This is a genomic window from Nostoc sphaeroides (assembly GCF_003443655.1).
Taxonomy (GTDB): Bacteria; Cyanobacteriota; Cyanobacteriia; order Cyanobacteriales; family Nostocaceae; genus Nostoc; species Nostoc sphaeroides.
Genome location: NZ_CP031941.1, coordinates 403529 through 518871, shown reverse-complemented (window position 1 = coordinate 518871; position 115343 = coordinate 403529). Strand labels below are relative to the sequence as shown.

General features: G+C 41.8%; 110 protein-coding genes, 2 tRNA genes and 2 pseudogenes (2 of these 114 running past the window's edge). 64 read left to right on the top strand and 50 right to left on the bottom strand.

Annotated features, from left to right (window positions below):
- The 6 genes and pseudogenes from D1367_RS02450 to D1367_RS02420 all read left to right on the top strand — a co-directional run.
- Nucleotides 1-450 carry the 3' portion of a M28 family peptidase gene (locus D1367_RS02450; RefSeq protein ID WP_118162441.1) on the top strand. 399 nt of this gene lie to the left of the window's left edge, so the window shows 450 of its 849 coding nt (coding positions 400-849); the start codon falls outside the window, past its left edge; it ends in the stop codon at nt 448-450.
- A gap of 252 nt (nt 451-702) precedes the next feature.
- The gene (locus D1367_RS02445) at nt 703-2235 is read left to right on the top strand and encodes a SagB/ThcOx family dehydrogenase (RefSeq protein WP_118162439.1); all 1533 of its coding nucleotides are present in this window, start codon (nt 703-705) and stop codon (nt 2233-2235) included.
- A gap of 476 nt (nt 2236-2711) precedes the next feature.
- Nucleotides 2712-3350, top strand: coding sequence for a PAS domain-containing protein (locus D1367_RS02435; protein WP_118162437.1), 639 nt, complete (start codon nt 2712-2714; stop codon nt 3348-3350).
- Nucleotides 3351-3406: 56 nt separating this feature from the next.
- Complete coding sequence (locus D1367_RS02430) at nt 3407-4198, top strand: IS5 family transposase (RefSeq protein ID WP_118162435.1); 792 nt, start codon at nt 3407-3409, stop codon at nt 4196-4198.
- Between the two features lie 37 nt (nt 4199-4235).
- Nucleotides 4236-5564 (top strand): annotated as a pseudogene (locus D1367_RS02425) (sensor histidine kinase); the annotation flags it as partial.
- A 10-nt stretch (nt 5565-5574) separates the two neighbouring features.
- Entirely contained in the window at nt 5575-7071 is a 1497-nt protein-coding gene (locus D1367_RS02420) for a hybrid sensor histidine kinase/response regulator (RefSeq protein ID WP_118162433.1), read from the top strand.
- Between the two features lie 210 nt (nt 7072-7281).
- Here the strand turns inward: D1367_RS02420 and trhO are convergent, their stop codons facing one another.
- Complete coding sequence (trhO, locus tag D1367_RS02415; protein ID WP_118162430.1) at nt 7282-8199, bottom strand: oxygen-dependent tRNA uridine(34) hydroxylase TrhO; 918 nt, start codon at nt 8197-8199, stop codon at nt 7282-7284.
- Between the two features lie 71 nt (nt 8200-8270).
- On the opposite strand from trhO, the gene D1367_RS02410 reads away from it, so the two are divergent.
- The 3 genes from D1367_RS02410 to D1367_RS02400 all read left to right on the top strand — a co-directional run bounded on the left by D1367_RS02410 (nt 8271) and on the right by D1367_RS02400 (nt 10163).
- Nucleotides 8271-8343, top strand: a tRNA-Ala gene (locus D1367_RS02410).
- A gap of 194 nt (nt 8344-8537) precedes the next feature.
- Nucleotides 8538-8735, top strand: a complete 198-nt coding sequence (locus tag D1367_RS02405) for a hypothetical protein (protein ID WP_181985042.1) — start codon at nt 8538-8540, stop codon at nt 8733-8735.
- A gap of 21 nt (nt 8736-8756) precedes the next feature.
- Nucleotides 8757-10163, top strand: coding sequence for a lysophospholipid acyltransferase family protein (locus D1367_RS02400; RefSeq protein ID WP_118162428.1), 1407 nt, complete (start codon nt 8757-8759; stop codon nt 10161-10163).
- Here D1367_RS02400 and D1367_RS30375 read toward each other — a convergent pair.
- From D1367_RS30375 to leuC, 3 genes are all read right to left on the bottom strand, one after another.
- The gene (locus tag D1367_RS30375; RefSeq protein ID WP_181985229.1) at nt 10143-10367 is read right to left on the bottom strand and encodes a hypothetical protein; all 225 of its coding nucleotides are present in this window, start codon (nt 10365-10367) and stop codon (nt 10143-10145) included. The two genes, D1367_RS02400 and D1367_RS30375, sit on opposite strands and share 21 nt — an antisense overlap.
- A 482-nt stretch (nt 10368-10849) precedes the next feature.
- On the bottom strand, nt 10850-11458 hold the full coding sequence (gene leuD, locus D1367_RS02390; RefSeq protein ID WP_118162426.1) for a 3-isopropylmalate dehydratase small subunit: 609 nt from the start codon (nt 11456-11458) through the stop codon (nt 10850-10852).
- A 268-nt stretch (nt 11459-11726) separates the two neighbouring features.
- Nucleotides 11727-13130, bottom strand: a complete 1404-nt coding sequence (gene leuC, locus D1367_RS02385) for a 3-isopropylmalate dehydratase large subunit (protein WP_118162423.1) — start codon at nt 13128-13130, stop codon at nt 11727-11729.
- Between the two features lie 500 nt (nt 13131-13630).
- Between leuC and D1367_RS32610 the strand changes: the two genes are divergently transcribed.
- The 5 genes from D1367_RS32610 (at nt 13631) to D1367_RS02365 (ending at nt 16045) form a co-directional block, all read left to right on the top strand.
- The gene (locus D1367_RS32610) at nt 13631-13762 is read left to right on the top strand and encodes a hypothetical protein (RefSeq protein ID WP_267255572.1); all 132 of its coding nucleotides are present in this window, start codon (nt 13631-13633) and stop codon (nt 13760-13762) included.
- A gap of 119 nt (nt 13763-13881) precedes the next feature.
- Nucleotides 13882-14496, top strand: coding sequence for a hypothetical protein (locus D1367_RS02380; RefSeq protein WP_118162420.1), 615 nt, complete (start codon nt 13882-13884; stop codon nt 14494-14496).
- Between the two features lie 104 nt (nt 14497-14600).
- Entirely contained in the window at nt 14601-15341 is a 741-nt protein-coding gene (locus D1367_RS02375; protein ID WP_118162417.1) for an alpha/beta hydrolase, read from the top strand.
- Between the two features lie 113 nt (nt 15342-15454).
- Nucleotides 15455-15700, top strand: a complete 246-nt coding sequence (locus tag D1367_RS02370; protein ID WP_118162414.1) for a DUF433 domain-containing protein — start codon at nt 15455-15457, stop codon at nt 15698-15700.
- Nucleotides 15701-15763: 63 nt separating this feature from the next.
- A complete protein-coding gene (locus D1367_RS02365) occupies nt 15764-16045 on the top strand; it encodes a DUF5615 family PIN-like protein (RefSeq protein ID WP_228674664.1) in 282 nt (93 codons plus the stop codon).
- A 70-nt stretch (nt 16046-16115) separates the two neighbouring features.
- On the opposite strand, the gene D1367_RS02360 is transcribed toward D1367_RS02365, so the two are convergent.
- A tRNA-Val gene (locus D1367_RS02360) sits at nt 16116-16188 on the bottom strand.
- A 110-nt stretch (nt 16189-16298) separates the two neighbouring features.
- On the opposite strand from D1367_RS02360, the gene D1367_RS02355 reads away from it, so the two are divergent.
- Together D1367_RS02355 and mazG are read left to right on the top strand one after the other, a co-directional pair.
- The gene (locus D1367_RS02355) at nt 16299-16886 is read left to right on the top strand and encodes a metal-binding protein (RefSeq protein WP_118162412.1); all 588 of its coding nucleotides are present in this window, start codon (nt 16299-16301) and stop codon (nt 16884-16886) included.
- Between the two features lie 50 nt (nt 16887-16936).
- On the top strand, nt 16937-17755 hold the full coding sequence (mazG, locus tag D1367_RS02350; protein ID WP_118162410.1) for a nucleoside triphosphate pyrophosphohydrolase: 819 nt from the start codon (nt 16937-16939) through the stop codon (nt 17753-17755).
- 177 nt (nt 17756-17932) lie between these two features.
- Here the strand turns inward: mazG and D1367_RS02345 are convergent, their stop codons facing one another.
- The 4 genes from D1367_RS02345 to D1367_RS32605 all read right to left on the bottom strand — a co-directional run bounded on the left by D1367_RS02345 (nt 17933) and on the right by D1367_RS32605 (nt 22252).
- A complete protein-coding gene (locus tag D1367_RS02345) occupies nt 17933-19123 on the bottom strand; it encodes a transporter substrate-binding domain-containing protein (protein ID WP_118162408.1) in 1191 nt (396 codons plus the stop codon).
- A 349-nt stretch (nt 19124-19472) separates the two neighbouring features.
- Nucleotides 19473-19712 (bottom strand): hypothetical protein, encoded by a 240-nt coding sequence (locus tag D1367_RS30370; RefSeq protein WP_181985041.1) that lies wholly within the window; start codon nt 19710-19712, stop codon nt 19473-19475.
- A 325-nt stretch (nt 19713-20037) separates the two neighbouring features.
- Complete coding sequence (locus D1367_RS02335) at nt 20038-22020, bottom strand: zinc metalloprotease HtpX (protein WP_118162404.1); 1983 nt, start codon at nt 22018-22020, stop codon at nt 20038-20040.
- A 106-nt stretch (nt 22021-22126) separates the two neighbouring features.
- A complete protein-coding gene (locus D1367_RS32605; RefSeq protein ID WP_267255573.1) occupies nt 22127-22252 on the bottom strand; it encodes a hypothetical protein in 126 nt (41 codons plus the stop codon).
- A 324-nt stretch (nt 22253-22576) separates the two neighbouring features.
- Between D1367_RS32605 and D1367_RS02330 the strand changes: the two genes are divergently transcribed.
- Complete coding sequence (locus D1367_RS02330) at nt 22577-23884, top strand: glutamate-5-semialdehyde dehydrogenase (RefSeq protein WP_118162402.1); 1308 nt, start codon at nt 22577-22579, stop codon at nt 23882-23884.
- Between the two features lie 880 nt (nt 23885-24764).
- Here D1367_RS02330 and D1367_RS02325 read toward each other — a convergent pair.
- On the bottom strand, nt 24765-26177 hold the full coding sequence (locus D1367_RS02325; protein ID WP_118162399.1) for an isochorismate synthase: 1413 nt from the start codon (nt 26175-26177) through the stop codon (nt 24765-24767).
- 431 nt (nt 26178-26608) lie between these two features.
- Between D1367_RS02325 and menA the strand changes: the two genes are divergently transcribed.
- From menA to D1367_RS02310, 3 genes are all read left to right on the top strand, one after another.
- Nucleotides 26609-27505 (top strand): 2-carboxy-1,4-naphthoquinone phytyltransferase, encoded by an 897-nt coding sequence (menA, locus tag D1367_RS02320; protein WP_118162397.1) that lies wholly within the window; start codon nt 26609-26611, stop codon nt 27503-27505.
- A gap of 139 nt (nt 27506-27644) precedes the next feature.
- A complete protein-coding gene (locus D1367_RS02315; RefSeq protein WP_118162394.1) occupies nt 27645-28712 on the top strand; it encodes an o-succinylbenzoate synthase in 1068 nt (355 codons plus the stop codon).
- Nucleotides 28697-30205, top strand: a complete 1509-nt coding sequence (locus D1367_RS02310; RefSeq protein WP_118162391.1) for a 2-succinylbenzoate--CoA ligase — start codon at nt 28697-28699, stop codon at nt 30203-30205. Before D1367_RS02315 ends, D1367_RS02310 begins: the two co-directional genes overlap by 16 nt.
- Here D1367_RS02310 and D1367_RS02305 read toward each other — a convergent pair.
- The gene (locus tag D1367_RS02305) at nt 30198-30644 is read right to left on the bottom strand and encodes an acyl-CoA thioesterase (protein ID WP_118162389.1); all 447 of its coding nucleotides are present in this window, start codon (nt 30642-30644) and stop codon (nt 30198-30200) included. The genes D1367_RS02310 and D1367_RS02305 overlap by 8 nt on opposite strands.
- A gap of 293 nt (nt 30645-30937) precedes the next feature.
- Between D1367_RS02305 and D1367_RS02300 the strand changes: the two genes are divergently transcribed.
- The 4 genes from D1367_RS02300 (at nt 30938) to D1367_RS02285 (ending at nt 33915) form a co-directional block, all read left to right on the top strand.
- Nucleotides 30938-31828 carry an EndoU domain-containing protein gene (locus tag D1367_RS02300; protein ID WP_181985040.1) on the top strand — a complete coding sequence of 297 codons (891 nt, stop codon included), beginning with the start codon at nt 30938-30940 and terminating at the stop codon, nt 31826-31828.
- A gap of 125 nt (nt 31829-31953) precedes the next feature.
- Nucleotides 31954-32493 carry a GNAT family N-acetyltransferase gene (locus D1367_RS02295; RefSeq protein ID WP_118162383.1) on the top strand — a complete coding sequence of 180 codons (540 nt, stop codon included), beginning with the start codon at nt 31954-31956 and terminating at the stop codon, nt 32491-32493.
- Between the two features lie 83 nt (nt 32494-32576).
- Nucleotides 32577-33350: an SAM-dependent methyltransferase gene (locus D1367_RS02290; protein ID WP_118162381.1), complete on the top strand. Its 774-nt coding sequence runs from the start codon at nt 32577-32579 to the stop codon at nt 33348-33350.
- 220 nt (nt 33351-33570) lie between these two features.
- Nucleotides 33571-33915 carry a cupin domain-containing protein gene (locus tag D1367_RS02285; protein ID WP_118162378.1) on the top strand — a complete coding sequence of 115 codons (345 nt, stop codon included), beginning with the start codon at nt 33571-33573 and terminating at the stop codon, nt 33913-33915.
- A gap of 102 nt (nt 33916-34017) precedes the next feature.
- On the opposite strand, the gene D1367_RS02280 is transcribed toward D1367_RS02285, so the two are convergent.
- Complete coding sequence (locus D1367_RS02280; RefSeq protein ID WP_118162376.1) at nt 34018-34725, bottom strand: Crp/Fnr family transcriptional regulator; 708 nt, start codon at nt 34723-34725, stop codon at nt 34018-34020.
- Nucleotides 34726-34727: 2 nt separating this feature from the next.
- On the bottom strand, nt 34728-36131 hold the full coding sequence (locus D1367_RS02275) for an amidase (RefSeq protein WP_118162373.1): 1404 nt from the start codon (nt 36129-36131) through the stop codon (nt 34728-34730).
- A 143-nt stretch (nt 36132-36274) separates the two neighbouring features.
- Between D1367_RS02275 and D1367_RS02270 the strand changes: the two genes are divergently transcribed.
- Nucleotides 36275-37735: a hypothetical protein gene (locus tag D1367_RS02270; RefSeq protein WP_118162370.1), complete on the top strand. Its 1461-nt coding sequence runs from the start codon at nt 36275-36277 to the stop codon at nt 37733-37735.
- A 245-nt stretch (nt 37736-37980) separates the two neighbouring features.
- Here the strand turns inward: D1367_RS02270 and map are convergent, their stop codons facing one another.
- The 5 genes from map to D1367_RS02245 all read right to left on the bottom strand — a co-directional run bounded on the left by map (nt 37981) and on the right by D1367_RS02245 (nt 44267).
- The gene (gene map / locus D1367_RS02265) at nt 37981-38808 is read right to left on the bottom strand and encodes a type I methionyl aminopeptidase (protein ID WP_118162366.1); all 828 of its coding nucleotides are present in this window, start codon (nt 38806-38808) and stop codon (nt 37981-37983) included.
- 278 nt (nt 38809-39086) lie between these two features.
- Nucleotides 39087-39611 carry a plastocyanin/azurin family copper-binding protein gene (locus tag D1367_RS02260; RefSeq protein WP_118162364.1) on the bottom strand — a complete coding sequence of 175 codons (525 nt, stop codon included), beginning with the start codon at nt 39609-39611 and terminating at the stop codon, nt 39087-39089.
- Nucleotides 39612-39928: 317 nt separating this feature from the next.
- Nucleotides 39929-42772, bottom strand: a complete 2844-nt coding sequence (locus D1367_RS02255; protein ID WP_118162361.1) for a M16 family metallopeptidase — start codon at nt 42770-42772, stop codon at nt 39929-39931.
- Nucleotides 42773-43038: 266 nt separating this feature from the next.
- Nucleotides 43039-43482 carry a VOC family protein gene (locus D1367_RS02250; protein WP_118162359.1) on the bottom strand — a complete coding sequence of 148 codons (444 nt, stop codon included), beginning with the start codon at nt 43480-43482 and terminating at the stop codon, nt 43039-43041.
- A 275-nt stretch (nt 43483-43757) separates the two neighbouring features.
- Nucleotides 43758-44267 (bottom strand): TIGR02652 family protein, encoded by a 510-nt coding sequence (locus tag D1367_RS02245; RefSeq protein ID WP_458646420.1) that lies wholly within the window; start codon nt 44265-44267, stop codon nt 43758-43760.
- Nucleotides 44268-44509: 242 nt separating this feature from the next.
- On the opposite strand from D1367_RS02245, the gene D1367_RS02235 reads away from it, so the two are divergent.
- From D1367_RS02235 to D1367_RS02220, 4 genes are all read left to right on the top strand, one after another.
- Nucleotides 44510-45037 (top strand): gamma carbonic anhydrase family protein, encoded by a 528-nt coding sequence (locus tag D1367_RS02235; RefSeq protein ID WP_118162355.1) that lies wholly within the window; start codon nt 44510-44512, stop codon nt 45035-45037.
- A gap of 243 nt (nt 45038-45280) precedes the next feature.
- Entirely contained in the window at nt 45281-45406 is a 126-nt protein-coding gene (locus tag D1367_RS02230; RefSeq protein WP_069072075.1) for a photosystem II protein Y, read from the top strand.
- A gap of 132 nt (nt 45407-45538) precedes the next feature.
- Nucleotides 45539-46834, top strand: a complete 1296-nt coding sequence (locus D1367_RS02225; protein WP_118162353.1) for a bifunctional folylpolyglutamate synthase/dihydrofolate synthase — start codon at nt 45539-45541, stop codon at nt 46832-46834.
- A gap of 1124 nt (nt 46835-47958) precedes the next feature.
- Entirely contained in the window at nt 47959-50427 is a 2469-nt protein-coding gene (locus tag D1367_RS02220; RefSeq protein WP_118162350.1) for a beta strand repeat-containing protein, read from the top strand.
- Between the two features lie 86 nt (nt 50428-50513).
- Here D1367_RS02220 and D1367_RS02215 read toward each other — a convergent pair whose 3' ends face one another.
- Nucleotides 50514-51818 carry an ABC transporter substrate-binding protein gene (locus D1367_RS02215; RefSeq protein WP_118162348.1) on the bottom strand — a complete coding sequence of 435 codons (1305 nt, stop codon included), beginning with the start codon at nt 51816-51818 and terminating at the stop codon, nt 50514-50516.
- A 267-nt stretch (nt 51819-52085) separates the two neighbouring features.
- Here D1367_RS02215 and pilM point away from each other — a divergent pair, with 267 nt between their 5' ends.
- The 5 genes from pilM (at nt 52086) to D1367_RS02190 (ending at nt 57892) form a co-directional block, all read left to right on the top strand.
- Nucleotides 52086-53192, top strand: a complete 1107-nt coding sequence (gene pilM / locus D1367_RS02210) for a type IV pilus assembly protein PilM (protein ID WP_118171041.1) — start codon at nt 52086-52088, stop codon at nt 53190-53192.
- A gap of 4 nt (nt 53193-53196) precedes the next feature.
- Nucleotides 53197-53973: a PilN domain-containing protein gene (locus D1367_RS02205; protein ID WP_118162345.1), complete on the top strand. Its 777-nt coding sequence runs from the start codon at nt 53197-53199 to the stop codon at nt 53971-53973.
- A complete protein-coding gene (locus D1367_RS02200) occupies nt 53970-54746 on the top strand; it encodes a pilus assembly protein PilO (protein ID WP_118162342.1) in 777 nt (258 codons plus the stop codon). The genes D1367_RS02205 and D1367_RS02200 overlap by 4 nt, the downstream gene beginning before the upstream one ends.
- A gap of 293 nt (nt 54747-55039) precedes the next feature.
- Nucleotides 55040-57487, top strand: coding sequence for a type IV pilus secretin family protein (locus D1367_RS02195; protein ID WP_118162339.1), 2448 nt, complete (start codon nt 55040-55042; stop codon nt 57485-57487).
- Between the two features lie 162 nt (nt 57488-57649).
- On the top strand, nt 57650-57892 hold the full coding sequence (locus tag D1367_RS02190) for a hypothetical protein (protein ID WP_118162337.1): 243 nt from the start codon (nt 57650-57652) through the stop codon (nt 57890-57892).
- 379 nt (nt 57893-58271) lie between these two features.
- Here D1367_RS02190 and D1367_RS02185 read toward each other — a convergent pair whose 3' ends face one another.
- Complete coding sequence (locus tag D1367_RS02185; RefSeq protein WP_118162334.1) at nt 58272-58562, bottom strand: DUF2281 domain-containing protein; 291 nt, start codon at nt 58560-58562, stop codon at nt 58272-58274.
- A gap of 58 nt (nt 58563-58620) precedes the next feature.
- Entirely contained in the window at nt 58621-59241 is a 621-nt protein-coding gene (locus D1367_RS02180) for a Uma2 family endonuclease (RefSeq protein ID WP_118162332.1), read from the bottom strand.
- Between the two features lie 109 nt (nt 59242-59350).
- Between D1367_RS02180 and D1367_RS02175 the strand changes: the two are divergent.
- The 4 genes and pseudogenes from D1367_RS02175 to D1367_RS02160 form a co-directional block, all read left to right on the top strand.
- Nucleotides 59351-59596: pseudogene (locus tag D1367_RS02175) on the top strand (hypothetical protein); the annotation flags it as partial.
- 731 nt (nt 59597-60327) lie between these two features.
- Nucleotides 60328-60612, top strand: coding sequence for an HU family DNA-binding protein (locus D1367_RS02170; protein WP_010998076.1), 285 nt, complete (start codon nt 60328-60330; stop codon nt 60610-60612).
- Between the two features lie 26 nt (nt 60613-60638).
- Nucleotides 60639-61721: a threonine-phosphate decarboxylase CobD gene (gene cobD, locus D1367_RS02165; protein WP_118162329.1), complete on the top strand. Its 1083-nt coding sequence runs from the start codon at nt 60639-60641 to the stop codon at nt 61719-61721.
- A 207-nt stretch (nt 61722-61928) separates the two neighbouring features.
- Nucleotides 61929-63383 carry a dihydrolipoyl dehydrogenase family protein gene (locus D1367_RS02160; protein WP_118162327.1) on the top strand — a complete coding sequence of 485 codons (1455 nt, stop codon included), beginning with the start codon at nt 61929-61931 and terminating at the stop codon, nt 63381-63383.
- Between the two features lie 80 nt (nt 63384-63463).
- Here D1367_RS02160 and D1367_RS30365 read toward each other — a convergent pair whose 3' ends face one another.
- Together D1367_RS30365 and D1367_RS02155 are read right to left on the bottom strand one after the other, a co-directional pair.
- On the bottom strand, nt 63464-63610 hold the full coding sequence (locus tag D1367_RS30365) for a hypothetical protein (protein ID WP_181985228.1): 147 nt from the start codon (nt 63608-63610) through the stop codon (nt 63464-63466).
- An 81-nt stretch (nt 63611-63691) separates the two neighbouring features.
- Nucleotides 63692-64579 carry a hypothetical protein gene (locus D1367_RS02155; protein WP_118162324.1) on the bottom strand — a complete coding sequence of 296 codons (888 nt, stop codon included), beginning with the start codon at nt 64577-64579 and terminating at the stop codon, nt 63692-63694.
- A 1293-nt stretch (nt 64580-65872) separates the two neighbouring features.
- Between D1367_RS02155 and D1367_RS02150 the strand changes: the two genes are divergently transcribed.
- The 3 genes from D1367_RS02150 to D1367_RS02140 all read left to right on the top strand — a co-directional run bounded on the left by D1367_RS02150 (nt 65873) and on the right by D1367_RS02140 (nt 69727).
- Nucleotides 65873-68227 (top strand): ribonuclease R family protein, encoded by a 2355-nt coding sequence (locus D1367_RS02150; RefSeq protein ID WP_118162321.1) that lies wholly within the window; start codon nt 65873-65875, stop codon nt 68225-68227.
- A 17-nt stretch (nt 68228-68244) separates the two neighbouring features.
- On the top strand, nt 68245-68865 hold the full coding sequence (locus D1367_RS02145; RefSeq protein ID WP_118162319.1) for a flavin prenyltransferase UbiX: 621 nt from the start codon (nt 68245-68247) through the stop codon (nt 68863-68865).
- A 166-nt stretch (nt 68866-69031) separates the two neighbouring features.
- Complete coding sequence (locus D1367_RS02140; RefSeq protein WP_118162316.1) at nt 69032-69727, top strand: LapA family protein; 696 nt, start codon at nt 69032-69034, stop codon at nt 69725-69727.
- A 19-nt stretch (nt 69728-69746) separates the two neighbouring features.
- Here the strand turns inward: D1367_RS02140 and D1367_RS02135 are convergent, their stop codons facing one another.
- The gene (locus tag D1367_RS02135) at nt 69747-69941 is read right to left on the bottom strand and encodes a hypothetical protein (protein ID WP_100901787.1); all 195 of its coding nucleotides are present in this window, start codon (nt 69939-69941) and stop codon (nt 69747-69749) included.
- Nucleotides 69942-71089: 1148 nt separating this feature from the next.
- Between D1367_RS02135 and D1367_RS02130 the strand changes: the two genes are divergently transcribed.
- On the top strand, nt 71090-73894 hold the full coding sequence (locus tag D1367_RS02130; protein ID WP_118162313.1) for a Calx-beta domain-containing protein: 2805 nt from the start codon (nt 71090-71092) through the stop codon (nt 73892-73894).
- Between the two features lie 14 nt (nt 73895-73908).
- Here D1367_RS02130 and D1367_RS30360 read toward each other — a convergent pair whose 3' ends face one another.
- Together D1367_RS30360 and D1367_RS30355 are read right to left on the bottom strand one after the other, a co-directional pair.
- Nucleotides 73909-74064 carry a hypothetical protein gene (locus tag D1367_RS30360; protein ID WP_181985039.1) on the bottom strand — a complete coding sequence of 52 codons (156 nt, stop codon included), beginning with the start codon at nt 74062-74064 and terminating at the stop codon, nt 73909-73911.
- A 238-nt stretch (nt 74065-74302) separates the two neighbouring features.
- A complete protein-coding gene (locus D1367_RS30355) occupies nt 74303-74449 on the bottom strand; it encodes a hypothetical protein (protein ID WP_181985038.1) in 147 nt (48 codons plus the stop codon).
- A 240-nt stretch (nt 74450-74689) separates the two neighbouring features.
- Here D1367_RS30355 and D1367_RS02120 point away from each other — a divergent pair, with 240 nt between their 5' ends.
- The 3 genes from D1367_RS02120 (at nt 74690) to argB (ending at nt 77273) form a co-directional block, all read left to right on the top strand.
- The gene (locus D1367_RS02120; protein WP_338042139.1) at nt 74690-75460 is read left to right on the top strand and encodes an RNA-guided endonuclease InsQ/TnpB family protein; all 771 of its coding nucleotides are present in this window, start codon (nt 74690-74692) and stop codon (nt 75458-75460) included.
- Nucleotides 75461-75538: 78 nt separating this feature from the next.
- Nucleotides 75539-76084 (top strand): shikimate kinase, encoded by a 546-nt coding sequence (locus D1367_RS02115; protein ID WP_118162308.1) that lies wholly within the window; start codon nt 75539-75541, stop codon nt 76082-76084.
- 295 nt (nt 76085-76379) lie between these two features.
- Entirely contained in the window at nt 76380-77273 is an 894-nt protein-coding gene (argB, locus tag D1367_RS02110; RefSeq protein ID WP_118162306.1) for an acetylglutamate kinase, read from the top strand.
- 158 nt (nt 77274-77431) lie between these two features.
- Here argB and D1367_RS02105 read toward each other — a convergent pair whose 3' ends face one another.
- Nucleotides 77432-77839 (bottom strand): hypothetical protein, encoded by a 408-nt coding sequence (locus D1367_RS02105; RefSeq protein WP_118162304.1) that lies wholly within the window; start codon nt 77837-77839, stop codon nt 77432-77434.
- 170 nt (nt 77840-78009) lie between these two features.
- On the opposite strand from D1367_RS02105, the gene D1367_RS02100 reads away from it, so the two are divergent.
- The gene (locus D1367_RS02100; protein ID WP_118162301.1) at nt 78010-78552 is read left to right on the top strand and encodes a tetratricopeptide repeat protein; all 543 of its coding nucleotides are present in this window, start codon (nt 78010-78012) and stop codon (nt 78550-78552) included.
- Nucleotides 78553-79342: 790 nt separating this feature from the next.
- Nucleotides 79343-80221, top strand: coding sequence for a DUF3153 domain-containing protein (locus tag D1367_RS02095; RefSeq protein WP_118162299.1), 879 nt, complete (start codon nt 79343-79345; stop codon nt 80219-80221).
- 173 nt (nt 80222-80394) lie between these two features.
- Here the strand turns inward: D1367_RS02095 and D1367_RS02090 are convergent, their stop codons facing one another.
- Complete coding sequence (locus tag D1367_RS02090; protein ID WP_118162297.1) at nt 80395-80721, bottom strand: winged helix-turn-helix transcriptional regulator; 327 nt, start codon at nt 80719-80721, stop codon at nt 80395-80397.
- A gap of 149 nt (nt 80722-80870) precedes the next feature.
- Here D1367_RS02090 and D1367_RS02085 point away from each other — a divergent pair, with 149 nt between their 5' ends.
- Nucleotides 80871-81488: an FMN-dependent NADH-azoreductase gene (locus D1367_RS02085; protein ID WP_118162294.1), complete on the top strand. Its 618-nt coding sequence runs from the start codon at nt 80871-80873 to the stop codon at nt 81486-81488.
- Nucleotides 81489-81595: 107 nt separating this feature from the next.
- Here D1367_RS02085 and pdxH read toward each other — a convergent pair whose 3' ends face one another.
- Complete coding sequence (gene pdxH / locus D1367_RS02080; protein WP_118162292.1) at nt 81596-82240, bottom strand: pyridoxamine 5'-phosphate oxidase; 645 nt, start codon at nt 82238-82240, stop codon at nt 81596-81598.
- Between the two features lie 127 nt (nt 82241-82367).
- On the opposite strand from pdxH, the gene D1367_RS02075 reads away from it, so the two are divergent.
- From D1367_RS02075 to D1367_RS02065, 3 genes are all read left to right on the top strand, one after another.
- A complete protein-coding gene (locus D1367_RS02075; RefSeq protein WP_118162290.1) occupies nt 82368-83453 on the top strand; it encodes an AI-2E family transporter in 1086 nt (361 codons plus the stop codon).
- Between the two features lie 193 nt (nt 83454-83646).
- On the top strand, nt 83647-84477 hold the full coding sequence (locus D1367_RS02070; RefSeq protein WP_118162287.1) for a segregation/condensation protein A: 831 nt from the start codon (nt 83647-83649) through the stop codon (nt 84475-84477).
- Nucleotides 84478-84708: 231 nt separating this feature from the next.
- A complete protein-coding gene (locus D1367_RS02065) occupies nt 84709-85878 on the top strand; it encodes a nucleotidyltransferase family protein (RefSeq protein ID WP_118162284.1) in 1170 nt (389 codons plus the stop codon).
- Between the two features lie 316 nt (nt 85879-86194).
- Here the strand turns inward: D1367_RS02065 and speA are convergent, their stop codons facing one another.
- Nucleotides 86195-88207 (bottom strand): biosynthetic arginine decarboxylase, encoded by a 2013-nt coding sequence (speA, locus tag D1367_RS02060; RefSeq protein WP_118162281.1) that lies wholly within the window; start codon nt 88205-88207, stop codon nt 86195-86197.
- 223 nt (nt 88208-88430) lie between these two features.
- On the opposite strand from speA, the gene ndk reads away from it, so the two are divergent.
- Nucleotides 88431-88880, top strand: a complete 450-nt coding sequence (ndk, locus tag D1367_RS02055; RefSeq protein ID WP_118162278.1) for a nucleoside-diphosphate kinase — start codon at nt 88431-88433, stop codon at nt 88878-88880.
- Here ndk and D1367_RS32600 read toward each other — a convergent pair.
- The gene (locus D1367_RS32600) at nt 88857-88982 is read right to left on the bottom strand and encodes a hypothetical protein (RefSeq protein WP_276469596.1); all 126 of its coding nucleotides are present in this window, start codon (nt 88980-88982) and stop codon (nt 88857-88859) included. The two genes, ndk and D1367_RS32600, sit on opposite strands and share 24 nt — an antisense overlap.
- A 14-nt stretch (nt 88983-88996) precedes the next feature.
- The gene (locus tag D1367_RS02050) at nt 88997-89719 is read right to left on the bottom strand and encodes a TerC family protein (RefSeq protein ID WP_118162275.1); all 723 of its coding nucleotides are present in this window, start codon (nt 89717-89719) and stop codon (nt 88997-88999) included.
- A 272-nt stretch (nt 89720-89991) separates the two neighbouring features.
- Between D1367_RS02050 and D1367_RS02045 the strand changes: the two genes are divergently transcribed.
- The gene (locus D1367_RS02045) at nt 89992-90228 is read left to right on the top strand and encodes a DUF433 domain-containing protein (RefSeq protein WP_118162273.1); all 237 of its coding nucleotides are present in this window, start codon (nt 89992-89994) and stop codon (nt 90226-90228) included.
- Nucleotides 90225-90578: a DUF5615 family PIN-like protein gene (locus D1367_RS02040; protein WP_118162270.1), complete on the top strand. Its 354-nt coding sequence runs from the start codon at nt 90225-90227 to the stop codon at nt 90576-90578. The genes D1367_RS02045 and D1367_RS02040 overlap by 4 nt, the downstream gene beginning before the upstream one ends.
- Nucleotides 90579-90793: 215 nt before the next feature.
- Here D1367_RS02040 and D1367_RS02035 read toward each other — a convergent pair whose 3' ends face one another.
- The 5 genes from D1367_RS02035 to D1367_RS30350 form a co-directional block, all read right to left on the bottom strand.
- Nucleotides 90794-92179 (bottom strand): EH signature domain-containing protein, encoded by a 1386-nt coding sequence (locus D1367_RS02035; protein WP_118162268.1) that lies wholly within the window; start codon nt 92177-92179, stop codon nt 90794-90796.
- Between the two features lie 13 nt (nt 92180-92192).
- Nucleotides 92193-92879, bottom strand: a complete 687-nt coding sequence (locus tag D1367_RS02030) for an OmpA family protein (RefSeq protein ID WP_228674666.1) — start codon at nt 92877-92879, stop codon at nt 92193-92195.
- Nucleotides 92836-95106, bottom strand: a complete 2271-nt coding sequence (locus tag D1367_RS02025) for a hypothetical protein (protein ID WP_118162263.1) — start codon at nt 95104-95106, stop codon at nt 92836-92838. The genes D1367_RS02030 and D1367_RS02025 overlap by 44 nt, the downstream gene beginning before the upstream one ends.
- Nucleotides 95107-95131: 25 nt before the next feature.
- Nucleotides 95132-95479, bottom strand: coding sequence for a hypothetical protein (locus D1367_RS02020; RefSeq protein ID WP_181985037.1), 348 nt, complete (start codon nt 95477-95479; stop codon nt 95132-95134).
- A gap of 692 nt (nt 95480-96171) precedes the next feature.
- Nucleotides 96172-96312 (bottom strand): hypothetical protein, encoded by a 141-nt coding sequence (locus D1367_RS30350; protein WP_181985036.1) that lies wholly within the window; start codon nt 96310-96312, stop codon nt 96172-96174.
- Between the two features lie 378 nt (nt 96313-96690).
- Between D1367_RS30350 and D1367_RS02010 the strand changes: the two genes are divergently transcribed.
- Genes D1367_RS02010 through D1367_RS30345 form a run of 3 tightly spaced genes read left to right on the top strand, consistent with a single transcriptional unit; the run spans nt 96691 to nt 98344 of the window.
- Entirely contained in the window at nt 96691-97380 is a 690-nt protein-coding gene (locus tag D1367_RS02010; protein WP_118162259.1) for an SDR family NAD(P)-dependent oxidoreductase, read from the top strand.
- A 34-nt stretch (nt 97381-97414) separates the two neighbouring features.
- Nucleotides 97415-98182, top strand: coding sequence for a class I SAM-dependent methyltransferase (locus D1367_RS02005; protein WP_118162256.1), 768 nt, complete (start codon nt 97415-97417; stop codon nt 98180-98182).
- A gap of 6 nt (nt 98183-98188) precedes the next feature.
- Nucleotides 98189-98344: a hypothetical protein gene (locus D1367_RS30345; RefSeq protein ID WP_181985035.1), complete on the top strand. Its 156-nt coding sequence runs from the start codon at nt 98189-98191 to the stop codon at nt 98342-98344.
- On the opposite strand, the gene D1367_RS02000 is transcribed toward D1367_RS30345, so the two are convergent.
- A complete protein-coding gene (locus tag D1367_RS02000) occupies nt 98300-99265 on the bottom strand; it encodes a class I SAM-dependent methyltransferase (RefSeq protein ID WP_118162254.1) in 966 nt (321 codons plus the stop codon). The two genes, D1367_RS30345 and D1367_RS02000, sit on opposite strands and share 45 nt — an antisense overlap.
- Nucleotides 99266-99639: 374 nt before the next feature.
- On the opposite strand from D1367_RS02000, the gene D1367_RS01995 reads away from it, so the two are divergent.
- Together D1367_RS01995 and D1367_RS01990 are read left to right on the top strand one after the other, a co-directional pair.
- Complete coding sequence (locus D1367_RS01995; RefSeq protein WP_118162252.1) at nt 99640-100338, top strand: glutathione binding-like protein; 699 nt, start codon at nt 99640-99642, stop codon at nt 100336-100338.
- Nucleotides 100339-100552: 214 nt separating this feature from the next.
- The gene (locus tag D1367_RS01990) at nt 100553-101428 is read left to right on the top strand and encodes a lysophospholipid acyltransferase family protein (protein ID WP_118162249.1); all 876 of its coding nucleotides are present in this window, start codon (nt 100553-100555) and stop codon (nt 101426-101428) included.
- 151 nt (nt 101429-101579) lie between these two features.
- Here the strand turns inward: D1367_RS01990 and D1367_RS01985 are convergent, their stop codons facing one another.
- Nucleotides 101580-101840, bottom strand: a complete 261-nt coding sequence (locus D1367_RS01985; protein ID WP_118162247.1) for a MoaD/ThiS family protein — start codon at nt 101838-101840, stop codon at nt 101580-101582.
- A 251-nt stretch (nt 101841-102091) separates the two neighbouring features.
- Nucleotides 102092-102850, bottom strand: coding sequence for a Uma2 family endonuclease (locus D1367_RS01980; RefSeq protein ID WP_118162245.1), 759 nt, complete (start codon nt 102848-102850; stop codon nt 102092-102094).
- A 121-nt stretch (nt 102851-102971) separates the two neighbouring features.
- Here D1367_RS01980 and D1367_RS01975 point away from each other — a divergent pair, with 121 nt between their 5' ends.
- The gene (locus tag D1367_RS01975; protein ID WP_118162242.1) at nt 102972-104396 is read left to right on the top strand and encodes a hypothetical protein; all 1425 of its coding nucleotides are present in this window, start codon (nt 102972-102974) and stop codon (nt 104394-104396) included.
- 91 nt (nt 104397-104487) lie between these two features.
- Here the strand turns inward: D1367_RS01975 and D1367_RS01970 are convergent, their stop codons facing one another.
- The 3 genes from D1367_RS01970 to acs all read right to left on the bottom strand — a co-directional run bounded on the left by D1367_RS01970 (nt 104488) and on the right by acs (nt 108105).
- Nucleotides 104488-105168 carry a tetratricopeptide repeat protein gene (locus D1367_RS01970; protein ID WP_118162240.1) on the bottom strand — a complete coding sequence of 227 codons (681 nt, stop codon included), beginning with the start codon at nt 105166-105168 and terminating at the stop codon, nt 104488-104490.
- 443 nt (nt 105169-105611) lie between these two features.
- Nucleotides 105612-105815, bottom strand: coding sequence for a DUF4365 domain-containing protein (locus D1367_RS32590; protein WP_267255574.1), 204 nt, complete (start codon nt 105813-105815; stop codon nt 105612-105614).
- A 316-nt stretch (nt 105816-106131) separates the two neighbouring features.
- Nucleotides 106132-108105 carry an acetate--CoA ligase gene (acs, locus tag D1367_RS01955; protein WP_118162238.1) on the bottom strand — a complete coding sequence of 658 codons (1974 nt, stop codon included), beginning with the start codon at nt 108103-108105 and terminating at the stop codon, nt 106132-106134.
- Nucleotides 108106-108446: 341 nt separating this feature from the next.
- On the opposite strand from acs, the gene D1367_RS01950 reads away from it, so the two are divergent.
- From D1367_RS01950 to D1367_RS01935, 4 genes are all read left to right on the top strand, one after another.
- Entirely contained in the window at nt 108447-109091 is a 645-nt protein-coding gene (locus D1367_RS01950) for a restriction endonuclease subunit R (RefSeq protein ID WP_118162236.1), read from the top strand.
- A gap of 30 nt (nt 109092-109121) precedes the next feature.
- Nucleotides 109122-109871, top strand: a complete 750-nt coding sequence (locus tag D1367_RS01945) for a Uma2 family endonuclease (protein WP_118162234.1) — start codon at nt 109122-109124, stop codon at nt 109869-109871.
- 92 nt (nt 109872-109963) lie between these two features.
- Complete coding sequence (locus D1367_RS01940; RefSeq protein WP_181985034.1) at nt 109964-110653, top strand: hypothetical protein; 690 nt, start codon at nt 109964-109966, stop codon at nt 110651-110653.
- A gap of 67 nt (nt 110654-110720) precedes the next feature.
- Nucleotides 110721-111161, top strand: coding sequence for a hypothetical protein (locus tag D1367_RS01935; protein ID WP_118162229.1), 441 nt, complete (start codon nt 110721-110723; stop codon nt 111159-111161).
- 107 nt (nt 111162-111268) lie between these two features.
- On the opposite strand, the gene D1367_RS01930 is transcribed toward D1367_RS01935, so the two are convergent.
- The 7 genes from D1367_RS01930 to trxA form a co-directional block, all read right to left on the bottom strand.
- Nucleotides 111269-111520: a type II toxin-antitoxin system RelE family toxin gene (locus D1367_RS01930; protein WP_118162227.1), complete on the bottom strand. Its 252-nt coding sequence runs from the start codon at nt 111518-111520 to the stop codon at nt 111269-111271.
- The gene (locus D1367_RS01925; RefSeq protein WP_118162224.1) at nt 111517-111786 is read right to left on the bottom strand and encodes a DUF6887 family protein; all 270 of its coding nucleotides are present in this window, start codon (nt 111784-111786) and stop codon (nt 111517-111519) included. Before D1367_RS01925 ends, D1367_RS01930 begins: the two co-directional genes overlap by 4 nt.
- On the bottom strand, nt 111783-111959 hold the full coding sequence (locus D1367_RS30340; RefSeq protein ID WP_181985033.1) for a DUF6888 family protein: 177 nt from the start codon (nt 111957-111959) through the stop codon (nt 111783-111785). The genes D1367_RS01925 and D1367_RS30340 overlap by 4 nt, the downstream gene beginning before the upstream one ends.
- A gap of 187 nt (nt 111960-112146) precedes the next feature.
- Complete coding sequence (locus tag D1367_RS01920; RefSeq protein ID WP_118162222.1) at nt 112147-112812, bottom strand: nitroreductase family protein; 666 nt, start codon at nt 112810-112812, stop codon at nt 112147-112149.
- A 205-nt stretch (nt 112813-113017) separates the two neighbouring features.
- Nucleotides 113018-114130 (bottom strand): alkene reductase, encoded by a 1113-nt coding sequence (locus D1367_RS01915; RefSeq protein ID WP_118162220.1) that lies wholly within the window; start codon nt 114128-114130, stop codon nt 113018-113020.
- A 207-nt stretch (nt 114131-114337) separates the two neighbouring features.
- Nucleotides 114338-115132, bottom strand: coding sequence for an SDR family NAD(P)-dependent oxidoreductase (locus D1367_RS01905; protein ID WP_118162215.1), 795 nt, complete (start codon nt 115130-115132; stop codon nt 114338-114340).
- Between the two features lie 170 nt (nt 115133-115302).
- Nucleotides 115303-115343, bottom strand: partial view of a thioredoxin gene (gene trxA, locus D1367_RS01900; protein WP_012412473.1) — the 3' end only. 283 nt of this gene lie beyond the right edge of the window; only the last 41 of its 324 coding nucleotides appear in the window; its start codon lies off the right edge, out of view; its stop codon occupies nt 115303-115305.

Below are 115343 nucleotides of genomic sequence, written 5' to 3'. Positions count from 1 at the left end.
GCCGATTATGCAGCCCTGTTGCACCAACAAAAGCAACAGCTACGCTTAATGATTTCCCTAGAAATGCTGGGTTATACCGATTCTGTGCCTGGTTCCCAAAGTTATCCGCCTCCTCTGGAACGCTTCTACCCAGATAGAGGCGATTTTATTGCTTTAATTGGCAATTTGCGAACATTGCCTGACTTAATTGGCATGAGCCGTAATATTCGCAAAGCTGGCGTACCTAGTCAATGGCTACCCGTGCCGAATCGGGGTTTAATAGTTCCGCAAACCAGACTTAGCGATCATGCACCTTTTTGGGATTTGGGTTATCCGGCAATGATGGTGACAGATACGGCATTCTTGCGAAATCCCCATTATCACAAACCTAGTGATGCGATCGCTACTTTAGATTTAGATTTTCTGAGCGGTGTATGTGAAGGGTTAGAAATTGCAATTCGGCGGTTGTGAAAATATTAGACATGTCCAAAAATTAAATATGCATTATCCAGAACCCCTATAGAGACGTAGCACTGCTACGTCTCTACATTCTTTTTGCCCATTCCCCACTCCCCATTCCCCACTCCCCACTCCCCACTCCCCAATGCAGTTGTTACCAATTACTACTTTGTGAGTCTGAGGATTGTACGAATTGACACGAAACAATGAGGCTAATGAATGCCAAGATCAAAAAAAGGATGCCCCAAGGATATTAAAAGTACTATGCCAGAATTACACCAATCAATTGCCCAGCATTACCACGAACGGACTAAATACAACCCTGAGACTCTGGCCTCTAAAAGTCAGCAGTTAGACTGGGCGAAACAGCCAGTACCTTTCAAAGAGTACAAAATTGGCTCTACTTTTGATCTCAAACCCTATATCCAAGAAAAACCAGAGGGATTTGCTAATAACCCAGATGCTCAATGGTGGCAAAGACTTTCACGCCTGCTGTTTCGCAGTTATGGATTGACGGCGAAAATGCCTTCTATGGGTAGTGCGGTGTATTTACGTGCTGCTCCCAGTGCAGGGGGATTATACCCGGCTGAGGTGTATGTGGTTTCCCGTGGTACGGCGTTATTGCCACCCGGTCTGTATAACTACCAGTGTCGGACTCATTCTCTCATGCATTATTGGGAAAGTGATGTTTGGCAAAATCTCCAATCGGCTTGTTTCTGGCATCCTTCTCTAGAAAACACCCAACTAGCAATTATTGTGACTGCGGTTTTCTATCGTTCTGAGTGGCGCTATGAAGATCGAGCTTATCGGCGGATTTTTCTAGATACGGGACACCTGTTGGGCAATATCGAGTTAGCTGGTGCGATAACTGACTATCGCCCCCACTTAATCGGCGGCTTTGTGGACGAATCTGTAAACGATCTGCTTTATATCGATCCGCAACAAGAAGGTGCGATCGCTGTCTTACCTCTGGCAGATTTGTTAGATGTCAATCAAAATTTACCATTGGGATGCACTGCTTTACCTTCCACCACCGAAACCAGTTATCCCGAAATTCCCGATGGTGAATTGCTGACATATTTCCATCGACACACCCAGATCCAATCCGGTGTAACTGGCAATCTCAATCTACCAACTATCAAACAAGAAAAATCTTTGGAGGATAAATATAACTTTCCTTTCTGTTTGAAAATACCCACCAACACTGCACCTATAAACTGGGGAAAAAAGCTATCAGGACTGGAAAGTACTATGTATAAGCGACGCTCTACCCGCGCTTATAATGGTGATGATTTAACTTTTGATGAATTAAAAGGTTTACTCGATTTCACTTACCAACCACAAAATTACATCGACCAAAGTTTAGATATTTCTCCAGATTACTTTGATTTGAATTTAATAGAAACATTTATTGCTGTTTGTGGAGTTAAAGGATTGGAGGCAGGTTGTTATTATTACGCACCCAAAGCGCAAGAATTACGCCAAATTCGGTTTAAAAACTTTCGCCGAGAGTTACATTTTCTCTGTTTGGGGCAAGAATTAGGGCGGGATGCAGCTGCGGTGTTGTTTCATACAGCCGATTTGAAAGCTGCGATCGCCCAATATGGCGATCGCGTTTACCGTTACTTACATCTGGATGCAGGCCATTTAGGACAACGCCTAAATTTAGCAGCAATACACCTGAATCTAGGCGTTAGTGGTATTGGTGGTTTCTTTGATGACCAAGTAAATGAAGTTTTGGGTATCCCTGCTGATGAAGCTGTTCTATATATCACTACTTTGGGACGCCCAAGATAAAAATAATCTGGAGGCGCAAAGAATGCAGAGAGTTTTTTCTGTGTTCTTTGCGTATATGTACAAGTTATCCTTGCCTAGTGTAAACTATCAAACATACTTTACAGTGCTAGATTTCTATGAAGATTGAACCAATATATACTTATGTAAAAAGTATTTTTGATTACATGCTTGTGTTTTTTTCTAAGTATCAAAGAGTATAGATGTTGCTCTTAAGGTTTTTTATCGAAAAATTATCAGCTGTTCCACATTGAAATTGCAAGCAAACGACAAATAAAGGTTTAGTTCAAGGAATCAGTCACAAAGCTTGCAAGTTAATCCACAAAAAGGATGGTTATAGTTATGCGATTTGAAACAATTGTGACGGCGATTAAAATCGCAGTTCGGCAGGCTCACTGTAACACCTGCCCCTTACCCCCATATCTGTTCGCGCAGCGTCCCGTAGGGAAGAAAGGGGTTTCCACGGGGCGAGGTGTCTGATGAAAGCCAACGGCGAGAAATTTAGAGTCATTTCGGAAGCCATTCCTATTCCCTTAATTATTTCGCGTGTGTCTGACGGGTTGATTTTATATGCTAATCCAGAGTTAATTAAAACTTTTAAATTTTCACCAAAGGATTTAATTAATCGAAAGTTTTTAGATTTATACCATAAATTAGATGATTTAGAATTCCTGTTGGAAGCTCTAAATCAACATGGCTTTATTCATAACTATGAACTTCAATTACAAAGAGGAGACGGAACTTGTTTTTGGGCGATCGCTTCACTACAATATTTAATATTTAATAATGAAGCAGCGATTTTAACGGTATTTTATGATATTACAAAACGCAAAATTTTAGAAACCAAACTTCAAGAGCAAAATGATTTTTTACAGAGAGTTTTTGAAAGTATACCGTTGATGATTGCACTTTTTGATACTAATGGTAAACTTCAATGGGTGAACCAAGAATGGGAAAGGGTTTTAGGCTGTAAATTTCAAGACTTCCAAGCTGGCGATCTCCTGGAAGCGCTATATCCTAATCCTGAATATCGACAATATGTGATTAATTTTATTCAGTCTGCACAACGCAATTGGGGTGACTTTAAGAGGATGTTTGAAAAGTTCCAAGTTGAGTAAAAAAAAGCTCTCAGGGCATAAGCTGTAAATACGTACATACAGCACCATTGAGAGCGATGACTAAAGCATACTCCAGTAACCTGACCCAAGACCAATGGGAATTGCTAGAACCGTTAATTCCAGTAGCGAAAAAAGGTGGTCGTCCAAGGGAAGTGGACGTATGTTCGGTACTCAATGCCATTTTTTATGTATTGACACAAGGGTGTACCTGGCGAAACCTACCGGGAGACTTTCCTAATTGGCAAACGGTGTATACATACTTTCGTAATTGGCGTATTGACGGAACATGGATCAGCATTCATGACCGACTTAGAGGTTGGGCGAGAGTGGAAAACGAGCGTTGTGTTAGCCCATCAGAAGCGATCATCGATAGTCAAAGTGTGAAAAGCGCAGCAATGGTCAGCCAAGATGTTGGGTACGATGCTGGAAAAAAGGTCAAAGGACGCAAGCGGTTTTTGACTGTGGATACGTTAGGTCTAGTGCTGCGAGTGCTGGTGACAGCAGCTAGTGTCGATGAACGCTCAGGAGGTAAACAAGTACTCAAAAAGGTTAAAAAGATGGGAGATACTGTTTCACGCCTTTCTACTATCTGGGTTGATGGTGGTTACGACGGTAATCCCTTTATGCAATGGGTGATGGATTTTTACCGATGGATTGTACAAGTTGTACTGCGACCCCATGAACGCAAGGGTTTTGTTTTGTTACCTAAACGTTGGGTAGTAGAAAGAACCTTGGGTTGGCTGACTGGGTGTCGGCGTTTGAACAAAGATTATGAACTATTACCCCAAACTTCTGAGACTTTTATCTATCTGGCGATGATTCGCATCATGGTAAGGCGTTTGGCATAAATTTTTACCGCTCAAAACTTTTCAAACACCCTCTAAGACTCAGATGCAGAATGGTAATTTACTCGATACATCTTGGACTAATGTTAAACTTTCAAATGGTCAAATTATCGGTATTGGGCAAGATATCACAGAACGTAAGCGAACTGAACTGGCTCTCAAAGCCCAAGCCGAGCGGGAGCAATTGATGCGAACTATTGCTCAACGGATTCGTCAATCATTGAATCTCCAAGATATTCTGAGTGCAACAGTTCAAGAAGTGCGAGATTTACTTAAGGTTGATCGAGTGGTAGTTTATCAGTTTGATCTGGAGATGATCGGCACGATTGTGGCGGAATCGGTGGAACCTGGATGGACTGTTTCTTTGGGCGTCCAGATTCGTGATACATGTTTTCAAGCAGGCGCAGGAGTAGAGTATTATCAAAGACGCAAAGGAGCGATCGCTAATATTTATGAAGCCGGATTAACTGATTGTCATATTCGCTTATTAGAACAGTTTGAAGTCAAAGCAAATTTAGTCGTGCCCATTTTACTAAAAGTAAGTTCTCAAAACCCTGGTTCTCACCTGTGGGGTTTACTGATAGCTCACAAATGTTCTGGTTTTTACGAGTGGGAAGAAAATCAAATAGATTTGTTGGAGCAACTGACAGTCCAATTAGCGATCGCAATTCAACAATCTAGCATCTTTGAGCAAGCTCAAACTGAACTTGTTCAAAGACAAAACGCTCAAGTAAAGTTAAAAAATGCTTTGGCTGAAAAAGAAGTTCTATTAAAGGAAGTTCATCATCGAGTTAAAAATAATTTGCAAATTGTCTCCAGTTTATTACAACTCCAGTCTCAAACACTTAAAGATCCAGAAGCGATCAAAGCTCTTAGAGAAAGTCAGAACCGGATTGAGTCGATATCTCTAATTCATAAAAATTTATATACTTCCGCTAACATTGGACAAATTGATGTTGCTGAATATATCGAGAATTTGGCAGCCAGCTTGCTAATTTCTTACCAAATATTGCCTGGTAAAATTGGTTTAGAAACTGATATAGATTCAGTGAATTTGAATGTTGACCAAGCTATTGCTTGTGGATTAGTTATTAACGAATTAATCTCCAATGCCTTCAAGCACGCTTTTCCCAATCAAGAAGCAGGCATAATTAGTATTGCTTTACGTAATGCTGGTAATAATATCGAGATGACTATCCGAGATAATGGAATTGGTTTACCAGATAATTTAGATTGGACAACTACTGATTCTTTGGGACTGTCGTTAGTATATGACTTGGTTACAGAACAACTTGAAGGCGACATTACTATAGAACGCAATCATGGAACAGTATTCAAAATTCAATTTACGCAGTTAACTTTGCATTAGTAAATATCAAATGCCCCAAGCTAGGATTTTAGTCGTTGAAGATGAAGTGATTGTGGCTAGAACTATTGCCAGCCAACTTAGACAACTAGGGTACATTGTTACGGGTACAGCTTCATCTGGAAAAGTTGCCATTGCCAAGGCATGGGAAACTCAACCAGAACTAGTATTAATGGATATTATTCTTAAAGGTGAGATGGACGGTATTGCTACTGCCAGTCTTATTCGTGAGCAGTTAGATGTACCTATAATTTTTTTAACCGCTTATGGTGACGATCATACTTTAGAAAGAGCCAAAATTACCCAACCTTTGGGATATATCGTTAAACCCTTTACTACAAAAGATTTAAAAATAGCGATCGAAATCGGTCTTCTAAAACACCAATTAGAGCGTGAACTGCGAGAAAATCGAGATCAGTTAGCAACCCTTTTAAACTCAATTAGTGATGCTGTAATCGCTACAAATGAGCAGGGAAATGTGACATTCATGAATCCCGCAGCTGAGGCGTTGACTGGCTGGCAGCAAAAAGATGCTTTAGGAAATGAGGCGGCGAAGATTTTTCATATTGTCGATGAAATTACAGGGACTACATTAGAAAACCCAGTGACAAAAGTACTGCGGGATCAACAAGTTGTTTATTTAGGAGAATTCACATCTCTAATTACAAGAGACGGAAAAAGAGTTCCTATTGGCGATAGTGCCTCACCATTGAGGCGACAATTTGATCAGATAAATGGTGTAGTAATTGTTTTCTGGGATCTTAGCGAACGACGCCAAACAAAATTGTTAGAGCAAGCTTTAGAGAAAGAGCAAGAACTTAATCGTCTCAAGTCCTTATTTATCTCTACCGTATCTCATGAGTTCCGTAATCCTTTGACTGTTATTCAAACATCAGTAGAACTCATAGAAATGCAAGCAGCAAAATTGACAGATGCGAAAAGAGCCATCTATTTAAAGCGAATTCAAGGTGCTGTACAATCTCTAGAAAAACTCATGGAAGAAGTGTTGTTTATGGGTCGAGCAGAAGCAGAAAAACTCGTATGCAACCCTGCTCCACTTAACTTAGAGCAATTTTGTCGAGAGTTAATCGAAGATTTTTCTATTGCTCAAAGTAGCGTGTGTGAAATTGTTTTTACTTGTTATAGCGATCGCACCGACGCTGTAATGGATGAAGGACTCTTGCATTACCTGTTTGAAAATCTTCTATCAAACGCGGTTAAATATTCTCCAGGAGGTGGGAAGATTCAGTTTGATTTAATCTGCGACCCGATTGATCAAGTAGCAATTTTTTATATTCAAGATCAAGGTATGGGGATTCCCGAACCAGACCAAGCTCGACTTTTTGAGTCATTCTACCGAGCCTCAAATGTCCAATCAATTCAGGGTACGGGATTGGGGTTAGTAATCGTTAAAAGGTGCGTTGATGCTCACAGAGGTCAAATTAGCGTCACTAGTAAAGTTGGAGTCGGTACTACATTTACAGTAATATTGCCCTTAAATAATTCGTAATACCTCGACTTCGCTCGGCACAAGTTCGTAATTCGTAAGGGACTTCCAAGTAAAAAAATATTCCATTGCTATTGTTCACTGTTGACCGTTGACGGTTCACGAGTTTTCAGTCAACAGTCAACAGTCAACAGTCAACGACTTTAATGTGGAATAATTTATTTTTTGGAGTTCCCTAATTCGTAATTCGTAAATTTTGTCTCGCTTTTGTGATTAACCCACATCCCGATTTTTGGAATTGAGAACTTGGGTTTGGTAGTGCCGCCATTTTTGCTGCTGACGCGCTCTTTTCTCCTCGGTGAGGCTATCAAAACAATAGGGACAGGAGATACCTTGTTCATACTTTGGAGATACCTTATCTGACTCAGTAATCGCATATCCACAACAGAAGCATCGCTCACAACTTCCTTCCTCCAACCCATGACTGACAGTTATGCGATCGTCAAAGACAAAACATTCTCCTTCCCATAAACTTTCTTGGGCTGCAACTTCCTCTAAATACTTGAGAATGCCGCCCTTGAGATGATAAACTTCTGCAAAGCCTTGGGCAAGCATGAAGGATGAGGCTTTTTCACAGCGAATGCCGCCTGTACAAAACAGAGCAACCTTTTTATGTTTAGTCGGGTCGAGGTGGCGTAGCACATAATCAGGGAATTCCCGAAATGAGCTAGTTTGCGGATTTTCTGCTCCTTGGAAAGTACCGATATTCACCTCATAATTATTGCGGGTGTCAATCACGGTTACTTCTGGATCGCAAATCAAATCATTCCATTCTTGGGGATTGACATAAGTGCCAACTTGTTCATTGGGGTCAATTTCAGGCAATCCCAAAGTAACAATTTCTGGCTTTAACCGCACCTTCATTCGCTCAAAAGGCGGGGTTTCGGTATAGGACTCTTTGTATTCTAGGTCTGCTAGACGAGGGTCAGTACGCACAAAGCAGAGAACAGAATCAATCGCCTGACGCGAACCTGCAATTGTACCGTTAATGCCTTCTTGTGCCAGCAAAATTGTCCCCTTCACACCTTGCGTTTGGCAGTAAGACAGCAGAGGATCTCGTTTCTCGGCAAAATCTGGCAGCTTGACAAATTTATACAGTGCTGCAACAACTTGGATATTTTCTGGCTTCATCCCTTTGATAATGGAACAATATAAGTTACAATAACTTCGACAACCAAACTTACTTACTATTTTAATTTTATGGGGGTTTAGCTCAGTTGGTAGAGCGCCTGCTTTGCAAGCAGGATGTCAGCGGTTCGAGTCCGCTAACCTCCATTGGATATAATTTATCTTAATTTGCTGACGGTGTTACGCGATCGCTGCGGTTTTTCCTAGCCTACGCACATATAGCGGTTCCCATTCAGATGCTGTACAACATTATATCGCGAGGTGTAAGGGCACGGCAGTGCCGTGCCCCTACGGGTCTACCTCACGTAAACGAGAAGCGCTATATCTACTTAGGAGGTTGTTTGAAAAAGCGTCCATTGGGTTTAGTAGCAATTGTTGTCTATAAATCATTTGCCGCATTGCTGCTTATGGTTACTGCGATCGCTTCATTATTGACATTAAAAAATTACCAAGCTTTAGAAGGTAAAACTGAGGGATGTTTAACAACAAATGGCTATGGGTTGACGCAAAACCAAGACCCCACGTTGTACAATCGCTAGAAATACAATCTGGAGAGCGACTTGCCTAGATCGATTCAGTCTACTCAACCACCACTGAAATTTATTCCCCAACGGTTGAACCCGCTGGTACTCCAGATTGTTCGGTGGTTGCTGCCGATCGCACTACGGTTTCGCACTCGCCCTTGGCTAACGGCTGGTATTGTCCGTGTTGAAGCCAAGAATGTTGAGGTATTAGCTGAACTTTATCAACAATTCCAGGCTGGAAAAATTCGCTTTTTGCTGGCATTTCGCCACCCAGAGGTGGAAGATCCCCTGTGTATGCTGTATTTGCTTTCCCGCATTGTGCCACAGGTGGCTCGTCAAAAAGGTATTACGCTGCAATCCCTTGTTCACAGCTATTTTCTGTATGATCGCGGGATGACGGTTTGGGCTGGAAAGTGGCTAGGTTGGTTGTTTTCTCGGTTGGGAGGTGTGCCGGTTCATCGCGGTAGGCGACTAGATCGCCAAGCTATTCAAACAGCACGGGATTTGTTTGCTAATGGCGAACTACCGATCGCAGTCGCACCCGAAGGGGGTACTAATGGTCATAGTGGTATTGTTAGCCCCTTAGAACCTGGTGTTGCTCAAATGGGGTTCTGGTGTGTAGAAGACTTGCAAAAAGCCAATCGGACTGAGACTGTAATAATTATACCGATCGCTATCCAATATCGTTACGTTGAGCCACCTTGGTCTAAACTCGATTGGCTGCTGAGTAAGTTGGAAGCTGATAGTGGCTTATCGCCAATGGAAATTGAGCAAGGCGAGGGCGAAGAGATTTACTATCAACGCCTCTGTAGGTTGGCTGAATATCTGATTACCGAGATGGAAGAATTTTATCGTCGCTTCTATCATCAAGATATCCCAAAAACCATCTCAACTGATGAATCTGCTACTCCGAATCAGGTATTAATTGCCCGACTTCATCGGTTACTGGATAAGGCTTTACAAGTTGCCGAGCAATATTTTGGAGTTCAAGCACGGGGAAATTCCATTGATCGCTGTCGCCGCTTAGAAGAAGCTGGCTGGAATTACATTTATCGGGAAGATTTGCCAGATATCAATGCTTTACCACCCTTTAAACGTGGCTTGGCAGACTGGATTGCCCAAGAAGCTGACTTGCGAATGCGGCACATGCGGATAGTGGAAAGTTTTGTTGCAGTCACAGCTACTTATATTCAGGAACAACCAACGGCAGAACGGTTTGCAGAAACAGCTTTGCTTGTATACGATATGCTTTCTAGAATTCAGAATACAACACTTCCAGGGCGACCTCAATTAGGTTTGCGAGAGACACAAATCACCGTAGGGGAGCCAATTTCAGTAACCGAACGCTGGAAAAATTGTCAGGGCGATCGCTTGGCGGCTAGACAAGGTGTGAGCGATTTGACAAAAGATTTGCAAATTGCTTTAGAGAAGATGATTGCCTGACGCAGAGTGGAATTTTGACCAGCGTCTCGTCGTGCATCTGCAACGCCTTGCCAACAAGCTAACCAAAATATCACTTATTAATACCCAGGATACTATCAATACGGTTCGGTTAAGCCAAAAGACGCGATTTATCGCCGTCTCTACAATAATTAATCCTTTGTCTTGACGGCGATTTATCGCGTCTTTGTGATTTAGAATTTTCATCAAAAAACCCTAACCGAACCGTATTGAGGATACTATTACTATTTCATTGACTAGCGATCGCAGAAAATCAACTGAGCGAAGTTGTCCAAAACTAAATTCAGCTAGAGATTTAAGCTGTTTAGCTGTCCATGAGCGTTTGTATTGAGTAGCAGAGATGATGCGATTTAGTAGTAATTGGTTTACAGAGACTACCGGATCACTGATGATTTTAATTAACCATAACGTTGCTTGAATTGCGATCGCTGTAGTTTCCCCAGCACAGTTGCGGGGTATTCAGTCATTGGCTAAAAATCGGCAATATGTTGTGGATAAAATCTAGTTCAATTCCAATACGGTTCGGATAAGGTTTTTTAATGACACGCCGCTAATCGCGTCTCTTGCCTTAACCGAATCGTATTGAGTTCAATTCCTAACAAAGAAAGATCGCCATTCTGGCAAAACCTTATTAATCGTGAATTATCTCAGCAACCCATAAGGAAATCCTAACTTGCGGTTAAATTGCCCCAACCCACGTAGGGTAATTTAGCTGCCGTTACCCGAACTTGGTCAGCATTAGCTACCAACTGACCGCAAGCGTCCCAAGTTCCAGAAATAAATGTGCTTCTTGTCCCTTCACCGATCGCAACTGCGGCTGTGTAATCACCAATTTGCACTTGCAAGGTTTCCAGATTCACTGTTACGGCGGCTTGAGGATTGGCAGCGACTAAATCTTGCAGCTGTTTAACAGTAACAGCATCGGCTGTCAGACAAGGTATGCCCATTGCCACACAGTTACCAAAAAAGATTTCGGCGAAGCTTTCACCGATTAAAGCTTGGATTCCCCATTTTGCGATCGCTTGGGGTGCATGTTCCCGTGATGAACCACAGCCAAAATTTCTATTGACTATTAAAATATTTGCCCCTTGGTACTGGGGTTGGTCAAAGGGATGTTCACCTTTAAGTGCTGTCCGGTCATCGATAAATGCACCTTCGCCTAAGCCATCAAAGGTAACGGCTTTCAAATATCGCGCGGGAATGATGCGATCGGTATCTATATCATTACCCACTAAGGGTATACCGCGCCCTGAAACTGTTTTAACTTCACTCACCATAAACTTTATTTACCAAATAATTATTAATTCATAATTCATAATTCATAAATTTTAAAATGGGTACAGCAACCCCCACGCTCATTTTTAAATCAGTGGTCAAAAAGACAGTGGAGCATTTCTTGCTCCCACTGATTTAAATTATGAATTATTAATTATCAATTATGAATTAGTTTGACCTATCATTTCAATGACAGCCTGTTAATTTCTACAAATGACCAATACTTCGGCAACGCTCAGTACAAGTGACCAATGACAAATGACAAAAAAATTACAGCAACTCGCGCACATCAGAGACTTCGCCTTTAATCGCAGCAGTTGCGACCATTGCCGGACTCATTAATAATGTTCGACCGGAAGAGGAACCCTGTCTTCCTTTAAAGTTGCGGTTGGAGGAGGAAGCGCTAATTTGTCTTCCTTGTAGCTTATCGGGGTTCATAGCTAGACACATAGAACATCCCGGTTCTCGCCATTCAAATCCAGCTTCCTGAAAGATTTTATCTAGTCCTTCCGCTTCCGCCTCTTCCTTTACCCTTTCAGAACCTGGGACAACAAAAGCTTTGATTCCTTCTGCAACGTGGCGACCTTTGGCGATTTTCGCCGCTTCTCGCAAATCAGTAATTCTGCCGTTGGTGCAACTACCAATAAAGCAGACATCTATTTTAGTGCCCTTGATGGGTTGACCAGGATATAAATCCATGTAGCGATAAGCTTCTTCGGCAATAAATCGGTCTTCTTCTAGTAGTTCTTCGGGTTGAGGTACTGACTGGTTGACACCGATACCTTGACCGGGAGTAATACCCCAAGTGACGGTAGGAGAAATTTCCGCAGCGTCAAATATCACCACATCATCGTACTGGGCATCAGCATCGCTCTTGATAGAATCCCACCAGCCCACTGCTTTATCCCAATCTGTATCAATGGGTGCAAAATCTCTGCCTTTGAGGTAATCGTAGGTGACTTGATCCGGATTGACATAACCGCATCTAGCACCGCCTTCGATCGCCATATTGCAGACAGTCATCCTCTCTTCCATATTCATTTGCTCAAATGTCGTACCGGCAAATTCGTAAGCATAGCCCACGCCACCTTTAACACCAAGTGAGCGGATGATATGTAAAATTACATCTTTGGCGTAAACTCCAGGGTTGAGAGTGCCGTTAACTGCGATTTTGCGGACTTTCAGTTTTGAGAGGGCGAGGGTTTGGGAAGCGAGAACATCCCGGACTTGGCTAGTACCAATACCAAATGCGATCGCACCAAATGCTCCATGACTGGAAGTGTGACTATCTCCACAAGCGATCGTCATTCCTGGTTGGGTCAGCCCAAGTTCTGGAGCGATCACATGAACTATACCCTGGCTACCAGAACCGATATTGTAAAAAGTTATGTTATTTTCTTGACAGTTCTTTTCGAGCGCCTGGATCATTTCCTCTGCCAAGTTATCAGCAAAGGGACGCGCCTGGTTTTCTGTAGGCACAATATGATCGACTGTGGCGACGGTACGCTCTGGAAACAGGACTTTTAGACCCCTCTCGCGTAACATAGCAAAGGCTTGGGGACTGGTGACTTCATGAATTAGATGAAGCCCGATAAATAGTTGCGTCAGTCCTGAGGGAAGTGTACCAACGGTGTGTAAGTCCCAAACTTTATCAAACAGGGTACCTTTGCTCATACGTCAATCAATATTTCAAGAGTCAGGCCTTAAATAGTATCAAAAAAAAGTCTCGGTTTTTGCAGATAATTTAAATATTTTTAAACGCAAAGGGGCACAGAGTTCAGAAGGCAGAAGGCAGGAGGCAGAAGGCAGAAGGGAACCCACGTTTAAAAACGTGGGATATGTTAACTCAACGTCAAAATAGATGGTAAAAATCCGCACCTGAAAAGCATATAAACGAATGATGCTTTTAAATATGAGGCGATCGCACGCCCAAAAATTCTGTTGATTAGCCCCATTTTTATCAGAACTTTAAGTACTATTGCTTATTGACAAAAGTAAAATTATCTTAACCTCTCACTGATGGGTGCGGGAAGAGTTTCGCAATAATTTTGCTTTTCCCTTAATTAAGTCGGTGAGAATAATTCCAACTATATTAACTAATGTAAAAAATTTTGGAATTAGTTTGTAGTGAGGGCTTCAGCCCTCAAAGTAGGGCTGAAGCTCTCACTACAAACATGCAAATTATTTACGCCGTTCTACTTGATGATATTAATGGCGCTGTTGAAAAGTTTGGCAAAGCGCAGCAATGGGATAATAAATTAAAGTTTGATTCACAGGCGAGAGCGAAAGAGTTGGCGGCAAGGTGAGACAGACCTAACCCCCCTTCCCTGCAAGGGAAGGGGAGTAAGAAGGTGAGTAAGATTCAAAGCCTCTCTCCTAAGAGGAGAGAGGTCAAAGGTGCTATAAATAATCACAAGGTGGAAGAATGGCATACAGCGATTTTAGTCTCGCCAAGGTGAAAAAGAGTTTTGACTTAACACTCGATGAAACTCGGAATTTATTTGCTGATACAAAACCTGTTACACCATCAGAAACTCTCAGAACGATTTTAATAGATTACATCCCTTTAGCAACTGCAATTTCAACCGAAAAAGCCAGGTCAGAGTTTTTAATTGCACCAATCCTGGCAGAGGTAAGACGATTATTAAATAATAAAATCTCGCTGTTCTCTGGAAATGAATTTAATGTTGATGCAACTCAAGGCTTACAAGGCTTTTGCGATTACATCATCAGCAATTCCCAGGAGCAATTATTTATTTCTGCTCCGGTAATGTTTATTTTTGAAGCGAAAAAAGAAGATATTATCGGCGGTCTGGGTCAATGTGTAGCAGCAATGATTGCAGCACAGTTTTTTAATCAAAATCAAGGCAATGAAGTTGGGCGGATTTATGGCTCGGTTACTAGTGGAACTAATTGGAAGTTTTTATTTTTAGAAGATACGACTGTTTATATAGATTCGACTGAATACTATATTAAAGAAGTTGATAAAATTTTAGGTATTTTATTGCAACCTTTTGAGCTTATTTTAACTGCTGTTTGAATATATAGTAGGTGCTGATGTAACTTACCCAATCGAGATTAAAAATTTGCTAAAAAATAAGAGAAATTAAACAACTCGTCTACCATTACCACTATTCAATTGATATGAGTCTATATTGTCTAGTTCACGGTGCTTTCCAAGCCACTTGGTGTTGGGATTTGCTAATTCCCTATTTAGAAGCACAGGGTCACAAAGCTGTAACAATGGATTTACCAATTGAAAATGCATCTACTACTTTGTCCCAATTTGCAGATACAGTAATTCAAGCGCTACCCAAAACTGATGATATTGTACTAGTCGGTCACTCAATGGCTGGTACTATAATTCCCCTAGTTGCAGAAGCGGTAAAAGTGCGTCAACTAGTGTTTGTGGCGGCGCTAATTCCATATCCTGGAGTCAGTACACTCGACCAATTTTCTCATCGTCTTGATTCTAATACGCTCAAATCATTCAATTACCAGCCAAAAGACCCAAGTAAACTCGAACAGTTTCACAATGAGCCTGATATGTTTGAACCAGCTTCCGTAGGCAAAGATTATTCAGACGAAGCAGTATTAAAGGAGTTTTTCTTTCATGATTGTCAACCGGATGTAGCACAGTGGGCAATCTCGAAAAGTCGTTCGCAACAATCTATGGCATATATTTTTGAAACAAATCCTCTAAAAGCTTTGCCGCATGTTGAACGTAAATATATTGTTTGTACCAATGACCGAATATTGTCTCCTACATGGTCACGCTATGCTGCACGCAAGCGCTTAGGAGTCGATGCCATTGAACTACCTGCTGGACATTGCCCACATCTGTCTCGTCCTGAACTTCTTGCCTCAGTATTAACTAGTGATTAATTGTTTGAGCAATCCAAAATCTTTTGCCCAAGCGGACTATCTAAATGGTGCGTTGGCGCAGCCCAACATAGGCATCGCTCATAATAAATGAAGCCCGATAAAGGTAAACTGGTATGGATTGGAAAACTTATATTCATTCAGACCCGAAAATCCTCCTTGGAAAGCCTGTTGTCAAAGGAACGCGGTTATCTGTGGAATTCATATTGGGGTTGTTTGCCGAAGGTTGGACAGAACAGCAAGTCACAGAAAGCTACCCAACTCTCAGCACTCCTGCAATCCAAGCTGTGTTCGCGTTTGCGGCGGAGTGTCTCAAAGAGGATGTATTCTACACATCGTTGCTGTCTACTGAGGCTAAGTAATGCGGTTTCTGGCGAATGAAAACTTCCCATTGCCCAGTGTGCAGCTGCTACGCCTTGCAGGCTATGATATCGCTTCGGTGTCCTGGCATTGAAGATACAGAGGTTTTGACTCGTGCAGCTAATGAGCAACGGGTGATTTTAACGTTTGATCGCGATTACGGTGAACTGATTTATCGCTTAAGATTACCATCACCAACGGGTGTGATTTATTTGCGGTTTCGCCCCCATACTCCTGAGGAGCCAGCCACACTGTTGTTAAATTTACTAGAGATAGAAGGATTGCAATTTGAGGAGCGCTTTACGGTAGTTGAGCGCGATCAGATTCGCCAGCGTCCTCTGCCGTAGTTAAGGAATACCACAAATTCAAAAAGGCTAGAAACTGCATCTAAGCTGTCTCTAGCCTTAATTTAATTAATGGGCAGTACCAGACTCGAACTGATGACATCCTGCTTGTAAGGCAGGCGCTCTACCAACTGAGCTAACCGCCCGTTTGACTCCTTAACTAATATAGCAAAAGATTTCGCATTGCGCTAGTAGTTTTAAGAAAATCTTTTTTTCTCTTATACTGACTCAGTATTCAGTTAACTCAGGATTTAGGATGCCCTCTGGTCGGACGCACGATCGCATTACTATGTATGCTCTGCCGTTCGTGGCGGGCTTTACTTTCTGGCAAACTCGCAGTAGCAATGCAACTTTGTTGGTTGCAGGCGGGTTTCTTTTTGGCGGGCTGATGTTTGGCCCCGATTTAGATATTTACTCTGTACAATTTCAACGTTGGGGTTTCTTGCGCTGGATTTGGCTACCTTATCAAAAAAGTCTGCGGCATCGTTCTTTTTTATCCCACGGGCCGATTATTGGCACGATTGGGCGGATACTTTATCTGGGGTGTTTGTTAGCTATTTTGGCAATTTTCATTTTGGCGATCGCCGAAAGGTTATGGAATCTGAGTTTTACTTGGCAAGATTTGGGGGGAACTGTGGGGCGATCGCTCGTGCAATACGATACTGAATATGTCGCCCTGTTTTTGGGGTTGGAATTCGGTGCAATGAGTCATTCTCTTAGCGATTGGGGGGGGTCGGCTTATAAGCGTTTTAAAAAGCAGGGGGTTCGGGGGTTGCTTCCTAGTGGCAAAATGAAGAGGCGGAAAGTGAGGGGTGGTAGTCGTCGGGCGAGGGTGAAGAAATAAGTTTTTAAACGCAAAGGGACGCTAAGGGAAGCGCAGAGGTACGCAGAGGTATGGAAAATGAGACTTTGGCGGCGTTGCAGGAGTTGATTGAGGTGGTGGCGAAGTTGCGATCGCCTGATGGTGGTTGTCCTTGGGATTTGGCTCAAACTGCCGAAACTTTGACGCCCTTTGTGATTGAGGAGGCTTATGAGGTGGTGGATGCGATTAAGAGTGGGGATAAGGGTGCGATCACAGAGGAGTTAGGCGATTTATTATTACAGGTGGTATTGCAAGCCCAAATTGCTAGCGAATCTGGGCAATTTTCTCTTAAAGAAGTAACTCAGGGGATTTCCCAAAAGTTGATTCGCCGTCATCCCCATGTGTTTGGTGACGTGTCGGTGACAAGTGTGGATGAGGTGCGGCAAAATTGGGAACAAATCAAGGCTGCTGAGAAAGGCGAAGCATCTCCAGAGGCGCAAAAACTTAGTGCTAAACTCGCTCGTTATGGGCGCACTCTTCCCCCTCTGACGGCGGCGATGAAGATTTCTCAAAAGGCTGCGGCGATCGGGTTTGAATGGGAAAATATTCAGGGCGTCTGGGATAAGTTTTATGAGGAGTTGGGGGAGTTTCAACAGGCTTTAGCTGAGGAAACTCCAGAACGGCAAGAAGCAGAATTAGGCGATTTACTGTTTGCAGTGATTCAGCTAGCCCGTTGGCATAATCTTGACCCCAGCACCGCTTTGCAAGGCACAAATCAACGCTTTGTCCAACGATTAGAAAAAATGGAGGCAGTTGTTGATCGTCCCCTTTCTGATTACAGTTTGGATGAGTTAGAAAAGTTATGGCAACAGGCAAAAGCTCAAATTGCTAAAGAGGGGAGTGGGGAGTAGGGAGTAGGGAGTAGGGAATGGAGCATGGGGCATGGGGCATGGTTATTCTCTTTGTCCCCTTATCTCCCTCAGTCTTTTTTTTCTCTACGAGACGCTACGCGTAGCAAGATCCATGTAAGGGTACAATTTTGAATTTTGAATTTTGAATTTTGAATTGATTTCTCTCCACTCCCTTCTTCAAGATTTTTCCGCACCGAACCACTTATCATATAGCGATTGATAAGTACCATTTTCTTTGAGACTCAGCAAAGCCTGATTAATTGGTTTGCGGTAGGGACTATTGTTAGGCAGAATGATGCCGTAGCTTTCTTCACGCAAGATACTGCCAACAATCTGTACTTTCCCTTTGCCTTCGTTGGCTGCATAGAACAGAAGTACAGGTGCATCAAACACCACAGCATCAGCTTTTTTGGTTTGCAAAGCATTGTAAGCTTGCTCAATTTTACTAACTTCTAAAACTGAAATCTTATGTTCTCGCAAGTATGTGGCGGCTGTACTACCGGCAGTTGTGACCACTACCTTGCCGGGTAAATCGTCTATACTCTTGATATCGCCCTGAAGCTGTTGTACTGTTAATGAGGTAGTTGCGCTGGCTGTAAAGTAGGCGGCAAAAAGTACTCCAATGAACATCCAGACAATACCTACTAAGCGTCCCAGTACTCCTTTGGGCATTTCATCCGCTTGGGTTGCTAATGTGGCAGCTGCCCACCAACAAGCTTTGAAAATGCCAGGAAAGTATGATTGGGGTATCATCCCATCTTTATGATGGCGCTCAGATAACCAAATAATGTGGGCTGCTACAACAATTAACACTAGGGCAACGCCTATTACCTGCAAGAGGCTAGTAGAAAAAAATAATTGCAAAATATTTGGGAAGGCACTGTCGTTGGTTTCTGAGTTTCGTACCATAATTTGCAGCCCCCCAGCAAAAATAGGTAATGAGAAATCAAAATTCTGCTGGCGTTCGGCTGTAATGGAGATAGCTGCAATCCCTAAATTAGCTTTGTTGTCTTTGATAGCAGAAAGGATTTCCGGCACAGAGGAATATTCAATAAATTTAGACTCTACACCTATTTGGTTGGCGATGCTACGCCAGAGGTCGATACTGAATCCCGATAATTCACCTTTGTTTGACATCACAAAGGGCGGTATAACTCGTGTAGCTACTAATAATGGTTGTTGGAGTTGTGGTTTTTGAGCCAGTCCTGGGGATGCTATTAACAATAATGCCAGAATCCCACCTATTAATCCTATGCAGGTATACAGTACTAAGGAACGCCTGGTTTTGTTTTTACGGTCATATCTGCCAATCGGGCTTTTTCTCTCAGCTATAATTTGGCGAAATCTAGTAGCGATCGCATTCATCATCAGAATTTTCTAGGGGTTGTATGCAAGTCTATTTATGATGCCCACCCCATATCAAATATCACAATTATCATCCCCCTAAAACCGAATTTTTTCAGATTTAGGGGGATGAACCCTTGTAGAGAGGGAGCATCCCAATGCAAGCCAAAAGCTACAGGACTGACACAAAAACCCTGTACAAACCTCTTTCCTTGGCGCTCTTGGCGTCCTTGGCGGTTCGTTATTTCATTATTGTTCTAAGCCAAAATCCCGTATAAAAATAAACTTGCACATTTGGGATGCTCCCTGTAGAGACGTAGCAGTGCTACGTCTCTACATTTCTACCAACCCAACCTACGAGGGAAACGAACCGCTATAGCAAATGCTGTCGCTGATCAAGCAAATGTTGTCGCTGATCAAGCAAATGCTGTCGCTGATCAAGCAAATGTTGTCGCTGATCAAGCAAATGCTGTCGCTGATATAGCAAATGCGATCGCTGATCAAGCAAATGTTGTCGCCGATATAGCAAATGCGATCGCTGATCAAGCAAATGTTGTCGCCGATATAGCAAATGCGATCGCTGATCAAGCAAATGTTGTCGCCGATATAGCAAATGCGATCGCTGAAGGCTTAACTGTGGGCTGACTCGCCCGCCCAGAAATAAATTTCAAGGCTAATAGCTAAAGTCTACTGAAGTAGACTAAAGATTTTTAGCTATATTTAGTCATCTTCAGATGACTTTCGCTATTATTCTTGGAACTTCAGTTACTTGCAAGACAATGCCATACCCCTACGGTAAATCTATATATATCAGGGTTTTCGTGAATTGGTATGATTTATAAGTCGGATAAAAAAAAGGAGGCAGTTACTAACTACCTCCTTAAAAATTAAAGCTTGGATGGACTGAGAAATGCTTTAACAGCAGGCTAGAAACTCAGCTAGCTGCTCAAGAACATAATCAAGACCATTCCCAGGATAATCGATCCACCGCCAAGGATGAATGACCAAAAGCGATGGTAACTGTTAACAATGGTGCCATTTTCACTTTGGAGTTGAATCAAATCCATCCAAGGTGCAACACCCCGACGGAACCAACCCACCGCCCCCACTTGTTCACCAATCAAGCTTTTTACTCGCTTCATCCCAAACAAAAAATTGCCGATGGGGCCAAAGCGTGAGGCGTAGTGCAGATAAAGCATTCCGCTACGATCCTGAATTTTTAAATCGGAACCAAATTTATAACCAGCGTCGCCACGACCAATTAGTTGACCTTTAAGTTTTGCAGGTTGTCCACGCAACGGACTGGCGTAAGGGTCTGACATCAGGGTGAGAATATCGGTTTCTGCTGCTTGTTTATAGTCGGGGAACATCACCAAGGCTTTAACTAAAATCCCCATCCCTAAACCAATAAATGGCGCACCAAATGCTAAACCTGTATTTGGAGAACTTGACCACAGAATTACACCCATTACTAAGCCAACGAAGAAACCTATAGTTTCAGCGCCGTACAGCACAACATCTAAAAAGAAGTTACCGTAAAGCCTACTCTTACTCAGAGTTTTGCCTTCTCCAATAACTCGCCCCATATCAAACTCAGTTGATAAACCCAATTGTTCGGCATAAGTGCTTAATGCACGAACTCGTTTACCTGTCAATGGATGAGTGGAATTTAATTCCATCCACCAGCCCCAAGGGTTAAACATATCCCACAAAAAGACGCGACCAACTTTTTGAGGATCGGATGAAATGCGGTAGGCGGTTCCTGTGGAAGCGGCGGCTTTATGGTCATAAATACCCAAGGCGCGAGTCCCTTCAATTAAACGGCTGGGTTCTTGTGTCCGTGAACCTTCTTCTAATATTCCGTAGGCAATCTTCACCAAAGCGCGGGATAATCCATTGGGATTACCTGTACTTTCGGCTGCAAAGTGGTCAGCAAAGTATTCTCGTGTGCGAGAGAGGTACAGCAGTAGATAAGTACCAATGACATAAAACACGTAGGCAACTAGACCCGCAGTTTGCATCGCATCTTTAATTTTGCTATCGCCACCACGCCCAAATCTTCTAGCTGTGCTGTAAATCAGGTAGCAAATTTGCACTAAGGTAGAAGCTACTGTCATCACTGCAAAGTCCCAGTGGACGATGTGCCCCAATTCATGGGCGTAGACGGTAGCAATTTCATCGTCATCCAGATAAGTAAAAAGTCCCTGACTGACTACTAAACGGGCGCTGTTGGGTAATGAACCATAAGTAAAAGCCGTGGGGTTTTGGTCGTTAATGATTCCCAAACGGGGCGCTTTCAGCTTTTTCTGTTCACAGACTTGGCGAATAACTTTAGCCGTCTCTGGGCTGAGGGCTTCAACTTCTGCTAACTCTACCCAGCGAGTTTGGTAAAGCCAGCTTTGGGTTAAGTCCATGAGAAATGGAGACAGAAAAAAAGCGGCGATATTAAAAACTAGGGTAATACCAATAGCGATCGCTAGTCCTTGCTGGGGATCGTTGCTACCCAAAATAAATACTAAACTCAAACCTAAAGCGAAGACCATGCCAAATAGCAAGGTCATAGTGACACCAGAAGCTAACGCCAAACTACCACCCACACCCCCCATCGTTAATTTCATCCCAGTAGCAACGGCGCGACCAGCTTTTTGGCTGGCGTTAGATGGCGTTTGGCGCAAAGATTGACTAGCTTGTTCTGCCCAACTACGAGTTTGTGGGTCTTGACTCATCATTAACTTTTGACACAGTATCTTGGCTTTTTCAATTTCGCCTGTGCCTTGATAGGCTTTCATCAGCCACATCTGTGCTGAAAGATAATCTGAGGAATCACTTTCAACGCAATCGCGGCAGAATTGTTCGAGTAATTCAATCGCTTCTTGATAACGTTTTTGTTGTAAAGCTTCTAATCCAGATTGCAATGACATAGGATCTCCTTAGCATAGGAGTGGTATTTGATCCATCAATACTCAATAGATCCAGCGATCGTCATCACAATTTCGTAAAAATTTAAATATTGGCAGTATAAATTATTTACTTAAGGAAAAGGCTAGAGAAACATACATTAGGGAACTCCAAAAAATAAATTATTCCACATTCAAGTCGTTGACTGTTGACTGTTGACTGTTGACTGAAAACTCGTGAACCGTCAACGGTCAACGGTCAACAGTCAACAATAGCAATGGAATATTTTTTTACTTGGAAGTCCCTTACGATGTCTCTCTAGTCTCCGGTACGCATAAATCATTTTTAAGACTTTCAAATAAGCTCTGTAACAATACTTATAATATTTTTACTGCTGTAAGTTTAGTAGCTTTAATTTATCTGTGTTCGATAATCACAGAATAAATGTTTTGAACCAAGTTTTGCTTCACCCGATCAGACTAATCATTGATTACCCAGATGGTTCACCCGATTGGGGGAAGACGATAAGCAATGATGAACTCACATTGATAAGATGAGGAAAAGGTAAAGATTTGTACTATGACTATTTTTAACATTGCTTCTCCCCTAATTGCGATCGCAGGGCAAACCCGCCAAGCTGCAAGTAAACTAGCGATTCTCTCCACTGAGGCAAAAAATCAGGCTCTTGTTGCGATCGCTCAAGCTTTAGAATCAGCTAGAGATGAAATTTTACAAGCAAATGTTGCTGATTGTAAAGCTGCTGATGCTGAAGGAATACCCAAACCGCTTTATAAACGCTTGCAGTTGGATGAACATAAATTAAGAGATGCGATCGCAGGGGTACGAGATGTTGGTAAGCTAGATGATCCTATCGGTAAAGTACAGATTCACCGCGAACTTGACACTGGTTTAATTCTCAAGCGAATTACTTGTCCTTTAGGTGTTTTAGGAATTATTTTTGAAGCCCGTCCAGAGGCGGCGATTCAAATTGTTTCCTTGGCGATTAAATCGGGTAATGGTGTGATTCTTAAATGTGGAAAGGAAGCGGTGCGTTCTTGTGAAGCGATAGTTAAGGCAATTAAAGAAGGATTATCTGAAACTGCTGTTAACCCTGATGCGGTACACTTACTCACAACTAGAGAAGAAACTTTAGAACTTTTGAAGTTAGATAAATATGTAGATTTAATTATTCCTAGAGGTTCTAATTCCTTTGTGCGCTTTGTGCAAGAAAATACGCGAATTCCGGTATTAGGCCACGCCGATGGTATTTGTCATCTTTATATAGATAAAGCGGCAGATATTTCTAAAGCAGTTCCGATTACAGTAGATGCAAAAGCGCAATATCCTGCTGTTTGTAATGCAATTGAAACTTTGCTAGTTCACCAGTCAATTGCTAAAGAATTTTTACCCAAAGTTGCTGAGGCTTTGCAAGAACGTCATGTAGAATTAAGAGGCGATAAACGCACCTTGGAACTTTTGCCTAATATCGTAGCTGCAACAGAAATAGATTGGGAAACAGAATACAGCGATTTTATTTTGTCTATTAAAATTGTAGACTCTATAGAAGGTGCGATCGCGCATATTAACGAATATGGTTCTCGTCATACTGACGCGATTATCACTGAAGATTCAGCATCTGTGGAAACTTTCTTTGGCTTGGTAAATTCAGCTAATATATTCCATAATTGTTCTACCAGATTTGCTGATGGTTTCCGCTATGGTTTTGGTGCAGAAGTAGGAATTAGTACACAACAAATGCCTCCTCGCGGCCCCGTTGGTTTAGAAGGATTAGTTACATACAAATATCAAATGACTGGCGATGGTCATATTGTAGCTACTTACACTGGGGCGAATGCTAAGGCTTTTACTCATCAGGATTTAGTGTAAAACATCGTCAAAATTATATGCTCTAGTAACGCTATAAATACACCAATTTTCTCTGGATTTATCTTTAAAGATCCAAAATCTTACAAAGGCAAAACCTAAGTTATGATCTAAACCAGTAAACCAGGAATTTTCCCCCTAACCTCCCAAAAGGCTAGAGGGATCAGCCTGGTTTGAGTTGTTGATCAGGCTGCTAACAAATTAACCTTGCGGGCTAACTTGTTGTGCATTTTTCTGCAAAATCTCGGGCAAGAGAAATACAAAATTTAGCTGTTACACTTCGTGCAACGGCTTTTTACCATGAACTACAACTATTTAAAGTATGACACATAAAGCCCTCAAAGATCAAGCAGTAATCAAGCAATCATTTGTATGTCGGCGTTGTTGCTATTCCTGTTTATCCACCTAGACGAAACAAATAACGGGAAATTGCGAAAATTTACTGGTACCTCAAACGATGTCACCAGCATTGCTGATCCTGTCCGAATCCCATTCGTGAGAGGTTAAGACAAAATCATTTTTGTCAATTAGGAACTTTGCTGAAAATTCGCTAAAAGACCGAGTATTCAATAAAGCTTTAGAGGTTGTTTGAAAAGTTATAAAGTATACTCAAAATCCCGCTTCCATTTTTCTCTCTGAAAGGTCGAGAGGGTTTGAAACCCCCATTACCTTGTAGGGAAGGGGGACTAGGGGGTTAGATTTGGGAGGGTTAGATGTGTTATCAAAAATACTTTTCAAACATCCTCTTATACTGAATTTTAATGCAAGAACGAATGATGCTTTTAAATATCACGCGTAGGCGTAGCCCGCCTTCTCTACAAGACGCGGTATCGCTAGCCCAAAAACTCTGTTGATTAGCCCCATTTTCAGCATAACTGCAACATTAAACTAATGCTTTGAGTAACGCCTGAAGTTTAAGCTGCACCTCTGCAAATTCTTTGTCAGGATCAGAACCAGCGACGATACCAGCACCAGCATACAATCTCGCGCGATCGCCATCAATTAATGCTGAACGAATTCCCACAATAAACTCGCAGTTCCCTTGAGAATCTATCCAACCTAGAGGCGCAGCATACAAACCTCTTTCAAAGTTTTCATAACGCCGAATTTCCGCACAGGCTACATCTCGTGCTGCACCAGCAACGGCTGGTGTCGGATGCAATTGGGCGACAATCTTTAATGGGTGTATGTTAGCTGGAACTGTAGCACTTATTGGTGTCCATAAATGCTGAATATTCGATAATTGTCGCAGCCGTGGTGCTAATATTTGGGGTAATAAACCTAGCTGGGATAGGCGTTGTGTAATGAAATCAAGCACCAGTGAATGTTCGTGTTTTTCTTTTGCACTATTAAGCAAGCGATTGGCATTAGCTGCATCTTCAGCAGGGGTTTTACCTCGTGGTGCAGAACCAGCTAAAGCATCAGTGATTAACTGTTGATTATTAATACTAATTAATCTTTCTGGACTTGCACCAATAAAGTTTTGTCCTTTGCCATTACTTGTAGAAAAAATATAACAATTAGGATGTATCTGCCTAAGATTATTTAAGGATTGAACTAAGTTAAAATGGTTGCTTGATTTTACATCCAATATATCTGCTAAGACAATCTTGCTTAAATGACTAGACCTAATTTTTTCCAAAACAGATACTACTGAACGTTTAAACCCAGTAGCATTTGTGACAGATTTTTTGTAGAAGTTTGCTGGAAAACAATCAATATTAGTAGAGTAATATTCTAAAGATTGGATAAATTCAATTTTATTTTGCAGATTATCCAATAACCTTTGAATATTTGCACTTTCATTGATAATTATATTTGTTACTAATATGCAACGCTGATTTTTAACAGCTACTTGCCAACGGGGAAGAAAGATGGTAGCAGAGGGAAACGGATAATCTACTTGGGCATTTTTATCAAAGAAGCTGAAATAACAAAAAAAGTGAGGCCCAGAAAAAGGTTGATTAGCGTTACCAAAATTAATTATATTTTTTAGACGAGATTTGATAAAATATTCAGCTTGAGTAAAACGATCTGCACCATCAATCTGTAATTTTGCTACAGAATCAATTGCCGCGATCGCTTCTCCTTTCCCTTTATCCTCAAAGTAAAAATTTATTTCATTTGCTTGTGTAAGTTTATCTAATACAAGTAAAGGGTCAACTAAATCGATCTCCTGAGAGATACTGACAATTTGCCTGCAATTACTTTTGACGCACTTTTCTTGCACTGCTACCAAAAATTGATATAAATCTTTGTGTACAAAGAGGTTGTTACGACATGGTGAAACTGTCATGGATCTATAGTAAATTTTTTTTAAGTTAACTTCCTAAAGTGTAATTAATCGTGGTCGTATTTCTACAGGTAGCATATTAAGTTATCATTTCACCAGCGTAGGATTTGCGTTGTTTATGGTGTTCCCAGACCCTGACAAGCCAGTTCCAGCCCAAGCTGGAACATGAGAGTAGAGTGTTAACAACACAAGCTTAACGAGCCACAGTCAAAGTAGCAGTTGTTTTTAGCCCATAAATATCTAGTACAGCACGACCTAAAAAAGCTAGCATCCCAACAGTTCAAAAACCCAAATCATAAGTTTTTTGACTTTTGAAACTTCGACTCCGCTCAGTTTTAACTTTTAACTTTTGACTTCCGCGTAGCGGTGCGTCTCTTTAAATTATAAAATCTCAAGTGTGAGTAATATTCCGGTAATTTAATTAATCACGACTGATGACAACTAAGCAGATTTTATATCCCAACACTAAGTTATGGATGGCAGCGATTAAACCGCCAATGTACAGTGTTGCCATTATGCCCATTTGGGTAGGAACAGCAGTAGCATTCGCCGAAACTAAAATTTTTAATGGTGCAGTATTTTCTACTTTTATAGCTGCGGCAATCTTAATTCTTGCCTGGGAAAATATCAGTAATGATGTCTTTGATTCCGAAACAGGTATTGATCAAAACAAGCACCATTCTCTGGTTAACTTAACAGACAATAAGCCATTAATATTTTGGATAGGAAATTTGTGTTTAGGTTTGGGGTTGCTGGGCATATTAGCGATCGCCTTTTGGCAACAAGACCTAACTGTTATCGGCATAATTTTACTATGCTGTGCTTTAGGCTATATGTACCAAGGGCCTCCCTTTCGCTTAGGATATCAGGGTTTAGGCGAGATTCTTTGCTTTTTTGCCTTTGGCCCCTTAGCAGTGGAGGCAGCATACTACAGCCAAACCCAAACTTGGTCAATGACAAGTTTAGCAGTCTCAGTCATCGTCGGGATTGCTACAACCTTAATTTTATTTTGCTCACACTTTCACCAAGTTAAGGATGACATAGCCGCAGGCAAGCGATCGCCTATCGTCCGTCTAGGAACAGCGAAAGGGGCCCAACTCCTAGTTTGGTTTACTGCTAGCATTTATCCCCTCACCTTGCTGTTTGTGCTATTGGGAATTTCCCCAGCTTGGACGTTATTGAGTTGGGTAAGTTTACCGTTTGCTGTGAAATTATGCCGCCACGTCCAAGAAAATCACAACCAGCCAGACAAAGTTAGTAACTGTAAATTCATCGCCGTAGCCGTGCATTTCTGGGCTTGCTTGCTGTTTGGACTAGGATTTATGATTTAATTGCATTGGGCACTTGTACTGAGCGTAGTCGTTGGCGCAGCCTCTCGTAGAGAAGTATTGGGCACTTGTACTGAGCGTAGTCGTTGGCGCAGCCTCTCGTAGAGAAGTATTGGGCATTGGGGCAGAGGGAGAATGACTAATGACTAATGGCTACAAATTTGAATTTCGTGCTTATCAGCGAAGATTTGTGCGATCGGTTACCACCAATCATGGTAATTGGGATATTCGTGAGGGGATTATCCTCCGGCTTACCGATGAATCAGGCAAAATCGGTTGGGGAGAAATTGCCCCCATTAGCTGGTTCGGTTCCGAAACTATAGAACAAGCCTTAGATTTTTGTCGCCAACTCCCAGGAGAAATCACAAAGGAGATAATTTTCTCCATCCCAGATGAGTTACCTGCTTGTCAATTTGGCTTTGAGTCAGGGTGGGAGATGGGGAGTGGGTGGGATGAAACCAATTCGCAATTCGCAATTCGCAATTCGCAATTAAATAAAGGAGATAATTTTATAACTCCTAACTCCTGTACAGACGCGATTAATCGCGTCTCTACCAACTCACTCTTTTACAGTGCGTTATTACCAGCCGGGGAAGCGGCTTTAAATCAATGGGAAAGTTTGTGGAAGCAGGGATATCACACGTTTAAGTGGAAAATTGGTGTGTATGCGATCGCTGATGAACTAGAAATTTTTGAATCACTCATAGACACCTTACCAGACTTTAGCAAACTGCGATTAGATGCTAACGGTGGACTCAGCTATGAGGAAGCTAACTTATGGCTGCGGACTTGCGATAATTTCAAGGCGAATGCAGAACTACCCCTAGAAATTGAATTTATTGAACAACCGTTACCCGTTGAACAATTTCAGCAAATGTTGGAATTGAGTACGAGTTATCAAACTGCGATCGCAATAGATGAATCTGTCGCCACACTTGGGCAACTCGCCGCCTGTTATCAACAAGGTTGGCGAGGGATTTTTGTGATTAAGCCTGGGATAGTTGGATCGCCATCTCGTCTGAGAAAGTTTTGCCACCAGCATAAAATTGATAGTGTATTTTCATCAGTATTTGAAACTGCGATCGGTAGACTTGCAGCACTCCGGTTAGCGGCGGAATTATCCCGAAACAATAGGGCGGTTGGTTTTGGCATCGACCATTTTTTTGAACAAGAAGAAACGTGGCTTCAAAGTCTATGGAACAACCTTTAGACTGTCTTAATAACCTAACTCAGGATGATTGGCTTATTGGTTATAACAGCCATCAATTTAATCAAATAGTTCAAGAATTATATTTAGAACTAACACAATTATCAGCGTATGGAATCCCACCAAAAATCATCTTAGCCGAACGCGAACCATTAAGATTTCTAGCAAGTTTCATTGCCGCTTGTGCAGCTAATTGTCCAGTTTTTCTTTGTAACCCCGACTGGGGAACACAAGAATGGCAGCAAGTCTTTGATTTAGTAAAACCAGATATTATTTGGGGAATGGGGAATAGGGAGTGGGGAGTAGGGAATAGGGAATGGGGAATAGGAAATAGAGAATGGGGAATAGAAAATCGGAATTGCAAAGAAATTACTATCATATCTCCCTCATTCCCCTCATCTCCCTCATCCCCCCACTCCCCACTACTTCGGCTTCGCTCAGTACAAGTCCCCACTCCCCACTCCCCATTCATCTTGATTCCCACAGGTGGTTCATCGGGGCAGATTAAATTTGCCATCCATACTTGGGAAACTCTCATCGCATCTGTACAAGGATTTACAGAATACTTTCAATTAAAACAAGTCAATTCTTTTTGTGTATTACCGCTATATCATGTCAGTGGTTTAATGCAATTTATGCGCTCTTTCACCACCGGAGGTAAACTGGCTATTCTGCCATTCAAAGCAGTAGAAAAAGGTCAAATATTCAATATTAAACAATCAGAATTTTTAATATCTTTGGTTCCAACGCAGTTACAAAGACTCCTGCAAAATCCCGAATTAACTCAATGGCTAACCCAATTTAATACTGTACTTCTGGGAGGTGCGCCAGCATGGAACGAACTACTAGAAAAAGCCCGATTTCATCGCATCCGGTTAGCGCCTACTTATGGCATGACAGAAACTGCATCTCAAATTGCGACCCTCAAACCAGATGATTTTCTCACCGGTAAAATTAGTAGTGGTCAAATTCTTCCCCATGTAAAAGTAACTATTCACAATCAGCAAGGCGAGATTTTAGATTACAATCAAATCGGAAATATCACCATTGAGGCTCAATCTTTAGCCCTTGGTTACTATCCGATAACCAGAGAAAATCAAGCTGATTTCCAAGTAGATGATTTAGGCTTTTTAGACGAGCAAGGTCATTTAAACATTGTCGGACGTAACAGCGACAAAATTATTACAGGTGGAGAAAATATTTACCCAGCAGAGATTGAATCAGCTATACAAGCAACTCAAATGGTTGCCGATATTTGTGTCATCGGCATCCCAGATAAACATTGGGGACAAGCCTTAACAGCGATTTACATTCCCAAACAATTAGATACCTCTGCCTTAAAAATCCAAACCCTACTCAAAGACAAACTCAGCAAATTTAAAATTCCAAAATATTGGATTCCCCAGCAAAATCTACCTCGCAACTCCCAAGGTAAAATTAACCGCCAACAATTACAGCAAATAGCCAGAGAATTCCTCCAAAATCCCATCACATAACCTCTCTCGACTTTCTTCTCTCTGCGCCCTCTGCGTCTCTGCGGTTCGTTTCCAACCACTGAACTATCTCATCAGGTAATTCCTGCTTACTTCTACTACTTACATCAATACAAACATGCCTAGTAATAGCCTTAGCAACTACCACCTCAGCCACTGTAATTTTGTAAGTAATTTCAAACTTATCACCACTTATTTTTTGGGGAATTAAACTAATTAGCAACTTGTCCCCGCTAAACATAGGGCGCAAAAAATCGACACTAGCATGAACAATGGGGAAAGCTACAGATGGATTAGTAAAAAAATGTTTGAGATTAATACTTGATGCTTCTAGAGATTCTTCATAAGCTTCATGGCAAATGCCCAAAACATTAGCAAAATAAACTACCCCAGCAGCATCAGTATCTTGAAAGCGAACCGTGCGGTTATAAGTAAAAGACATTTTTGACAATTGAATATAAAAAAATAGCGAACCACTATAATTTTATTTTAACTAAGTATTATACCGGAAGCGATCAAGATGATTTAGCGCATCTTCATACATAATTGGCATTACGCGCCACCTTTAGTTAGTTTAAGACAAGGTAATCAATAATTTAAAATTTCAAATAAACAGACTTTTAAAACACTTCATCAACCCGGTACATTAAAAAAAAACCGATTTTTTTTAATGTATGCTATCCCTTAAATTAAACTTGATGTAGTAATGCCATCTAAGTAATTAATCTAAAAATTATGCAGCCAAATCCTCTAACCAATAGGTCAAAGCAGATGGTAAATGTGTTTGTTCTGCTACTGGTTTCCTCATTTTGCTGGCAAAATTCAGTGAAGGCGCAGTCTCAGTCAAATACGCAACTTCTGCCGTTTTTTGATAATGTAGATAACCCAGTTCCTGTTCGTTTCCCCGCAGGACAACAGGCAGATATCACACCACCTCCACCGTTGCTAAATCCTTTTGATCAGGCTGTACTAAAACTCTGCGGCCCTATTGGTACAAGAGTTAGTTCCAATAATTTTAAACAATTGTTGTCTTATTACCCAGATGTATTGCAGAAACTTCAGCAAGCTAGCGGCGGTGAACTGCGTCCTGGACGTAATAATAAAGCACAATTTATCGATGATTTAACCAATATTTGGTTCCAACGTCGAGGGTTTGAGCATATATTTTGTGGGGAAATATATAATGCCAATGATATTGGTGGCTTACATTTTCACGGCAGATATTTACAACTACAAAATCAAGGAATAGGCGGACGGTTGCCAAATAATCAGGGACGGGAGGAAGTTGTACCTGGAGTCATTTATACAATGGGTGTAGTAATTAAGCAGAAAAATAGGACAGTAACAGATGTCATCAAAGGCTATAGCTACCTCAGCAATGCCGAAGAAATGCTTTTAGATGCCACCAAAATATTTAAACTCCAAGGTAATAATGAGGGAGCGTGTATTTATAATGTACGTGACCGAGAAACGGGTCAATCCTTTCCTACAGTTTTTGTTAGGGAAAGAAAAGCAATCATTACCTATTACCCTGATGCTACTCCTCAAGGTGCAAAATGTAAAGGTTTTTTGATGAAAATTCTAAATCACAAAGACGCGATAAATCGCCGTCTCTACAATAATTAATCCTTTGTAGAGACGGCGATTTATCGCGTCTTTTGGCTTAACCGAACCGTATTGGATGTGGTTTTTAACATTTTTCATGTTTAGTATTTTTTGTCAATGGGTAAGTTCTAGTATAGAGAAAAGACATGATCTTAGAAACACACCGCTTGCTAATGCGTGACTTTGTAGAAGCAGACTGGCAGGCGGTTTTTACTTATCAATCTGATCCTTTATACTTGCGTTATAGCTATTGGACGCATCGCACACAAAAGGATGTTTGTGAGTTTGTCCAGATGTTTATTGGTCAGCAAAAAGAGCAACCTAGAACAAAGTTTCAGTTAGCTATTATCCTCAAAGCAGAAAATCAGCTTATTGGTAATTGTGGTATCCGTATAAACGACCCGGAAATGCGGGAAGCAAATATTGGCTATGAATTAAACACTCAGTATTGGGGACAAGGTTATGCAACAGAAGCAGCACAAGCCATTTTAAAGTTCGGCTTTGAAGAACTAGGAATGCATCGTATCTGGTCTTGTTGTGTTGCACAGAATGTTGCTTCTGTAAGGGTATTAGAAAAAATTGGTATGCGTCGTGAGGGTCATCTGCAAGAAAAAGAATTAATTAAAGGCAGATGGTACGACAATTTTATTTACGCTATCCTTGACCACGAGTGGAAAGCAAAATAATACTGCTTCTATGAGCTACCTCAGAGACAATATCGTAAATTGCTGGGAAATTGAGGGTAAGACAAATTCAGAGGGTCACAGACATGACCAATACTATCCTCAATTTCCAAACAGCTACCGGACATGAAATTTTAGCAGCAGCAGGTAAAAAATATCTGCGTCCTGGTGGACGAATAGCTACGGATAAATTATTTCAGTGGGCAAACTTTCAGCCTGGAGATACAGTTTTAGAGCTAGGGTCTAGCTTTGGATATAGTGCGATCGCTTTAGCAAAAAGCTACCATGTCAAAGTAGTAGGCATTGAAAAAAATCCTGATAGTGTAGCTTGTGCGCGTGCTAATATCTGCGCTGCTGGGTTAGAAAATCAAGTTGAAATAATTGAAGGTAATATTTTCAACCTAGAGGCAATTTCAGGAAAATTTGATTATGTATTGGCAGAAGCCATTCTCACAATGCAATCCCCATTGGGAAAAGCCAAGATTTTAGCTGAAATTCATAATCGGCTCAAACCGGGAGGTAAATTTCTCTCCCATGAACTGTTAGCTACTGACAAAGAAGAACAAATTCATGTTGACTTAGCACGAGTAATTCGAGTTAATTCTACACCACTTTCAGAATCTAACTGGATTACGGCTTTTATAACAGCAGGATTGCAAGTAGAGAAATGCCAAACTGACTCAATGAATTTGTTGAATTTAAGGCGGATGTTTCAAGATGAAGGTATTTTGAACACGATTCGGATTTTGTGGAATATATTGACGCAGAGAAATATTCGCAACCGGGTTTTAGAAATTCACAAAGTTTTTCATAAATACCAACACGAATTAGGCTCCATAATTTTTTGTGCTGTTGCCTAGTAGGATAATTTATTCCCAAAACTATAGCAATCTTATTTGAGTTGTGAAAAATATAGATTAGGAAACGAACCGCCAAGGACGCCAAGGACGCCAAGGAAAGAAGGAAAAAAGAGAGATATAATTTTCACGAATGATTTACGACTGCTATATCACCTGATAAATACCAATGATTTGTGAATGATTTTCAATCTTTGTTTACGGTTAATAATCTAAAAATACTATGACAAATTCAATCACAACTAGCCCATCTTTCATTACCCAATTACGAGAACAAATTGAATACCCCAGCGCAGGAGTTCTCAGCAAAGTACTGCTAAAAGATAACGCTTGTCAATACACTCTATTTTGTCTAGCAGCTAACACTGATATTTCCGAGCATACCTCGACTCGTAATGCCACTATCAATGTAATCGAAGGTAGAGGTTTACTTACTTTATCTGGAGAAGATATTGCACTTAAAGCTGGTGTTTTTGTCTTTATGCCTGCTAATTCACCTCATGCTTTAAAAGCTGAGGAAAACCTGACATTTCTGCTCACACTTTCTGAAAAAGTTACAGAGAATTAATTAGTTATTTATAGAGTCTTGAAATATGCGATCGCTACTTTTAAGTTTTGCTTAAAACTTGAATTTTTCTGAAACTCAGATGGAAAAATACTATTACAACCTCTAATACTCTAATCTATTATCTCCAGATGCGATCGCATCCAATTTCTTTGCATCAAGTATTGTAATCGTCCCACCCCGAGTATAGGCAATTACTGACTTGAGACTTTTAATTAACCGCACGCATTCTTCGTAAGTAATACCGCTACTTCGAGCCATGCGATAATAAGATAATTTGATTCTTAAACACTCTCCTTGTAAAGTCGATTCAGTTCCAGATTCAGCAGCAAAATATTGAATTAATCTGGCAAGGCGAACAATAGCTCTTTCAGAAACTAAGCCGTGAACTGTCTCATGTAATTGCTGAATCCGACTGTTAAAAACCATCAGCATTCGTAATGCAATTTCAGGATTTTGCCCAATAGCTTTTAATAAAGCATCTCGCTCTACAGTGAGTATTTCACAATCAGATTCAGCAGTCACAGTTGCCGGAGAAATTCCATTTCCTAACATTGCAGGAGCCGCAAAAATTTCTCCAGCAGCTAAGGCGCGGAGAATCGTTTCTTTCCCCGTCATTGCTGTTTTGGTAACTTGAATTGATCCACTAACAACAGCATAGAGTTTTGCTGGTAATACATCGTCCTCATGCAGAATAATCTCACCTTTGCGATATAGTTGCACCTGAGTATGAGGTTGCAAACTTATCTTTTCTGCTGTTTCTAAACCTGCGAATACAATTATTTGTGAAAGTTGTTCCAGCGATGCCTGCATAATTAGCCCGATATTGCAAAGGCTGGACGATGATGTATCCAAGGGTTAGCTGCTTCTAATTGTGCTGCTAGGCTGATCAGTGTAGCTTCAGCAGCAGGTTTACCAATTAGCTGCACACTCATGGGTAAACCATTATTATCGAAGCCTACAGGAATTGCGATCGCAGGTTGTCCAGTTGCATTCGCAGGCGGACAAGGGGCAACCCACTCAATAATATTTTGGAATGTCTCTTCTGGACTCAGCGCGGCCCATTCACCAACGCGGATAGGTGAATGTAAATAAACTGGCAATACCAGCACATCCACAGTATCAAAAAACGCCACAATTTGCCGTGCCACTATCTGCATTTGGGAAACTGCTTGCAGGTATTCTCCAACGGAACCTGTACGTGCAAATAGCCAGCGATTCAATGGCTGCAAAGCTTCAGCAGGAAGCCCCGATGCAGCTACCCCAGCTTGCCAGACGATTTGAAATGGTTCAACTAAACCACTAAAATCTGGAGATTTCTGTTCAACTTGGTGGCCGAGTTGTTCTAATAACTTGACTGTTTGGCGGACACCTTGCTGACAATTAGCGTCAGCTTCTCCCAAAGGAGAAATGCTAGTGTCAAAGGCGATTCGCAAAGCACCAAGTTTTGTCCCAGTGGCGGCGAGAAATGATGGTTCGGGATCTGGCAACCAGTAAGGATCGCCTGTTGTATAGCCAGATATGGTATCCAAAAGGGCAGCAGCATCAGCCACAGTCCGGGCAATGGGGCCGTTGACGGCGATTCCAGCGAGGCGTTCACCTACGGGTGCTTTACTCACCCTGCCCCTAGATGGCTTAATTCCCACCAAACCACAACAAGCCGCAGGCCCCCGAATTGAGCCACCGCCATCTGAACCTTGAGCGATCGCACACAATCCCCCTGCTACCGCCGCCGCCGCCCCACCACTGGAACCACCAGGGGTGTATTCTAAATTCCACGGATTTCTAGCTGGGGGAAAACCCATAGGTTCACTGTAAGGAAACGAACCTAATTCTGAAGTAGCTGTTTTACCGAGAATAGTAAATCCAGCTTGCTTAATCCGCGTCACAACCCCATCATCATAATTAGGGATATTGTTCAGTAATGCCGGATTTCCATAAGTACAGGTAACATCCGCTACGGCATTAAGGTCTTTAATGGAAATCGGCACACCAAAAAATGGCGGTAGTTCTGAGGTAGTTGTCAATAATTCTGTTTTGGCTTTGGCATCTGCCTTCGCTAATTCTGCCGTCACTGTAAAATAGCTTCCTAATTGGGGATTCAACCGCCCAATCCGTTCTAAATATATTTCCACTAACTCTAGCGGTGATACTTCCCGGCGACGAATTAATTGCGCCAACTCTAGCGCTGGGGTAAATGCTAAATCAACTTCATTCATAGGTTAGTGAATGGGTAATTTTGGCTTTTTCTAAGATTTTTAAACCTAAATTGTTACTTTAGCAGGATTTGCGGGAACTATACGTTTTATAGCTGCTGAGATTTGCCACTCAAGGAAGGGGCAGGGGGAGATGAGGGGTACTTATGGCTAACCTAGAAATACTTGTTAGTGAATTGCCAACACTGATTCAGAGCCTAAAACTGACTATTGGCGATTCTAATCAAATCATGGAGCAAATTATCCTGATCAATAATGCTCAGGAACAACTACGGAATATTAAGAAATTAATTGCTCAGGAATTGAAATTTGATCGCGTCAAAAATTCTGCGATCGCTACACTTCCTCGCATAGGTACTGTAGCTAGTTTGTTTATACCTAGTGTCGGATTAGTAGATCCTGCGATCGCAGAAAAATTTGGCCACTCAAAAACTAAAATTTCATTAACTGAACTACAATCAAAAATTGATGGCTGGATTGAATGGGGTTATTTTTTGCAGGCAATAGCTACTGATATTCTCAGTGATGTTCCCTTTGTAAATCAACTAAATTCTGATATTAATTATCTAAGCATCCGCACCAAATTTCAGATTATTGCTGAAAACTTACAAAATAACTTAATTTTTGAAGATATTAATATTTTAGAGCATCAACTTCAAAGACTCAGCAATTATCAAAATGAATTATTAGAACTACAACAAAAGTTAAATTATGTTTTTAATACTATTAAAAATAGCCGTAATTTATTAAATATTTTATTAGGTGTGTCTGCCTTTTGCGGGAAATCTGGTTTCGCCTTAGAGTGGTTAGATGATGACCACGAATTAATTATATCGAGTAATGGTAAATTTCAAGAATTGACGGATATTCTCAATGATTGTGATTATTTCCAAGAACAAATTGCTGCTTTAATTATTCAGGGTGATACTTTAAGAGAACAGGCAGAACAAGCCCTAAAAAAGATTGAACAAGAAAGTAATAAAAAACCAATTATTAGCCAGCATATAGAAATAGTAGCATTTTCGACACAAAAAATAGTCCGTTCGGTGTTCGTAGCCTCAAGTATATTAATCTTAGGTTTTGGTAGTTGGAAAATTAGAGAGCATCTAAGTTTAACTCAAGAAGGAAGTGCAGCGATCGCAGAGGTTGGCGTAGCGATCGCTAAGTTTAAATCTGCTCAAAAACTTGGTATGGAGGCTGCTTCTTTAGTTCAAAAACCACCGCATCCTCTAAAAGTTTGGCAACAAGCAGAAAACAAATGGTATCAGGCGATAATCTTGTTAGATAGTATTCCTAATCAAACATCAGTTTCTGATCGAGCAAAGAAGAAATTGGCTTACTATCAAATAAACTATAAATCCATCAGTCAAAGAGTCTTAGTTGAAAAGCAAGCCTTAGCAAACTTAGAATTAGCCCAAAAACTAGCAACAGAAGCTAATTTATTTGTAAAAAATTCCCCTCATTCGCTACTAATTCGGCAGCAAGCAAAAGAGAAATGGAAACAAGCAATCAATTTATTAGAAGCGATTCCAGAGAGTACGTCTGTCTCTATACAAGCTAAAGAAACACTTCCTATTTATAAAACTAACTATGCAGCTATCAGATGAATATATAGCACAATACAGTTCAGTTAAGGATTTTTGGTACTGATTTTAAACCTGTAGAGACGCGAAATTTCGCGTCTTTACCAAGATTTTTGGGCTTAACTGAACGGTATTGAAATAAGATCCCCGACTTCTTTGAGAAGTCGGGGATCTGAGTCTCTCGATTTTCGTTTATCGCTTTCAGTTCGTAGTAAGGACTTTAGTCCTTGTTTTCTAAGCACGCTTTGTGCTTACTACAAACTTAATAATTACAGCTTAGTACGGTCAGTCAAAATCTCATAACCAGTCTCTGTTACCAAAACTGTATGCTCAAACTGAGCCGACAAAGAATTATCCACAGTGACTGCTGTCCAACGGTCAGATAATGTTCTGGTGTGTCTAGAACCCGCATTTAAAATTGGCTCAATTGCCAGCGTCATTCCCGCCCGGAGTTTAACATTTGGCATCTCGCGGGTGCGGTAGTTAAATACTGAAGGTTCTTCATGCAAGTTACGACCGACACCGTGTCCAGTGAATTCTTCGACTATACTAAAGCCGTTAACTTTCACATGGTCTTCAATTGCTCCAGCTAAGTCAAGTAAATATGCACCTGCTTTAACTTGCTCAATGCCCTTATATAAAGCTTCTTCTGCTATGCGAATTAATTTAGCAGCTTCTTGGGTAACATCACCGACAGCAATTGAAATGCAAGAATCACCATGAAAGCCTTGATAATAAGCCCCCGTATCTACCTTTAATACATCCCCCACGCGAATCACTTTCTTAGGACTAGGAATACCATGCACTGCTTCATTATTAATACTGGAGCAAATAGAACCTGGAAAACCGTGATATCCTTTAAAACTCGGTGTTGCACCCATTTCGCGGATGCGTTTTTCTGCATAAGCATCCAAATCAGCCGTGGTCATTCCTGGCTTTACTAACTCAGAAATTTCTTTTAGGACAGTTGCCACAATTGTCGCTGATTGCCGCATGATTTCAATTTCACGCGGCGATTTAATTTCAATTCCTCGGCGCTGTTTTTTCGATGTTGCAGGCTGAGTTGCTTGAGGAAGTAGGTTACTGAAAATGTTCATGGGGAATTAATAATTACTGGTGGCTCTGACACTGAGTATTAATGCTTTCTCTAAATTATTTGAGAAATAATATCTATAATTTAAATTATTTTAATCCCTGATAGGGATTCTTCCAATTTAGCCGCTAACGTATATATAATAACACATTCGCCTACTCCTGATATATTGCGCTTCAATCAAAATCGCCATAACTTATTATTCGCTGCATCTATGGGACTGAGATAAATTATCTTTAATTGAAACATTAGATAGTTGCCAAATACTGAGCCGAATAATTTTTAATTCTTGATGGCAATTTCTCCAGTCATACCTGCTTCGGTATGCCCTGGTATTGGACAACGTAAGCTAAAAGTGCCAGATTTCAGGGGCACAAATACCCATTCTGCCTCAGCACCCGGCTTGAGTTCGAGTTCGTGAATGGCTCCTTTGATTTCTACAATGCCTGCTTGGACTTTTTGTGTCCAGATGCCATCGGCAAAATCTTTAGCAGTAAAATAGTGCTTCAGTTGGCTGGGATTGGTAAGCCGTAGTTGATAGCGTTTGCCAGCCTCGAATTCCAAATGATTTGGCTCAAATTTGAGTTCGTTGGCTGAATTACCCAAGCTAACTGTAATTTCTGTGACTGGTTGCTTGAGTAAATCGCCAGACAAATTTGCCGCCATTGCTGGAGTAGCAACGATGAAATTTAGGCTGAGGAACAACGTTAATATCACGTAGTTTCCTCGTAATATTTGCAGCCAAGTAGTAATGGGGAAAGTAAGAGATGCAATTACAATTTTGTAAAAATGGTTGTAAATTTTCATCACTAGTTCTCAAAAGGCAATGCTATTAATAGGTAGCGGGAAAAACCACTTACCTATTCTTTATATTATCCATGCCTAATGTCCATCTCTACTACTGTGTCAAGTTTAAATTGATGGATAAGGGACTTCCAAAAAATAAATTACTCAAATCAACGAACCACAGAGACACAGAGAACACAGAGGAATGAGGAGAAGAGAGTTTTTTGGGTATTTTTTTATTTGGAAGTCCCTAAGCAAGTTCGTAGTAAGGACTTTAGTCCTTGTTTTTTAAGCACGCTTTGTGCTTACTACAAACCCTCAATAGCTTGAGCAAAGTACTACCTAATGCTTTTCTCTGCTAACACGGATGGCCCAGCAGTAACGACTACGATTTGATCTGGGTGGAGTAACTCACGAGCCGCTTGATTAACTTGGGTAAGGCTGACTTTCTGGATTTTGTCAGTGAAGCAGTGCAATTCTCCTTTATCTAGTCCATAAACCTCATTCATCAGAATTCTATCTGTTAATTCCTCTGGGTTTGCCAGCAAAACGTTGTAGTTGCTCATCAGGGTGCGTTTAGCTGTTTCTACTTCCAGTGCGGTAACGCCTTGTTGATGGATTTGCTGTAGTATTTGGCGGGTACTAGCGATCGCTTTACTGCTATCTTCAGGACTAGTTTGCATTTCTATCAAAAATGTGCCTGCATTTTTCCCGGCTTGGAAGGAGCTATAAATTCCATAGCTCAAACCTTGGCGATCGCGCACTTCTGCACCCAGTTTACTAGATAAGGTATCGCCTCCCAAAATCTGGTTCAATACTAAGGCTGCGTGAAACCGAGGATCATAACGGTTAATAGCTGTATAACCCATATATGTCACAGCTTGGGCTTTACCTGGTAAAACTGGGTTGACACTAACTATTTTCTGCGGCATTGATACCGGAGGATATTTTAATGTCGGTGCTTGGCCGCTAACTTCCCAGTTACCAAACTCATTTTGAATCAGCGATCGCACAATGTCTAGATCAAAATCTCCCACCAGCGCCAACACTGTCGTATCTGGACGATAATGTTTAGCTTTAAAATCAATCACATCCCGGCGCTGAATCTGCTGTAAACTTTCCTCTGTGGGAAAAGTATGTAAGGGATGTTTTTTCGGGTAAATTGACTGAACAAATACTCTTCTGGCTACTTCTGATGGCTCATCTAATTCGTGTTGCAAATCAATTAAAGTTTGTTGGCGATGCAATTCCAACTCTTTGGCTGGAAAGGTACTATTTTTAACAACATCTGCCAATATCTCAAGGAGTATCGGCAAATCAAGAGCTAAACTATCACCCTCAATATGCACACCTTCGCGGTAGGTTTGAAAGTCGAGACTCGCCCCTCGTTCTGCCAAGAGTTTGGCAATAGTTAAATCATCCTTGCTATTAGTACCATTTAGCAAATTATCTGCGACAAAAGCAGCTAGTCCAGCTTTATTCTCAGGATCAAATTCCGTCCCCGCTTGAATGTGTCCGCTCAAGGTAACGGTGGGAGTACTATGATCCGGTAACAGTAATAACCGCAGTCCGTTGGTAAATTTGAACTCCTGTGGTAACACTTGGGCAATTGCATCTGTAGCCAAATCCACAGGTGGTAAGTACTTCACCACCTCAGAAGGAAGCACAGGTACGCCAGGAGAAAAATTCTCTGTAGTTTGGGCTGAGTCTGGTTTATCACCAACTTCTGTTATCTGCTTCTGGGTTGGTTCAAAAAAGCCTACTGTTCTGGCTCCTTTTGTGAGGTATTTGTTAATCACAGCGACAATATCCGTCGGCTTCACCAGACGAACAGCAGCCAAATAACGATCTGTGTAGCGATAATCACCAACAGTTGTCTCATCAGTGCCCAAGCGCATTGCTTGAGAGGTGATATCACGGTTACTCAAAATTACATCTGCTGTTAATTGGGTTTTGGCTCGTTCTACTTCTTCAGAGGTTACGCCTTTTTCTGCTACATTAGCGATCGCGCTACTCAACACTGAGTCAATTTTTTTCAAATCTTGTTTAGAACCAGCCGTCACCAACACCTCATACCAGCCAGATTCTCGCAAACTGGTAACGGAGGCTGTAACTTCACTAGCTAAACCTGATTCCACCAATGCCTGATAAAGTCTAGAATTCCGTCCCTCAGTCAAGATGTAATCCATCACATCCAGCGCAGGCACATCCGGTTGATTTGCATCCGGTAGCGGATAAACAACTTGTAACAAACGTCCTGCTCCCGGTTCTTGCAATACTATCGGCGATGAGGGGGATGAGGTAAAAGTATTTTCACTCCTAACTCCTAACTCCCGTTCGGCTACGCTCACGGCAAGCTCACTCCTCACTTTTTTTGGTAGTTTGCCAAATGTCTCTTTAACTATTTCCAGGGTATTGGCAGTTTGAAAATCTCCAACAATTACTAAGACGGCATTATCGGGACTGTAAAAATTGCGGTAATATTTTTCTACCTGCTCAACTTCAAATTTCTCGACATCAGCTTTCGTGCCACCGACAGGCAACCCATAAGCATGATTGGGAAATACCGCCTTCATCACGGCGCGGTTGAGGCGATATTCAGGGCTATTTTCGTAACCCTGCAACTCGGAAATTACTACCCGCTTCTCATTCGCCAGTTGTTCTGGTTCAATCTGGGAATTTTGCATCCTGTCTGCTTCCAGCACTAAGAGCGCTTTTAGCTTGTTTCGTTCTACAGTACCGTAATATGCAGTTTGATCGTAGCTGGTAAAAGCATTGGAATCACTACCTAAAGCACTAAACAAACGCCCAAATTGAATTGGACGGTTTAGAGTACCTTTAAACATCATGTGTTCCAGCTGGTGGGCAATGCCATTCACGCCCGGTTCTTCGTTGCGTGAGCCAACCTTATACCACACCTGCACCGTCACTACTGGCGCAGTATGCACTTCCTTTGTCAGGATAGTTAGACCATTCTCCAGCACTGTTTTACGAACATTTTCTGTCAGTGTTGAGGGCATTATTCTTTTTGCTAGCAAGGTTGATTGATATTTTTCTTTGTTAAATATGCCTGGATGTTGGCTATGAGCAGGTTTATTGCTTAACAAAAAAACTGCTACTAGCCATAAGCTTAAAAATAATAATGGCAAGGGATACTTATAAAATCTGGAAAATCCATACATGTATTTAGCAGATATATCTGTAAATTAAGTTACATGATGTCCACCAAATCACCCATAATAAACAGTTTGTAGTCGGGACTGAAGTCCCCAAAGCCAGGACTAAAGTCCTTACTACGAACATTTTTTATTCAGCTTGATTCACCGGACATGATATTACATAGTTATTTTAGGAAGTGACGATAGTTTAATCTGTCCAAAAAATCTGTTACCTCAGTAACAATACAGAAAAACAATATATTAGCAATAAAGGTGATAAAAAAGCTAAATTATGGGAGTTTTGCTAAAACCCGAATGAATTCCAGAGGTAAGCCATCAGTATCGGCGATGAAAGCCACTTCGTAAATGCGATCGCCTATTTGCTGTTGTGTCGGTTCTAAAAGTACTTTCAACGGTTGTAATTCTTCAGGTTTACTCTCAGCCGCTAATAATACACGTTCTTGTAAATTTGTCAACCAGCTAGGTAAATCTGGTGTAATTTCAGTTAAATCGAACGAGAGATGGTAATACCCCACATAATGCTCATCAGCAAAGGCATCTGGGGCTGGTTTTGGTTCGGGAATTTGGATTAGTTCAATTCTCCCACCCAATCCTTCCATCCAGCAAGCTAGGGTGTAGCCAGTAGTAAAGCGTTCTGAGATTGTAAACCCTAAATGTTCGTAGAAGGCGATCGCTCGATGAATATTCGCAGTCCGAATAGAAGCGTGGTGCATAACAAAAGTAAAGTTAGGAGTTAAGAGTTATGAGTTAGGAGTTTATGAATTGAATTTAACTCTTAATACCAATTCTTTGTGAAATTGCACAAAATTAAGCTTAGTGAGACAAGGTGCTTGAGCAAATTGTTAGGGAGCAATCTCAGATGAAATCGGTATAACTCCAAACTCCAAACTCCAAACTCCTAACTCCTAACTCCTAACTCCAAACTCCAAACTCCAAACTCCAAACTCCTAACTCCAAACTCCTAACTCCAAACTCCTAACTCCTAACTTTACTCAAACAACCTGAAATAAGGGTAGCGTACAGGGACACCAGGCTCTTTTTCCAAGTCAAAATTAATTACTTCCCAACAGGGATCATCTGAGGTATCGGGGCTAAACTCCACGGGTAAGCCGTATAAACGCGCAGCAGTAGCTTCTGGTTGTTCAGAACGCCAAGGTGTGCTGCGTTCTAAGTAGCCGCTCATCAATTCCTGATAGCGTCGAGCAATAATTACTCTTGTTGCTCGAAAACCTTGGGTATACAGCTTATCTAATGCTTCGTGAATCTCAAACCGAATACCATCGGGATGAGTATGCTGTCTATACCATTCATTATTCCACCTCCGCCAATGACGCCCCGATTGCAAATGGACTAACTCTCCATTTTTAGGATTAGCTTCAAACGCGCCATGACGCGGACACAAATAGGTATCTGTTAATGTCAGCGCCGGAATAGTCTGGCGACAATGGGGACACTGTATTTCCGGCCCAAACATTGGGTACTGCAAGCCTGGATTCATCATGAAGTGCGTACAAACATAATTTTGTCTTCACCAGCGCTAGTGTATTTTATTATACACTTTAGCTCCATCACTTTGGGTTACTTGGTCACTGCTGCACAGACACGGAGTTGCGGCAGGAACATTATTCACTAGTGTTTTCCTCAGTGTAGAGGCTTGACGCTGTGATATCCTAGTTGTGCAACCAGCCTCAAAGGTTGGAGTTTCTCCAGTGTTCCTGGGTACCATATTCATATTCTATCGTGTCTACCGCTTCTTACTGGACATCTCCTGATTTTTCTCAAGCTGCCTTCATCGCAGCCAATGCTGTTGTTATGGGTTCGGTAAATATAGCAGCAGGGGTGAGCATTTGGTATGGAGCAGTGGTTAGGGGAGATGTAGAACGAATTGAAATTGGCGAATGCACAAATATTCAGGATGGTGCAATTTTACATGGCGATCCTGGTTTTCCCACAATTTTAGAAGATCATGTGACCGTAGGACATCGCGCTGTGATACATTCCGCTTACATTGAGCGTGGAAGTTTGATTGGCATAGGCGCAGTGATTTTAGACGGGGTAAGAGTGGGCGCTGGTAGCATTATCGGTGCTGGTGCTGTGGTAACCAAGGATGTACCCCCCTTGTCCCTAGTTCTGGGCATTCCTGGCAAAGTATTACGCCAAGTAACAGAAATTCAAGCCGCAGAACTCATTGAACACGCTAAACGTTACCAAAAATTAGCTTTAGTTCATGCTGGGAAGGGTACTGATATTGGGTTTAAGAAGTCTTAGGGAGTGGGGAGTGGGGAGTGGGGAGTGGGGAGTGGGGAGTGGGGAGTGGGGAGTGGGGGATGAGGGAGCAGGGGAGGCAGGGGAAGAAGAACTATTGAGTCTTCAGCGATGCCCAATGCCCAATACCCCATAATTTAATCATTCTTTACATATCTACTTGGAAAAGTTGCCCACTTCAGCTAAAAATAAAAATGAGAGCAGTTGACAAAACTTTAATTTCTACTTAAGAGAGGGGTTCTAGATATGGATATCGATTACCGGATAGCGATCGTTTTAGCACCAGTTGCGATCGCCGCTAGCTGGGCAGTGTTTAATATTGGCGCTGCGGCTTTAAGACAAATTCAAGGCTTTTTGGATAGAGAAGCCTAAATTCATTCATTAATCGGGGATTGGGCATGGGGCACTTGTACTGAGCGAAGCCGAAGTATTGGGCATTGCTTATTTCTCCCTTATCTCCCTCATCCCCCCACTCCCCATTCCCCATTCACCACTCCCCATTCCTTGAATATCGATTCTGTAATACAACCTCTGCAACGCTTTGGTGTCCATCTAGGACTCGATCGCATCCTCAACCTTTTAGCAAATCTTGGTAATCCTCATCAGCAAGTCCCGGTAATTCATGTTGCTGGCACTAATGGTAAAGGTTCTGTCTGTGCCTATCTTTCCTCGGTACTCACTGAGGCTGGTTATCGTACAGGACGTTATATTTCCCCCCATTTAGTTGATTGGACAGAACGTATTTGTTTGAATGAACAGCCAATTTCTTCTGAGGAATTGAGTCAATTATTAGAAAAAGTCCAAGCGGTTATTCGCCCTGAAGACGAATCGGCAACTCAGTTTGAAGTAATTACGGCGGCTGCTTGGTTATATTTTGCCCAGCAGCAAGTCGATGTGGCTGTGATAGAAGTCGGGCTAGGAGGGCGCTTAGACGCTACGAATGTCTGCTTGGAACCTTTGGTTACGGTTATAACTTCCATTAGCCGGGAACACTGGCAGCAACTTGGCCCTACTATTGCTGATATTGCTAGAGAAAAAGCAGGTATTCTTAAACGTGGATGCCCCGTTGTGGTTGGAGCATTGCCACCAGAGGCAGAGAAAGTTGTGCGATCGCGTGCTTTAGAATTACAATGCCCGATTTTTACGCCTCAACCCGCCCGTCAAATCGCTACAGGATGGGCAGAATATGAAACAATTCAAAATTCAAACTTAATTAAATACCCTTTGCCATTAGCCGGACAAATTCAATTAGCAAATTCAGCTTTGGCAATAGCAGCTTTAGAAATTCTCCAACAACAGGGTTGGCAGATTTCTGAAAAAGCCATAACTAACGGTATGGCAAAAACTAAATGGCCGGGGCGGATGCAATGGGTTACTTGGAACAAGCATAAATTATTACTTGATGGCGCTCATAATACCGCCGCCGCCCAAGTTCTGCGCCAGTATGTCGATAGCTTAGATGCAGTTAACCCCAAGCCAGTCAACTGGGTTATGGGAATGTTTTCCGATAAAGATCATGCTGATATTTTTAGCGCCCTACTGCGCCCAGGCGATCGCCTTTTTTTAGTACCAATCCCAATAGAATCTTGGCCAGGTAGGACTTCTGCTGATTTAGACTACTTAGCAAACTTAGCTTACAGCCTCTGTCCACAATTAAGCGATCGCCAAATCCATCCAGATTTATTCACAGCACTAGAAACCGCAACCTCAACCACAGACGATTTAATCGTTTTATGCGGTTCCCTTTATTTAGTAGGCGATTTTTTAGCAACAGCTATATCTATAAGTTCACTACAATGATTGTTGCAATTGCTTAAGCCTTTCTTATACATGGAAGAGTATTTGTTGCAAAGGTTAAAGTCTTTGCAGCAAATGATTATACCTTTCCTACAAATACTTAAGCCTTTCTTATACATGGAAGAGTATTTGTTGCAAAGGTTAAAGTCTTTGCAGCAAATGATTATACCTTTCTTGGAAATACTTAAGCCTTTCTTATACATGGAATAACATTTGCTGCAAAGGTTAAAGTATTTGCTGCAAATGTTCAAAGTTGAGATACTAACGCCATTTATTTTTGAAGATGCGCCTACAGGATTTAGGCGCATCTTCAAGCTGTAGCGGCAATTTATGTAGACGCAAACGCGGAGCATCTCGTAGAGAAGCGGCTTAAGACAGGTGTTGGTGTATTATCACTCACACAAGTAATTTAACGTGAATTCGACAGACCTCTTCCTCCCAACCTCCCTCTCCGAAGCGGAAAGGGAGAAGCAACGCAAAAATTTGGTTCTTAAGCCTCTCTCCGTTTCGGGGAGAGGAATGGAAGCGGAGTTCTTCAGAATCTATTGAACTCACGTTAATTTAAGTTTCATCAAAAAAGTAAAGGTTCAAAATCTCGCTCCTTGTGGGCGAAAAAATACTTGTATCTCAAGGTAGGTAAAAACCCCACCCCTAGTGTCGGGCTTAGTTTAATTGCGAATTGCGAATTGCGAATTGCGAATTGCGAATTAAATTTATGGGGTTTAGATAAGTGCCTCCTGCCTTGTGATCAGAATTACACTTAGCCTATTGACAATATTTAGACATTCATCAGAATATTTAAGTGGTTTAACGGTTATCAAAGTAATTTTTGCTTACAAAGTCAAATCCGTTGACTAGCTGACACCAAAAGACCGCTATCAATACAACTGGTAGTTGTAAGCCTTGTAATTCGTGATTAAACTTCCTAATTACGAATTACGTAGCTTCCTTGTTGCCTGCATACGAGTATTACGAATTACGAATTACAAAGGGGACGCTGCACAAAAGCAGGTTTCAAAACGGGAATTTTTTGTGAGTCCGCGCAGGCAAAAAGACTTTGTGTAGCCGCCAATTCCATTTACCAAGGCTCTCGACTTCCTAAATTATTACCAATACATGAGAAAATCATGGTTAATTCATCATTGAATCTCTCTGACCTTAACGGCACCAATGGCTTCGCTATAAACGGCATCGCGGGGGGTGACCGGTCAGGCGTCTCTGTCAGCAGTGCCGGAGATGTCAACTCAGATGGCATCGCTGACCTGATTATCGGCGCATTTTTAGCCGAACCCAACGGCTTACTTTCAGGGCAGAGCTACGTGGTATTTGGCAAGAGCACAGGCTTTAGCGCCCAACTCAACCTTTCAAGCCTCAATGGCGCTAACGGCTTCGCTATCAACGGCATAAATAAAGGTGACATCTCAGGCATTTCTGTCAGCAGTGCGGGAGACATCAACTCAGACGGCATCGCTGACCTGATTATCGGCGCACCCTTTGCCGACCCCAACGGCTCCAATTCAGGGCAGAGCTACGTGGTATTTGGCAAAAGCACAGGCTTTAGCGCCCAACTCAACCTTTCAAGCCTCAACGGCGCTAACGGCTTCGCCATCAACGGCATCAAGGATGGTAGCTACTCAGGCTATTCTGTCAGCAGTGCGGGAGACATCAACTCAGACGGCATCGCTGACCTGATTATCGGCGCACCCTATGCCGGCTTAAACGGCGAATATTCAGGGCAGAGGCAGAGCTACGTGGTATTTGGCAAAAGCACAGGCTTTAGCGCCCAACTCAACCTTTCAAGCCTCAACGGCGCTAACGGCTTCGCCATTAACGGCATCAAGGATGGTAGCTACTCAGGCTATTCTGTCAGCAGTGCGGGAGACATCAACTCAGACGGCATCGCTGACCTGATTATCGGCGCACGGAATGCGAGCTACGTGGTATTTGGCAAAAGCACAGGCTTTAGCGCCCAACTCAACCTTTCAAGCCTCAACGGCGCTAACGGCTTCGCCATCAACGGCATCAATGCGGGTGACATCTCACGCTATTCTGTCAGCAGTGCCGGAGATGTCAACTCAGACGGCATCGCTGACCTAATTATCGGCGCACTCTTTGCCTCCCCCAACGGCCACTTATCAGGGCAGAGCTACGTGGTATTTGGCAAAAGCACAGGCTTTAGCGCCCAACTCAACCTTTCAAGCCTCAACGGCGCTAACGGCTTCGCCATCAACGGCAATAAAGGTGACGAATCAGGCTCGTCTGTCAGCAGTGCGGGAGACATCAACTCAGACGGCATCGCTGACCTGATTATCGGCGCACGGAATGCGAGCTACGTGGTATTTGGCACAAGCACAGGCTTTAGCGCCCAACTCAACCTTTCAAGCCTCAACGGCGCTAACGGCTTCGCCATCAACGGCATCAATGCGGGTGACATCTCACGCTATTCTGTCAGCAGTGCGGGAGACATCAACTCAGACGGCATCGCTGACCTGATTATCGGGGCACCTGATGCCGACCCCAACGGCGACTCTTCAGGGCAGAGCTACGTGGTATTTGGGGGGAAGAATATCGGCAGGGGCAGCACTATTAACCTGACGGCAACTGCTGGTACAGATACTCTTGTCGGCACAATTGGCAACAACATCATCGACGGCAATGCTGGTAGTGATACCCTAACAGGCAACGGCGGTCAAGATCAGTTTGTGTTTCGCTCTGGGGATGGCAATGACATCATCACCGATTTTGGTGGCATAGGTAAAGGCTCAAACCCATCATCAGCTGTGATTGCCAAAGTTGATACGCTGCAATTTATCGGTTCGGGATTCACTGCCCAAAATCTGCAACTAACTCAAAATGGTAACAACTTAGAAGTCACCTTTGAAAATGTGGCATCCACCAAAGTAACTCTGCAAAACTTCCTCTTAGAAAACCTGGATAACCTGCCAGCAAATTTTCCAAGACGTGCACTCGGCAATATCCTGTTTGATGGGCAAAACAGCATCGCCGACAGCTTTGATGTAATTAATGCCAATTCCACTCAAACTACGCTATTCAACAAAAACACTGTCACCTTCCTCAATGACTTAAACAATAACATCGCAGGTTTTGACAACTCAGATGATGTGATTAATGGTCAAGGGGGTAACGACATTATCAATGGCAACAGTGGTAATGACCTGTTGCGGGGCGGGTCAGGCGATGATATTCTCATCGGTGGAGGAGGTAATGATACTCTTGTCGGTGGTACGGGTGCTGACAAATTCCTTTACAACACCGATGCTGCTTTTGCCCTGAGTGGTGTTGGTGTAGATGCGATCGCTGACTTTAAGAGTTCCCAAGGCGATCAAATTATCCTGGATAAAACTACTTTTAGTGCGATCGCTTCAACTGCGGGAGCAAGTTTTAGTAACAACAGTGATTTTGAAATCACTTCTTCAGCAGGGACTAGCACGGCAAAAATTGTCTACGATCCTGTGAGTGGGCAGTTGTTCTACAACCAAAATGGCAGCGCGGCTGGTTTTGGTAGCGGTGGTCTATTTGCGACTCTAACTGGTGCGCCAACTCTTACGGCATTAAATTTTGTGGTGCAAGCGTAGTTCGTCCAAGACACCCTTTTTCAAACTTTTAGCCCCCCTTTTTAAGGGGGGTTGGGGGGATCGAGTCTTATCCGAACCGTATTGTACTAACTCCTAGTACTGTTCCACTCTTGCGCCGCATCCTCTACAGCTTTATCCACAGTTTTCTGCCCTAACATTGCTGCTTGCAAGTTTTCGTAAACTGCCTTTTGCAGTTTTTTGGAATCCTTCAAAGTAGGAGTTAATATTTCTGCCTGTTGCAGTTGTTTAGCAGTGATAACTCGCGCTTTTTCTATTGTTGAAGCATTAGCTGGAACATTTGTAAAGTAACTATCAGATAATGCTTTGATTGTAGAAGGTAGGACATTTGCAGCTTTAGCAAAAGCTAACTGATTTTCGTCATTGGTGACAAATAAAGCAAACTTAACAGAGGCGTCTGGTTGTTTACTATCACGGGGAATAACCATATTCATCACCGCGACATTTTTCTTACCTGTGTCACCAGTGAGTTGAGGTGCTATTGCTGTAGCTTGAGCAATTTTTGGGGCATTATTAGCGATCGTTTTCAGAAACTCTGGCCCAGAAGCTAGAAACGCAGTCTCTCCAGATTGGTATAAATCAATCGCGTGGCGATGTCCTTGCGTCAAAGCTTCTTTAGGAAGCAAGCCTTTTTTATACAAGTCTACCCAATACTGAAACGCTGCCTTACCTAGTGCTGAATTAAACGCTGCTTTCCCGTCAGCATCTATTAAAGTAACCCCCATTTGCACGAAAGATTCCAGCACTTCACCAGAATCTTGCGGTACAAAAGTCACAAAAAAAGCATATTTGCCAGTTTTATCTTTAATTTGTTGCGCTGCTTGTGCCAATTCTGCGTAGGTTGCAGGCGGTTTATTGATACCTGCCTGTTTTAATAAATCGGTGTTATAAATGGTTAGCCGTGTGGTGAGATACCAGGGAATCCCAAAACTCTTGCCATTAAGCGTACAAGATTGCCAGATATTCGGTAGATAGGAGGAACGTACATCGTTTGGGACTTTCGCATCTAAATCTAACCAGGCATTTCGTCCCGCAAGTTGGGAAGCAAAACCCGGATTTAGGTTAACTACATCAGGTGGCGTTTTTGCTGAGACAGCTGTTAATATTTTGTTCTCCATCGCTGCCCAAGGTACATCGACCCAGTTAATCTTTATACCTGAATTTTGCGATTCAAAATTTGCAATTAGGCTTTTGAAGTAGTCGGTAAATTGAGGTTGGAGTTGCATCGTCCAAAACTCAATAGTTGCCGCTCCTGAAGTAGCCTGTTTTGTACCTGTACCAACATTACTTGTGCTGCAACTTACAATCCAACTGGTTAATAAGCCAAGTAGTGTCAAAGCAACAAGTTGTTTAAATTTTCGCAATTGAATCATTTTCCCAGTATTTTTACGCTTGCTCAGTGTGAAAAGCTTAGATCAGAATTGTCGAGATTATAGGCTAAATAAATTACCCGTAATAGAGGCGACTAGGGACTAGGGACTAGGGACTAGGGACTAGGGACTAGGGACTGGGGACTGGGGACTGGGGACTAGAGAAAAGTTTTCTTAATGCCCAATGCCCAATGCCCAATGCCCAATGCCCAATGCCCAATGCCCAATGCCCAATGCCCAATTCAATTTAGCAGTCCATCGGGCACAACTGTGGTAAAAAGCTTCAAAAGTCTGTTTAGCAAATCAAAAAAAGGGGTCGGCATTGAACTTGCTCCCGAACGGGTGAATGTAGTTCAGCTACGCAAGCAGGGTCAAGGCTTGAAGCTAGAAACCTTTACATCGGTAGCAGTTCCAGAAGGCGTAGTTACCGATGGTCAAATCACCGACCCCGCAGCAATGGCGCAATTAATCCAACAGGCGCTAACTGAGAGCAAAATCAAAACTTCTCGCGTTGCCACTGGTGTACCAGGGCGAGATTCCATCGTTCGGATTATACCAGTGCCAGCAGAGTTAGATGATAAAGAACTGCGAGAAATGGTTCTCAACCATGAAGCAGGTTTATATTTACCCTATCCTCGTGAAGAGGCTGATGTAGATTATCAGAAACTTGGGTACAAGATGGATGAGGATGGCATAGAAAAGGTAGAGGTGCTTTTGGTTGCCACTCGTAAGGAAATTACTGATACCTATATAAGTACCTTCGAGCAGGCAGGATTACAAATCGATATTTTAGAAATTAACAGTTTTGCTCTGATTCGGACTATTCGTGAGCAATTGCGACAATTTGGGCCGCAAGAAGCAGCAGTGCTAGTTGATATAGAGTTCGACAGTACAGAAATCGCCATCATCGTTAACGGAGTGCCGCAATTTTCGCGCACAGTCCCAATCGGGACTTATCAAATGCAAATGGCCTTAGCAAGGGCAATGAGCTTACCCACATCACGAGATATGGAACTGTTACACGGAATGGTCATTCCCCCAACTTCTCTAGACGGCGGGAAAACTGGGGTTACTGAAATCAATCCTGGTATGGCAGCCATATTGAGAGTATTGGGAGAACTAACGGATGAACTGCGCCGTTCCATCGATTTTTACCTAAATCAAACTGAAAATATGGAGGTAGCGCAGATTATATTAGCTGGGCCAGGAGGTGGACTCCAACAGCTAGATGAATTCTTTACCCAACGATTGAGTTTGCCAACTACCCAAATAGATCCAATCGGCGCTTTGTCGTTGGAAGTTGACGCTGAGAAATATCCACAGGTGGAACGCTCTGGCTTGGCGATCGTACTTGGTCTAGGAATGCGGGAGGTGTAACAAAATGTACAGCCTAGATGTTAACTTTCTTAAAGATCGCCCAGAATACCAGAAAAAGCCTGAGAGAAAGGGAAGAATATCCTTAAAGTTTCCTACGGGGGATTTGACACTATTGTATGTGGGAGTTGCAGTAGGTGTAGGTCTTCCAGCTTTATTGGGACTTGGTTGGTGGTTGTTGCAAGGAAAGATTGTTGAATTAAATGGTCAAATTTCACAACTAGACCAAGAAAGCAAGAAGTTAGATACAGAAATCGGAAATATTAATAAAATCAGAGACGAGACGAAGGCGATTAAAGGGGAAACCCAAGCTTTAGTCACTGTATTTGACCAAATTCGACCTTGGTCAGCAATGCTGCAAGATTTGCGCGATCGCATTCCAGCAGCAGTGCAAATTAAGACCATCAGGCAAACCCCACCCATTCCGGCAGAGGAAGGGAAGCCAGTAAGCAATCCCGCCGGGGGATTAGAAATTACCGGATTGGCTCGTTCTTTTAACGATGTCAATGATTTTTTATTGAGTCTACAACAGTCTCAATTCTTGAAGTCCACAGAAAGCAGAATTGTAACGGCAACGTTAGTAGATGCTCCTGCAATTCCAGGTGTGAGTCAACCTGCTAGTGGTGTAACAATTAAGCCGCCACAAGTAGTTGAATACACTATCCAATCGAGTATGAACGATGTTCCAGCTTCGGAATTAATTCGAGAGTTGGAAAAAAAAGGCACAGTGGGGTTAGTGACTCGAATTCGTACTATGCAACAAACAGGAGTCATTTTAAAATGACGCTGAGTGATGATTTAAATTTTGGCGAACAAGGTGGGGAATTCGATCAGGCAACGCCAGCATCCCCCGTGCTATTTGGTATTGCCTTCACACCAAAAATTATTGGCATCATAGTGGGGGTAATTGGTTTAGCAGGAGCAGGTTATATATTGTTAAACCTGCTGATGCCAGCTTTGGAAAGCTATCAGCAACAGCAAGCCAAAAGCTCTGAATTGCAAGGGCAAGTTGAGCAAAAAAAAGCCAGTATCAAAGAAATTGGCAAAGTTAAAGACGAGCTAGCACAGGCAAAACAGCAAAAAGTTCAGGTTTTAGGTTTATTCGCTAACGAAAAAAGCTTAGATACATTGCTATTGGATGTGAACCGCTTAGTTGAGTCTGGCAATACTCCAACTTCTGTTAATACAGTGAGAGCCAAACTGAAAAAATTTGTGCCAGTTTCCCAAAAACCAGAACCGGTTACCGATGGAACTCTAGGGCTAAAGGTTGACGGTAAGCTGCAACGCAGCAATATCAATGCCGAAATTACAGGAACTTATGAGCAAACACAATCGATAATTCGTAACATTGAGCGTTTACAGCCTTTGTTAATAGTTAAAGATTATCAAGCAACTTTGGCTCCAGTAGAGTCAATATCCCCATTGGATAAAACACCCATGCAGGTAGGGCCAGCAGCGATTAATACATCATTCCAGTTACAGGTATTGATGCCACTTAGTCCAGAAGAAATAGCCGCAGCAGCCGCAGCCGCAGCTAAAACTGCTCCGAAAAAGTAGTTAGGAATTGCGAGTTAGGAGTTAGGAGTTAGGAGTTAGGAATTGCGAGTTAAGAGTTAGGAATTGCGAGTTAAGAGTTAGGAATTGCGAGTTAAGAGTTAGGAGTTAGAAGTTAGGAATTGCGAGTTAAGAGTTAAGAATTACAAATTATCATTCCTAACTATTCACTCCTAACTCCTAACTATTCACTCCTAACTCCTAACTATTCACTCCTAACTCCTAACTATTCACTCCTAACTCCTAACTATTCACAATTGTTTGTAAACAAGGTTTTATAAAGTGAGGAATGAACTGTGAAACAGCTTCACGGTAATAGTTTTATATTAGGTACTACCGCTTTTGTATTTTTGGCAGCTCAACCAGTTTGGGCACAAATTAGTCAAATTACTGATGTCCAGTTAAATCCAGTTAATGGTGGAATTAGCGTTGCTTTGAAAACTTCTTCTGGGTCGCGCCCCCAAGTTTTCACTACAAAAAGAGGCAAGGCTTTAGTCGCAGATATTATCAATGCTCAATTACGATTACCACAAGGTAATAGCTTTCGTCAAGATAGTCCAGCACCAGGAATTGCATCTGTTGAGGTTAATCAGCTTGATGCCAATAGCATTCGGGTGACGGTAACGGGCAGCAATAATACACCTAACAGTCAACCTGTGGTGCGATCGCAAAATGGAATTACACTCAGCTTTAGCCCATCGGCTGGCACTATAGCATCAACACCAACACAAACAGCGCAAACTTTCACAGCACCGCCTGCTACGCCTCCAGCCCAACCTGGTCAAAATTCAGGTGTTCTCGTTCCTAACCCGCAAATCACCATTGACGGACAACCTGCACAAGCTGCTGGGCCAGGTCAACCTGTGAGTCAGGCTCCACCTTTCTTACCTAGAGCGATCGCCCCACCGGTGGGAGATATTGCTATTTCTAATACTGATGCTTCTCCTACTACCATTGACTTAGGAACTCAAGAACGTGTACCCCGTTTAGTGTTGCGAGATGCGCCGGTGCGTGAGGTTTTGTCATTACTTGCGCGTGCTGCTGGTATGAACCTGGCTTATGCAGGAGGTGGAGAAGACGGTAAGGGGCCTAGTGTAACTTTATCTGAGGGTGCTGGTGCTACTGAAAAGCAAACTTATGACAAAGTATCCCTAGATATAGAAAATGAGCCAGTGCAAGATGTATTTAACTACGTTTTGCGCCTGAGTGGTTTAGAAGCTAACCGCAGTGGGCGGACGATTTTTGTAGCACCTAAACTGCCTAATTCAACTCGTGATGTAGTGATACGGAACCTGAGAATTAACCAAGCCAAAGTAAAAGAAATATTAAGGGTTTTAGTTAACCTGGGAGCAGAGAGCGCCGTTAATGCTGAACCAAAGATAACTAGGGTCACTACAGAAGTCGTCGGTACAGAAGATGGAAAGAAAACAAATACAGCTGAAGACTCGGATCTAACGGCTCAACGCATTAAGTTTACTGACTCAATTCCCTTACTTAGAGGTTTACAAGTATTAGGAGACGAGCGAACTAGTACTATTACTTTGATTGGTCTTCCTAAATTAGTTGACATTGCGATCGCTCAAATCATTCCCCTTGATATCCGCCGTCGTCAAGTGGCAGTCAATGTCAAGATTATTGATGTTAACCTCAATAACACTCAGGACTACAACACCAGCTTTTCCTTTGGGGTTGGTAACAATTACTTTACAAATGATGGCGGTGCAGCATCTCTGAATTTTGGCGGTTCCAGACCAGCTACTAGCGCTGAAGTAGCAACCAGTGTGACTCAGACGCCTACTATCAGGAATCCCATTACAGGAGTACCTTTACTTAACCAAAATGGTACGTTCACCGTGCCAAATGGAGGTTCTGGTTTGAGAGTTATCCGAGATGGTCAACTTGTACAGGATATTCCAGGTAATTCGACCTTCCTTCAACCTATTTCTCCAGCAAATAGCGAGCCAACTACCCCTGGTCTTACAACTTTTACTCCAGGAACACCAGACACGGTAACGATTACTACTGACCCTATAACTGGAAGACAAACTAGTACGTATGCACCAGGTAGTCGTGCAACATCTACATTTAGTTTGCCGTCTTTGTACCAATTTCCCAAACGGCTTCTCACTAGCTTGCAAGCTCAGGTTATAAATGGTAACGCCAAGATTTTGACTGACCCAACTTTAATTGTGCAAGAAGGCCAAACTGCGGATGTCAAACTAACTCAGCAAGTTGTAGGAGACGTAAAAAGAATTATAACTGACACACCTGGTGGCTCTAGAGAAGAGGTAAACACACAAAAAGAGGTTGTAGGGTTAATTCTCGCCGTCTCAATAGACAGGATTGACGACAACGGTTTTGTTTCTTTACAAGTTGCTCCCCAAGTCAAATCTCCAGCAGGTACAGCAGATACAGGTAATGGGGAAATCGTTTTAATTTCTGAACGCTCCCTAACTTCTGGCACAATTCGCCTGCGAGATGGTCAAACACTTATTCTCTCAGGCATCATTCAAGATCAAGACCGATCAAGTGTCTCCAAGATTCCTATTTTGGGTGATCTTCCCCTTATTGGTGCCCTGTTTAGAAGGACAAACCGCTCGAATGAGCGCAGAGAGGTTATTGTATTACTTACACCTCAAATCATGGACGACTCTGAAAACTCCTCTTACGGCTATAATTACACTCCCAGCCCAGAAGTGCGGCAAATCCTTGAGCGTCGAGGGTTGAAGCTTCCTGGCAGGTAATAAAGATAATGAGCATGTAAGTTACATCTGTCAAAGGCTCAGATCCCCGACTTCTTAAAGAAGTCGGGGATCTTCTTTTTTACGAGTAGGTTTAAGTTTAAATGTCATTCTACAATAAAAATACCCAATCACAATATAAGTAATAGTAGTGGGTAAATACTAATGAGTTCAGAACAAGAGTTCTTAACAAAGTGGCGTTCTCTTCCACAAGAAAAACAAGAGGAAGTTTTAGATTTTGTTGAATTTATTGGTTTGAAAAACTCTGCACATAAAGTCCCATTGTGCGAACATTTGCAGCAAATTTGCACTAGGATTGTTGCTTCTGGTAAACATTTATTAGATGAAGATGAAATCGAAAAAGAACTCGCCAGTCGCAGAGGTAGGCTACAGGGTAGAGAAGAATGAAAATAACTTATATTACGCGATGTGCAACTTTACTCTCCAACCTAACCCCCAACCGCTTCCCTACTAATGTTCTGACTTTTTTTATCCGCTGAAGGTCAGGGCTATTTCATTCTCATCTAGCCCGCCTCAGAATAAATTCTGAGGCTAATAGCATTCATTCGTCTAAAGACGACTAATACAGCACTTCCGGCAGCTATGAGGTACATCCTCAAAGCTGAAAGCTATGATAGGAGAGGGGCAGGTAGAAAAACTGTATTGCCTAATAGCTAGAAGCGCTGTAAAGGCCTTTAGTCCACTTTAGTGGAGTTGGGCTATTAGCCCGGAACTTTAGTTCTGGGCGGTTTATGTCTAGAACGAAATAGCCCTACGATTAGGTACATTATTCAAAAGGATTATCTTCATTAAATTCTGCTTGACCACGGCTAGATATTACTAGGTTCAGACACTCCTCTAAGTCATCACTTTCCCAAGTATCTATAGTTTTCAGATGTTCTAAAAGTGAGTTTCCTGTGGAATCAACAGTACTATGACTAGCAAATTCTACTTGATGTTGTGTTGGTTGTACTTGGGTTTGCTTTGTTTTGAAAAAACGTAAAAAATTAAGTGTTTCAGTCAAAAGTGCATCTGGTGCTGATTCAATTTCTTCGATAAGTTTTTCTTTGATTGTCATATTAACGCCTCTTTAACTGACATTTTTTAGTAGTGTAAAACAGCAAGTATGGTTGTGGCTACGTTGGTAGACCTCCAGCTTGAAAAATCTGTTCGGCGGTTAAATTAAATTCTGGGAAAGTAGGCGAGACGATGCGATCAGTGCCTCTAAATTGAGTAACTTGGTATTCACCATCGATTAATTGATAAATAGATATAGTAGGCTGTTTGGGGTTGCCAGTGAACTTTTTAGCGCCTAGACCGAGATAATCTACAACCCAGTATTCAGGAATTCCAATACCCTCATACTTACCCTGCTTTGTGTAATAGTCATCATCCCAGTTGGTACTAACTACTTCAACTACTAAGGGAATTGATTCTGCAAGGCTTACAGTTGATTCTTTTTTCCATAGCGGCTCATTTATTAAATTAGGGCGATTCAGTAATAGCACATCTGGGGAGTAACCAGATTCCGAATTAGTTGGTTTTACCAGCGCAGTTTTGGGAATTATATAAGGTAGACCATTACGAACGTACTCAATAGCAATTTTTTCAACCAAAAACCCGACAATATCCTCATGGTCTCCTACTGGTTGTGCCATTTCAACAATCACTCCATCATGTAATTCATATCTTCCACCTTCGGGTCGCCACGCTGCAAAATCTTTAAATGTTACTAGTTTTGGTATGGCTTGAGTCATAATCTATTACCCCTAGTAGTCGTTTCGATCATATCGCTCTCTTACGTTCAGCCTTAACAGTAATATTAAGGGATACAATACTGGCAAAAGGTTTGTTGCAAAGAACTGGGAATTTTGGCGTTATAACGGCAGTATGTTGCGAGTCTACACCCTTGCAGGTGGGCAATACTCAGAAGTCGAAACCAGCCCTACTTTTGCGCCTGTATCGGTGAAGGAGATTCCTGGGTTTATCCAAGAAGCGAAGAAGAATGGGGAAATTGCTACTACCCATGCTTTTCGGGTTTGGGTGCAACAGAAAATTTCTGGTGGTGAACAAACGGTTAGGAGACGCGATAAATCGCCGTCTCTACAGTGAATCTATCCGTCAATTAGTTCTTGACAGACTACTAACCTAATGAGTCGAATTACACGAAGCCATATCATTAATAAATCTCGCGCTGCGTTTCTATCCCGCCTCGGAATGAATTCGGAGTCTCGTAGCCCAAAGGGAGACGCTTTAGCGCATAGCGCAACATAAAGCCAACTCTTGGAGACGCTACGCATAGCTTATTTCTCCGTAGGAGTACGCTTAGAGCGAGTCAACGAGCGTTTGGGGGCTTCCCCCATGAGCGATTAACTTTCCCATTGGGTAAGGAAGGACTGAAGCCCTTATTTTTTAAGCACTAAAGTGCTTACTACAAACTATTTTTTATAAATATTGGTGAATCTCAGCAACAACTCTTCACCATCGGTAATCAATCCCAACAAACATTCACCATTTCCCACCTCCTCAGCACCCTGTTTTCTTGGCAATAGGGGTTTTTACTAGGTATTTTTTCCTACTTTTTGGGTGGTTTTTAGGGAAACAAGTACCCTAAAATTACAAAAAATCCTGAAATCTATATAAATTAATGGTTTCATCTATCCACATCAGGCTACAACACCTTAGAATGATTCATTGAAAAGTCGAGCCGATGGGATGTACAGCCGTTTTGAGTAAAGCTACTCCCAAAGGATGATTTTTGTATTTTCGCAAACAAAGATTTCAGTACAGATGTATCATGGTGCATCCGTAAAGAATCTCAAGTAAACCTTCAGGAGTTTGACATGAACAAAGGTGAATTAGTTGATGCCGTAGCTGAAAAAGCTAGTGTTACCAAGAAACAAGCGGATGCAGTCTTAACTGCCGCTTTGGAAACGATTATTGAAGCGGTTTCCTCTGGTGATAAGGTAACATTGGTGGGATTTGGCTCTTTTGAATCACGGGAACGTAAAGCCCGCGAAGGTCGCAACCCGAAAACAAATGAGAAAATGGAAATTCCAGCGACGAGGGTTCCTGCCTTCTCGGCAGGAAAACTGTTTAGAGAAAAGGTAGCACCCCCAAAAGCATAGGTTCTGTCTTCGGGAACCCTTTTTTAATGCGGCAACCTGCACACGGGGGAAATTTAGCCTGGGCAGCAGCACTGGCTGGCTGTCCCCCTGATGCTATTCTGGATTTTTCTGCTAGCATCAGCCCGTTGGGGCCTCCAAACAGCGCGATCGCTGCTATACTGTCCCAAATCGGTAATCTTAAGCACTATCCAGACCCAAACTATAGTGAACTGAGACTAGCTCTCAGTCACTTCCATCAATTGCCGCCTGAGTGGATTATGCCGGGTAACGGCTCCGCAGAATTACTCACTCTCATAGGTAGGGAATTAGCCCAATTAGCCGCGACAATTTTAATAACTCCAGCCTTTGGCGACTACTACCGAACCCTGAAGTCGTACAACGCTAAAGTGCTGGAGTGTCCTTTGTCACTTGTCACTGGTCATTGGTCACTTGTACTGAGCGAAGCCGAGGTATTGGTCATTGGTGATTTGTCATTGACAAAGGACAAAGGGCTATTGCTGAATAATCCCCACAACCCAACCGGGAAACTATTTTCGCGGGAGTCTGTTTTGCCCTACCTAGAGCAATTTGCTTTGGTTGTGGTGGATGAAGCATTTATGGATTTTGTGCCGCCTAATGAGGAACAAAGCCTGATTCCGGTGGTGCAGGAATATAAGAATTTAGTAGTATTGCGATCGCTAACCAAATTTTACAGCCTCCCAGGACTGCGATTAGGATATGCGATCGCACATCCCGACTGCCTAGCTAAATGGCAGCTATGGCGTGACCCTTGGCCTGTAAACACCCTAGCGGCGGCGGCGGCAATTGCAGCCCTCCAGGATACGGAGTTTCAGCAGCAAACCTGGGCATGGCTACCACCTGCACGAAACCAACTCTTTCAGGGTTTGGCTGAAATACCAGGATTACAACCCCAAGTAAGCGCTGCTAACTTTTTATTGGTTGAGTCTCAACAGTCTACTTCGCAGTTACAGCAACAATTACTCCAGCATCACCAGATTTTAATCCGCGATTGCCTTAGTTTTAAAGAACTAGGCGATCGCTTTTTCCGGGTTGCTGTACGTTCCGACTCCGATAACCAACGTTTACTAACAGCGTTAAAAGAGAGTTAGGAGTTAGGAGTTATAAGTTATAAGTTAGGAGTTATAAATTGAAGAAGGGTTTTAACTCCAAACTCCAAACTCCAAACTCCAAACTCCAAACTCCTAACTCCTAACTCCTAACTCCAAACTCTTAACTCTTAACTCCAAACTCCAAACTCCAAACTCCTAACTCCTAACTCCTAACTCCTAACTCCTAACTCCTAACTCTTAATTCCCGTGACCGTTGACTACGATGTTGTAATTATTGGCGGCAGTCTTGCTGGATACTACGCTGCTCTTGCTGCAACCCAACTACATGCTACAGTTGCTCTGGTGGAACCTAAAGTAGACTACGGGTTTACTAATCACCATGCTCTTACCGAAATCGGGAAACTGGCGCAGAAGTTGAATGATGCCGCTAGTTTTGGTATTCATGCCACACACACTGATACTTCAGAAGAATGCCACATATCTATGGCATGGCAAGAAGCTATGCTGTATGCTCAATGCGTCGCCTCAAATCTCAAAGAACAGCATTCTCCAGCCATCCTAGCCGCGCAGGGAGTCGATGTTATTGTTGGCAGTGGTCAATTTCAATCTTCACCACAACTAGCTTTTGCCGTTAATAATCGCCTATTACGCGCCCGTACCTATTTGCTAGCTAGTGGTTCGCGTCCAGAAATTCCAGATATTGAAGGATTGCAAGCCACTGGCTACCTAACCCTATCTAATATTTGGCAATCCTTACAGAGAGGGAAATTACCCCAAGATTGGGTAATTATCGGCGGAATTCCCCAAAGCATTGAAATTGCTCAAACTTTAGCCCGGTTTGGTTGCAGTGTGACGCTGGTAGTCAAGCATCCTTATGTTTTACCCAATATTGACCCTGAAATAGCTATATTGCTTCAGGCACAGTTAGAAGTCGAAGGTGTGCGCGTCCTCACCGATAAACCAGTGACTCAGGTGAGGCTAATTGAGGATAAAAAGTGGATTCAAGCAGGAGATAAAGCTATTGAAACTGATGAGATTTTAGTAGCAACTGGACAACAGCCAAATCTTGAATCTCTAAATTTGGCAACAGTAAATGTGAAATGGCATCGGCGTAGCTTGGTAGTGAATGATAAACTGCAAACCACTAACCATCGCATTTACGCCTGTGGTGATGTAATTGGTGGTTACGACTTTGCCAATATCGCTAATTATGAAGCAAAAATTGCCCTGAACAATGCCCTCTTTTTCCCCAGGTTACAAGTAGATTATCGCTTCATTCCTTGGGCAATGTTTTCTGTGCCGATGGTGGCGCAAGTGGGTTTAACAGAGGCACAGGCAAAACGCCAATTTGGTCGAGATGAAGTTTTAGTTTTGCGACAATATTTTAAAACAGTGGCAGCAGCCCAACTTCGGGACGAAACCACTGGTATGTGTAAATTAATTGTGCTACGCAATGGCAAAATTTTGGGAGCTGCGATATTGGGGGCAGAAGCTGGAGAGTTGATTAATTTGATTGCCTTGGCAATTTCCCAAAAAATTAAAGTCAAAGATTTAGCAAATTTATCTCCCGTCTATCCGAGTTTTTCAGAAATTCTGGAACAAGCTGCAAGAGAGTGGAGTAAGCAAAGGTTAAATAGCAATATTGCTTTGCAAGAGTTTTTAGAAGGCGTCTTCCATTTCCGCCGCAATTGGAATTTGTGAGTTAGGAGTCAGAGCTATTTCATTAGACCTCTTGCATAAATGCTTAAATTGTCACATTGAGCAGAGCAAAACATCGGTCACTAAAGAAGGCATCGCTTCCCATAAGTTTTAATTAGATGCTCCCGTCCCTGTTCTGGTGTCCAGCCTAAACGCTCTATTTCAACATCAGTCTTAGCCAATACCTTCTTCCAAACAAGCAAATGCGATCGCTCAACCTGACTTTTCACGGGATGTGCAAAAGGGGATAGACTTATGCAAGAGGTCTATTAGTCCTTACAAATGACTAATGACTAATGACTAATGACTAATCAAAATCCCGCTATTGGGTCTGGCTGAGATTGTAAGTATTTGAGGAATCCATGTAATTGTTCTTCACTTAGCAAAGTACGCCCCCGCTTACCATAAGTTTCTATCAGATATTCTCGTCCCTGTTCTGGTGTCCAGCCTAAACGCTGAAGTTCGACATCTGTTTTAGCAATTACATCCGATAAATCCACGGGTTCAGCTTTCTTCTTTCTCTTTCCTGTCACTGACGGGGTGGCGACATCCTCTTGAGGGCTGTAACTCCGAGGTGTAAATGGTGTGACATTATTGGCAGAAATTGGTGGAAAGGTTTGATTTTCCACCTGGTTATCAAAGGTTATTTCCAAGTTTTCCACTGGAGGATCAAATTCTAGCTCCTTGTTGCCTGTAGCAGGAAAGTTTTGACCAAAATCCTGGCTATAGCTATCGCTTGGTAGGGGCGCACCACTGTTGTAGCCGTACTGTTCGTTAATGTTTGTTACTACTTCTGGTTTGATGTTCCGTACTTTAGAGGGCGGTATCGATATTTCTTTGTCGCTGACCATTGGCCATTGACTACCAACAAAATCCTCATCTTTTGCAGAGGAATAGGCAGCAGACTCATCTAATCCACCTTTGGTATTCAAGGAAGGGTTTAGCTGCGCTGGGGGAATTGGATTTGAGCTAAATGCCACTGATTGCTGTGGTGCATTTGTAATACCCAAAACTATTAACGCCCTGGTTCTGGCTTGGTCTTCTGCTGCTTCTACTGTTTCTGCTGCTGCCATACCCGTAGCACGGGTTACGCCTTCTATTTGTACGCTTGCCCGGACAATATATTTTCCTTGAAAAATTTGCACTAATTCAGAAATCAGACTGCCTTGGGGATACAAGCTCTGGAATTGAGCCAACATAATACTGCTACCAATCTAAATATTTTTAATAACGGGGTTGATCCTACCTGTATGTTCAAGCGAGGTAAACAGCCCTTACTTTAATTTACATCGACTCGATACCCAGAATGCCTGCCAATATTGCATTTATTCTCTACAAGACGCTAGACATTTTTAATTGCTTAGTATGTGTAATCACTTTCTTGGCAGGCTATGAGTAAGCATAATTCTCTATCAAGGTGATATTCTTGCTTTGTCTCGTGTTCCAATTGTAGCAGTAGCTCTTTTTTGACGGAATTTTTGGCTAGTGCTAACTTATCTGGGTAGTCTTGCCTGCAATGCTATACTGATTACCCAACTCGATATCTAGAAGTATTTTCTGGAAGTGCGCTCTAAATCTACAATAATGGAGATAAGGTTCGCCCTCACTGCTTATTAACCTGCTCACCTAATTGTTACCGATTCTACATGTGGGAAAATTGGGTTCACGGCAGTTCCGCCTAGTTCAAAATCAGAGTCTAATGTCGTAAAATTACCTTCACTCTAGACAATCAAACACCTGTAGTTTCCACGCCACTTGACGGCAGTTGCTCCACTTGGGGAGACCCCAAGACCGCACTGCCTCCTCCACTTGGGGAAACCCCAAGACCGCAGTGGCTCCCCTGCATAGCGCTTTTGGGCAGTATGGATTCTCTAAACCCAGCTTCTCAAAAACCCGTCGCGTAATTACCTAGCGGGGCTAAATCCTAATCAGGCGTGTAATCTTAAGTTTGGTTAGGTGAAGAGACTTGAACGCAGGCGAACTCTGAGAGCATCGTGCAGTGAGAAGTTCGTAGACGCCCATTGTCTGTGGGTCGCCTTCCTTTGCTCCCAACTGCAGGAGTAGTTTATCGCTCTTGCGGGGTCGGGCTTCCTTTCCTTAGAACTTAGGAAGCCTTGCTTCAGGGCAATTCGTTTCCAACTTGTTTCTGTAAGCCGTGAGGGTCTACAGAAAAGAACCAGATTGAAGAAGAATTCAGAATTCAAAATTCAGAATTCAGAATAAATATAGTGGGGAATTCAGCGCAAAGTGCGGTCTTGGGGTCTCCCCAAAAGGAGCAACTTTGTAAGAGAGACCCGCCACTATAAAAGTTGACCACAAAACAAGAAAATTTTTGTGGGAAACTTAAACCTCTTGATTCAGACGCTTGCGGACTCGCTACCACTGCGCTGTCCGCAAGTTACAGAGAATTCAATTCTGAGTTCTGGCGACTGACTCCTGAATTCTGTTTTGTTAAACAAAAATGATGTTTTGACCAAAGGTCGGTTCACTGCATGGAATTTTCAATCGCTACACTCCTTGCCAATTTCACCGATGATAAATTGGTAGCTCGGAAGGTTTTAGAAAAGAAACTTGGCTGTGAAGATGAAAAAAGCTTACAAAAACTTCACATTGCCTTAGATGTTCTGGAAAAAATCGGTATTTTAGTGAAGGAACGGGGCAAGTACCGCCGTGTCTCAGAAGAGGGAATAATCGAAGCAAAACTCCGTTGTTCTAGTAAAGGTTTTTGCTTTGCTATTCAAGATGTGGAAGGAGCTGAGGATATTTACATCCGCGAAAGTCATTTGAGTAATGCTTGGAATGGCGATCGCGTTTTGGTTAGAGTTCTCAAAGAAGGTAGTCGCCGTCGCTCTCCCGAAGGGGAGGTGAAGCTGATTCTAGAACGTTCTAACCACACTTTACTGGCACGAATTAAGCAGGTGGAAGCTGGTTTTAGGGCTGTGCCTTTAGATGATCGATTGCTGTTTGAACTCAAAATCCAGCCTAACGGGGCAAAGTTGGAAGAAGCGATCGATCACTTGGTTCATGTAGAAGTTTTGCGTTACCCTTTGGCACAATATCCTCCCCTTGGTCGAGTGGTGCAAATCCTCGGTAGCGATGCCGAAGCTGCTGCTGATATAGATTTAGTTACGTGCAAACACGACCTTTCCCGGACTTTTCCAGATAATGTCCTAGATGCAGCCGCCAAGTTACCCAAAAAGCTACTCAAAGCAGACCTGAAAAATCGGCTGGATTTGCGTAATTTATTTACCTTCACCATTGAAGGGGTAAATGGCGATACCAAAGTTATAGAAAACGCTTTTAGTTTAGAAAAAAACTTAGCCGGAAATTGGCTTTTGGGCGTTCATATCACCGATGTTTCTCACTATGTCCAACCTGACGAAGCCCTAGATAGAGAAGCACTCAAACGGGGTAAATCAGTGTATCTGGGAGAATTAGTACTGCCAATTTTGCCCCCAGGTGTGGTAGAACGCTGTTCTTTAGTACCTGGGAGCGATCGCTTAACCATCTCTTTTTTAATTACCATTGATCCCCAATCTGGACAAGTCCTAGAGTGGGAAATTCAACCCAGTGTAATTAACGTCGAAACTGCACTGACTACAGAACTTGCCAAAGCTTTTCTCACAGGTGAATCTCTTGAGCAATCATCACAGGTTTCCCAAATATTGCAAGACCTCCAAGCCTTGCAAACATCTGTGAAACAGGTACGCTTGACTCGTGGTAGCCTCCAGTTGAATCTGCCGCCCAGCCAAAACGCCTATTATGATGAGGGGATTCTCGGCGCTGTGGTGGTGAATGATTTACCAGTGCGATCGCTACTCACTGAGTTGGTACTGTTAGTTAATCAACTGATGGCAACTCACTTAAATGCTCTTGGTGTTCCCGCCATCTGGCGAGTTCAAGGTACACCCGATGTTGAAGATGTCCAGGAAATGCTGAAATTGGCAGTCAATTTAGGTGTTGACCTCACATTAGATCCAGAAGTCGATATCCAACCCTTAGATTATCAACATTTGACCACAGCTTTTGCGGAATCTCCTTCTGAGCAAGTTCTAACTTACTTGTTACAAGATACACTTAAGCCGTCAGCGTACAGCACCACCAAAGGATCTCACTTTGGTCTGGCATTACCGCAATATGTCCACTTTAGCGCTCCCTTGCGACGTTACCCAGATTTGCTGATGCAGAGAGTGTATTACGCGCTACTCGAAAACGGACGCGATCGCCGCAATACCCGTGTGAGAGAGCGCGTTAACTTGCGCCACTCCTCCAGCCACGAGGAAATTAACTGGAACGTTTTACCCCCAGAATTGCAACAAGAACTCCAAAGCGATTTGACTAGGGTAATTGTCCAAATCAACGACCGAGAAAAAGAAGTCCAAGAAGCTGAAGCCGATTTAGCCGGACTGCAAAAAGCCCAACTGATGAAGCAACGCATCGGTCAGGTATTTCAAGGCGTGATTACCGGGGTTCAATCCTACGGTTTCTTTGTGGAAATTGAAGTACCAGCCGCCGAAGTGGAGTCCAGCAGTAATCCTGGTGTGCCTTTGCGGGTAGAAGGATTAGTACACGTCAGTTCTCTCAAAGATGATTGGTATGAATATCGCGCCAGACAACAAGCACTGTTTGGTCGCAAAAATCGCGCTTCTTACAGATTAGGCGATCGCGTCGCCGTCCAAGTTAAGAGTGTCGATTATTACCGTCAGCAAATTGATTTGGTAACAGTTGGCAGCGATGGCGTACCCAGAGGTTTAACTGGTGGGGGTTCCAATGAGGAGCTTTCAGACCTCTACTTACCAAATGACATTGAACCTGATGACCTAGACTCTTACTCTGATGATGAGTAAAATTAAGTAAATACTACGTGTCAAATAACACAAAACCTCTAGTTTTAGGCGTATCAGGCGCATCTGGTCTGATTTACGCTGTTCGCGCAATCAAATTTTTGCTAGAAGCGGAGTTTAGTATTGAATTGGTTGCCTCTAAATCTACTTACATGGTTTGGCAGTCAGAACAGGAAATTCGGATGCCACCAGAACCAACCGCGCAAGAACAATTCTGGCGAGAGCAAGCTGGAGTGGCAATTTCGGGTAAACTTCGCTGCCATCCTTGGGGTGACGTTGGAGCCGGGATTGCCAGTGGTTCTTTTGCCAGTCTGGGGATGATAATTATTCCATGCAGCATGGGCACTGTGGCAAAGCTAGCGGCTGGCTTGAGTTCCGATTTACTAGAGCGGGCAGCGGATGTCCAACTTAAAGAAGGACGAAAGCTAGTCATTGTTCCTCGTGAAACGCCTTTTAGCCTCATCCACCTCCGTAACTTAACCTCTCTAGCAGAAGTTGGAGTGAGAATTGTCCCCGCTATTCCTGCCTGGTATCATAATCCCCAAACCATTGAGGATTTAGTGGATTTTGTAGTTGCCCGTGCTTTAGATCAACTAGATATTGACTGCATTCCAATTCAGAGGTGGCAAGGTCGTCGCTAACATTCTCAATGGATTTATTGTAAATTTCACAATAGTCCTAAAAAGGTAATGATAGAGATGGCTGATAGTGTCAGTAGTCAGTGAACAGTAATTAGCGAAGAATATTCAAACTGATAACTGACTACTGACGACTGACCACTGATAACTGACAAATGACAAAATTGCTATGGCTGTAATTCGCTTAATTCTATTGGTGGCAGTACTGGCAGGACTAACGCTGTTATTAGTCCAAAATTTCTCACCTGCCCTATCGCTAGTATTTTTGGGCGTGCGAACTCAACCATTACCACTAGCTATATGGATTTTGTTTAGTACTGCCACTGGTGCTTTCACATCTATATTGATTGCTACCTTGTTTAACTTATCTAATTATTTTGGGGGAGGACAACGCCAAACTCCTGACCGCCGAAGCACAACGCCTCGTGCGAAGGCAACCCGTAGAGAAGAACCTACATCTCGCCCTGCCAGTTCTCCACCACCAGCTAGTAAAAAAGAAGAGCCTACTAGTGATGTATTTGATGATTGGGAGACAAATGGCAGTAATGATGATTGGAACTTTGATGAAAAGTCAGAGGAAACACCTACTCCTAATTTTCAAGCTCAACAGCCTAAAGACTCTACAACTTACGAACGCCAATCAGAAGCCAAAAGCAGTTCTCAGTCTGGTTCAGTTTATTCCTACAGCTACCGGGAACCAAAAAATACGGCTGCGGGAAAAACTGAATCTGTTTATGATGCTGATTACCGGGTAATCATTCCCCCTTATCAGCCGCCAACCACTAATCAAGCCGATGATGATGATGATTGGGAATTTTTTGATGATGATGATTTTGAAGATGATGGTAAACGCCCCCGTCGGTGAGATGTAGCAGGCTACGTCTCTATTTGATGCCACACCGCTCTCTAGACTCTTGCTTGACCTTACCAGTCATGGCAGCTTCTTGCAAAGTCATGAAAGCATTAAAATCTTCCAAGTCATACCGGGAAGTCAACAGTTGTCGTAGTTGATTTTCAGCTTCCACTGTCAAATAGCCAGTTGCTAAAGCTTTTTGTACAACATCACGAATTCGAGTCATAGTTGACGCCTCATCCATCCTATATTTATTCATTCAGGCTTATTGGGGTGAAATATGCAGTAGTCTTTGTGCCGAAATTTCAACTTGGCAAGCTTTTTTTGGGCGATCGCAGGATATAAGTCATTATTTACACCTTCATAGGAAACACTTAATTGGTTTGCGCTTGTTATAACTGAACTTTTAGAATAACGACCATGTGCTATTAGAAACACAGTATTGTGTATACTTAAAAGTAGCCACCAGAGTGAAAATTCGGATTATTTAAATAGACAGAAAATGTTTGGATAAAGTTTCAAACAAGCTATATTAATTTTTTCGTTAAGCATAGCGATCGCTATACAGCAAATACCAAGTTACATCAGTGATATTACTAGATTTATGACAAATTTATCGTTTATTATTTATGGTCATTTCACAGAAAAGTCTTAATCTATTGCCTTAGTTACTTTAAATACATTAAGAACAGTAATAACATCGGTTTATTCAACTCAAATAAAAGATGAATTTGTATAAGCTAAAAACAATTTAAAGTTATAAAAGTTATACATAAATTTGAACTTCGCAAAGGAAAAAGGCTTGACCAAATAATTATTAATTCATAATTCATAAATTTTAAAATGGGTACAGCAGCCCCCACGCTCATTTTTAAATCATTGGGCAAAAAGACAGTGGAGCATTTCTTGCTCCCACTGATAGCGAAGCGTTAGCGAGTCCTCGATCGTCTTTAAGGGACTTCCAAGTAAAAAAATATTCCATTGCTATTGTTCACCGTTGACGGTTCACGAGTTTTCAGTCAACAGTCAACAGTCAACAGTCAACAGTCAACGACTTTAATGTGGAATAATTTATTTTTTGGGGTTCCCTAAATTATAAATTATTAATTATCAATTATGAATTAGTTTGACGTCCGTTGAAAATTAACTCCTGAGATGCTTACTTGGCAGTTGTAGTTCTGCGGAAATTGCTAATGGAAATTTTAGTGGCTCCAACATAAAAGAAGCGGTAGAACCAAACTTTATAAATGACCTCTAATCTTTAAGTTTTTACATCTCCTCGTTCAACTTAAAGATTCAGTAAAGGTGAAAAATTTTTCCTGACATATCAAAAGTATGAATTTATTCTGGTTAAAAGTGTCCAGGAAAAGTTAAATGTTTGAGTCTCAGTTGCCACAACAAAATCCTTTAGATCCATCTCTAAAATCTTCCTTTAATAATTCAGAATTTAATCCAGAATTCCACAACGAAATTTTCTCATCTCTACGAAATAAGGGTGAGTTTAGCTTACCAAAAATTGAAATAAATAATTTAATAGACAGCAGTTCTTTTAACGATTACGAGAATTTATTATACAATTTTTGGCAACCTTCTACTATTGAGGCAAATGCCACCACATCGCCAATATCGCTAACGGGCAATACTAAGGATCTACCTTTAGTTTATCCAGTAGAAATTAATCAAGATGCTTTACTCATAGCGAGAAATCATAGCTACTCTAGTGAGATTAGCTTAAATTCCAATACTATATCTGGTGTTCTCCAACAAGATGTATACCTAACACTACAGAAGTTTGTGCAGTCGCCTAATTTTGAGCAGATGATACAGTCAATTTTTGGCACTAATGTTAATCCTGAAAAAATCAATATAATTACTGAACAATGGCAAGCAGGCGATTTTAGTAAGCTACCAAAAATTGAAGTGCGTGAGCAATCTGTATTTCCTACTAATACATTAGGGGCTTTTGCCGGAGCAACAGATAAAATTTATCTTTCACAAGGATTACTTAACAGTGGAAATACCGCCATAATTGGCGACACAATACTAGAAGAAATTGGACATTGGCTCGATAAACAATTCAATTTTGTTGATACTCCTGGCGATGAGGGTCAAATGTTTACAGCAGTCGTCCGAGGTCAAAAATTAAGCCCAGTCAAAATTGCAGAAATTCGTGCTGAAGACGATAGCACCATGATTTTTGTTGATGGACAATTCCTGAAAGTTGAGCAATCAAGCATAGTTTTACCTACTATTAATATCACTGCCAAAGATGCCAATGCTGGAGAAACTTTAGCTGGACAAACAGCAAATTCTGGTCAATTTACCCTGACTCGGATAGGGAATATAACTTCATCTCTTCAGGTAAATTACACCATTACGGGAACAGCAACCAATAGTACAGATTACAACAAATTAACCAATAGCGTTACTTTTGCGGCTGGCTCTACCACAGCGTTAATTAATATTACACCCATTGATGATGGACAATTTGAGGGGAATGAGACGGTTGTACTCACATTAGCAACTAGTACAAATTACAACCTGGGTACAGCTAAGAACGCCACAGTTAATATTGCAGACAACGATAAACCCATTATTACCATCAGCGCTACTGATATCAATGCAGGTGAAACGTTAGCTGGACAAACAGCAAATCCTGGTCAATTTACCCTCACACGCACAGGGAATAATACTTCAGCGCTAACAGTTAATTACATTGTTGCGGGAACAGCAACCAATAGTGCAGATTACAACAAATTAACTAATGCCGTTACATTTGCAGCTGGATCTTCCACAGCGTTAATTAATATTACACCCATTGATGATGGACAATTTGAGGGGAATGAGACGGTTGTACTCACATTAGCAACTAGTACAAATTACAACCTGGGTACAGCAAAAAACGCCACAGTCAATATTGCAGACAACGATAAACCCATTATTACCATCAGCGCTACTGATATCAATGCAGGTGAAACTTTAGTTGGAAAACCCACAAATCCTGGTCAATTTACTCTGACTCGGACAGGGAATGTTGTTTCGGCCCTAACAGTGAATTACACCATTGCGGGGACAGCCATCAACAGTACAGACTATAGTAATTTGAGTGGTAATGCAACTTTTATGGCGGGTGCAGCTACTACTTTGGTGACTGTAATACCGAAGGATGATTCTATTTTTGAAAGGAATGAGTCTGTGATTTTGACTCTGGCTGCTGGTAATGCCTATACGCTGGGGAATGCTCAGACGGCGACTGTCACTTTGACGGATAAGAATTCACCCAATAATAGTAATCAATCTCCTATTCTTATAGGAATCCCTAATAATTTTGTAATGGGTAAGAGTAACTATGATAGTTATATGAGTGGTAGTGATTATTATGTTGATCCACAAAGAGTAATTGCAAAATTTGATTCTGATATTCAAGGCGTCAATATTTTGGGCTGGAAACCTTTTGAATCCTTTTCTCTAGAAAGAATTTTAAAAGACACTTTCAAGACTTTAGTAGCATCAGGTACATGGTTTAAGAACGGCGATCCATCAGTTACCTTGCCTTTTTATCAAGACTTCTTAAGTGGAAGAGGTGGTGAAACAGTGCTATATGCAAATAATCGACTTGTTCAAGAAGCCAAAAATGATCCAAATTTGAATTTTAACAATAAAATTACTCAAGCTAAAAATTTAATAAGCAGTAAGATTAATCAGCAGTTTAATCAAGGCTTTATCGACGGAAACATTATGATAAGAGATATACAAAACAAAATTGATATTCCACACATCAGTTTTGAAAATGGAAATTTATTTATCATTATTCATGGGATTCAGAAAGCCGAAATCAGCATGAATAATTTTATTATTTCACTCAACAATAATGGTAACGGTGGAACTTGGAGTGGAAATTTAAGATATACCTTGTATGATGATTTTGGTTTTTCCTTAGATAGTGATGTTGGACAGACAGGGTTAAACATTATTCGATTAATGAATCAAACTGTAGATTCTATTAAATCGCTCGATGTATCTAAGATTAAGAATAACATCGAAGACCTTGGGAAGGAAATAGCGAAAGCAAGTGTCTTAGATTTAGGATATGTACTTCAGAAGTATGGTTCCGCGAATGCCTATGGAATAAAAATGTATGTTGAAGAACAAATTAGTGGAAATTTTGGTGTTTCTTAAATGATCAGAATATCTCAGTGATGGTCATTTTTTGGTTGATAGTTTAAATAATGATCGCTTGTTTGGGTGGGTAAAAATAGGGTGCGATCGCTTTCCCATTGTCCTACATAATCAAGTGCGATCGCCTTTGTAATTACCCACAGTACCATCTCTTTTCCATTGTCATACATAATTAAGTGCGATCGCCTTTGTGACTAAGCAGAGTGCGATCGCTCTTTTGTATTTGAGTAAAACAATAAAATTTTTCAGATAAATTTAAGTTCATATTTCATTGACATCTTATCAAGAAACGCTCCTATAAGAAAAAATTATATTATGATGATCATCTTATTAGCGATCGCTTTTCCAATGTTGTGGGCGATCGAGTGCGTTGGCACAACCTAACCCAGGCCTGGGTTGAACGTATCGCTATCCTTCCCCACCCTCAGCTTCATGCTGGGTGGGGAAGGATAGCGGTTGACGACGATTGTATCTATGACCAAAATCAACTTCTAGTTGATAAGGGAATGGATACATGATAGCGAAGCGGTAGCGAGGAACGAGCGTCGGAGTCAACAATCTTTATTTGGCAATAATTTTATATAATCTTGGATTATTTCAGACATTGAAACACCCAAATATTTTGCGTACTTCTCTATTTTTTCCTTTTCTTGCTTAGTTAGTCTCACTATAACTTTTTCCGTTCTAGCCATGTAATTACCAGAATAAGTGTTATTCTAATTGTATACACAAAGAGATAAACAAAACAGGGGGTAATGTGGTGCTGTTGGTATTGACCTGGGATGCAAATCTGCATTGTCAATTACTGATGGTGAGAATCATTTTATTGTTGATGCACCCAAGTTTTTGAGGAGCGCAGAACATTTAATCAAAAAAGCATCTAAGGATAAAAGGCGCAAACGTGCGCCGAATAGAAAGAAAAAAATAAAGGCTTCTAAACGGTTTAAAAAGGCTCAATTAAAAGTTAGAAAGCTTAACCGCAAGGTTGCAAATCAACGCCAGAATTGGGTTCACCAAGTTGCGATAGAAATAGTCAGCAGTAATAGCCTCATCGCAACTGAAAAGCTAGAAGTCAAAAACATAACCGCTAAAGCTAAAAGAGGCAAACGCAAAAAACAGAAGGCTGGGCTAAACAAGTCTATTCTTGATGTTGGATTTGGAATGCTACGCAACGCCATTAAGTACAAGATTGAGCAGATTGGTGGCGTATTTATAGAAGTCCCGACCCGACAGGTAAAACCATCTCAAACCTGTCCTAAATGTGGACACCAGCACAAGAAGACACTTGATATTAGAGTTCACAATTGTAATGCTTGTGGATATATCCAGGACAGAGATATAGCTGCTGCCGAAGTTATGCTTTACTGGGCTAAAGGTAATCTACCGGGGGCAGGAACTGTCCTCGCAGACGCTGATGTTACTAGCTCTACTTTACGCACCCGAAAAAAAGCGGGGATCTTGAAGCAACTGGGACAAACGAAGCGTCAGAAATCTCAAGGGAAGCTTGCTAAAAATGACTTGGGGAATGTAGAAACCCCAAGCTCAGGCGAAGCCAGCTTGGGGTAGTTCATTACGCACGTATGAGTCGTTAAGTTTATAATTAGAAACTGTGATTCAGCACTCAGAATTGGAGCGAAACAACTGGTGAGCAGCTTATTACAAGGAGTCAACTTGTACTTAATTGGGGTAATGGGCGTTGGTAAGACGACAGTAGGGCGCTTACTGGCAAAAGAATTGGGTTATGGGTTTGTGGATACCGATAATATTATTGCCCAAGCAACAGGCGAATCTATCAATCAGTTATTTGCACAAGTTGGTGAAGCAGGCTTTCGCCAGGTAGAAAGCGACGTACTTTCACAAGTTTGTGCTTTTACAAGGTTAACTATCGCAACCGGTGGGGGCATTGTACTGCGGCGAGAAAATTGGGGTTACTTGCACCACGGTTTGATAGTCTGGCTAGATACGCCAGTGGAGATAATTTACAGCCGTTTAGCTGAGGATACCACAAGACCACTGCTGCAAGATGCCGATCCTAAAGGGAAATTGCGATCGCTCCTCGAACAACGAACACCACTTTACTCTCAAGCCGATTTGCACATCACCGAGCGAGAGGGAGATACACCTGAAGACGTTGCCAAGCGAATACTTGAGGGAATTCCTAGTGTTCTCAAAACACAAGTTTCTCATTAGGAAGACTCAAGTTACCAAATTTTGGCCATCCGTAGGATAAATCTGGTAATTCTGGATTAGCAGTAACCACTTCGGAATTTTCCAAAATTTCAAGTTCTCGATTAGGACGCTAAAAGCTTTTGCTAATAAGGATTTAAAAACCAGAGGCTATCAGTTGGTTGACATTGGCAAGTCGAGAAAATTATTAGAGTCATTATAGTACAAAAGTACTCGAATTTGGCATCAGAGATTGTGACGAGTTACAAAGTCTTCTACACTGACTGCATAGGTTTTAACTCTCTCTGTTAGGCTCCTCATGACGGACAACGATTCTGAATACATCAGGCAAACTGAAGCCACTCGTGTACGTGTACTAAGCGAAGCACTACCTTATATTCAACAATTCGCCGGTCGCACTGTTGTTGTCAAATATGGTGGCGCAGCGATGAAAGATAGTACACTCAAAGACAAGGTTATCCGCGACATTGTATTCTTATCCTGCGTCGGCTTGCGTCCAATTGTAGTCCACGGTGGTGGCCCAGAAATTAACAGTTGGTTAGATAAGCTGGGCATCGAACCACAATTTAAAAATGGTCTGCGAGTCACTGATGCCGCCACAATGGATGTGGTGGAAATGGTTTTAGTTGGTCGAGTTAACAAAGAAATTGTCGCCCTAATTAACCAAGCAGGTGGATTGGCTGTAGGACTTTGCGGTAAAGACGGTAATCTATTTACAGCCCGTCCCCAAGGTCAAGAAGGCATCGGTTTTGTGGGGGAAGTCAGCAATGTGAATATCAAGATTTTGGACACCCTCGCTAGCAATGGCTATATTCCGGTAGTGTCCAGCGTCGCCGCAGACGAAACGGGGCAAGCTTATAATATTAACGCCGATACTGTAGCGGGAGAAATAGCTGCTGCACTAGGAGCAGAAAAGTTAATTTTACTGACTGACACCAGTGGAATTTTAAAAGATTACAAAGACCAATCTACTTTGATTCCGAAAGTAGATATTCGTGAAGCCCGCGAGTTGATTGCCAATGGTATAGTTAGCGGTGGGATGATTCCTAAAGTCAGTTGTTGTGTGCGATCGCTTGCTCAAGGAGTCCGTGCAGCACACATTATCGATGGTCGTATTCCCCACGCCCTATTACTCGAAATCTTTACTGATGTTGGTATTGGAACGATGATTTTGGGTTCGCAGTTTATGTAAGTAGAGACGCGATTAATCACGTCTGTACAAGAGTTAGAAGTAGAGACGCGATGAATCGCGTCTGTACAAGAGTATTGAGGAGAGACGCGATGAATCGCGTCTGTACAAGAGCTATAAGTTTGGAGTAAAAAGCTCTCCCTCATCTCCCTCATCTCTCTTTACCGGAGATAAATGAAAACACGCGATCGCTCACCGCTAAATGATCTACGATGCCATGAGTTATCTATAATCACTGGGTTAACTATGGTTGAATCTCGAATTGCCGGATTAATCAAAGTTGGATTAATCAGGGTAGAATTTCTCACGTTCTGCCTGATCTGGGGATAGGAATAATTGTAGTAATCAGTGCGTTGTGGTATTAGTCCCGTTGTTGGGTCTACAGGCATAGGTGTGGCAATCGGACTACCATAAATGAACGAACCCACAGAAGGCGATCGCCTGGCTCCATAAGCGCCATCAATAACGATCACACGCTGGGCCGAAGCTGGAGCAATGCTTACACCCATCACTGCTATAGTCATGCCTACTAAGAGCCAATTTAGTTGCGAATGCTTGATTTTCAACATATTTTGCTCACCTGCATTTGATACCGGAATTTTTAATCAGAAAATAGTTGCAGCTACTTAGTTAAAATTTTAGAAGTTTATTTAGCTTCAGGTATGCCAGTTTTTGAAAAAATTCCAAAAAGATTGCTGGTATTGGCAAAATTAAAATAGTGGTGATTTTTGTATAAACCGTGAGTGTAGAAAGCTTAGACATTGCTAAAAGCCGCTACCAGGCTGGGAAAGTTGCCTTTGAAAATGGGCAATACCGCGAAGCCATAGAAAATTTAGAAAAGGCCAGCGCCCTGTTAGCTCGTAATTCTCGCCTTGGGGGGGAAGTAGAAATTCATCTGGTGACAGCTTATGAAGCAGCTGGACGCACCGATGATGCCATCGCTCTTTGCGAAAGACTTAAACGCCATGCCCATTTTGAAATTGGCAAACAAGCGCGACGGATGCTTTACATCTTAAAAGCACCAAAGCTGAAAAGGCCCAGTGAGTGGATGACCGAAATCCCAGACTTGGGCGCACTAGCCGATAATGAACTCAAAATTTCTATTGCTGCTAAGTCTACTAAATCTTCTGTGCAGCAGAAGCCTAAACCTACGGAGCCAGAATTCGTTGACCTCAGTCAGGTCAATACCAAAGATAATCGCTTTATCTGGGTGGCGCTAATTGCCATTGGTTTAACCATCTCGTACTTGGTTTGGTTGAGTTTTTCAGGAAACCCAAGCTGATAAAAGCTTACATTGGATTAGTCACCTACTATAAGCAGTAATTTCAATTACTCTTGATCACAACGAAGGTTAAGAACCAACGAAAAAATCTTTCCTTTCGCGCTTGATTATTTTTTAAGCCCCAAAGCGATGCCTGCGGCGGGCTTTGCCTACGCCTAAAATTTCGCAATAAGCAAGAGTTAATGACAGAATTAAATTGTTGAACATCGAGTTAGTTCTTATCCAATACGCTTGGGTTAAGGCTAAAACTCTGTTATCCAAGTCAATTTTTTAACGAACCGCCAAGACGCAGAGGACGCAGAGAGAAGAAAGAGAAGGAAAAAATTGCTTAACTGAACTGTATTGAGTTCTTATCCAAATTTTCTAATCCAAAAATCGACAAAGCAAAATATTATGGATCTTCAGTTCTTTTTATGGAGCCGAATAATAAATAAAATCTAATCAGAGCCTATATTCCTTGCTATGACTGGATTTTAAATTTTTGAGCCTTTCTATAGAATGGGTATTTTAATGCCGTACCATAAAACCAACGCAAGAGCCAATATTATTAGTTAAGTGATTGATGTAATGTTCAGAAAAATAGTTGTTGAAAATTTAAGTAATAATTACTTAACGAGTATACAACAATACTTTTGCAAATTTGTAGTCATTGAATAAACTTTACCAGTCTGTTGCGAACTTTCCCAAAATTATAGAAACTGGTGTGGAAACCTTTAACACCAAATTGCCTTGCGTTGAGGCAAAAGTCAAGATTGGTTAAAAAGTTTGACTTTTGGAGAGACTTGTAGTTATGTATTCTTCAATTTTCGGGAAGATTTTCTTGTGGTTAATCAAACCATTTAGTTTTGTATTGACACCGAATGGTCGAAATCGAATGAACCGCGTCTTTCCCATGCGAAATCCTATTCTGTGGCTAGTGCTGGTAACATCCCTGCTACTGACTGGCTGTGTTAAGTACGATGTGGGGCTTAACTTTGACAACTCAAATAGTGGCGAACTAGTACAGCATATTAAGTTGGGAGAGCGGCTAACTAGTTTTAGTGGCGATTCTGTGTACGAATGGTTGAATAGCATAGAGCGCCGCGCCCGTCAACTAGAGGGGAAAACACAGCGAGTTTCACAAGAAGAAATCATTGTCACAATTCCTTTTAGTAGTGGTAGGGAATTACAAGAGAAGTTTAACGAATTTTTTAACTCTCGTGCGAATCAAGCCTCTAAGTCAGTGGGAAGCCAATCTGACTCAGAACTGCCGAAAATTGAATCAAATGTCCTCTTGGAGCAGAACAATTTTTTACTTTTAGTCCGAAATCGGTTAATTTATGATTTGGATTTGCGATCGCTATCCTTAATTGCCAGCAAAGGTAACGTCTTGGCTAATGCTGGTTCAATTCTCGACTTGGAATTTAGCTTGAAGACTCCTTGGGGAGCCAAAAATATTCAACTAACTGAAACTGCAATAGAGCCACAAAAAAATGGCAATCGATTAGTGTGGAAACTCCAGCCTGGTGAGTTAAACCACATAGAAGCTGTTTTCTGGCTTCCCAGTCCCCTTGGTATTGGTGGGTTGTTAATTATCATGTTTGTCTGGGGAGGATTGTACTTGAGATACAATTTCATGCCAGATCCCAGAATTCAGTTTCCTCCCAAAGTAGCAGTAAATAGGGGATAGGGGACAAGGGGACAAGGGGATAGGGGATAGGGAATAACTTTAGTTCTGGGTTTAGAGCCGCACTCAAAAAGAAAAATTATGCTGAGATTGCTTGCAACGACGCATAAAGCGTTCTTATTCCAATCCCACAACTTCAGTCGTCACTATTCCCCATTCCCCATTCCCTGCTCCCCTTATTTGCTGCCATACCAACGTTCAGCAAGTGTACTGAGTTGATGAAGTACATCAATGAGTTCCTGACCACGTTCTGTAAGACCGTAAGTTACTTGGGGTGGGACAGTTGGTTCATAATGGCGATAAATAATCTCTGCTGCCTCAAGCATCCTCAGTCTTTCCGTTAAAACTTTGGTAGAGATGCCCTCAACTAGGTGTTTTAATGCACCAAAGCGAGTAGGCCCACTATTACACAACACCCACAGTATATACATTGTCCAGGGGCCTGATAGTAAGGACATCAAAATATTGACAGGGCAAGCATCAGGATTTTTAGAGACAGACATTGATAAGTTAGCTAAAATTGTGCGGCAGTTACTTTATGGTAACTACTTTACTTTAGTAACTAGTTACTTTTAGTATCTGATGTAATGCTTTGAAATTTAGACTCAAAAAAAGTAAAAGCAGTAAATGCTAGCTAATCAGGAGATATTTGGTGGTAAACATTCTACATATTGATTCCAGTCCCCGTGGTGAGCGATCGCACTCCAGGGAACTATCTAAAGAATTCGTCAGTGGTTGGAGGGCAGCACATCCTGAAGATGCGATCGCCTATCGAGATATCGGGCGTCACACAATTCCTCACGTTAATGAAGCTTGGATTGCAGCTGCATTTTCACCACCAGAAACCCATACCCCAGAATTAACTGAGGCACTTAGGATTTCTGACGAATTGATTGATGAGTTTTTGGCAGCCGATCGCTACGTCTTTGGAGTGCCAATGTACAACTTCAATATACCTTCCACATTTAAGGCTTACATCGACCAAATCGTTCGCGCTAACCGGACTTTTGCTATAGATGCTCAAGGCTTAAGAGGATTAGTCGAGGGTAAAAAGGCGGTGATCATTACAGCTCGCGGCGGTGACTTTAGCGCGACATCTCCTTACGCTGCTTATGACTTCCAAGAACCCTACCTGCGGGCGATTTTCGGCTTTATTGGAATTACAGACATTCAATTTATTAACGCTAATAGCCTGAATGAGGGAGATGCCCGTACCCAATCTTTATCAGAAGCACGGGCAGCAATTCAAAATTTGATTGCTCAATGGTAATGTGACGCGGGGCATTGAGAATTGGGCATTGGGCATTGGGCATTGGTTATAGATTCTTCTTCCTCTGCTCCCCCTGCTCCCCTTGCCCCCTGCCCCCTGCCTCTTCTTCACGGTGACAACCGCTCTATTTTCCAAGTGTCATTATCTAAACGGCTATAGAGTAAGCGATCGTGTAAGCGGCTAGAGCGTCCTTGCCAAAACTCAATTTCTGTAGGGATTACTCGTAAGCCTCCCCAATGAGGTGGTCGAGGAATCTCCTGATTTTCATATTTGCTGTAGAACTCCTGCAAACGTCGCTCCAGGACTTCTCGGCTTTCTATCACCTCACTTTGATTAGATACCCACGCACCCAGGCGACTGTTGGCAGGCCGAGTGTCAAAATACTGGTCAGACTCAGTTTCAGAAACTTTCTCCACATACCCGGAAATTCGGACTTGACGTTCCAGTTCTGCCCACCAGAAGACTAAAGCCGCCTGGGGATTTTCTGCCAGTTCTTGTGCTTTGTGGCTGTTGTAGTTGGTAAAGAAAGCAAAGCCCCGTTCATCAAAATCCTTCAGCAGCACCATTCTGGCTGACGGCTTACTGTCTGGTGTGGCGGTAGCAATGGTCATGGCATTGGGTTCTGGGAGTTGGGCTGCTAGTGCCTGCTCGAACCATTTTTTAAATTGGATAAACGGATTGAGGTCAACTTCAAGTTCGCTCAAACCTTCCAAGGTGTAGTCTTTGCGAAGGTCGGCTACGGTTTTGTCCATTTTGATTTACTTCCTTGTTATCAGATACGCTTATACATGTCTTTGTTAAAAATATCTATGATGATGATCAGCACCATCAAGAATTTTACAAATTCTCTTAAAGAATATCTAAAATAGGTTGCATAAGATGCGCCGTTTGGCCTCCCTTCAACGCCTGTTAATTTATGGTCTAAGCGGCCCGATTATCGCTCTCAATGTCTGGCTGCTGTCTGTGCTTTTTCGCTATTTTCAGCATCCTATTACCGTCTTAATCATTGCGGCAATTTTGGCTTTTCTACTAAATTATCCAGTTAAGTTCTTTGAACGTGCTCAAATTACGCGCACTCAGGCGGTGATCATAGTTTTACTTGCAACGTTAACCCTGTTTGGAATTCTGGGCGTCACGCTAGTGCCGTTGATCATTGACCAAACAATCCAACTGTTAAATAATATCCCTGATTGGTTAGGCGCTAGTCAAGCAAACTTAGAGCAGTTTGAGAAGCTGGCAAAACAACGACGTTTGCCAATTGATTTGAGGGTTGTGAGCAGTCAAATCAATGCCAACATTCAGAATCTGGTACAACAACTAGCTTCTGGTGCAGTGGGATTTGCTGGAACACTGCTGTCAGGATTACTTGACGTAGTGTTAGTAATCGTGCTTGCATTTTATATGCTTTTATATGGCGATCGCGTCTGGTATGGTCTGGTCAATCTTTTGCCCTCTAATATTGCAGATCCTCTTACCGCATCCTTGCGCCTAAATTTTCAGAACTTTTTCCTCAGCCAGTTGTTGCTAGGACTGTTCATGGTGCTAACCCTGACGCCAATTTTCTTGGTGATGAAGCTGCCCTTTGCCCTGTTGTTTGCCATATTAATCGGGATCTCGGAACTCATTCCCTTTATCGGGGCATCTCTCGGCATTGGTCTAGTGACGATTTTAGTCCTGCTGCAAAATTGGTGGTTAGCAGTTCAAGTTGCGATCGCGGCAATTCTCATGCAGCAGGTTAAAGATAACTTGTTAGCTCCCAGGTTACTCGGCAACTTTATTGGGCTGAACCCCATCTGGATTTTTGTAGCTATTTTGATGGGATTTGAGATTGCTGGCTTGTTGGGGACACTTGTTGCTGTTCCTATTGCTGGTACTATTAAAGGCACTTTCGATGCAATCAAGAGCGGCAAACCAAGTGATTTTGTATCAAGTGTTACTATTACTCATGACCCACCCCCTGATTAAGGGGGCAGGGGGCAGGGGGCAGGGGGACAAGGGGGAATTCTTGAACAAGTCTCTCCTCTCCCTTGTCTCCCCCCCTCTTCCTTGTCTGCCTTGTCTCTTCTCCATGCCCAATGCCCAAGGTCAAAAGTTGCACAATCTGATCTCACAATTCACAATAGTGATTGATTCTGATTAATTAACTTAGAACCCTTTAATGGAAGCTTCCGAGCTATTAGAAACAATCACACTCCTGATTTACCAAGCCCAACAGGGAGAAATTGACCCTTGGGATGTCCAAGTGATTGAGGTGATTGACCGTTACTTAGAACTGATGGCACCGGAGGCAATAAGAAGAGGTTATGAATCGGACTTGTCTCAATCTGGACAGGCTTTTTTGTCAGCATCAATGCTGGTATTATTCAAAGCCAATACTTTGATGCAATTGTCAACAGTAGGAGATATCCAAGATGGTGTAGTAGATGATTCCCTATTGGAAAATGAAGACGGAATATCACATCAGGGTCATCGTCTACCATTAGAACGGCAATTGCGTCGTCGGGCATCGGCAATGCCGCCACCAAAGCGCCGGGTGACTCTACAAGAGTTAATTAAGCAATTGCAGATTATGGCGAACCAGCTAAAACTGGTAGAAAAAGTCAGCAAACCTATTCGTCCCAGACGACTGCCTAGCGTCCAAAGTATGCGAGAGGCGCTGGAGTTAGCTCACCAGGAAAATCTGACGGAAGTAGCTAGGGAACTGGAGCAGGTGTTGAATATATCGGCAAGGGAGCTAAATTTAGAACAAAATTGGTTGAATTTAGAACAACTTGTAGAGTTGTGGACTCAGACAAAGTATCTCAACCAAAATGGGTCTGGACATGATTCTAAACACAGTAACCTAGTTAGCGTTTTCTGGGCGCTACTACTACTTTCGGCTCAATCGAAAGTAGAACTGTTTCAAGAGGAGTTTTACCATGAGATTAAAATTCGGCTACTTACAGATTCAGCTAAGACTGGTAAACCTTTTGAGCAGTCGATGAACTAAAAAAGCGAAAAGTAGCCTTACAGATAATTTACAGATTTTTGATTCAGTCCCAAAATCCGAGTAAATTGAAAAGATAAGCGATCGCTTGTCATCTAAGTATACCTATGGTTGCAAGAACCACCAAATTACTGTTATCCCTTAAACAGGAATAACTAAAAGCAGAAATAAAAATTGATGATTAAGTATCACTCGATGAAAGTAAACTGGCTTGTGGTTGAGGAATAAATTTTTATGAAAGCGATGATTCTCGCGGCTGGCAAGGGTACTCGCGTGCGTCCGATTACCTATACAATTCCCAAACCAATGATTCCCATCCTGCAAAAGCCAGTGATGGAGTTCTTGCTGGAACTGTTACGCCAACATGGATTTGACCAAATTATGGTCAATGTTAGTCATTTGGCTGAGGAAATAGAAAACTATTTTCGTGACGGTCAACGGTTTGGAGTGCAAATTGCCTATTCCTTTGAAGGAAAAATTGATGACAACGGGAAACTGGAAGGCGAAGCAATTGGTTCAGCTGGAGGGATGCGCCGCATCCAAGATTTCTCGCCCTTTTTTGATGATACCTTTGTGGTGTTATGCGGTGATGCTTTAATTGATTTGGATTTAACTGCCGCAGTTAAATGGCATAGAGCTAAAGGCTCGATCGCTACTATTATTACAAAATCTGTTCCCAAAGAAGAAGTTTCTAGCTACGGTGTGGTGGTAACAGACGAAGAGGGGCGTGTTAAAGCTTTCCAAGAAAAACCTTCAACTGAAGAAGCCCTCAGCACCAACATCAACACAGGTATTTACATCTTTGAACCAGAGGTGTTTAACTATATCCCCTCTGGTGTCGAATATGATATTGGTGGCCAATTGTTTCCCAAATTAGTGGAAATCAAAGCCCCTTTCTACGCCATCCCTATGGACTTTGAATGGGTAGATATTGGTAAAGTACCAGATTATTGGCGGGCGATTCGCGGTGTACTGCTCGGTGAAATCAAGAATGTGCAAATTCCTGGTCATGAAGTCGCCCCTGGCATCTACACTGGCTTAAATGTCGCCGTAAATTGGGACAAAGTGGATATCACAGGCCCAGTTTACATTGGCGGGATGACGAGAATAGAAGACGGAGCTAAAATTGTCGGCCCAGCGATGATTGGCCCTAATTGTTGGATATGCAGTGGCGCAACAGTGGAAAACAGCGTCATTTTTGAATGGTCGCGCCTGGGGCCAGGAGTCCGTTTAGTCGATAAGCTGGTGTTTGGACGTTATTGCGTGGATAAAACTGGCGCTGCAATAGATGTTCAAGCGGCTGCTTTAGACTGGCTGATTACCGATGCTCGTCAGACTCCGCCATTACATACCCCTCTTGAGCTACAAGCGATAGAGGAATTGTTGGGGACAAACGCAAGTTAAAGTTAGGAGTTAGGAGTTTGGAGTTAGGAGTTTGGAGTTAGGAGTTTGGAGTTAGGAGTTAGGAGTTAGGAGTTTGGAGTTAGGAGTTTGGAGTTTGGAGTTTGGAGTTATCACCTTTATTCCTAACTCTTCACTCCTAACTTTTATAGCGGCTGCCATCCTGGTTAGGACAAGTCTGCTATGGATAGCGTGATAGCCGTTCTCTGACGATTTACCAATGTCCTAAGCTATCTGAACACTGCTATAACTTTATTCCTAACTCCTAACTCTTCACTCCTAACTCCTAACTCTTCACTCCTAACTTTATTCCTAACTCCTAACTATTTAAGTACGTATATCTTCTGAGACTCTGCTCGTAGGTTTGTAGCAGTCGCTGAGATTCTGCTAGGGTAATGCGCTTTTCTTCTAATGCTTTCTCGCAGCGCTGGCGAATGTTTTCCACCATATCTTCGGAGTCATACTGGACGTAGCTTACCACTTCGCTCATGGTGTCACCTTTGACAATGTGTTCAATCTGGTAGCCTTTGGGCGTTAATTGGATGTGAACGGCGTTAGTATCCCCAAATAGGTTGTGCAAATTGCCCATGATTTCCTGGTAAGCTCCATTCAAGAACATTCCCAAATAATAGGGTTCTCCGGGCTTGTGGGTGTGTAACTCTAAAACCGATTTGACATCGCGCAGGTCTATAAAGCGGTCTATTTTACCATCACTGTCGCAGGTAAGGTCTGCCAAAATTCCCCGCCGCGTTGGTTCTTCATCCAAGCGGTGGATTGGCATAATCGGGAATAGCTGATCGATCGCCCAGCAATCTGGTGCTGATTGAAACACTGACATATTCACGTAGTAGATGGAAGCCATGATTTTCTCTAGGTCTTCCAGTTCATCGGGTACGTACTCTTGCTGTCTAGTGATGGTAAGAATTTTCTGACAACAAGCCCAGTAGAGGCGTTCGGCTTTGGCTCGTTCTCTAAGGCGTAATATTCCTAAGTTGAAGCGGCTGATGGCTTCTTCTTTGAATTGTGCCGCATCGTGGTAGAACTCCTGATAATTCTCTTGGTTGATGGATTGGTAAGTTTCCCAAAGATAATTAATAATTGGGGATTCTCCCTCTTGTGGAGGTTCTGGGATGTCGAGAGGGACATCACTAGTACTGAGAACATCAAAAATCAGCACTGACTGATGGGAAGCGATCGCTCGTCCACTTTCACTAATCAGTGTTGGTACGGGAATCTGCCGCTCTGCACAGGTATCTTTTAACTCTGCTACGATGTCGTTGGCATAGTTCTGCATGTTGTAATTTTTCGATGCATAGAAGTTGGTTTGGGAACCGTCATAATCTACGCCCAAGCCACCACCAACATCAAGGTATTTCATATCCGCCCCCAGCATCGACAATTCTACATAAATGCGGCTGGCTTCTTGGATGGCATCTTTAATTACATTGATAGCAGAAATTTGTGAGCCAATGTGGAAGTGCATCAACTGCAAAGAATCGAGCAAGTCAGCTTCGCGTAATTTGTCAACAGCCTCGATTACTTCAGGCATTGTCAAACCAAATTTAGCGCGATCGCCACTGGAGGCTCCCCAACGTCCCATACCTTGGGTACTGAGTTTAGCACGAACACCTAATATTGGCTTAATACCTAACTGGCGATTGGCATCAATTACCAAATCAACCTCTTCAATCTGTTCTAAGACGATGATTGGTGTTTGCCCTAGTCTTTGGGCTAACATTGCCGTTTCGATGTATTCCCGGTCTTTGTAGCCGTTGCAAACTAACAATGCTCCTGGTGTATCCAACACAGCCAGAGCAATCATTAATTCTGGCTTGGAACCAGCTTCTAATCCAAATTGATGGGGTTTGCCAAATTTCACTAAATCCTCAATCAAATGCCGCTCTTGGTTGCACTTGACCGGAAACACGCCACGGTAGACACCAGGGTAATTGTAGCGAGCGATCGCTTTGGCAAAACAAGCGTTCAACCGCTCAATCCGGTCTTCCAAAATATCAGAAAAGCGAATCAACATGGGAAGTCCCAAGTTGCGCTGTTTCATAGAGTTGACCAATTCAAACAAGTCAAGAGATCCCCCGCGATCGCCTTTGGGTGCTACGGTAACGTGACCAGCAGCGCTAATGGAAAAATAAGGTTGTCCCCAACCTTCAATGCGGTACAAGGCTTCACTATCCTCAATTTTCCAGGAGCGAGGTAAATCTCCTGTGTTAGGACTAGGTGGTAACAGCTTTTTTTGCTTATGATTTTTCACTTCTTTGTGTCCATTGGACGGTAGTACCACCTCGTCAGATGTAGCAGTTGAATCAGCACCCATTTCTTCCTAACCTCTGTTTTTCGCCCACGATTTAACAATTTAACGCATTCATTTGGGAACGTATATGCACCCAATGATAATTTCTGAGATAAACTCTGATTGGTCAAGAGTCATTAGTCATTGGTCATTAGTCAAGAGTGCAAAACCCTTACCCTTAGACAAATGACTCTTGACAAATGACTAATGACAAAATAAAAACTTTATTAAGCTTTGGGAGATCGCAATGGAACGTACATTCTTAGCAATTAAGCCAGATGGAGTACAACGGGGGTTAGTGGGGGAAATTATCCGTCGCTTTGAAACTAAAGGTTTTACCCTAGTTGGCTTGAAGTTCCTGCAAGTCAGTCGGGAATTGGCCGAACAACACTATGATGTTCACCGGGAACGTCCGTTTTTTGCCGGTTTAGTGGAATTTATCATTTCTAGCCCAGTGGTGGCGATGGTATGGGAAGGTGATGGTGTTGTTGCATCTGCCAGAAAGATTATTGGTGCGACGAACCCCTTAACATCAGAGCCAGGAACGATTCGCGGCGATTTTGGCATAAATATTGGTCGTAACTTAATCCACGGTTCTGATGCTCCTGAAACCGCGCAAAAGGAAATAGCCCTATGGTTTAAGGATGAAGAATTAGTAAATTGGCAACCACATTTAACACCTTGGTTGCACGAGTAATGGAGAGACGCGATTAATCGCGTCTGTACAAAAGTTAGTAGTAGAGACGCGATTAATCGCGTCTGTACAAAAGTTAGGAGTTGAAAATTCATAACTCCTCACTCCTCACTCCTCACTTATTTAGAGACTTCGCTCTTTTCTGGTTCTACTTGGGGCAATTGGGTACCAACACGCTTGGAAAATCCCCAGCCTAAAATTAGGAAGATTGCAGCAATCATGATCCATTCTGGTGGAACTAAACTATCGTTGACCACTTTCAACAACAAGCGCAAGCCCACCAAGGCCACAGTTACATAGCCTGCATCTTCTAAGTTTTCATATTCGTCTAGCCAACGGATGAACAATCCTGCCATGAATCGCAGCGTAATAATCCCAATTGTTGCACCAGTCAGCACTAGCCATTTTTCTTGAGAAACTGCGATCGCAGTTGTCACACTATCCAAAGAAAATGCCAAATCTGTAAATGCAATCACTGGTATCGCTTGCAACAACGAAGTAAAACGCGGCCCGTGATGGTGATCGTCCTTGGCTTCTTCTGAGGTAAAGTGTTGGAATACCAACCAAAGCAGATAAGCAGCGCCTAATAATTCAAATTGCCAGAATTGTTGTACCCAAGTGGCAGTCAGAATCAAGGTGATTCGCAGCACATAAGCAACGACTAAACCAAAGTTCAAAGCTTTACGCTCAAGTTCTTTGTCTTCTAGCCCCCTAGCGATCGCAGCCAGGGCGATGGCATTGTCGGCAGATAACAGCGCCTCTAAAAGCACCAGGATCAGCAGAACTATAGGGGCTTCAACGCTGAAATGAAAGTCGAGGTAATTAAAAATTTGGTCTAGCATTCCGGGTTTCTCAAGCAGAAAAAATTAAAATTTGACAAGAACAGAGATTTATATAATTAAAAATCGCAATAAATTGCCACTCTAATCCAGCTTAACGTGCTTGTGGTGGATTTTGAAGAGGGTTGAATGTATGCGATCACAGTGGAAGTAGGGTAATTTGCGTATAAGTCAATACATCCAAAGTTTTAACATTTAGTGAATGCGATCGCAATGGACTCTTGTCTGTTCGCATCTAAAATTAGAAGATGAGAACAAAAATATGGTAAGAGTTTATGGATAACACACTTCTACAACGCATCACTCATAATCCAAATATTTGCCACGGTAAACCCTGCATTCGAGGACTTCGTTATCCAGTTGAGTTTATTTTGGAACTGCTCAGTTCTGGCATGAGTACTGAGGAAATATTGGCGGATTATGACGATTTAGAATCTAAAGATATTTTGGCTGTCTTGTTATTTGCCGCTCGACTCAGCCAAGTCAAAAGCATTCATCGAATCGCCTCATGAAATTTATTATCGATGCTCAATTACCAGTTCGTCTTGCCCGTTTTATCAAAACTTTAGGTTATGACACGATCCACACCAGAGACTTACCAAGGGAAAATGCTACGCCAGATAATGAGATTAATACCGTATCAATTCAACAAAATCGAATTTTAATTACTAAAGATGTGGATTTTGTCAACTCTTTTTTAACAGTTCAGCAACCTTATAAACTCCTTTTAATCACGACAGGGAATATCAATAACTCAGAATTGGAATCTCTATTTATAGCTAACTTGCAATCTGTAGTTGAATTGTTTAAGCAGCATTCCTATATTGAAATAAGTCGAGACACCATTATTGTGCATCAGTAGTCTCTTTGAAGAAGAATTCAGGAGTCAGAATCAATCAGTCGGGGATTCAGACCGGCGCAGGATTGATGACCACCAAATTTTCAATTTGGTGGGGGTGCAAAAACGCCCGTTATTCATCCGCCAGCGATGCACTGAGCCGGTCGTTGTGTCATACAGAAAACATTGCTGAATTCTGACTCCTGACTCCTGAATTCTGTTCGATAAAATTTCTAACATCACACATAGACTCGATGTTGCCGTTCCAGATATTCAATTTCTCTTTTCCACCGCCCAAGCCTGTTTTCTCGCTGTTGTAATTGATCTGCTGTCGGATTTCTGTAAGGTTCAGTACCTGGATTTGGGTTAATTCCCTTATTTGCAAGCCATTGGCGGCAAAAGAATTGCCAAAGAAATTCATGATCGTGCTTATCGCCACCCAGACAACGAATCCGCTTGACTGAAAGCGTGGATTCACCAAAAAGGATTTGCTCATTTCTGGAATTTTTCGGAAACAGGCGCGTCTCACTACCTCTTCCACGAAAGAATTCGACTACAAACCACTCACCAAAATCGAATATACAAACCTCTGTTGGGTCGCTACCATCATCCTCTAATAGATCAACATCACCTTGGATTTCATACCCTATGGCAATTTGTGATGTCTTGGGTAACAAGATACGAAGCCGTTCAAAGCGGTTACTGTAATTAGCCCAAAAATCCCTGCGACTACATAGGCGATTTGACTCGAAGTTTTCTAAATCCAGCTTGTTCAATATGAGATTTACTAACTTTTGGAAATCACTATAATTGATACCTCCAATCCACTCTCGAAGTCTTTGCCTTGCTGGATCTGAAAGTTTATACCAATTTTCACCATTTCTATAGTTGTGTTTCAACCAATCAACCAGCAAAGAATGATTGCTTGCTATATTATTGTAAAGATTAGTGAGTAAATGATTAACAGCATTTATTTGCTGACTATCTGACATTTCATCTAAACAAGTTAACAACCATCTTACTTGCTGCTGATTTGGAGAGCGAATTGTAGTAAAATAGGGAGTTATTTCTTCTATAAATCTGCTGAATAATGGAATCCAAATAGGTAAATCTTCTTTGATTATATTTAGTAATTCAGTTCGATTAATACGCTGTTCACAAGCAATTTTTGCTAATTCTATACCTGCTTTTGTACTGCGAAACGCCCGAATAATTTGAACTGGTAGCAGGTGACTAACTAAGTCAGAATTAGCAAAGATATCAAAAGATTCAGCTAAAGACTGTGCTAACACCTGTTCTTGCCGATCGCCATAATAAACAGCTAAACGCCACAATAGCTGATGTTGCAACCATGAGTTAGAAATTGCTACCTTCCAAATGGCTGCTGATGTTTTCCTAGATCGGTCAATATTTTGCTGATCCCACTGTGCTTTAGCATGGATGCAGTAAATCCAGTCCAACTTACTTAGTTGATCGGCTTTACCCTGTTCAATAGCTTCTAATACTTTATCAACACTTGGTATTGATATTGTTGCATCTGGTAACTTACTTGCAAGTTGAATAAGTTGATTAGGACTACAGTGGGGAGTTTCAGGTAGGGAAGGAATGCAAAACTGAGAATTCAATGTTTTAGCTCCTTTAAAGAGAGGTTTTTAGAATATCTTTCTTTAACTCATCACTGCGAAACTGAAAGCGAAAAACTACCTTACGATCGCCTGGATTATCACGTTTCTTGTCAGATTCAATTTCTCCACGACCAGCAGCTAATATTTTCTGGCTTAAAGGTGCTTTGGTAGGGAAATTCATATCATAAAAAATGTAGTTGTAAACTGATGATGATCGCAACAAGCTTAGTTGTAGATTAGTTTTATCGTCTCCATCTGAGCTAGTATGACCTTCTATAACTACGCGGCTAATTTCCTGCTCAAATTCTGGTTTTGAGAAAATAACCCCACTATAAACAGGAATAAAGCGACGTAGGAAGGCTTTACCTTCTGGTTTAAGTTCTGTACTTCCCTTAGCAAAAAGAATTGATTCTTGGATACTGACATCCCCTGTTTCTGGGTTTACTTTGACATTGATATTGTTGCTTTTCATCTGTCCCACAACATTACCAATTACTACCCGTTTTGGTACATCCTTTTGTGCAAGCTGGAGTAGGGCAGTAATAAATAGCAAAGCAAAAAACATTAGTAAACCAGACATCAGATCGCCAATAGACAGATAGATACTAGAGTCATCATCCTCTATAATCTCTGCATCAATTTCACCTCTGATAAAATCATCCATGATTGCTTCCACCATTACCAAATTGGCGGTTATCATGTACAGCAACTAGAACTTTTGCTGTCTCTAGTAAACCTCCGCAAACTTTAGCCATAGAAGTATCTGCTTGTTGGAAAAAGCTTAACTGTGAGTCAACAGTCCTTTGCATAGAAACTTCAAGATGACCCTGCCAAGACTGAAGGCTATTGTCAAGTTTTTGATTCAAATCTCTGTATAAATTGTCCACTTTTTGCACTTCCTGACCAATACCACGAGCAAGATTTTCTAGTTGGATTAGTCGTTGTGCATCGTTTAATCCAGCTGCACTAACTAATTTGTTAATTTGTTCGACAGACTCCTGAATTTTAGTCATACTTTTGTCAACTTCTTGAGTCAATTCACTACGTCTTTCAAATTCCTCTCGGAAGACTTGATCAAGATTGTTCACAACCCCAGATAATCCATCTCGTTGTTTGCCTAGCGTGCCCTCAAGTAAGTTGTTTTGTTGTTGAAAGAATGTCTGTAAATTTGTTTGATATTCTTCTCTAAATCTTGTCAAATCATCTTCTACTGTATGGCGAGTTGCTGTGAGTGTCGCATCAATATTTACTAAAGTAGCCAGAAGATTATCTTTCGCATCATTCATCAATCCCGAAGCTTGATTACCCACTGTTTGTAGAGTATTAGTTTGCTCATGAAAGGTTTTATTTGCTTGGGTGAGAATTTGGATAATTCCAGTCTTAGTAGCTTGAAGCATCTGCTGTTCTACTATTGCGCGTTCTTGTAGCGCTTTTTGCAGTTCCTCCCGAATTCCTGCGAAGGTAGCAGCAGCTTGTACTGCACTTGTTTCAAAAGCACTTCGCTGGGCTGTCATTCCTTCGATACTCTTATCTACAGCTCGATTAATTTCGTGAGATGTTTGTTGTATAACTCCTGTAGTTTCAGTTTGGAATTGACTCAAAGTTTGTCCCATATTGTTAGCAAATGCTTGAAGCATCTGCTGTTCTACTGTTGCGCGTTCTTGTAACGCTGTCTGAAGTTCTTCTCGAATTCCTTGGAAGGTAGCAGCAGCTTGCACTGCACTTGCTTCAAAAGCACTTCGCTGGGCTGTCATTCCCTGGATACTCTGATCTACAGCTCGATTAATTTCGTCGGCTGTTTGTTGTAAAACCCCTCTTGTATCTGTTTTAAATTGATTGAGAGTGTCTCCCAAATTCTTAGCAAATTCTTGGAGTTCTACCAAAGTCTTTTTTTGAAAGTTCTCAATTGTCAGGATGGAACTTGCCAAACTTTGAGATATACCACTCAATTCTCTATGCAGGGTCAGCACAGCTTCGGAAGCTTGTTGGGTTAACTCTGCACTTCTATCGAGTCTATCTGCAATGGGTTCGAGTACCTGAATTCGCAAATCTTTGATGAGTTCTTCTAAAACTCTCTGTCCCTGGTTTTCTTTAATTTCTCGGAGTTTTTTCTGTTCTTTGAATATTTCTCCCAAGGCTGGCTTAATCTGCTGACCTACAGCTTGACCAATAGCTTGGGCTGACAATTGATTTAAACCTGCGAATTGTTCTGCAATACTCCTACCTACAGCTTGACCAATGCCTTCTGCATTTAGCTGCTTTAACCCGGTCAAGTTTTTTGCTACAAGACTAAGTGCTTCAGCTACTTCATGGTTGCTATTGTCTGCCGTTTTTAAAGTTGCGATCGCCTTCAATTTTTGACGCAAACTATCACGCCGTTCCTGCCTTAGCGAATCACACCCAAACAAAACTAAGGTGAATATACTACCAGAACCAAGCCCCATCAAAGAAGTGGAGAAAGCTGTTTTCATCCCCATCAATAGTTCCGTACTGGCAGTCATCAGTTCCTGAGAATCTTTTGTGGATAAATTGATTCCTTGCAGTCCCTGCTGGATACCGTAAAAGGTTCCTAAAACGCCAATAGCAGTACACAAGGTTGTCACAAAGCGCAGGGAACTACGAGGTATGGGATGGGCTAAGACAGATGGATACTTTATCAGTATGAAATTACCATCTTGTTGTTTGAATCTACTAGAGTCATCGGTTCCTAAATGATCTTTTAACCATTGGCGAACTTCGTTTGAAAGCTTTACATTTTTACCCTTTTTGATAAATTTAATTGCGGCTTCAGTTGTGCCACACTCTGAGCGCCAATACTGCCATAGAGTGTAAAACTCGACGATAACTGCGACTACTAATACAAAAGCAGTTGCCCAATGAAAAGGTTCGTTATCCCAAATAATGTCCCAAACTTTTGCTATTTCCACACTGCACCCCTCTTGTTTATCTTGGTTATATCTTTTTGAATTTCTCTAATTCTTTATCCGCAAGAACTTTTTCAGCTATCCGCATTGGCAGATGTTCTGCATACAGGCGGTTCCCTATAGGTTCTCGCAGACGTAAGCTGTAAAGTTGTTCACCTTCTGATTCTTTATCCTCAATTAAATAAACCTGTTCTGGTGCATAGCTTCGCAACAAACGCACCTGCAAACAGGTTTTTAAATCCCGTGAAGAAATAGATAGGGGTGAATCTTGTCCAAATAATTCACAAGCCACTTTCCAAGCGTGGTTAACTGCCACAATCTCGTTAACCAATTTCTCCACCGAGGGGTAGAATAGTTTTGCAGTTTCACTAATCAATGCTTTTCACCTATCTGCCTGAGCTTCAATAGGTCTATAGTTCCCAAAATGGAAACTTATTTAACTTTTTTGCTAAAGTTATAAAGTAATTTTTGATGTAAAACTGCTCTTTAGGCGTTAAAAATTTATATAATAGGTACTCACGCAAAATTAATTGAGGATTTATTTAAGCTGGAATGACCTTGTGACAAGCATTTCAGACAATGCTAATATACAATTAATTTTGCACAGGTACTTATATTACAGCTTTCGTAACGCACCGAAAACCCAAAATATTGCATTACACTAACGCGGTAACACACCCTATAGCTAGGCTGTTGACTTTGTACCTTTTTAGGGGGTCAAAATTCATGCAAAATATCTGGTGTCTATTTGGCCAAAAGTTTATTTAACATAGACTTTGCGCTCACAGGGACACAAAAGTTGCATGAACCAAAAATGGGGAAATTCCATCAAAGTCAACACCCTACCCTATAGCTATAGCGGTTTTATACTTAATATTTTCCAGGTTATGCCAGAGAAAAAGCAAACAAAGCCTACTTACGCAGGCTTTGTTTATAAACTATTGATTTTTAGTCTAGAGGAAGACCAAAAACTAAATTTTCCATTATAAAGATAAGATTATTAGCCTAGAAATACGATACTATGATTTTCATATTAAAAAGCGCAATAAATTGCTACTCTAATCTAGCTTAACGTGGTTGTAGTGTATTTTGAAGAGGGTTGAATGTGTGCGATCGCAGTGCAAATTGGGTAATTTCCGTATAAGTCAATACACCAAAGGTTTTTACATTTAGTGAATGCGATCGCAATAGACTACTGTCAGTTCGCATCTAAAATTAGCTTATGAGAACAAAAATATGGTAAGAGTTTATGAATATTTCCTTCAGAACCGAGCTTGAGCAGTAATACAACGTTTTGCAACTACATCAGGTACACCCCTCCCCAACCCTCCTCGATGCTTGGGCTACGGTGTACACACAAGTCTGAAATAGCTGATTAACCAACAACAGCGAAACTGTGGAAATATCACAGCCTAGAGCAAATTCCATCACCTCTACCCTCAACGCCCTCTGGTTGGGAATGCGTAATCGAGACTTCTGGCTGTTATCTTCAAGTTACGCTCAAATCTTAATCTATAAATGTCTTAATCGAATAGCACGCTTGAAAAGCTCTAAGCTAGGCAGAATATAGCACTACAGGTTTCAAATATGGCAACAACAGCTTTAATTGTCGGTGCAGGTAGTGGACTAAGCGCTTCTTTAGCCCGCCTATTTGCCAAAGAGGGTTTCACCGTAGCTTTAGCAGCTCGCCAAATTGAAAAACTCACTCAATTGAGCAGTGAAATTGGCGCAGTTAGTTTTGCTGCTGATGCCTCAAAGCCAGATGAAGTAGAACAGTTATTTATTGATATTGATAATAAAATTGGTTCCCCAAATATTGTCGTTTACAATCCTAGTTACCGAGTGCGGGGGCCTCTTGTTGATCTAGACCCTGGTGAGGTGGCAAAAACCCTAGATGTAACTGCTTATGGTGGCTTTCTGGTTGCCCAAGCTGCTACCAAAAGGTTTTTGCAACTTGGCGGCGGTGCTATCTTCTTTACTGGAGCTTCAGCGAGTGTTAAGGGTTATGCTCAGTCTGCTCCCTTTGCAATGGGTAAATTTGCACTGCGCGGTTTGGCTCAAAGTATTGCTAGAGAATTAGCACCAAAGAATATCCATGTGGCGCATTTCGTAATTGATGGTGTAATCCGTTCAGCAGTTCGCCAAAATCCAGTAGATAATCCTGATAGTACTCTTGACCCGGATGCGATCGCTCAAACTTATCTCAGCATTCTCCGCCAACCCCGCAGTGCTTGGACTTATGAAGTAGAACTACGTCCGTGGGTAGAGAACTTTTAGCTAAAACAATTGTTACAAGAATAGTTTTGCAGGTATGAATATTGATTTTGGTGCAACTGCTACTGATTATGCAAAACACCGCGCTGGCTTTCCCAGTTCATTATTTAACAAACTGTCTGAATATGGTATTGGTTTACCAGGGCAGAATATTGTTGACCTTGGTACTGGAACAGGAACACTAGCGCGGGGCTTTGCCGATAGAGGTGCTTATGTGATTGGCATAGATCCATCAGTTTCACTTTTAGAACAAGCGAGACTGTTAAGCGAATCTATCGAACTCAAAGTAGATTATCGAGTCGCAACTGCCGAGAATACCGAGTTACCAGACGCAAGTGCGGATGTGGTGACAGCAGGACAGTGTTGGCATTGGTTTGATCGTCCCCGTGCTGTCCAAGAAATTACTCGAATATTGAGAAAAAATGGCTCGATCGCGATCGCTCATTTTGATTGGATACCTTTAAAAGGTAATGTAGTTGAAGCAACAGAACAACTGATCAAGGCTCATAATCCAGCGTGGAATTTGGATGGCGGTAATGGAATGTATCCCTTGTGGTTACAAGACATTGGCGAAGGAGGATTCCGAGAAATCCGCACATTTTCTTACGATGTTTTTGTGTCTTATACACACGAGGCTTGGCGGGGACGAATTCGTGCTAGTGCAGGCGTGGGAGCCAGCTTGACACAAGAATTGGTAGAAGTATTTGATCAGGAATTGGCGACATTACTCGAAGCAAGATATCCTACACCAATTCTTCAGGTTCACCATAGAGTTTGGGCTGCGATCGCCAAAGCACCGCTATGAAAAAGTATGCAAAATTGGACAATGTTTCATCCAGAGAAAGCCATCACTAGCGGCTGGCGATGTGTTGCTAGTGATGGCTTATTTGCAGTAGATAGACGAATATTGCAATTGTTAAAACTAGTCATGCTTGATAGGTTTGTTTCTAGCGATCGCTTGTCGTAACATTTTTGGCAGCCAAAAAAGATAACAATATAGTTGTTTTGCCTGACTATAAAGCGAGAATAACTTTCTTTCACTCAATAAAGTATATGGTCGAACTGCTCTAAGAATTTCTGCAAATTTATCTTCTGTCGCAGTTTCAACTGAACCACTTACAAAATAACCTTGTAAATGTGGAGGTAAGGGCCAGTTAATTTTAGGATCTGGCTGGTGTATTACAGGCTCAACATTTCCCCGCCATGCAACTCCCATAATTTGCATAGTTTGATACACCATTGTGTTCCACCCTTTCTCTTTTAAGTAGTCCAAACCTTGGCCTACGTCGGGAGAAGCCAAATCATGAAATAAAATTAAAGCATCTGCTTCTGCAAATTGTTCGCAAATAATTGTATCGTTGAGCGGTGCTGGTGCTTCGTGATTACCATCTATAAATATCAATGACCATTTCCGTTGAAATTTATTTGCTATCTCTTCTACTTTTTCAGGGCTACATCCTGGTATTAGATTCACAGATTCCTTAACACCTGCCGACTTTAGTGACTCTGTGACGCTTTCATTAAATAATTGTTCGGATAGCATCGGATCGATTACATCTAGCTCTACTCCTCCTAAAGCCAAATGACACGCTGACCAACCCATCCAACAACCTATTTCTAAAGCTTTCTTACCCTGAAATTTTAAGGCTGTATTGTATAAAATATGAGCTTCATCTCTGCTGACAAATCCTACATTTTGCTTTCGCTTATCGACGTACCAGTTATGAGTAATATCCCGCCGCAAGTAAAGCCAAAAAGAATCATATTTATTCCCTAAACTTATATTGGGAAAATAGGAATCTGGCTGAATAGTGATAAATCCTGACGAAACATAATCTCCTTTTGGGAATAAGTTTACTTCAATCACTTTTACTGTTTTTTCACTCATAATTTACTCTCTAAGTCCTTGAAATTCTAGGTTTGTGATTGACAATTTAACTTCACCAACTTCTGGAAAAGCGCTATCTTCTCTACAGATGAGCTAAAAAGTTAATTTTTTGTAAGCATCTCGTCTTTTTTAATAATGCAAAATCAGTAATAGCCCAGCACAATAGTCCCGTATGGGGCTTTAGCTCCATACCTGACAGCGATTTTCCATCTTACCTCTAGGGCAATACTTTTGGATATAAAGTGCTAAAATGCTTACGTTATATACATTTTTGCAGTTATTACCCCCATTTTTTCAGATTTGGTGAGAAATGCGAAAGAGGTGTCCGCACCATTCACTTAAAAAACAATCGCACAATTTGAGGAAAAATAACCATGATTGATCTTTATTATTGGACAACCCCAAACGGTCATAAGATTACGATTTTCTTAGAAGAAGTCGGTTTGCAATATACCATAATTCCTGTGAATATTGGGGCTGGCGATCAATTTAAACCCGAATTTTTAAAGATTTCTCCTAATAATCGTATACCGGCGATCGTTGACCACGAACCCGCAGATGGAGGTACGCCAATTTCGGTATTTGAGTCTGGTGCAATCTTGCTGTATTTAGCAGAAAAAACCGGGAAATTAATCCCTGAAGATTTACGTAATCGCATTCAAGTTTTAGAATGGTTGTTCTGGCAAATGGCAGGGCTGGGGCCAATGGCGGGACAAAATCATCACTTTAACGCCTACGCTCCCGAAAAAATAGACTATGCGATTAACCGCTATGTGAATGAGACGGGACGCTTATATGCAGTGCTGAATAAGCAACTAGCAGATAGAGAATTTGTGGCTGGCGATTATTCTATCGCCGATATTGCTGTCTATCCCTGGATTGTGCCCTATGAGCGCCAAAGTCAGAATCTAGAAGATTTTCCTCACGTCAAACGGTGGTTTGAGGCAATTAAAGCCCGTCCGGCAACAATTCGCGCTTATGAGAAAGCAGAAGAACTGAAAACTCAAGCGCTTGATCCAGATAAGTCACGAGATTTGTTATTTAACCAATCGGCGAAGACTATTCAACCTTGAGCCTAATGAAATTATCTTGTGATTGTGGCGATCGCTAAGTACAGGATTTCATTAATTCGTAGCGAATTAAGTTTTGTAATATGCAATGCCAATGCGTCGGTCGTCTTGTTAATGCATCGGCTTGCATTATTAATTTACACTAATTGTAATTATGAATTATTAATTATCAATTATGAATTATTTTGAGCTTTACCAATCCTGTTAGAATGCATCGATGTCAAAAAAGCAACATCTCATAAACAAAAAACCCGGTTGGTCTTTGGATGAGCGAGATCCAAAATTCATAGAATCTCTGATGCCTCTGCTTGGCTTTTTCTATGACTACTATTTCCGAGTTCAAACTAGTGGCTGGGATAATATTCCACCCCAAGAAAAAGTCCTACTTGTCGGTTCGCATAATGGGGGACTGGCGGCTCCCGATATGGGAATGATGATGTACGACTGGTTCCGACGATTTGGTGTGGAGCAACCCGTTTATGGTTTGATGCATCCCAAAGCTTGGCAGGTTAGCCCGCCACTAGCGCAACTGGCCGCCAAGGCTGGAGCAATTATTGCTCATCCGAAAATGGCTTACACTGCCTTGCGCTCTGGAGCTAGTGTACTAGTTTATCCAGGTGGAGCCGAAGATGTCTTTCGACCGCATTATTTACGTAACAAAATCTACTTTGCGGGGCGGCAAGGATTTATCAAGTTAGCGTTGCGGGAAAATGTGCCGATTGTCCCTGTGATTTCTTGGGGCGCTCACGATACGCTGATTGTGCTGGCTGACTGCTACAAAATTGTGCAGCAACTCCATGAATGGGGGATGCCTTGGCTGTTGGGGATTGATCCAGAAGTTTTTCCGATTTATCTCGGACTGCCTTGGGGGTTAGCAATTGGCCCGTTACCCAACATTCCATTACCTATGTCTATGTACACGCAGGTTTGTCCGCAAATTGTATTTCAACGCTACGGTTCTGAAGCAGCCAGCGATCGCCACTATGTCAATGAATGTTATGAATTAGTTGTAAGTCAGATGCAGCAAGAGTTAGATCGCTTAGTGAAGCTAACTGCTAATTATAACCAATTTGATTCCAGAGGATTGAGTTAGCAGTTTTGAATCTTTAACTCCCAACTCCCAACTCCCAACTCCCAACTCCCAACTCCCAACTCCCAACTCCCAACTCCCAACTCCTAACTCCTAACTCCCAACTCCTAACTCCTAACTCCTAACTCCTAACTCCTAACTCCTAACTTTTTTACTACCCGCCACTGACTGGTGGAATCAGCACAACTTCATCCCCGTCTTGTAGTAGGGTATCTGGTTCGACAAATATTAGATTAATTCCAAAGCGGGTAACCTCACGCCATTGGGAGAGTTCGGGGTGTTCAGCTATGAGGCGATCGCATACTGTTTTGACTGGTATACTATTGGGAAATTCCAGCACCAGTTCCGAAACCCTAAAGGCTTCTTGATAAGCAGCGAACAATTTGACGGTAACGGTGATTGCAGATTTAGACATACAAAATGCTTTGGCAGTACCAGCAAGTAGTTTAATACTTGACAAGCACCCTGAACTCTTGGGCTTAATTATACATTACTAAGGGAACTCCAAAAAATAAATTATTCCACATTAAAGTCGTTGACTGTTGACTGTTGACTGAAAACCCGTGAACCGTCAACGGTCAACAGTGAACAATAGCAATGGAATATTTTTTTACTTGGAAGTCCCTAAGTAGATGATTTCATAAGTTAATGGCGAAAAAATGTTTCTTAATCCAACATTTCTGGTTCAATTCCTAAAGCGTTGAGTTCTTCAATAGAGAGAGTACGCAATTTTTCTACAATTCTCTCCCGCTTTTGTCGCTCAATCACAGCCCGTTCCTCACCTGTTAGCAGTAAATTTCCTTGTGCATCCCACCAGCGCAACCAAGGTAACTCTGCATTCTGATAAAATCCTTGCCAGATTCCTAACTCTACGCCCATAGGAAGAATTGGGTAATGTCCTCGTTCATTGGGTTTCATCAGTTGATAAGTATTATCCACTAGGTGATAAACTTCCACTTGCGCTTTTGCTACTTCATAAATTCCATAATAAGGCACTCGAATTGCCTGCTCATAAACCCAAAACTTACCAACATTCCCACCTTCTCCTTGAGATGGCGGTGTTTTATCTCGTTCTTCTGAACCATCTCCAGAGACAAATTCAATTACAATCAAGGGCGCAACATATTCCTTCCACAGCACATAAGAACGCCGCATTTTACCGTCAAGGGTCGGTGGTACATTGGGTACATAAAACCAGTCTGGTGCTTCAGCCCCTTTCTCAGGAGGATCTGTCAATCGCCAGTAGATGCCAGAATCTTGTCCAATACAATATTGACCGTTAGGATAAAGTTGCTCTAAAACAGGTTTAATTGAATCTGTAATTAAGATGCTTTGCGGATGCTCCTGAAGATTTTTTACAAATGTACCATCTGAGTCTGGTAACTGGGTGTGATCAGGTAAAGTTAATGCCGATAGGGAAGTCATAGGCTTTAACCAAAGGTTTCTATGATTTTATTGTAAATTATGATTTTGTATACTACTGAAAGTTGGCACTTTTTTTATATTACAACTACAATACATTGCATAAAAGTAATCCAAGAAAAAAATGAACTCGTCTGACATAATTACACAGCCAAGCTATAGTTCCCAGTTAAATAACTTTGAAGCAAGTGTGTTAGGTTTTTTAACAGAACAAGGTTTACCAACTGACTCTGTATTAGTTTCAGTAAATGAGCGTGTAATTGTTTTTAGAAATCTCACCGATGTACTATCAAAGATTAATGATGAGCAAAAGCCCCGTTCTGTATACATCTCTAAATATATTGCTGCTGTAGCATCAGGTTTATTTGATGCAGCATTAAATTACTTGTGGGACGAAACAATTTTAGAGTTAAGAAAGCGTGTATCTCAATATGATATTTCATATTTTTATGATAATGCCGTAAATAGCCCAGAAAAACGTAAAAATCTGAATTCAGAAGATGATTTAGTTAAAGTAAATGACAGTGAATTAATTGAGGGTGGCAGAAAGATAGGGTTAATTTCAGAGATTGGATACAAGCATTTAGATACAATCAGATATATGCGTAATTGGGTGAGTGCTGCTCATCCAAATCAGAACGAGATTACGGGTTTAAACCTAATTTCTTGGTTGGAAACCTGTATTAAAGAAGTTATTTCTTTACCTTTGTCTAATGGAACAATAGAAATACAAAAATTTCTCAAAAATATTAAAAAAAATAATATTTCCGAATCGGATGCTAAACAAATAGCAGCATTTTTTATAGAGCTTAACCAAGAACAAACTAACAATTTAGCATCAGGATTATTTGGCATATACACACGCTTAGATACAACACCACAGACAAGACAAAATCTTCATAGGCTAATACCTCATCTATGGGATAGAGTCGATGAGCAGGCACGTCAGCAATTTGGGACTAAGTATGGCAGGTTTGTTGCAAATAATGATCAACTAGAAGCAAAGCGTGCCCTCGAGTTTTTGGAAATAGTTTCAGGAAAATCATATATTCCTGAAGCTCTTTTATCCGCAGAAATAGATACTGCTGTTGATAACTTACTTAATGCTCATCGCGGGTGGGATAACTTCAATAATGAACCACCATTTGCAAAAGCATTAGAGACACTTATTAATAACAGGGGACAGGTTCCTCTTCAAATACGTGAAAAGTATATTTTGGGGCTAGTAGAAGTTTTTATTACTAATGGAAATGGAATTTCCCGCAATGCTGAAACTAGCTATAAGTCTCTCATTGAACGATTCGACACAACTCAAGCAGTTATGGTAATTTTGTCTTTCAATAACACAATGATTGCTAGTAAACTTCAGCATAACTTATGTCAAAGTAAGTATCGTGAACTTTTAAACATGATGAAATTAAAAGTTTCGGCTCCGGCAGTTAAGGAACTAATAGATGAAATTGAAAAATATAAAGGCCCATTACATAGGTTGAAAGAGCAATCGGATTTTAAGAAAAAAGTTGAGAATATGCGAAAAATTATTTTTTAAAAGAAATAAGTAACAATGTAGGGTAAGTTAAATTTTAGCAACATACCCTACATGTTACGATATCTTACAGCATTGGTTTACCTGCTGATTTTCATGAAACACTAGGATCATCAGCCGTTTTAATCTCTCGCAAGATTCGTTCGACTTGGTTAACTTTTTCACCTCTATTCTGTTCTTTGAAGACTTTTAAAGCTTTTTCTAAAGAAGATAATGCCTCGTCTTTTTTATTTGTTTGCCACAATGCCAGTGCAAAATTAGTCAGCCCCTCGCCATAATTAGGATTAATTTCTAGAGCTTTTTTATATTGAGTAATAGCTTCTTCCCAGCGACTTTGGCTTGCGTAAACCATACCCATCGCATTGTAAGCCAGAGCGTATTTTGGCTGGAGGCGAATGGCTTCTTGATAAGCGCTAATTGCTTCTTCTGGTTTCTTTTGCCGAAAAAGCACATTTCCTAGTTGAAAGTGTCCAAAGGCATCGTCTGGGAATTGTTTAACGAATTTGCGTAAATTTTCCTCTGCACCTGTCAACTCTCCCTGATTAAATAAAGCATTGGCTTGTTGCAGCATCTGCGATCGCTCTGATGGCCCTGTGTCTGAAAACTGTGCTAGTTTTTGTGGTTGTCTCTGAATCGACTGTCCAGGCGAATGCAAAGAAACTTTTGCAGGAACCGCTAACGCTAATGGTGATAAACCAATTACAGTGATAATACTCAGCGTCATACCGCTAAAAGATTGAACAAATGCTGATTTCAGTTTGCGTTTTACCTTCATCGCTCTGAATGCCTCAATAATGTTCTATTCTTATAATAATGTGAAGATGCATTAGTAAGTCTGCAATTCCCTAAAAAGTGTGTCAATATACTGACGGCACGGTGTCATTAAAATTTTAGGGGCGGGTGATCGCGCCTATTTTTTTATAAGAATAAATTTGTATGTGCATGTTCATATATTATTTCTCTGGTCATACCAACTATTTACACTTAAAATAATATTAGCTATTTCTTTGTCATCAAGTTTTTTCAGTTCATCATCTTCGTTAAAGTTCAAACTAACTTGCTTTTGTCCATTTATTTTAGGTTCTAAAATCCATTTATAATAACCTTGATCGTTCTCTAAAATAAATAAAAATAGGCAAACTGGGAATGGTAAACTTTCAATGTTTCTAGTCTACTCAATCTATTTTTGTCTAAGTTTAAAATATCATTATGCTTCTTTCAATTCGATGTAGAATCTGTTGCTTTTACTTCAATACCAAAGAGTCTTCCAGTATAAACTCCATCTTTGTTAATTGTGATTAAAAAGTCTAATCCTTGATTTGGTGTTGGCTGAGAAATAATCAAGTCATCACGACGAGTTAAGTAAACAATGGCAAGAGATTCTGCGCGTCTTCCAATATACCAAGGTGCTGTGGTTTTCATTGTTTTATCTCCAGTCTTGATCGGCAAATTTGGAAACTAAGTGATTAGTATGGTATCTGCTCCAAAAATCATCAACTTCCTATTTTGTTTGATAATTTTAAATTGAGTAGAAAGGCTTGACATAGACTTAAGACTTTCACCATTTGCAGAAACCATGTAACCTACCTCTTGAATTTCATCAATACCTACTATATAAGTTGGTGCTGGATAAGCTATTTTAATTGAGCCTGTTTAGCAAAGGGCAGGCTGTTTTGCCTACCCTACATTATTAAGAATTGCTTTGTGTTAGTTTGTTGTTAACAGACTCTTGAATTACTTACGCGCCTTCCCGCAATTTATCCAACACGCTTCTATCTTCCAATGTCGAAGTATCTCCAGATACCTCTTGTCCGGCGGCTAGATTTCGCAGCAAGCGCCGCATAATCTTACCCGATCGCGTTTTCGGCAAAGCGTCTGTAAAGCGGATTTCTCCGGGGCGTGCGATCGCACCGATTTCTTTGACAACGTGCAGTTTGAGTTCTTTACTCAGTTCCTCACTTCCCTGATAAGTGCCTTCTAATGTCACAAAAGCAACTACTTCTTCACCCTTAAGTTCATCGGGTTTACCCACTACCGCCGCTTCTGCGACTGCTGGATGCGAAACTAAAGCTGATTCTACTTCCATTGTACCGAGTCGGTGTCCTGATACATTCAATACATCATCCACACGACCCATTACCCAAAAGTAGCCGTCTTCATCAAGTCTAGCGCCATCACCAGCAAAGTAAATATAGTTACCATCTTTGGGCGGAATGTGTTCCCAGTAGGTGCGGCGGAAGCGTTCTGGATCGCCGTAGACTGTCCGCATCATTCCTGGCCACGGATGTCGCACTGCTAGATAACCGCCTTCGTTATTGGGTACGGTGTTTCCTTCTAAATCTACGACATCTGCAATAATTCCAGGGAAGGGAAGAGTTGCAGAACCGGGTTTGGTGGGAATCGCCCCTGGTAGCGGTGTAATCATGATACCGCCTGTCTCCGTTTGCCACCAAGTATCAACAATTGGACAGCGATCGCCACCAATTACTTTCTGATACCACATCCAAGCTTCGGGGTTAATTGGTTCGCCAACGGTTCCCAACAAACGCAATGAAGACAAGTTTCGCGCGTTGGGATGGTGTTCACCCATCTTAATAAATGCCCGAATTGCCGTAGGTGCGGTATAAAAAATATTAACGCCGTATTTTTCAATTACATCCCAGAAACACCCAGGATTAGAAGCACGGGGCGCACCTTCATACATCACGGTGGTTGCACCGTTGGAAAGCGGGCCATAGACAATGTAGCTGTGTCCCGTAATCCAACCTACATCTGCGGTACACCAATATACATCTGTGTCTTGCAGGTCAAAGATCCACTTGGTGGTGATATGGGTATACAAATTATAACCAGCAGTTGTATGCACAACACCCTTCGGTTTGCCCGTGCTGCCAGAAGTGTAGAGAACAAACAGCATATCTTCGCTGTCCATCGGTTCGGCGGGACAATCGGCTGATACACCTTTTTGCAAATCATGCCACCAATGATCGCGTCCCCCCAACTGCATATAAGTTTCTTGTCCGGTGCGCTTGACAACGAGGACATTTTCTACACTAGGAACAGCACCATTAGCTAAGGCTTTATCTACCTGTTCTTTGAGAGGAACGATCGCATCTTTGCGCCAACCACCATCAGCCGTGATTACCAGTTTAGCTGTAGCATCGATTAAGCGATCGCGTAAAGCTTCGGCACTAAAACCACCAAATACTACGCTGTGTGGTGCGCCAATTCTGGCACAGGCTAACATAGCGATCGCAGCTTCGGGAATCATCGGCATATAAATACCAACGCGATCGCCTTTTTGTACACCCAGTTGCTTCAACACATTAGCGAACTGGCAAACTTCCCGGTGCAGTTGGGCGTAAGTGAGGGTACGCGAATCACCTGGTTCTCCTTCCCAAATCAATGCGGCTTTATTTTTGCGCCAGGTAGTGAGATGTCTGTCAAGGCAGTTGTAAGAAATATTAATTTTACCACCAACGAACCACTTAGCAAAAGGTGGTTGCCAGTCTAATACTGTATCCCATTTTTGGAACCATTCTAATTCTGTTCCAGCCAAATCTGCCCAAAATTGCTGCGGATCGGCTTTGGCTTGCTCATAAAAACGCTGATAGTCTTCCAGGCTTTTGATATGGGCATTTTGCGAGAATTCCGAGGTAGGATGAAATAGGCGATTCTCTTGGAGGATTGATTCTATAGTTGGTTGAGACATGGTTAGTTATGAGTGCGATCGCTATTGTGATTAAAAACTATTCTTAGCCCAGTTGTGCTAGACAGTGTTTAGATTTTCATTAAGCTAGGTAGAAATTGCCAAGTTATTTAGTTTACATTCATTTTCATCTAGCAAAAGCAAGCGATCAAGAAATTTAAAGACGTTAAACCCCTAAACTTTGTTAACCTAACCCCCAACTCGTCGCTCTAAGGGGGAAAATTCTATTTCTCTCTCCTCAAAGGAAGAGAGAAATAGAAGAGAGGTTCCACATACTGTGAAAAGTCATATCTACCGGGAATGTTGCAAAATGTAAGTAGTCTTGACAAACAAAGCCTGAAATTATGACGCTAACCGTCGAAGCTAGCAGCTTATCTCTCAACGATGTTCATCGCTTTCTCAAACTAGAAGAACTTTCAGATGGTTCATTCACAGACTTCTTAAATTTAGAACCGTTGACAGAGTTTGAACAGGAAGATTTATTGCGAATTAGAAACGACTTCCGTCGTTATCTCAGGCTTGGTAAAATTTCGGAAGGTTTGGTTAAATTTATAACGATCGCACCCTTGATGCGATTAGCAGGATTTTACGATGTGCCGATTCGGTTGACAATGGAAGATAGCATTGCGATCGCAGTCGAAGATGAAGACAGAAGAATTACCGGACGGATGGATATTTTAGCAATCAACAGTCCTCAAAGTAATATTGCGCCGCCTTTTTGGGTTGTAGTAATTGAAACGAAAAATAGTGCGGTTGAAGTGGGTGAGGGTTTACCTCAATTACTAACTTATGCTTTTAAAAGTTTAGATCAACAACCATCAGTTTGGGGTTTGGCAACTAACGGACTGCGTTATCAATTTGTTTATTTAAGACATGACGAACAGCCAAGTTATCAGTTAATGCCATTATTAAATCTGAATGAATCTCCTGGTGCAATTAAGTTGTTACAAGTTCTTAAAAGCATTTGCAAGTTACCAAATTTTCAGTAAAATCAACGTATAATTGCGGGGCGATCGCTGATGTCTGAACCTGCTACTTTAGAAATCATCTCTGATGGTATTTCAGAGGACGAAGTTATTTTTCCTCCTGGCGATATACTGAGTGACGAACCACCCTTGGAAAGTGACCTACACCGAGAACAAATCGATTTGCTGATTCGCATCCTCAAATTGTGGTGGCGAGAAAGGCAAGATTTTTATGCTTCTGGCAATTTGACGATTTACTACAGTCCTAACCAGAAAAAATCAGAACATTTCCGTGGCCCAGACTTTTTTGTAGTTTTGGGAACCCAGAAAAAAGACCGTAAGAGTTGGGTAGTTTGGCAAGAAGACGGGAAATACCCTAACCTGATTGTGGAAATTTTGTCAAGTTCAACCACAGCCGTTGATAAAGGTTTAAAAAAACAAGTTTACCAAGATACCTTCCGTACACCAGATTATTTCTGGTTTGACCCTGTAACAACCGAACTTCAGGGATTTCATCTAGTTGATGGGAAGTATCAAGAAATCCAAGTAACTACTGATGGCCGTTTGTGGAGTCAGCAGTTAGAACTTTATTTGGGAGTTTATGAAGGTAAATTAAGATTCTTCACTACTGAAAATCAATTGATATTATCATCAGAAGAATTGGCCCAACAAGAACGTTTACGTGCCGAACAGGCAGAAGAACGCGCCCAACAAGCAGAAGAACGCGCCCAACAAGCAGAGCAAGAAATTGCTCGACTGCGGGAGGCTTTACGTATACAGGGTATCAACTTAGAGAATATTTAATGACATCAGGAAATTAATTAAAGACACTTTCAAGTTAAAATCTAGTTATCAGTGTGTAAAAAAAGCGTAATCTTCTGAAAGTAGGGCATCGTTTGCAAGCAAAAGAAATTAAGGATCAGCTAAAGTCCCTTACCCTCCAAGCCTCCTCGATAGATCATAATTTAGCGAGAAGATTAGATGAAATCAATCGTTGGGTAAAAGACATCAAACCAGGTTCCCTGACTGCAAAACCCTTTGTCACTGCCTTTTTACTAGAGGTAATTACGGATTCGACAATTTGGCTGATAATCAAATCCTTACCTTCAGAAGAAGAACAAAAAGCAAAGTTCGATCTGATGACACCGATTGAGAGATATTGGTATGGTTATTTATTTCCCAGATGGTTTAATGCAAGTGACTCCAAGTTTTATATTTGGAAGCAAAAATTGATGGCTGGCGAATTTAATCAGGTCGATAATGATATCATTAGATCAATAGCCCAAGATATAGTTCAGCGAGAAGGTAGTTTTTGGCAGCGTTATATAGCCGACCTTTCAATGGCAACAGATTTAATTGTTAGTCGTAACAATCAACCACTGTGCATTCAAATTACCAGTGTTAGTGAAGAACTTAATCATCAAAAGTATGAAGCTTGGGAAAATACACTGCGATCGTGGGAAATCGATAGGGGGCTGTTCTTAAGTTACAATCCCAAAGATGCTAATTTTGTCAACCAGTTAGTCAACGTGGCCCTGTATAACAGTGATTACCTTTCTGGTGGCAAATATTTAAAATTTTCGTGAATTTTCAGGAATTTCATATTTCAGATTTGTGTCTAGCCTACATACTTACGTGCTAATTAGAGCTTTTATGGCTAACAAAAGAGAAACTCACTGCGACAATCAAGTAGATACATTTGCTGAAGCTTTAGCAACAGCGCGACAAATGCAGCAGAACTGGTTAACTTATGGGGTTGATTTTGTCAATATTTACGTTGAAGATGTGGAGGGAGACTGGCTAGAAACGTGGGGACATGACGAAATATTAGGTAATTTTCAGTTAGATAGTATTAAGGAATTTTTGGTAAGTAATGATAGTGTAGCTGTGAAAGTAAGACAGCATTTAGGAGAGCGATCGCTGTTTGATTTTGCAGTAAACTTAGATGAATCTTGGAGAATTTCCCAAACCAATGAGAGGTTATTTGCTGTGAGACAGTTGTTAGCTGGTGAAGAAAATAGTATTGATACAAATGATATCAGGTTATTGGATTTAGTAAATAGTCTGGTAGTAAAGTTGGCAGAGATTTTGTGAAATTTTTAGTTGTCTAGTGCTAGAGTAAATTTTGGACTCAAGAGTTCTTATGTTTGATTTTGGTTGCCATTGAGTGGTATATAAGCGATCGCTTTTCCAGATAAGCTTTAATAATCTTTGAGATGTGCAATCTTTATCACTGTTACTAGCAAGGATTGCTCCTCAATCTGGTAAATAATGCGGTATTCACCCAAAATAACCTTATACAGTCGTTCAGTCTCCTTCAATGGGTGAGCATCTTCTGAACGTGGATTTAATGCTAGTTCCTCTAACTTTTGTGCTAGTCGTTGCTGCAACTCTGAGTCCAATTCTGTAATTTTCTGCACAGCCGAAGGTACTAATGTTACTTGGTAGCTCATATCCCTAGCTCCCTTTTAATGTCTTCCAAGGGTGTTGTCCCCAGTTCTGCAATTTCCTCTAGTACCTTATAAGCATCTCTTGCATCAGCCTCATCTAACCTCGCTTCAATTAGTTCATGCATCTGCTCTGTTGAGGTAATTTCAATCCCTGGTTCTTCTCTAAGTTTGTCCGTTAATGCATAAAAAGCTTCACGATCGTCTCGATGTTTCAACACATAAGCTCTTAACTCTTGTTTAGTCATCCCTTGGAAATTTGCCTTAGTCATAAATATTTTACCCTCCCGTTTGGCAATATTTCTACTTCAAAGCTTTGTCCAGCTAGAATGTAAATGCGTGTTGTCCGTTCATCTAATCTCACCAAGTAAATTGGTAGGTACATCTGAGTTAAATCCTGACACACCTTCAATAATTCCATTGCTTGTTCATTAGTTGGTTTCATTCAGCATAATTAGCAAATTAAATTGTAGTAAATTGCTTGCAGACGCTATAGCGTTTCTCGACCTAGTTAGGTACACCCGTAGGGGCACGGCACTGCCGTGCCCCTACACCTAGCGATATAATGTTGTACCGCAGTTGTCGAGTATCAAAGACTCATCCTCTATTCCCAATTCCCAATTTAGAGAAAGCTACCCTGCGTAAGGATTGCCAATTCTATCTACAGAGACGTTGGAAGAGAATGGCAAACGGCCGGGATTTAAGCGTGGTTCGGCTGCATAGCCAACAGGAACTAAAATAGCGATCGCCAAATCTGGATTATCTCCAGCACCAATCACTTGTTTTACCTGATCCTCAATCCAACCGTTCATAAAACAAGTGGATAATCCCAAACTTTCTGCTGCTAACACCAAATGAGTTGCGGCAATGATGGCATCTTTGATTGCATATTCGCGTCGTTTGTCGCCAAGCCCAGCTTGAAATTGTGGGATGGCGCTTCTAAAGTAGTTTACCGTGCCTTCATTCCATGCCCCAGTTTCAGTTGCCCGCTCAAAAATTGGGGTTAAGTCTCGTTCGCCTACGTTAGGATCGGCGGCAAAGACGAAAGTTACAGGTGCTTGGACAATTTGCTGTTGATTCCACGATGCTGCTGCTAGTGCTGCTTTTTGTGCCTCATCTTGCACAAGAATAATTTGCCAGTCTTGGATATTAAAGCTGCTGGGCGCTGCCACAGTCAACTCTACCAGTTGCTTAAGCAGTTCTGGGGCGATGGGGTCTGTTTTAAAAGTTTTGATGGAACGACGTTGAGCGATCGCACTTGGTACATCTAAAGCTTGAGTTTGGGTGATGGAACTCATGAGATTCTCCTGATAATTGAGTTATGACCAAAAAATTAGTAATGACGTTAGCACACTCGCTACTACTGCGCTAACGCAATTACGATACAAGCAAATTTATTTATTCAGGAAACAAAAATAAAAATTATTCCTTGTTTCAGAACAAACAACTCGCCTACGCCATACGCAAGGGAACAATCCTGAGAGCATAATTACGAATTACGAATTACGCCTTAGCTACCGGCTCGTTAGCAGCCGACCAAAATGGATAATCTGTATATCCTTCTTCACCGCCACCATAAAAGGTTGCTTGATTTGCTTCATTTAGTGGTGCATTTAAAGCCAAGCGTCGGGGTAAATCTGGGTTTGATAAAAATAATGTGCCAAAGGCAACTAAATCTGCTGCATTGTTTGCCAGTACAGCATCGCCTTTTTCACGAGTATAACCACCATTAACAATGAGTGTACCTGTAAAGCGATCGCGTATATGATTAGTCGGTACAATTATCCCGCCATGTCTAATATCTGCCTCTGTTGCCTCATAAATATGCAGATATGCCAAATTAAACTGGTTCAATGCTTGAGCCGCATAACCGAATGTCTCCAAGGGATTGGAGTCACCTATATCGTTAAAAGTCCCACTGGGAGAGAAACGTACCCCGACTCGGTTAGAATCCCACACACTAGTTACTGCCTGTGTCACCTCCAACAGGAATCGGGTACGATTCTCAATGGAACCGCCATATTTATCTGTACGTTGATTGGTGCGATCGCGCAGAAATTGATCTATTAAATAACCATTAGCTGAGTGAATTTCTACCCCATCAAACCCAGCCGCTAGAGCATTTGCCGCTCCCTGACGATACTGTTCTACTATCTGCGGTATTTCCGAAGTTTCTAAAGCGCGGGGAGTAACAAAGGGTTTAGGCCCCTCATAAGTTGCGGCGTCACCTTTAGCAGCAATGGCAGAAGGTGCCACAGGTAAAGCTCCATTTGGTTGTAAGTCAGGGTGAGAAATCCTGCCTACATGCCATAGTTGCAGAAAAATTCTTCCTCCCTCCTGATGTACAGCATCGGTTACTAACTTCCAGCCCTCCACCTGTTCTGGCGAATGAATTCCTGGTGTAGCAGGATAACCCTGTCCTTCAGGAGTTACCTGTGTTGCTTCAGAAATAATCAGTCCGGCGGAAGCACGTTGCACGTAGTAGGTAGCATTCAGTTGGTGTGGTACATTTCCCTTACCTGCCCTATTTCGGGTTAAGGGTGCCATTACTATCCGGTTAGGTAGTTCCAGATTCCCTAATTGATAAGGAGAGAATAAGTTGATATCACTAGTCATTGATTTTATCTCCAAATGATTTTAGTCATTAGTCATTGGTCATTGGTCATTGGTCATTGGTCATTGGTCATTGGTCATTGGTCATTTGTCATTTGTCATTGGTCATTTGTCATTTGTTTTTTCCCCCTGCTCCCTCATCCCCCACTCCCCACTTTGTACAGACGCGATTCATCGCGTCTCTCCCCACTCCCACGCAAAGCGTATTAACTAAACAATCGACCGAATAATACCACCATCTACCCGCAAAGCTGCACCATTAGTTGCTGAAGCTACGGGACTAGAAAGGTAAACTACGATCGCTGCTACTTCTTCATTAGTTGCAAAGCGTTTGATTAAGGAACTTGGACGCACATTTTGAAAAAACTCAGCCTCGACTTGGGCGCGATCAATATCGCGTTCCTGCGCCAGGTTATTGATAAACTCTTCAACTCCTTCTGAACGGGTTGGCCCTGGGAGGACTGAGTTTACCGTGACTCCAGTCCCGACAGTCATTTCTGCTAGACCTCGTGCAATGGCTAGCTGCGCTGTCTTAGTTGTGCCGTAGTGAATCATTTCCACGGGAATTTGAATCGCAGACTCGCTGGAGATAAAAATTATCCGCCCCCAGTTTTGCTCTAGCTGCTTTTGCAGATATTGCCGACTCAAACGGACTCCACTCAGGACGTTAACCTCAAATATGTTTAACCAGTCTTTATCAGTAATATCAAAGAAGCTTTTTGGCTCGTAAATACCTAAATTGTTTATCAGGATATCAACGTGAGGAACCTCTTGAAAGAGTTTCTCTACCCCTGATGCACTACCTGTGTCAGCAACCACACCAGAAACTTTCGCCTCAGATGTAGAATGCTTAATTTTAGCGATCGCTTGAGCTACCCGTTCTTCAGACCGACCGTTAATAATAACTGATGCACCCTCTTGAGCTAACCCAAGAGCGACGGCCATTCCAATACCTGCGGTTGAACCACTCACCAGCGCGGATTTACCATGCAATTTCAAGTCCATTTCGCTTTTTCCCCGTTAGTTGAAACAGAATTTAGGAATGGGAGTAGGGAGTAGGCAGTGGGGAATGGGGCATTGGTAATTGGGCACAACAGGCAGAGGGGGAAGGGGAAAGGTGCACAGAAGAGGAATTTTCTCCCTACTCCCTACTCCCTACTCCCCTTTCACTTAAATTAAAGATGCTGTGCTAAGGTCTTATTCAAGGTAGTTTTTG

Coding starts and splice junctions, on each gene's coding strand:
- speA (WP_118162281.1), bottom strand. CDS start 88,207: ATGGGTGCTGATTCAACTGCTACATCTGACGAGGTGGTACTACCGTCC.
- D1367_RS02315 (WP_118162394.1), top strand. CDS start 27,645: ATGACTAATGGCTACAAATTTGAATTTCGTGCTTATCAGCGAAGATTT.
- D1367_RS02075 (WP_118162290.1), top strand. CDS start 82,368: ATGCGCCGTTTGGCCTCCCTTCAACGCCTGTTAATTTATGGTCTAAGC.
- D1367_RS01975 (WP_118162242.1), top strand. CDS start 102,972: ATGAACTCGTCTGACATAATTACACAGCCAAGCTATAGTTCCCAGTTA.
- D1367_RS02135 (WP_100901787.1), bottom strand. CDS start 69,941: ATGACTCGAATTCGTGATGTTGTACAAAAAGCTTTAGCAACTGGCTAT.
- D1367_RS01935 (WP_118162229.1), top strand. CDS start 110,721: ATGGCTAACAAAAGAGAAACTCACTGCGACAATCAAGTAGATACATTT.
- D1367_RS02355 (WP_118162412.1), top strand. CDS start 16,299: ATGCCCTCTGGTCGGACGCACGATCGCATTACTATGTATGCTCTGCCG.
- D1367_RS02365 (WP_228674664.1), top strand. CDS start 15,764: ATGATATCGCTTCGGTGTCCTGGCATTGAAGATACAGAGGTTTTGACT.
- D1367_RS02380 (WP_118162420.1), top strand. CDS start 13,882: ATGGCATACAGCGATTTTAGTCTCGCCAAGGTGAAAAAGAGTTTTGAC.
- D1367_RS02065 (WP_118162284.1), top strand. CDS start 84,709: ATGAAAGCGATGATTCTCGCGGCTGGCAAGGGTACTCGCGTGCGTCCG.
- D1367_RS02205 (WP_118162345.1), top strand. CDS start 53,197: ATGTACAGCCTAGATGTTAACTTTCTTAAAGATCGCCCAGAATACCAG.
- D1367_RS02305 (WP_118162389.1), bottom strand. CDS start 30,644: ATGTCTTTTACTTATAACCGCACGGTTCGCTTTCAAGATACTGATGCT.
- D1367_RS02260 (WP_118162364.1), bottom strand. CDS start 39,611: ATGAAAATTTACAACCATTTTTACAAAATTGTAATTGCATCTCTTACT.
- D1367_RS02255 (WP_118162361.1), bottom strand. CDS start 42,772: ATGTATGGATTTTCCAGATTTTATAAGTATCCCTTGCCATTATTATTT.
- D1367_RS02335 (WP_118162404.1), bottom strand. CDS start 22,020: ATGTCATTGCAATCTGGATTAGAAGCTTTACAACAAAAACGTTATCAA.
- D1367_RS02010 (WP_118162259.1), top strand. CDS start 96,691: ATGGCAACAACAGCTTTAATTGTCGGTGCAGGTAGTGGACTAAGCGCT.
- D1367_RS02375 (WP_118162417.1), top strand. CDS start 14,601: ATGAGTCTATATTGTCTAGTTCACGGTGCTTTCCAAGCCACTTGGTGT.
- pdxH (WP_118162292.1), bottom strand. CDS start 82,240: ATGGACAAAACCGTAGCCGACCTTCGCAAAGACTACACCTTGGAAGGT.
- D1367_RS02370 (WP_118162414.1), top strand. CDS start 15,455: ATGGATTGGAAAACTTATATTCATTCAGACCCGAAAATCCTCCTTGGA.
- D1367_RS01995 (WP_118162252.1), top strand. CDS start 99,640: ATGATTGATCTTTATTATTGGACAACCCCAAACGGTCATAAGATTACG.
- D1367_RS02005 (WP_118162256.1), top strand. CDS start 97,415: ATGAATATTGATTTTGGTGCAACTGCTACTGATTATGCAAAACACCGC.
- D1367_RS02285 (WP_118162378.1), top strand. CDS start 33,571: ATGACAAATTCAATCACAACTAGCCCATCTTTCATTACCCAATTACGA.
- D1367_RS02445 (WP_118162439.1), top strand. CDS start 703: ATGCCAGAATTACACCAATCAATTGCCCAGCATTACCACGAACGGACT.
- D1367_RS02050 (WP_118162275.1), bottom strand. CDS start 89,719: ATGCTAGACCAAATTTTTAATTACCTCGACTTTCATTTCAGCGTTGAA.
- D1367_RS02270 (WP_118162370.1), top strand. CDS start 36,275: ATGGCTAACCTAGAAATACTTGTTAGTGAATTGCCAACACTGATTCAG.
- ndk (WP_118162278.1), top strand. CDS start 88,431: ATGGAACGTACATTCTTAGCAATTAAGCCAGATGGAGTACAACGGGGG.
- D1367_RS02140 (WP_118162316.1), top strand. CDS start 69,032: ATGGCTGTAATTCGCTTAATTCTATTGGTGGCAGTACTGGCAGGACTA.
- D1367_RS02030 (WP_228674666.1), bottom strand. CDS start 92,879: ATGATAACCGCCAATTTGGTAATGGTGGAAGCAATCATGGATGATTTT.
- acs (WP_118162238.1), bottom strand. CDS start 108,105: ATGTCTCAACCAACTATAGAATCAATCCTCCAAGAGAATCGCCTATTT.
- D1367_RS30340 (WP_181985033.1), bottom strand. CDS start 111,959: ATGAAACCAACTAATGAACAAGCAATGGAATTATTGAAGGTGTGTCAG.
- D1367_RS01980 (WP_118162245.1), bottom strand. CDS start 102,850: ATGACTTCCCTATCGGCATTAACTTTACCTGATCACACCCAGTTACCA.
- leuD (WP_118162426.1), bottom strand. CDS start 11,458: ATGGTGAGTGAAGTTAAAACAGTTTCAGGGCGCGGTATACCCTTAGTG.
- menA (WP_118162397.1), top strand. CDS start 26,609: ATGACAACTAAGCAGATTTTATATCCCAACACTAAGTTATGGATGGCA.
- D1367_RS02130 (WP_118162313.1), top strand. CDS start 71,090: ATGTTTGAGTCTCAGTTGCCACAACAAAATCCTTTAGATCCATCTCTA.
- D1367_RS02345 (WP_118162408.1), bottom strand. CDS start 19,123: ATGATGAATGCGATCGCTACTAGATTTCGCCAAATTATAGCTGAGAGA.
- leuC (WP_118162423.1), bottom strand. CDS start 13,130: ATGAGCAAAGGTACCCTGTTTGATAAAGTTTGGGACTTACACACCGTT.
- D1367_RS32590 (WP_267255574.1), bottom strand. CDS start 105,815: ATGAAAACCACAGCACCTTGGTATATTGGAAGACGCGCAGAATCTCTT.
- D1367_RS01905 (WP_118162215.1), bottom strand. CDS start 115,132: ATGGACTTGAAATTGCATGGTAAATCCGCGCTGGTGAGTGGTTCAACC.
- D1367_RS02090 (WP_118162297.1), bottom strand. CDS start 80,721: ATGTCTGTCTCTAAAAATCCTGATGCTTGCCCTGTCAATATTTTGATG.
- D1367_RS02275 (WP_118162373.1), bottom strand. CDS start 36,131: ATGAATGAAGTTGATTTAGCATTTACCCCAGCGCTAGAGTTGGCGCAA.
- D1367_RS30375 (WP_181985229.1), bottom strand. CDS start 10,367: ATGAAAATTCTAAATCACAAAGACGCGATAAATCGCCGTCAAGACAAA.
- D1367_RS02420 (WP_118162433.1), top strand. CDS start 5,575: ATGCCCCAAGCTAGGATTTTAGTCGTTGAAGATGAAGTGATTGTGGCT.
- cobD (WP_118162329.1), top strand. CDS start 60,639: ATGCGGCAACCTGCACACGGGGGAAATTTAGCCTGGGCAGCAGCACTG.
- D1367_RS01950 (WP_118162236.1), top strand. CDS start 108,447: ATGACGCTAACCGTCGAAGCTAGCAGCTTATCTCTCAACGATGTTCAT.
- D1367_RS02245 (WP_458646420.1), bottom strand. CDS start 44,267: ATGAATCCAGGCTTGCAGTACCCAATGTTTGGGCCGGAAATACAGTGT.
- D1367_RS02310 (WP_118162391.1), top strand. CDS start 28,697: ATGGAACAACCTTTAGACTGTCTTAATAACCTAACTCAGGATGATTGG.
- D1367_RS02435 (WP_118162437.1), top strand. CDS start 2,712: ATGAAAGCCAACGGCGAGAAATTTAGAGTCATTTCGGAAGCCATTCCT.
- map (WP_118162366.1), bottom strand. CDS start 38,808: ATGAACATTTTCAGTAACCTACTTCCTCAAGCAACTCAGCCTGCAACA.
- D1367_RS02250 (WP_118162359.1), bottom strand. CDS start 43,482: ATGCACCACGCTTCTATTCGGACTGCGAATATTCATCGAGCGATCGCC.
- D1367_RS01990 (WP_118162249.1), top strand. CDS start 100,553: ATGTCAAAAAAGCAACATCTCATAAACAAAAAACCCGGTTGGTCTTTG.
- D1367_RS02190 (WP_118162337.1), top strand. CDS start 57,650: ATGAGTTCAGAACAAGAGTTCTTAACAAAGTGGCGTTCTCTTCCACAA.
- D1367_RS02170 (WP_010998076.1), top strand. CDS start 60,328: ATGAACAAAGGTGAATTAGTTGATGCCGTAGCTGAAAAAGCTAGTGTT.
- D1367_RS30360 (WP_181985039.1), bottom strand. CDS start 74,064: ATGTATGACAATGGAAAAGAGATGGTACTGTGGGTAATTACAAAGGCG.
- D1367_RS02070 (WP_118162287.1), top strand. CDS start 83,647: ATGGAAGCTTCCGAGCTATTAGAAACAATCACACTCCTGATTTACCAA.
- D1367_RS02150 (WP_118162321.1), top strand. CDS start 65,873: ATGGAATTTTCAATCGCTACACTCCTTGCCAATTTCACCGATGATAAA.
- D1367_RS02200 (WP_118162342.1), top strand. CDS start 53,970: ATGACGCTGAGTGATGATTTAAATTTTGGCGAACAAGGTGGGGAATTC.
- D1367_RS02290 (WP_118162381.1), top strand. CDS start 32,577: ATGACCAATACTATCCTCAATTTCCAAACAGCTACCGGACATGAAATT.
- D1367_RS01920 (WP_118162222.1), bottom strand. CDS start 112,812: ATGAGTTCCATCACCCAAACTCAAGCTTTAGATGTACCAAGTGCGATC.
- D1367_RS02300 (WP_181985040.1), top strand. CDS start 30,938: ATGCAGCCAAATCCTCTAACCAATAGGTCAAAGCAGATGGTAAATGTG.
- D1367_RS02330 (WP_118162402.1), top strand. CDS start 22,577: ATGACTATTTTTAACATTGCTTCTCCCCTAATTGCGATCGCAGGGCAA.
- D1367_RS02180 (WP_118162332.1), bottom strand. CDS start 59,241: ATGACTCAAGCCATACCAAAACTAGTAACATTTAAAGATTTTGCAGCG.
- D1367_RS30350 (WP_181985036.1), bottom strand. CDS start 96,312: ATGCGAACTGACAGTAGTCTATTGCGATCGCATTCACTAAATGTAAAA.
- D1367_RS02105 (WP_118162304.1), bottom strand. CDS start 77,839: ATGTTGAAAATCAAGCATTCGCAACTAAATTGGCTCTTAGTAGGCATG.
- D1367_RS02155 (WP_118162324.1), bottom strand. CDS start 64,579: ATGTTGGCTCAATTCCAGAGCTTGTATCCCCAAGGCAGTCTGATTTCT.
- mazG (WP_118162410.1), top strand. CDS start 16,937: ATGGAAAATGAGACTTTGGCGGCGTTGCAGGAGTTGATTGAGGTGGTG.
- D1367_RS02280 (WP_118162376.1), bottom strand. CDS start 34,725: ATGCAGGCATCGCTGGAACAACTTTCACAAATAATTGTATTCGCAGGT.
- D1367_RS02095 (WP_118162299.1), top strand. CDS start 79,343: ATGTATTCTTCAATTTTCGGGAAGATTTTCTTGTGGTTAATCAAACCA.
- D1367_RS01925 (WP_118162224.1), bottom strand. CDS start 111,786: ATGACTAAGGCAAATTTCCAAGGGATGACTAAACAAGAGTTAAGAGCT.
- D1367_RS02045 (WP_118162273.1), top strand. CDS start 89,992: ATGGATAACACACTTCTACAACGCATCACTCATAATCCAAATATTTGC.
- D1367_RS01915 (WP_118162220.1), bottom strand. CDS start 114,130: ATGACTAGTGATATCAACTTATTCTCTCCTTATCAATTAGGGAATCTG.
- D1367_RS02000 (WP_118162254.1), bottom strand. CDS start 99,265: ATGAGTGAAAAAACAGTAAAAGTGATTGAAGTAAACTTATTCCCAAAA.
- D1367_RS01930 (WP_118162227.1), bottom strand. CDS start 111,520: ATGAGCTACCAAGTAACATTAGTACCTTCGGCTGTGCAGAAAATTACA.
- D1367_RS32610 (WP_267255572.1), top strand. CDS start 13,631: ATGCAAATTATTTACGCCGTTCTACTTGATGATATTAATGGCGCTGTT.
- D1367_RS02215 (WP_118162348.1), bottom strand. CDS start 51,818: ATGATTCAATTGCGAAAATTTAAACAACTTGTTGCTTTGACACTACTT.
- trhO (WP_118162430.1), bottom strand. CDS start 8,199: ATGAAGCCAGAAAATATCCAAGTTGTTGCAGCACTGTATAAATTTGTC.
- D1367_RS02325 (WP_118162399.1), bottom strand. CDS start 26,177: ATGACAGTTTCACCATGTCGTAACAACCTCTTTGTACACAAAGATTTA.
- D1367_RS02430 (WP_118162435.1), top strand. CDS start 3,407: ATGACTAAAGCATACTCCAGTAACCTGACCCAAGACCAATGGGAATTG.
- D1367_RS02230 (WP_069072075.1), top strand. CDS start 45,281: ATGGATATCGATTACCGGATAGCGATCGTTTTAGCACCAGTTGCGATC.
- D1367_RS01945 (WP_118162234.1), top strand. CDS start 109,122: ATGTCTGAACCTGCTACTTTAGAAATCATCTCTGATGGTATTTCAGAG.
- D1367_RS02040 (WP_118162270.1), top strand. CDS start 90,225: ATGAAATTTATTATCGATGCTCAATTACCAGTTCGTCTTGCCCGTTTT.
- D1367_RS30345 (WP_181985035.1), top strand. CDS start 98,189: ATGCAAAATTGGACAATGTTTCATCCAGAGAAAGCCATCACTAGCGGC.
- D1367_RS02295 (WP_118162383.1), top strand. CDS start 31,954: ATGATCTTAGAAACACACCGCTTGCTAATGCGTGACTTTGTAGAAGCA.
- D1367_RS01970 (WP_118162240.1), bottom strand. CDS start 105,168: ATGAAGGTAAAACGCAAACTGAAATCAGCATTTGTTCAATCTTTTAGC.
- D1367_RS01985 (WP_118162247.1), bottom strand. CDS start 101,840: ATGTCTAAATCTGCAATCACCGTTACCGTCAAATTGTTCGCTGCTTAT.
- D1367_RS02220 (WP_118162350.1), top strand. CDS start 47,959: ATGGTTAATTCATCATTGAATCTCTCTGACCTTAACGGCACCAATGGC.
- argB (WP_118162306.1), top strand. CDS start 76,380: ATGACGGACAACGATTCTGAATACATCAGGCAAACTGAAGCCACTCGT.
- D1367_RS02185 (WP_118162334.1), bottom strand. CDS start 58,562: ATGACAATCAAAGAAAAACTTATCGAAGAAATTGAATCAGCACCAGAT.